The 81,028-nt window shown below is 67.0% G+C and carries 77 protein-coding genes and 1 tRNA gene; 38 read left to right on the top strand and 40 right to left on the bottom strand.

Translation table 11 applies throughout. The features are described from left to right. Positions 1-205 precede the first annotated feature (205 nt). Entirely contained in the window at positions 206-382 is a 177-nt protein-coding gene (locus DWF00_RS28925) for a hypothetical protein (protein ID WP_181833315.1), read from the top strand. A 70-nt stretch (positions 383-452) separates the two neighbouring features. Here DWF00_RS28925 and DWF00_RS28920 read toward each other — a convergent pair whose 3' ends face one another. Both DWF00_RS28920 and DWF00_RS28915 read right to left on the bottom strand, forming a co-directional pair. Then, positions 453-812, bottom strand: coding sequence for a hypothetical protein (locus DWF00_RS28920; protein ID WP_114830838.1), 360 nt, complete (start codon positions 810-812; stop codon positions 453-455). A gap of 175 nt (positions 813-987) precedes the next feature. Next, positions 988-1,299, bottom strand: a complete 312-nt coding sequence (locus DWF00_RS28915; protein WP_114830839.1) for a hypothetical protein — start codon at positions 1,297-1,299, stop codon at positions 988-990. A gap of 219 nt (positions 1,300-1,518) precedes the next feature. On the opposite strand from DWF00_RS28915, the gene DWF00_RS28910 reads away from it, so the two are divergent. Both DWF00_RS28910 and DWF00_RS28905 read left to right on the top strand, forming a co-directional pair. Further along, on the top strand, positions 1,519-1,779 hold the full coding sequence (locus DWF00_RS28910; protein ID WP_114830840.1) for a hypothetical protein: 261 nt from the start codon (positions 1,519-1,521) through the stop codon (positions 1,777-1,779). Positions 1,780-1,897: 118 nt separating this feature from the next. Next, a complete protein-coding gene (locus tag DWF00_RS28905) occupies positions 1,898-2,197 on the top strand; it encodes a hypothetical protein (protein ID WP_245974399.1) in 300 nt (99 codons plus the stop codon). A gap of 95 nt (positions 2,198-2,292) precedes the next feature. Here the strand turns inward: DWF00_RS28905 and DWF00_RS28900 are convergent, their stop codons facing one another. Next, positions 2,293-2,916: a hypothetical protein gene (locus DWF00_RS28900; protein WP_114830841.1), complete on the bottom strand. Its 624-nt coding sequence runs from the start codon at positions 2,914-2,916 to the stop codon at positions 2,293-2,295. Between the two features lie 191 nt (positions 2,917-3,107). On the opposite strand from DWF00_RS28900, the gene DWF00_RS29255 reads away from it, so the two are divergent. The 3 genes from DWF00_RS29255 to ybaL all read left to right on the top strand — a co-directional run bounded on the left by DWF00_RS29255 (position 3,108) and on the right by ybaL (position 5,834). Next, the gene (locus DWF00_RS29255; RefSeq protein WP_147283744.1) at positions 3,108-3,323 is read left to right on the top strand and encodes a hypothetical protein; all 216 of its coding nucleotides are present in this window, start codon (positions 3,108-3,110) and stop codon (positions 3,321-3,323) included. A 142-nt stretch (positions 3,324-3,465) separates the two neighbouring features. Beyond that, positions 3,466-3,786: a polyhydroxyalkanoic acid system family protein gene (locus tag DWF00_RS28895; protein WP_114830842.1), complete on the top strand. Its 321-nt coding sequence runs from the start codon at positions 3,466-3,468 to the stop codon at positions 3,784-3,786. 281 nt (positions 3,787-4,067) lie between these two features. Beyond that, the gene (gene ybaL, locus DWF00_RS28890) at positions 4,068-5,834 is read left to right on the top strand and encodes a YbaL family putative K(+) efflux transporter (RefSeq protein WP_114830843.1); all 1,767 of its coding nucleotides are present in this window, start codon (positions 4,068-4,070) and stop codon (positions 5,832-5,834) included. Positions 5,835-5,850: 16 nt separating this feature from the next. On the opposite strand, the gene DWF00_RS28885 is transcribed toward ybaL, so the two are convergent. The 3 genes from DWF00_RS28885 to DWF00_RS28875 all read right to left on the bottom strand — a co-directional run bounded on the left by DWF00_RS28885 (position 5,851) and on the right by DWF00_RS28875 (position 7,319). Then, positions 5,851-6,141: a DUF1330 domain-containing protein gene (locus DWF00_RS28885; protein ID WP_114830844.1), complete on the bottom strand. Its 291-nt coding sequence runs from the start codon at positions 6,139-6,141 to the stop codon at positions 5,851-5,853. Positions 6,142-6,235: 94 nt separating this feature from the next. Continuing rightward, entirely contained in the window at positions 6,236-7,162 is a 927-nt protein-coding gene (locus tag DWF00_RS28880; RefSeq protein WP_114830845.1) for a site-specific tyrosine recombinase XerD, read from the bottom strand. A 10-nt stretch (positions 7,163-7,172) separates the two neighbouring features. Beyond that, a complete protein-coding gene (locus DWF00_RS28875; protein WP_114830846.1) occupies positions 7,173-7,319 on the bottom strand; it encodes a histidine kinase in 147 nt (48 codons plus the stop codon). A 154-nt stretch (positions 7,320-7,473) separates the two neighbouring features. Here DWF00_RS28875 and DWF00_RS28870 point away from each other — a divergent pair, with 154 nt between their 5' ends. The 3 genes from DWF00_RS28870 to DWF00_RS28860 are packed head-to-tail and all read left to right on the top strand — an operon-like array spanning position 7,474 to position 10,553. After that, on the top strand, positions 7,474-8,061 hold the full coding sequence (locus tag DWF00_RS28870) for a shikimate kinase (RefSeq protein ID WP_114830847.1): 588 nt from the start codon (positions 7,474-7,476) through the stop codon (positions 8,059-8,061). Between the two features lie 8 nt (positions 8,062-8,069). After that, positions 8,070-9,242, top strand: a complete 1,173-nt coding sequence (aroB, locus tag DWF00_RS28865; RefSeq protein WP_114830848.1) for a 3-dehydroquinate synthase — start codon at positions 8,070-8,072, stop codon at positions 9,240-9,242. 24 nt (positions 9,243-9,266) lie between these two features. Further along, positions 9,267-10,553 carry an HlyC/CorC family transporter gene (locus tag DWF00_RS28860; protein WP_425453193.1) on the top strand — a complete coding sequence of 429 codons (1,287 nt, stop codon included), beginning with the start codon at positions 9,267-9,269 and terminating at the stop codon, positions 10,551-10,553. A gap of 99 nt (positions 10,554-10,652) precedes the next feature. Here the strand turns inward: DWF00_RS28860 and DWF00_RS28855 are convergent, their stop codons facing one another. The 3 genes from DWF00_RS28855 to DWF00_RS28845 form a co-directional block, all read right to left on the bottom strand. Further along, the gene (locus DWF00_RS28855; RefSeq protein WP_114830850.1) at positions 10,653-11,225 is read right to left on the bottom strand and encodes a TetR/AcrR family transcriptional regulator; all 573 of its coding nucleotides are present in this window, start codon (positions 11,223-11,225) and stop codon (positions 10,653-10,655) included. 7 nt (positions 11,226-11,232) lie between these two features. Beyond that, positions 11,233-11,706 carry a nuclear transport factor 2 family protein gene (locus tag DWF00_RS28850; protein WP_114830851.1) on the bottom strand — a complete coding sequence of 158 codons (474 nt, stop codon included), beginning with the start codon at positions 11,704-11,706 and terminating at the stop codon, positions 11,233-11,235. A 131-nt stretch (positions 11,707-11,837) separates the two neighbouring features. Beyond that, the gene (locus DWF00_RS28845; protein WP_114830852.1) at positions 11,838-13,655 is read right to left on the bottom strand and encodes a glucan ABC transporter ATP-binding protein/ permease; all 1,818 of its coding nucleotides are present in this window, start codon (positions 13,653-13,655) and stop codon (positions 11,838-11,840) included. A 133-nt stretch (positions 13,656-13,788) separates the two neighbouring features. On the opposite strand from DWF00_RS28845, the gene DWF00_RS28840 reads away from it, so the two are divergent. Both DWF00_RS28840 and DWF00_RS28835 read left to right on the top strand, forming a co-directional pair. Further along, entirely contained in the window at positions 13,789-14,559 is a 771-nt protein-coding gene (locus DWF00_RS28840) for a motility protein A (RefSeq protein ID WP_114830853.1), read from the top strand. Between the two features lie 14 nt (positions 14,560-14,573). After that, positions 14,574-15,398, top strand: coding sequence for an OmpA/MotB family protein (locus DWF00_RS28835; protein ID WP_114830854.1), 825 nt, complete (start codon positions 14,574-14,576; stop codon positions 15,396-15,398). Between the two features lie 223 nt (positions 15,399-15,621). Here the strand turns inward: DWF00_RS28835 and DWF00_RS28830 are convergent, their stop codons facing one another. Both DWF00_RS28830 and DWF00_RS28825 read right to left on the bottom strand, forming a co-directional pair. Further along, complete coding sequence (locus tag DWF00_RS28830; protein ID WP_245974396.1) at positions 15,622-16,149, bottom strand: CAP domain-containing protein; 528 nt, start codon at positions 16,147-16,149, stop codon at positions 15,622-15,624. A gap of 4 nt (positions 16,150-16,153) precedes the next feature. Further along, positions 16,154-18,748, bottom strand: coding sequence for a DUF3772 domain-containing protein (locus tag DWF00_RS28825; RefSeq protein ID WP_181832767.1), 2,595 nt, complete (start codon positions 18,746-18,748; stop codon positions 16,154-16,156). A gap of 472 nt (positions 18,749-19,220) precedes the next feature. Between DWF00_RS28825 and DWF00_RS28820 the strand changes: the two genes are divergently transcribed. The 7 genes from DWF00_RS28820 (at position 19,221) to DWF00_RS28790 (ending at position 25,360) form a co-directional block, all read left to right on the top strand. Next, positions 19,221-19,688 (top strand): (2Fe-2S)-binding protein, encoded by a 468-nt coding sequence (locus DWF00_RS28820; protein ID WP_114830856.1) that lies wholly within the window; start codon positions 19,221-19,223, stop codon positions 19,686-19,688. Positions 19,689-19,782: 94 nt separating this feature from the next. Beyond that, entirely contained in the window at positions 19,783-21,972 is a 2,190-nt protein-coding gene (locus DWF00_RS28815; RefSeq protein WP_114830857.1) for a xanthine dehydrogenase family protein molybdopterin-binding subunit, read from the top strand. Between the two features lie 252 nt (positions 21,973-22,224). Further along, a complete protein-coding gene (gene soxX, locus DWF00_RS28810) occupies positions 22,225-22,638 on the top strand; it encodes a sulfur oxidation c-type cytochrome SoxX (RefSeq protein ID WP_245974394.1) in 414 nt (137 codons plus the stop codon). Next, on the top strand, positions 22,601-23,092 hold the full coding sequence (locus DWF00_RS28805) for a thiosulfate oxidation carrier protein SoxY (protein ID WP_114830858.1): 492 nt from the start codon (positions 22,601-22,603) through the stop codon (positions 23,090-23,092). Before soxX ends, DWF00_RS28805 begins: the two co-directional genes overlap by 38 nt. Before the next feature lie 125 nt (positions 23,093-23,217). Further along, a complete protein-coding gene (locus DWF00_RS28800; protein WP_114830859.1) occupies positions 23,218-23,541 on the top strand; it encodes a thiosulfate oxidation carrier complex protein SoxZ in 324 nt (107 codons plus the stop codon). Beyond that, a complete protein-coding gene (gene soxA / locus DWF00_RS28795; RefSeq protein WP_114830860.1) occupies positions 23,541-24,299 on the top strand; it encodes a sulfur oxidation c-type cytochrome SoxA in 759 nt (252 codons plus the stop codon). Before DWF00_RS28800 ends, soxA begins: the two co-directional genes overlap by 1 nt. Before the next feature lie 221 nt (positions 24,300-24,520). Then, a complete protein-coding gene (locus DWF00_RS28790) occupies positions 24,521-25,360 on the top strand; it encodes an alpha/beta hydrolase (RefSeq protein ID WP_210208767.1) in 840 nt (279 codons plus the stop codon). Between the two features lie 238 nt (positions 25,361-25,598). On the opposite strand, the gene DWF00_RS28785 is transcribed toward DWF00_RS28790, so the two are convergent. Then, positions 25,599-26,681 (bottom strand): ROK family protein, encoded by a 1,083-nt coding sequence (locus tag DWF00_RS28785; RefSeq protein WP_147283745.1) that lies wholly within the window; start codon positions 26,679-26,681, stop codon positions 25,599-25,601. Positions 26,682-26,854: 173 nt separating this feature from the next. On the opposite strand from DWF00_RS28785, the gene DWF00_RS28780 reads away from it, so the two are divergent. Beyond that, positions 26,855-27,334 carry a DUF2938 domain-containing protein gene (locus DWF00_RS28780; protein WP_114830863.1) on the top strand — a complete coding sequence of 160 codons (480 nt, stop codon included), beginning with the start codon at positions 26,855-26,857 and terminating at the stop codon, positions 27,332-27,334. Positions 27,335-27,528: 194 nt separating this feature from the next. Beyond that, on the top strand, positions 27,529-28,764 hold the full coding sequence (locus tag DWF00_RS28775) for a metal-dependent hydrolase family protein (protein ID WP_114830864.1): 1,236 nt from the start codon (positions 27,529-27,531) through the stop codon (positions 28,762-28,764). A 19-nt stretch (positions 28,765-28,783) separates the two neighbouring features. On the opposite strand, the gene DWF00_RS28770 is transcribed toward DWF00_RS28775, so the two are convergent. Continuing rightward, positions 28,784-29,755, bottom strand: coding sequence for an aldo/keto reductase (locus DWF00_RS28770; RefSeq protein ID WP_114830865.1), 972 nt, complete (start codon positions 29,753-29,755; stop codon positions 28,784-28,786). Between the two features lie 87 nt (positions 29,756-29,842). Beyond that, positions 29,843-29,927, bottom strand: a tRNA-Leu gene (locus tag DWF00_RS28765). Positions 29,928-30,180: 253 nt separating this feature from the next. Between DWF00_RS28765 and DWF00_RS28760 the strand changes: the two genes are divergently transcribed. Together DWF00_RS28760 and DWF00_RS28755 are read left to right on the top strand one after the other, a co-directional pair. Continuing rightward, positions 30,181-30,834, top strand: a complete 654-nt coding sequence (locus tag DWF00_RS28760) for a YqaA family protein (protein WP_425453192.1) — start codon at positions 30,181-30,183, stop codon at positions 30,832-30,834. A gap of 13 nt (positions 30,835-30,847) precedes the next feature. Next, on the top strand, positions 30,848-31,363 hold the full coding sequence (locus DWF00_RS28755) for a disulfide bond formation protein B (protein ID WP_114830866.1): 516 nt from the start codon (positions 30,848-30,850) through the stop codon (positions 31,361-31,363). Between the two features lie 37 nt (positions 31,364-31,400). On the opposite strand, the gene DWF00_RS28750 is transcribed toward DWF00_RS28755, so the two are convergent. The 20 genes from DWF00_RS28750 to DWF00_RS28655 all read right to left on the bottom strand — a co-directional run bounded on the left by DWF00_RS28750 (position 31,401) and on the right by DWF00_RS28655 (position 52,587). Continuing rightward, the gene (locus tag DWF00_RS28750) at positions 31,401-31,958 is read right to left on the bottom strand and encodes an HNH endonuclease (RefSeq protein WP_114830970.1); all 558 of its coding nucleotides are present in this window, start codon (positions 31,956-31,958) and stop codon (positions 31,401-31,403) included. Between the two features lie 198 nt (positions 31,959-32,156). Next, positions 32,157-33,041: a 3-hydroxybutyryl-CoA dehydrogenase gene (locus tag DWF00_RS28745; protein ID WP_114830867.1), complete on the bottom strand. Its 885-nt coding sequence runs from the start codon at positions 33,039-33,041 to the stop codon at positions 32,157-32,159. A 90-nt stretch (positions 33,042-33,131) separates the two neighbouring features. Further along, entirely contained in the window at positions 33,132-34,079 is a 948-nt protein-coding gene (locus DWF00_RS28740) for an electron transfer flavoprotein subunit alpha/FixB family protein (RefSeq protein WP_114830868.1), read from the bottom strand. Between the two features lie 2 nt (positions 34,080-34,081). Continuing rightward, entirely contained in the window at positions 34,082-34,831 is a 750-nt protein-coding gene (locus DWF00_RS28735; RefSeq protein WP_114830869.1) for an electron transfer flavoprotein subunit beta/FixA family protein, read from the bottom strand. A 193-nt stretch (positions 34,832-35,024) separates the two neighbouring features. Continuing rightward, entirely contained in the window at positions 35,025-35,720 is a 696-nt protein-coding gene (locus DWF00_RS28730) for a rhomboid family intramembrane serine protease (RefSeq protein WP_114830870.1), read from the bottom strand. A 12-nt stretch (positions 35,721-35,732) separates the two neighbouring features. Then, the gene (locus DWF00_RS28725) at positions 35,733-36,314 is read right to left on the bottom strand and encodes a cob(I)yrinic acid a,c-diamide adenosyltransferase (protein ID WP_114830871.1); all 582 of its coding nucleotides are present in this window, start codon (positions 36,312-36,314) and stop codon (positions 35,733-35,735) included. Positions 36,315-36,362: 48 nt separating this feature from the next. After that, the gene (locus DWF00_RS28720) at positions 36,363-36,947 is read right to left on the bottom strand and encodes an acyloxyacyl hydrolase (RefSeq protein WP_114830872.1); all 585 of its coding nucleotides are present in this window, start codon (positions 36,945-36,947) and stop codon (positions 36,363-36,365) included. Between the two features lie 174 nt (positions 36,948-37,121). Continuing rightward, positions 37,122-37,310: a twin transmembrane helix small protein gene (locus DWF00_RS28715; RefSeq protein ID WP_114830873.1), complete on the bottom strand. Its 189-nt coding sequence runs from the start codon at positions 37,308-37,310 to the stop codon at positions 37,122-37,124. 211 nt (positions 37,311-37,521) lie between these two features. After that, a complete protein-coding gene (locus tag DWF00_RS28710) occupies positions 37,522-38,394 on the bottom strand; it encodes an ABC transporter permease (RefSeq protein ID WP_114830874.1) in 873 nt (290 codons plus the stop codon). A gap of 79 nt (positions 38,395-38,473) precedes the next feature. Further along, a complete protein-coding gene (locus tag DWF00_RS28705; RefSeq protein ID WP_114830875.1) occupies positions 38,474-39,532 on the bottom strand; it encodes an ABC transporter substrate-binding protein in 1,059 nt (352 codons plus the stop codon). A gap of 31 nt (positions 39,533-39,563) precedes the next feature. Next, positions 39,564-40,622 (bottom strand): ABC transporter ATP-binding protein, encoded by a 1,059-nt coding sequence (locus DWF00_RS28700; protein WP_114830876.1) that lies wholly within the window; start codon positions 40,620-40,622, stop codon positions 39,564-39,566. Positions 40,623-40,626: 4 nt separating this feature from the next. Next, the gene (locus tag DWF00_RS28695) at positions 40,627-41,445 is read right to left on the bottom strand and encodes an ABC transporter permease (protein WP_245974393.1); all 819 of its coding nucleotides are present in this window, start codon (positions 41,443-41,445) and stop codon (positions 40,627-40,629) included. 75 nt (positions 41,446-41,520) lie between these two features. After that, a complete protein-coding gene (locus DWF00_RS28690) occupies positions 41,521-42,756 on the bottom strand; it encodes a metal-dependent hydrolase family protein (RefSeq protein WP_114830877.1) in 1,236 nt (411 codons plus the stop codon). Between the two features lie 411 nt (positions 42,757-43,167). Further along, positions 43,168-44,451, bottom strand: a complete 1,284-nt coding sequence (locus DWF00_RS28685) for a glycosyltransferase family protein (RefSeq protein WP_114830878.1) — start codon at positions 44,449-44,451, stop codon at positions 43,168-43,170. A gap of 131 nt (positions 44,452-44,582) precedes the next feature. After that, a complete protein-coding gene (locus DWF00_RS28680; protein ID WP_114830879.1) occupies positions 44,583-45,347 on the bottom strand; it encodes a polysaccharide deacetylase family protein in 765 nt (254 codons plus the stop codon). After that, a complete protein-coding gene (locus tag DWF00_RS28675; protein WP_147283746.1) occupies positions 45,344-46,393 on the bottom strand; it encodes a glycosyltransferase family 4 protein in 1,050 nt (349 codons plus the stop codon). Before DWF00_RS28675 ends, DWF00_RS28680 begins: the two co-directional genes overlap by 4 nt. A gap of 176 nt (positions 46,394-46,569) precedes the next feature. Next, positions 46,570-47,745 carry an ABC transporter permease gene (locus DWF00_RS28670; RefSeq protein WP_114830881.1) on the bottom strand — a complete coding sequence of 392 codons (1,176 nt, stop codon included), beginning with the start codon at positions 47,743-47,745 and terminating at the stop codon, positions 46,570-46,572. After that, entirely contained in the window at positions 47,742-48,740 is a 999-nt protein-coding gene (locus tag DWF00_RS28665) for an ABC transporter permease (RefSeq protein WP_114830972.1), read from the bottom strand. The genes DWF00_RS28670 and DWF00_RS28665 overlap by 4 nt, the downstream gene beginning before the upstream one ends. A 5-nt stretch (positions 48,741-48,745) precedes the next feature. Beyond that, positions 48,746-50,707 carry an ABC transporter substrate-binding protein gene (locus DWF00_RS28660; RefSeq protein ID WP_114830882.1) on the bottom strand — a complete coding sequence of 654 codons (1,962 nt, stop codon included), beginning with the start codon at positions 50,705-50,707 and terminating at the stop codon, positions 48,746-48,748. After that, entirely contained in the window at positions 50,704-52,587 is a 1,884-nt protein-coding gene (locus tag DWF00_RS28655) for an ABC transporter ATP-binding protein (RefSeq protein WP_114830883.1), read from the bottom strand. Before DWF00_RS28655 ends, DWF00_RS28660 begins: the two co-directional genes overlap by 4 nt. A 424-nt stretch (positions 52,588-53,011) precedes the next feature. Here DWF00_RS28655 and DWF00_RS28650 point away from each other — a divergent pair, with 424 nt between their 5' ends. The 11 genes from DWF00_RS28650 to DWF00_RS28600 all read left to right on the top strand — a co-directional run bounded on the left by DWF00_RS28650 (position 53,012) and on the right by DWF00_RS28600 (position 66,165). Further along, the gene (locus DWF00_RS28650; protein ID WP_181832769.1) at positions 53,012-55,744 is read left to right on the top strand and encodes an ABC transporter transmembrane domain-containing protein; all 2,733 of its coding nucleotides are present in this window, start codon (positions 53,012-53,014) and stop codon (positions 55,742-55,744) included. Continuing rightward, positions 55,741-56,193, top strand: a complete 453-nt coding sequence (locus DWF00_RS28645; RefSeq protein WP_114830885.1) for a cyclic nucleotide-binding domain-containing protein — start codon at positions 55,741-55,743, stop codon at positions 56,191-56,193. Before DWF00_RS28650 ends, DWF00_RS28645 begins: the two co-directional genes overlap by 4 nt. Before the next feature lie 28 nt (positions 56,194-56,221). Next, positions 56,222-58,081 (top strand): adenylate/guanylate cyclase domain-containing protein, encoded by a 1,860-nt coding sequence (locus DWF00_RS28640; protein ID WP_114830886.1) that lies wholly within the window; start codon positions 56,222-56,224, stop codon positions 58,079-58,081. Between the two features lie 75 nt (positions 58,082-58,156). Further along, complete coding sequence (locus DWF00_RS28635; RefSeq protein WP_114830887.1) at positions 58,157-58,819, top strand: class I SAM-dependent methyltransferase; 663 nt, start codon at positions 58,157-58,159, stop codon at positions 58,817-58,819. Further along, positions 58,816-60,072: a glycosyltransferase family 4 protein gene (locus DWF00_RS28630; RefSeq protein ID WP_114830888.1), complete on the top strand. Its 1,257-nt coding sequence runs from the start codon at positions 58,816-58,818 to the stop codon at positions 60,070-60,072. The genes DWF00_RS28635 and DWF00_RS28630 overlap by 4 nt, the downstream gene beginning before the upstream one ends. Continuing rightward, the gene (locus DWF00_RS28625; protein WP_114830889.1) at positions 60,069-61,226 is read left to right on the top strand and encodes a glycosyltransferase family protein; all 1,158 of its coding nucleotides are present in this window, start codon (positions 60,069-60,071) and stop codon (positions 61,224-61,226) included. Before DWF00_RS28630 ends, DWF00_RS28625 begins: the two co-directional genes overlap by 4 nt. 191 nt (positions 61,227-61,417) lie before the next feature. After that, positions 61,418-62,404 (top strand): cobaltochelatase subunit CobS, encoded by a 987-nt coding sequence (gene cobS, locus DWF00_RS28620; protein WP_114830890.1) that lies wholly within the window; start codon positions 61,418-61,420, stop codon positions 62,402-62,404. 13 nt (positions 62,405-62,417) lie between these two features. Further along, a complete protein-coding gene (locus DWF00_RS28615) occupies positions 62,418-62,768 on the top strand; it encodes a GFA family protein (RefSeq protein WP_114830891.1) in 351 nt (116 codons plus the stop codon). Positions 62,769-62,783: 15 nt separating this feature from the next. Then, complete coding sequence (locus tag DWF00_RS28610; protein WP_245974391.1) at positions 62,784-63,260, top strand: GNAT family N-acetyltransferase; 477 nt, start codon at positions 62,784-62,786, stop codon at positions 63,258-63,260. Then, positions 63,257-65,164, top strand: a complete 1,908-nt coding sequence (gene cobT, locus DWF00_RS28605; RefSeq protein ID WP_114830893.1) for a cobaltochelatase subunit CobT — start codon at positions 63,257-63,259, stop codon at positions 65,162-65,164. The genes DWF00_RS28610 and cobT overlap by 4 nt, the downstream gene beginning before the upstream one ends. Further along, entirely contained in the window at positions 65,161-66,165 is a 1,005-nt protein-coding gene (locus DWF00_RS28600; RefSeq protein ID WP_114830894.1) for an esterase-like activity of phytase family protein, read from the top strand. The genes cobT and DWF00_RS28600 overlap by 4 nt, the downstream gene beginning before the upstream one ends. 182 nt (positions 66,166-66,347) lie before the next feature. On the opposite strand, the gene rpmB is transcribed toward DWF00_RS28600, so the two are convergent. After that, complete coding sequence (gene rpmB / locus DWF00_RS28595; protein WP_114830895.1) at positions 66,348-66,635, bottom strand: 50S ribosomal protein L28; 288 nt, start codon at positions 66,633-66,635, stop codon at positions 66,348-66,350. Between the two features lie 386 nt (positions 66,636-67,021). Between rpmB and DWF00_RS28590 the strand changes: the two genes are divergently transcribed. The 5 genes from DWF00_RS28590 to DWF00_RS28570 all read left to right on the top strand — a co-directional run bounded on the left by DWF00_RS28590 (position 67,022) and on the right by DWF00_RS28570 (position 73,707). Then, positions 67,022-67,852, top strand: coding sequence for a DUF3108 domain-containing protein (locus DWF00_RS28590; RefSeq protein WP_114830896.1), 831 nt, complete (start codon positions 67,022-67,024; stop codon positions 67,850-67,852). Positions 67,853-68,332: 480 nt separating this feature from the next. Further along, positions 68,333-71,800, top strand: a complete 3,468-nt coding sequence (locus DWF00_RS28585; RefSeq protein WP_114830973.1) for a helicase-related protein — start codon at positions 68,333-68,335, stop codon at positions 71,798-71,800. Positions 71,801-71,815: 15 nt separating this feature from the next. After that, positions 71,816-72,127 (top strand): RNA-binding S4 domain-containing protein, encoded by a 312-nt coding sequence (locus DWF00_RS28580; RefSeq protein ID WP_114830897.1) that lies wholly within the window; start codon positions 71,816-71,818, stop codon positions 72,125-72,127. A gap of 175 nt (positions 72,128-72,302) precedes the next feature. Further along, positions 72,303-72,638: a ferredoxin FdxA gene (fdxA, locus tag DWF00_RS28575; protein ID WP_114830898.1), complete on the top strand. Its 336-nt coding sequence runs from the start codon at positions 72,303-72,305 to the stop codon at positions 72,636-72,638. 463 nt (positions 72,639-73,101) lie between these two features. Beyond that, positions 73,102-73,707: a CarD family transcriptional regulator gene (locus tag DWF00_RS28570; protein ID WP_114830899.1), complete on the top strand. Its 606-nt coding sequence runs from the start codon at positions 73,102-73,104 to the stop codon at positions 73,705-73,707. 63 nt (positions 73,708-73,770) lie between these two features. Here DWF00_RS28570 and DWF00_RS28565 read toward each other — a convergent pair whose 3' ends face one another. The 5 genes from DWF00_RS28565 to DWF00_RS29640 form a co-directional block, all read right to left on the bottom strand. Further along, complete coding sequence (locus DWF00_RS28565; protein WP_114830900.1) at positions 73,771-74,640, bottom strand: dienelactone hydrolase family protein; 870 nt, start codon at positions 74,638-74,640, stop codon at positions 73,771-73,773. 155 nt (positions 74,641-74,795) lie between these two features. Further along, on the bottom strand, positions 74,796-76,280 hold the full coding sequence (locus DWF00_RS28560; RefSeq protein WP_114830901.1) for a M48 family metalloprotease: 1,485 nt from the start codon (positions 76,278-76,280) through the stop codon (positions 74,796-74,798). Positions 76,281-76,283: 3 nt separating this feature from the next. Continuing rightward, positions 76,284-77,075, bottom strand: a complete 792-nt coding sequence (locus DWF00_RS28555; RefSeq protein WP_114830902.1) for a hypothetical protein — start codon at positions 77,073-77,075, stop codon at positions 76,284-76,286. Positions 77,076-77,599: 524 nt separating this feature from the next. Next, complete coding sequence (locus DWF00_RS29250) at positions 77,600-78,289, bottom strand: hypothetical protein (RefSeq protein WP_147283747.1); 690 nt, start codon at positions 78,287-78,289, stop codon at positions 77,600-77,602. Beyond that, the gene (locus DWF00_RS29640; protein WP_281270203.1) at positions 78,286-80,607 is read right to left on the bottom strand and encodes a VPA1269 family protein; all 2,322 of its coding nucleotides are present in this window, start codon (positions 80,605-80,607) and stop codon (positions 78,286-78,288) included. The genes DWF00_RS29250 and DWF00_RS29640 overlap by 4 nt, the downstream gene beginning before the upstream one ends. Positions 80,608-81,028 lie beyond the last annotated feature (421 nt).

Raw genomic sequence — 81,028 nt, 5'->3', positions numbered from 1 at the left:
CATATGGATGAGATGACCCAGCAAAACGCCGCCCTGGCCGAGCAGAGCGCCGCCTCGGCAAGCGCCCTCACGAGCCAGATCCAGCGCCTCAACGCGCTGGTCGCGGCCTTCCAGACCCGCGACGGCCTCGACCGGAGCCGCCACCGCTCCCGCGCGGACGGCCGCTGCCCCCGCGACCGCGCCGGCCGGCCGTGCCCGCCCGGCCGTGTTCCCGCGCAGCATCGCGGACAAGTATTCCAGCGAGACCCCCGGCAAGGCGCGCCTGAAGACCTGCGTCGACCAGTACAACGCCAACAAGGAACGCAACGCCAACGGCGACCTGAAATGGATCGAGAAGGGCGGCGGCTACTGGAGCCAGTGCAACACCAAGCTCAAGAGCTGATCAGCCCTTCAGGCTGTGCATGAGATGCGGTCGGCGGCCACAAACCGTCGACCCATTTTTTTGATCGCGTTCAAGGCCGGCAGTTGAAGCGGTAGGCCTCGCCGCCATAGCGCGTCGAGAAGCTCCAGATCAGCACGCCCGAGGCCTTGGCGTAGATGAAGGATGCGACGCTGCCGGCGCGCAAAGCCGAGGCGGCGAAGCTGCCATCCTTCACTCCGGTCACGACCAGCGAATTGCCGTTGACGTCGTCATAGACCCATTCCCAGGGCGCCGTGGTGCCGATCGTCTGCGCGACGCGGATGGTGATCATCGGCTTGTCGGGATCGATGATGATCTGGTTGATGAAGACGTCGCGGTTGCCGGTCGTCGGCGTGCCGTCGACATAGGCGCATGACATGGTAATCGGCGCGGCGCTTGCCGCCGCGACCATTCCCCCCAGCCCGATGCACGCAAGGGAGCATGCACGGATAAGAGCCTGCATCACAGCCTCGCTCGAATCGCCCGTCATCGCATGATGAGTCAAAGACGCGGGCGATGACAACGCCGCGACTGTTCTTTCAGGCCGCTGCGTCAGGTAGGCGAGCGTGCCGGCGCCGTCCTGCCGGTCAGCCGCATTTATAGATGGTGCCCTTGGTGCTCGGCCCCTTCCATTTCAGATCGGCCACATCGGAGAGCACGTGGCTGCCGCCGGCTTCCGCTCCCCGAATCTTCAGCCGGCTGAGCGCGCTGTCGCGGGCGCGGTCGAGGAGCAGCGCCTGGTTGACGCCGACATCGCCGTCGGTCTCGCCGATGCGCTTGCAGGTTTCGACCACGCTTTGGGTGTTGGTCACCACCACCGCATTGGAGGCGGAGTTCGGGATTGCGCAGGCGCCGAGCGCGAAGGCAGGCGCAAGCAGCAGGAAAGGTCGCAGCAGCATCGCTTCATCCCATGGCTGACCGTCGATCCCAGCCATCTCGCATATCGGAGGGCGATGCCGCAAATTCGGGGGCGATCGACGCCGTGGATGGCTGAGAAGAAAGAGCCGGATTGAACCCGGCGCGCACAGGCTCTATCTGGTGGCCACCCCAATCGAAACCTGGGGCCGGCCCTGGCCGGTCCCTCGCGGGCGCGTCACGCCCCGCACAAGGACATCATCATGGCTCGCAAGAAGTCGAAACCGCTGGACGCGGAGTTTTCGCTGTTCGACGTCCTCTACAGCGACGGCTCGCGTTCCTCCAACCGCCGGGTTCCCAACGCCCTTCTGGGCGGGCTCGACGGCGACGAGCCGGCGCGCGAGGCGATCATGGAGCAGGACCAGCTGATCGCCGAGAGGTCCGGCAGGCCGGCGCTGGAGATCACGTCGCTGACCCGCTCCGGCAAACCGGCGGTTGAGAAGCCGTTACGTCAGGCTCGCTGACGGACTTGTTGCACCGAAAGCACGGCTATTAAGGCTAGTGCTTAACGTCATCTTGACGCCCGGTGCCAGTCACCTCTATGCGTTTTCGGTAATCTGGGTGGCTGAGAAGGAAATCCACATGCGTGCAATTGTTGTCGCCAGCTTGCTGGCGATCGGACTCGCCGGTTGTCAGACCGCGCAGGAATCGATGGTCGACGCCGAAGTGACCTGCGAATCGCAGGGCTTTCGTCCGGGCAGCCGGGCCTACCAGCAGTGCCGTTCGGCGAACTACACCGAGAACCGCCGCGCTTCGAACGAGGCGGGCAGCGCGGTTGCGGCCGGCGTCGCCGCCGGCGTCATCGGCGGCGCGATCGCCGGTGCGGCCTCGGGCCCGTATTACGGCCGCGGTTACTACGGCCGCCGCGGCTACTGGTATTGATCCCAGCGGCCGCCAGAACCGGCTTCGGCTGGTTCGGGAGGTAAGGTTTCGACCCGATGGATCCACCCGGATCCATCGGGTTTTTCTTTGCTAACTCAGCGCTTCGCGCTGCTGCGCCGCCGCGGCGGTTCAGGCTCGCTCGAGCCGCTGCTCAGCAGCGAGCCGATCACATAGACCGCGAGGCCGATGCCGACGATGGCCGCCAGCGGCTCGCGCTCCGTGCGCCTGGCGAGGTAGCGGCCGCCGTCGCGGGCGTAGTCCTGCGCCTGGCCACTATGAGCTTGCAGCCAGCCCTGACCGGTCTTCACGGCGCTCTCGCCGGCCTTGAGCGCATCGTCGCCGCCATAGTCGGAGAACAGCTGGCGCAGGCGGCCGTAATCCGGCTGCCATTGCGGCGGCGACGGCCGCAGGCTCGCCCAGGCGATCAGCCCGACGCTGAGGGCGCCGAGACCGAACGCGACGAGGGGATGGCGCTCGACGGCGCGGATCACGGTTTCGCTACCGTCCTGAGCATACCGGCCGGCCTCGCGCACCGCCTCGCCGGGGTCGCCGATCGCATCCTTGGCGCGGTAGTAGCCGTCCTTGACGGTATCGCCCGCGCGCGCGGCCAGATCGGCGGCCTTTGCGGTCAAGCCCTCGGCAGCGTTGCCGATTTCGTCCTGGGCCTCGTCCCAGTCCTTCGGGACGTCGGGCGGGAATTTGTTGCTGGTCGTCGCCATTGCGGAGCCTCCGTTGGTGAATGCGAACTTGGTTCATGAACGAGGCACCGGGGGGCAGGGTTCCGCCCCGGAACGGAAAGCTGCGCCGACTTGCCGGCTAAGGCTTCTTGCGGCCGGCATGCGGCCATGAGGCAGCCAAGATTCGATGCGATTTCCACTGACGTCCGATCTGGATCGAAGAGGAGACAGTCATGGAAACACAGCACGCCTTTTCTCAGCTGATGCCCCCGATGACCGACCCGGAATGGATCGCCCTCGAAAGCCTCGAGGAAGAGACCAGGCACTTCATCTTCGGCGACACCGTTCTGCTCACCCTCAAGGAACTCGGCTTCGTCGAGCCCGAGGGCGGCCAATGGCGCGTGACCGAGCATGGCCACAGAGCGCTGAGCGAGCGCACGTTCAGCTGACCGTAGCCTTCTTGGCGCGCGGCAGCTGCGCGCCCGCTCGGGCTCCGAAACCCCAAACGACATCGTCACGCTGTGCAGGCGCTGGAAATCAGGGTCGGCGATAGCCAATATCAGGGCACCGTTCAACGACACCCTGAGGACCATGGCCAAGCCCGTCAGCATCACCGTCTCCCATGAACTCGGGCGCGAAGCCGCGATCGCGCGCCTGCGCGGCGGTATCGACCGCGTCCGCGACAAGCTCGGTATGGTGAAGATGCAGCTCGTCGAGGAGGAGTGGAGCGGCAACGTGCTGCAATTCGGCGTCGCCGCGCTCGGCTACACGGTGCGGGGCAAGCTCGAGGTCGAGGAGGCGCTGGTGCGCATCGAGGTGATGCTGCCCTGGGTGCTCGCCATGTTCGCCGAGAAGCTGAAGCTCGGCGTCGAGAAGCAGGGGCAGGTCCTGCTCGAAAAGCCGAAAGCCTGAGAGACCGCTTGATACTTCTCCTATCGCGGGCGTCCGACGCGATCGTCTGTGCTTCCGGTGCTCACGGACGAAAAGTCCGCTCCGCTCCGGCTCTCGACCGACCGCGCCAGACCCCTCGCGCTGGCGAATTCTCAAACGGTCTCCGAGCTGCGACAATCGGCGTGCGCCGAATGGGGCCTAACGCGTTCGCGCCCCGCCGGATTTTGCCGTCCGGCGGTTGAATTCCACCGTCGCAGCCGCCAAGGTCCGCGCGCACCTGTCCTTACGTCTCCGGGAGACCCATGCATCACGGCCCGCTGATCGCCATCCTCGTCGCGGGCCTCGGCCTTGCCTTCGTCTTCGGCGCGCTGGCGCAGAAGCTGCGCATCTCGCCGCTGGTCGGCTATCTCCTGGCCGGCGTCGCGGTCGGGCCGTTCACGCCGGGCTTCGTCGCCGACCAGAACCTCGCCAACGAACTGGCCGAGATCGGCGTCATCCTGCTGATGTTCGGCGTCGGCCTGCATTTTTCCCTGAAGGACCTGCTCTCGGTCAAAGCCATCGCGGTTCCCGGCGCGATCGTGCAGATCGGCGTCGCGACGCTGCTCGGCCTCGGTCTTGGGCTTTGGCTCGGCTGGAGCCTCGTTGCCGGCCTCGTCTTCGGCCTGGCCCTGTCGGTGGCGAGCACGGTGGTGCTGCTGCGCGCGCTGCAGGAGCGGCGCATGGTCCAGAGCGAGAAGGGCAAGATCGCCGTCGGCTGGCTCATCGTCGAGGACCTCGCGATGGTGCTGGCCCTGGTGCTGATCCCGGCGGTGGCCGACGCGATCAACGGCGCCCGCCCCGGCGCCGTCGGGCCGCTCGCAACCCAGTTCGACCTCGGCCTGTGGGGCGTGCTCGGCCTGACGCTGGCCAAGGTCGTCGCCTTCATCGCCTTCATGCTGATCGTGGGGCGGCGCGTCATCCCCTGGGTGCTGCATTGGGTCGCCCATACCGGCTCGCGCGAGCTGTTCCGGCTGGCGGTGCTGGCGATCGCGCTCGGCGTCGCCTTCATGGCCGCCAGCCTGTTCGGCGTCTCCTTCGCGCTCGGCGCCTTCTTCGCGGGCATGATCCTGAGCGAATCGCCGCTGAGCCAGCGCGCCACGGAGGAGACGCTGCCGCTGCGCGACGCCTTCGCCGTGCTGTTCTTCGTCTCCGTGGGCATGCTGTTTGATCCCAGCATCCTGCTGCGCGCACCGGGGCCGCTGCTGGCGACGCTGGCGATCATCCTGATCGGCAAGTCGCTGGCGGCCTGGCTGATCGTGCGCGCCTTCGGCCGCTCGAATGCGGTGGCGCTGACGATCTCGGCGAGCCTCGCCCAGATCGGCGAGTTCTCCTTCATCCTGGCCGGGCTCGGCGTCTCCCTGGCGATCCTGCCGGAGCAGGGCCGCGACCTGATCCTGGCGGGCGCGATCCTCTCGATCCTGCTCAACCCGATCCTGTTCGCCGCGGTCGACAAATTCGCCGCCGAGGCGGCGGCAAAGCTCAAGCCCGCCGCTCCGTCAGCGCCCGAGCCCGAAGCCGAGCCGGAGCGCGACATCACGCCGACCGCGCTTACCGGTCACACGATCATCGTCGGCTATGGCCGCGTCGGCTCGCTGCTCGGCGCCGGGCTGATCGCGCAGGGCGAGAAGCTGCTGGTGATCGAGGACCAGTCCGATCCGATCGCTGCTGCCGAGCGCGACGGCGCCGAGCTGCTGATCGGCAACGCCGCCGATCCCGAGGTGCTCGGCGCGGCCGCGGTCGTGCGCGCCAAGCGGCTCTTCATCGCGATTCCCGGCAGCTTCGAGGCGGGGCAGGTCTGCGAGCAGGCCCGGCGCGAGAACCCGACCTTGCCGATCGTCGCCCGCGCCCATTCCGACGCCGAGGTCGAGCACCTGACCAAATGCGGCGCGACGCTGACGATCATGGGCGAGGCCGAGATCGCGCGGGCGATGCTGGCCCTGTGCCGGGCCGAGCCGAAGCCGCCGGAGGCCGAAGCTGCCGCCGCGCAGGAGGAGGCACCGGAGGGGAGCCCGCCCGCCAGCGCGGCTTGATCCGGTCGGGGAAGTGCTAGACGCCCTCGATGAGGCGAATGTCGCGTTCGGCCCCGCCGGCGAGCGCGGCCAGCGCCTCCTGATAGGCCGGGCTGTCATGCGCGGCCGTGGCCTGCTCGAGGCTGTCGAACTCGATGACCACGGTCCTCTGCTGGAGGCCGGCTTCATAGACCAGCGCGGGCACGCCGCGCACCAGGACACGGCCGCCGCTGGCGGCGATCGCCGGGCCGGCGAGCTTCGCATAGGCCGCGAGGGCATCGGGATTGCTGACAGAGCGGTACGTCGCGACCCAGTAGGCTTTGCTCATCGTGAGACCCTTTTAAAACTGAAGACATTTTCAGGCGATTGACCCTCTCACAGTGAGCGGGCTCATTCATTCCCAAACTGCATGAGATCCGGCGTTAATTTTCATCCGCCAGCGGGTGCAGGTCGCGCACCATGCTCTTCAGCCGCTCGTCGAGGACATGGGTGTAGATCTGCGTCGTCGCGATGTCGGCATGGCCGAGCAGCTCCTGCACGACGCGCAGGTCGGCGCCGTTCTGCAGCAGGTGGCTGGCGAAGGCGTGGCGCAGCACGTGCGGACTGAGCGTTGCCGCTAGACCCGCCGCTCCGCCGAGCAGCTTGAGGTCGCGGCCGAAGGCCTGCCGGGTGAGGTGGCCGCTCTCGCCGTCGGAGGGGAAGAGCCAGCGGCCCTCGGCTGCGCCGGCATCCTTCAGTGCGGCGAGATAGGTGCGGGCAGCCTCGCGCGCGGCGTCGTTGAGCGGCACCAGCCGGTCCTTGTCGCCCTTGCCGCGCACGACCAGGAAGCGCTCGCGTGTCGTCGCGGCCGAGAGCGGCAGGGCGATCAGCTCGGAGACGCGCAGGCCGGTGGCGTAGAGCATCTCGATCAGGCAGCGCATCCTGAGCGCCTTCAGGCGTGCGGTCGGCGTCAGTCCCTCGCGCTCGGAGGCGATGCGGGCGGTCTCGATCAGCCGGTCGACATCTCCGACCGAGACGACCTTGGGCAACGGCCTGCCCTGGCGCGGGCCCTCGATCGCGGCGGATGGATCGCTGCCGGCGAGCCCTTCGGTATAGAGGAAGCGGTGGAACTGCCTGACGGCCGAGAGCCGGCGCGCCGCCGAGGAGGCCTTCAGGCCGCGTGCGGCCAGATCGCCCAGCCAGGCGCGGATATCGTCGGCGACGATACCATCGAGGCCCTTGCCGGCAATGAATTCGAGATAGTCGTCGAGGTCGCGTTCATAGGCTTCGAGCGTGTTTTTCGCCGCGCCCCGCTCGGCCGCAAGCATGTCGAGGAAGGCCGAGACGCGGGCGCGGGCTTGCTTGGTCATTCCAGCCTGCTCATTTCGGCTGCAGCTTGGCTGGCGGCACGATCTCGACCATCTCGCGCGGCTCGGGCTGGACGAAGGTCACCAGCGCAATCATGCCGCCGAAGATCAGCCCGCCGAGAATGGCGAGGAAGGCGATGAACCTGAACAGGGTCGGCACGGGCCGCTGATCCTTCGAACGCGTCCCGATTCAGGACAATCCCGGTTATTCACGATGCGAGGCCACAGATGCAAGTAGATGCACAGTCGCAGCGAGCAGAGGGCATGACGTCGCAGGATCGCTCATGCTAGACCGGGCTAAAGGATTTGTTGCGATGACGATGGCCGAGGCTGTGGAGAGCATGGACCGCGATGCGCTGCGCGCTGCGCTCGGCCGCCGCGCGGTGGTGCTCGTCGGCATGATGGGCTCGGGCAAGAGCGCGGTCGGACGGCGGCTGGCCGTCAGGCTCGGCCTGCCCTTCGTCGATGCCGATACCGAGATCGAGACCGCTGCGGGGATGACCATCCCCGAAATCTTCGCGCAGCGCGGCGAGAGCGAGTTCCGCGACGGCGAGCGCCGGGTGATCAGCCGCATCCTGACGACGCGGTCGCCTTTGGTGCTGGCGACCGGTGGCGGCGCCTACATGAATGACGAGACACGCCAGCGCATCGCCGAGCTCGGCATCTCGATCTGGCTCAAGGCCGAGGTCGACGTGCTGATGCGCCGGGTGCGCAAGCGCTCGAACCGGCCGCTGCTGCAAACCGCCGATCCGGAGGCGACGATGCGGAATATGCTGGCGGAGCGCGAGCCGGTCTATGCTCTGGCCGATCTCACGCTGATGTCGCGCGATGATCCGCTTGAGGTCGTGATCGAGGATGCGTTCGCCGCGCTCGACCATTATTTGCGTTCCAAGAACCAGTGAGTGCCGCCATGAGTCCGTTCGCCGCCGAGAATACGGGCGCCAAGAATCTGGGCACCAAGAACCCCGGCGCGCGCATCGTGGTCCCGGTCGCGCTCGAAGGCCGCGGCTACGAGATCCATATCGGCCGCCACCAGCTCTGCGAGGCCGCGGATCTGATCGCCGCGCTGGCGCCGGGCGCCAAGGCGGCACTGGTCACCGACGAGCGCGTCGCCGCGCTGCACGCCCAGGCCTTCGAGCACTGCCTGCAACTCTCCGGCATCTCGGCGGTGCGCATCGAGATCCCGCCGGGCGAAGCCTCGAAATCCTATTCGCGCTTCATCACGCTGTGCGATTCGCTGCTCTCAGCCAAGATCGAGCGCAACGATCTCATCATCGCCTTCGGCGGCGGCGTGGTGGGCGACCTCACCGGCTTCGCGGCGGCGGTGCTCAGGCGCGGCGTGCGCTTCGTGCAGATCCCGACGACCCTGCTGTCGCAGGTCGATTCCTCCGTGGGCGGCAAGACCGGCATCAACTCGCCGCATGGCAAGAACCTGATCGGCGCCTTCCATCAGCCGGTGCTGGTGATCGCCGACACCGCGCTGCTCGACACGCTGAGCGAGCGCGAGTTCAAGGCGGGCTATGCCGAGGTGGTGAAGTACGGGCTGATCGACGACCGCGACTTCTTCGACTGGTGCGAGGCGAACTGGAGCCGGATCATCGCCGGCGGGCCCGAGCGCGACCATGCGGTCGCGGTCTCCTGCAAGGCCAAGGCGGCGATCGTGGCGCGCGACGAGCGCGAAGAGGGCGACCGCGCCCTGCTCAACCTCGGCCATACCTTCGCGCACGCGCTGGAGCGGCTGACCAATTACGACGCCAGCCGGCTCGTCCATGGCGAGGCGGTCGCGATCGGGCTCGCACTCGCCTTCCGCTTCTCGCAGCGGCTCGGCCTCTGCCCAGGGCAGGATGCAGTGCGCGTCGCGGCGCATCTCGATGCCGTCGGCCTGCCGAGCCGGCTCTCGCAGGTTCCGGGGGGAGCCGGCAGCGCCGACGAGATCGTCACGGCGATGGGCCAGGACAAGAAGGTCAAGCGCGGCGTGCTGACCTTCATCCTGGCGCGCGGCATCGGCAAGAGCTTCATCGCGCCCGGCGTCGCGGCCGAGGAGGTGAAGGCCTTCATCGAGACCGAGCTGGCCGCGGCCTGATTTGCAGAACCCGCCGTCATGCTGATGCTGATCAATCCCTGGCTGGCGGAGCTGATCGTGCTGGTCGGCCTCGCGCTCTCGGCCTTCTTCGCCGGCAGCGAGACGGCGCTGACGACGGCCTCGCGCGCCCGACTCTCGGCGCTGGAGAAGGCGGGCGACCGGCGTGCGGCCCTAACGCTGCGCCTGCTGGCGGATCGGGAAAAGCTGATCGGCGCGCTCCTGCTCGGCAAGATCATCGTCAAGATCGGCACGGTCGCCTTCGCGACCTATGCGCTGGTGGCGCGCTTTGGCGGGGTCGGGGCGCTTTATGCGGCGCTGGGCATGGTGCTGCTCGTCATCACCTTCGCCGAGATATTGCCGCGCATGGCTGTCATCGCCAAGCCGGATCAGGCGGCGCTGTTGCTGGCGCGGCCGGTCTCCTGGGTGGTGGCGGTGCTCGGGCCGGTGGCGCGGCTGCTGCAATGGCTGGTACGGCGGCTGTTCCGGCTGTTCGGCCGCAGGATCGATTCAGCCCGCCCGGTGCTCTCGGCCGACGAGGCGCTGCGCGACCATGTCGACCTGATGCGCCAGGAGGGCACGGGCAAGAAATCCGACCGCGACATGGTCAGCGGCCTGCTCGACCTGAAGGAGCTCGGCGTCGAGGACGTGATGATCCACCGCACCAAGATGCGGACGATCAACCTCGATATCGGGCCGGAGGCGATCGTGCGCGAGGTGCTGGCCTCGCCTTATACCCGCATGCCGCTCTGGCGCGGCAAGCCGGAGAACATCACCGGCATCCTGCATGCCAAGGACCTGCTGCGCGCGCTCGACGCCGCCGGCGGCGATGCGGGAAGCCTCGACGTGGCGGCGATCGCCTACACGCCCTGGTTCGTGCCGGTGACGACCTCGCTGCCCGACCAGCTCAAAGCCTTCCTGGCGCGCAAGACGCATTTCGCCCTCGTCGTCGACGAGTATGGCGAGGTGATGGGGCTGGTGACGCTCGAGGACATCCTCGAGGAGATCGTCGGCGACATCCGCGACGAGCATGATGTCGCGGTGCCCGGCCTGCGCCAGCAGAGCGACGGCTCGGTCGTGGTCGATGGCGGCGTGCCGATCCGCGACCTCAACCGCGCGATGGACTGGGAATTGCCCGACGAGGAGGCGACGACCATCGCCGGGCTGGTGATCTTCGAGGCGCGCACCATCCCCGATGCCGGCCAGGCCTTCACCTTCCACGGCTTCAAGTTCGAGGTGGTGCGCAAGAGCCGCAACCGCGTGACCTCGCTGAGGATCACGCAATTGCCGCGGCCTCAGGTCGAGGCCGCTTGAACCTCCATCGTCATTGCGAGCGCAGCGAAGCAACCCGGGGGGGCTCGCTCGCCCAGTCCCCCTGGGTTGCTTCGCTGCGCTCGCAATGACGGGGAAGCGTCAGGATGTTGGAAGCAGTTGGCCGAGCCGGACTCTGAGACCAGCCAGCAATCGCTCGAAAACGGCGGGGTCGTCCAGAGCCCGCGCCAGCACGAGTCCACCCTGGATCAGCGCAAGGATCTCCTCCGACAAGGCGGCAGCAGCAACCGCGCCGTGCCCCGCCCGCTGCAAGGCGCCGGTGAGTGCGACGTTCCAATCGGCGAAGTAAGTCCTGATCCGCTCGGCGAAGCGGCTGCGCGTCTCGGCCAGAGCCAACGCGCCGACAAGGCAGACGCGCCGGCCCGAGCGGAAATAGGCATCAACCGCCGTCAGCATCCCTCCGACCGCCCGCTGCGGATCGGCCTCCTCGCGCAGCGGCTTGAAGACCTCGCGCTCGAACCAGCCATCGATCTCGTCGAGCACGGCATTGGCCATCTCCTCCTTCCCGCCGGGGAAGAAGTGATAGAGGCTGCCCTTGCCCAGGCCGGTGCGCTCGCCGATCAGGGCGAGGCTCGCCGCCTCGAAGCCGTATTCGCGGAAGAGTTCGGCGAGGATCGGCAGCAGGTCGGCACGTTCGGCGGCGCGTTTCGCCATCGGAAACCTAGAGACCGAGATCGCTCAGGCCGGGATGGTCGGCCGGGCGTGGAACGGACTGGTCCCAGTGGAATTTGCGGTCGGCCTCGGCGATCGGCAGGTCGTTGATGCAGGCGAAGCGCCGCGCCATCAGGCCGTTCCCATCGAATTCCCAGTTCTCGTTGCCATAGGAGCGATACCAATGGCCGGAATCATCGTGCCACTCATAGGCGAAGCGCACGGCGATGCGATTGCCGGTGAAGGCCCAGAGCTCCTTGATCAGCCGATAGTCCAGCTCGCGCACCCATTTGCGGGTCAGGAAGGCGACGATGGCCGGGCGGCCCTGCAGGAACTCGGCGCGGTTGCGCCACAGCGAATCCGGCGTGTAGGCGAGCGAGACGCGCTCGGGATTGCGGCTGTTCCAGCCATCCTCGGCGCCGCGGACCTTCTTGACCGCGGTCTCCTCGGTGAAGGGCGGGAATGGCGGGCGGGATTCCGACATCGGTCTCTCCTGTGTTTGTACCAATTGGTAAAGATAGGACCGATTGGTACAATCGTGTGCCGGCAGGATCAACCAGCCTTAGAAGACGGGCGGTTCACAGCTCCGCGATCACATCGGAGCCGAGGCGCGGCTCACTCGCTGCCGATCTTCTGGGCCAGCGGGCTCGCGCCCTCCGGGGGCAGTACTGCGGCCGGCTTGTCGGCGACGAGGTACTGCGCCCGGGCTAGCGCCGCGAAGCGGCCGCCCTTGGCGACGAGTTCGTCGAAGCTGCCCATCTCGATGACCTGGCCCTGCTCGAAGACCAGGATGCGGTTGGCGTTGCGGATGGTGGCGAGGCGGTGGGCGATGACGAAGGTGGTGCGGCCCTTCATCACCTCGTCGAGCGCCTTTTGCAGCTTGACCTCGGTCGCGGCGTCGAGCGCGGAGGTAGCCTCGTCGAGGATCAGGATAGGCGGGTTCTTGAGCAAGGCGCGGGCGATCGAGAGGCGCTGGCGCTCGCCGCCGGAGAGCGTGCGGCCGCGCTCGCCGACCAGCGTGTCGAGCCCGTCGGTCTGGCGGGCCATCACCTCGGTCGCCTGGGCGCGGTCGAGCGCCTCCATCATCTCGGCGTCGGTGGCATCCGGCTTGCCGACGGTGAGGTTCTCGCGGATCGAGCGGGCGAAGAGCATCGGCTCCTGGAAGACGACGCCGATGTTGCGCCGGAGCGAGAGCAGCGAGATGTCGCGGATGTCGTTGCCATCGGCGAGGATGCGGCCCGATTGCGGGTCGAAGGCGCGGTGCAGCAGGCCGAGCGTGGTCGATTTGCCCGAGCCGGTGGAGCCGACGATGGCGATGGTCTCGCCCGGCTCGACCGTGAAGGAGACATCGGTGACGGCGGCGCGCTTGCCGTCATAGGAGAAGGAGACGTCGTCGAAGGCGATGCGCCCTTCGAGGCGGCCGATATCCTTGGCGCTGGGCAGGTCGCGCACGGCCGGCAGCGTGTCCAGCACCTCGAAGAACTCGCGCATCTTCGGCGCCTGCATGAAGATGAAGTTCACGAAGGAGACGATCTGCTCGAGCCGGCCGACCAGCATGGTGGCGAAGCCCATGAAGGTGACGATCTCGCCGACGGTGGTCTGGCCCTGCATCAGGAGCCAGGTGCCGACGACGAAGATGGCGAGCACCGTCAGCGTCGCAGAGGCGCGGGTCGCGACGGTCGCGATCGCCCACCAGGACAGGACCGGGAGCTGCGCCTCCAGCAGGTTGGCGATGGTCGAGCGCAGGCCGCGCACCTCGGCCTCGATGCGGGTGAAGCTCTGGATCACCGGCACGTTGCCGAGCGCGTCCGAGGCGCGTTCGGCGAGGTTGGAGTGATAGGCCTCGACATTGCTCTGCAGCTTGTCGGTCTTGCGCAGCACATAGGCCGTCAGCGAGCCGAACAGCACGACGAGCGAGATCAGCAGCAGGCCGAGCTGCCAGTTCTTCCAGAGCGTGAACGGCAGCAGGATGAAGAGCGCGACGAAGCTGGCGCAATGCTCGCGGAAGAAGGAGAGCCAGAGCGCCCACATGCCGCTGGTGCCCTCCAGCATCACCTTGAGCACGCGGCCGGAATGGGTCTGCGTGTGATAGGCGAGCGGCAGCGTCAGGGCGTGCTCGAAGTAGTTCGCCATCACCGCGAGGCGCCGGCGATGGGCGAGCCGGTCGGAATGCAAGGCGACGAAGACGCCGGCGCCGATGTTGAACAGGCCGAAGCCGACCCAGGCGGCGATCAGGGTGTTGATCGAGCTCCAGGTCGGGCGCACGCCTGAGCCCTGGAAGCTGGTCAGCCGGTCGATCAGCGCGCCGAACAGCATCGGCTCGGCGAAGGCGGCGGCCGCGAGCAGGACATTGGCCAAAGCCAGGATGAGGCCGAGCCGCTTTTCGGAGCCGACCTCACCAAGGACGCGGGCATAGATCGCAAATAAAGACATGGCGTGAGCTTTATCCGAGCGGGAGCCGTGAGCAAGGCCTCAACCTTAACGCTTCCTTCAATCGCAAACCCCTATCGTAACGGCAGTCTGACGCTGCGGCAGCGACGCGATCGACCGGATCAGGGTGGCTTTCATGGATATCGCAACTGGCGTCGGCATTCTGTCCGGCATCAGCGTCATCATCGGCCTGATCATGATCGACGGCGGCAACTTCGCCGCCTATTTCGACAAGCACGCGGTGATCGTGATTTTTGGCGGCGCCACGGCCGCCACGATGGTCCGGTTTCCGTTCTCGGTTATCATGCACGGCCTGCCGATGGGCCTGCGCTTCGCCTTCACCATGCGCACGGTCCATCCCCGCGAGCTGATCGACGAGATCACCCGCGTCGCCGAACTTGCCCGCAAGAGCGGCCCGGTCGCGCTCGAAAGCGCCGAGGTCTCCGATCCGTTCCTGGCCCAGGGGCTGCGCTACATCGCCGACGGCTACGACAAGGAATTCATCCGCGACACGATGGAGCGCGACCGCGACAACTTCCTGCAGCGGCTCGACGAGGGCTCCAAGGTCTATCGCGCCATCGGCGACTGCGCCCCGGCCTGGGGCATGATCGGCACCATCCTGGGCATGGTGACGATGTTCGCCAACATGTCCGACCCGTCGAAGCTCGGCCCGGCCATGGCGACGGCGCTCTTGGCGACGCTCTATGGCGCGGTGATCGCCAACATGATCACGCTGCCGCTGGCCGACAAGCTCCACATCAAGCTGGAGGAAGAGGAGATCTCGCGCACGCTGATCATCGACGGCGTGCTGCAGATGCGCGACTCCAAGAGCGCGACCCTCGTGCGCGAAATGCTGCTCGCCTATCTGCCCGACCATCATCGGACAGAAATGGCGGAAGCAGCCTGAAGGGCGCCTGAACGATGGCGCGCAAGAAGGGCGGAGCCCATGGCGGTCACGGCTGGTTCGTGACCTTCGCCGACCTGATGGCGCTGCTGATGAGCTTCTTCGTCATGATCGCGGCCTATTCGAGCCAGGACAAGAACAAGCTCCAGATCGTCGCCGGCTCGATGCGCGAGGCCTTCGGCACGCAGACCGATATGCGGCTCGCCGGCATCATCGAGGTCGACGGCATCCCGACCAAGACCCACATCAAGAATGCTTATATCCGCCCGCTCAGCGACGCCTCCGACACCACAGCGCCGAACCATAACCAGCAGAAGGAAGACGGGCTGGTCTCGGCGACGCATGACCGCGGCTTCGCGCTCGCCGCCGCCTCGCTCAGGCAGGCGTTGAAGGAGATGCCGGAGATCGCCGAGCTCTCGCGCAACATCATCGTCGAGGTCGCCGAGGCCGGCATCGACATCCAGCTCGTCGACCAGGATGGCCGGGCGATGTTCGCAGAGGGCTCGGTCCAGCCGAACGAGCGCATGCGCAAGCTGCTCGGGGCGGTCGCGCCGACGTTGCGGCGCATGTCGAACAAGGTCGCGATCACCGGCCACACCGCCTCGCCGCGGCCGGGCACGGCGCCCGAGGGCGATCTCTGGACGCTCTCGGTCGGCCGCGCCATGGCGGTGCGCGAGATCCTGGCCAATGCCGGCGTGCCGGACGAGCGCTTCACCTCCGTCACCGGCAAGGCCGACACCGAGCCCTATGTGAAGGACAATCCGTATCTCGCCTTCAACCGGCGCGTTGGCATCGTGCTGAAGGCGGATGCGCCGCCTCTGCCGTTCGGGGCGAAGCCGTAAGAAATCTATCGATATTTCTACTGGGGCGGCCGTCTGACGCGGTTGTCTGCGCTTCCGGTGCTCACGGACATTTGGGGCGAAGCCGTAGGTTTCACCCTCTTCGTCATCCCGGACAAGCGGCTTTAGCCGCGCTGCTCCGGGATCCATCGTAGAGCGTCGAGCCCTACGATGGATCCCGGCGTTCCGCTTCGCTCCAGCCGGGATGACGCCGTGTTGAAGCTGCTCACGGCGCCATGATCAACGCCCAGTAGACCTGATATTTCGAGCCGGGCGCGTAGGCCGTTCCGATGCCCATGCGGGTGGCGCCGGCCATCTTCATGACGCGGTCGTGCTGGGGCGAGTCGCGCCAGCCGGAGAAGGCTTCCGCCAGGCGCCGGTAGCCGGCGGAGAGGTTGGCCTCGGCGCCCGGCTGGCCCTCGCGGGCGAGGCGGGCCTTCACCGCGTCGGCCTGGGCCGGCTTGTCGGCGGCGGCCATGGCGGCGGCCTCGCGCTCGGCCGCCTCGTTCAGCGCGGGGTCGAGCTTGAGCGTGCCCAGGCCATGGTTCAGCCGGTAGGCCGAGATCATCGCGCGCGCCTCGTTGGCGTCGACGCGGGCCGAGGGCGAGCCGAGGTCGCGGTAGAAGACGGGCTGGGTGCGGGCCGGCTCGTCGGCGCAGCCGGCGAGGCCGAAGGCGGCGAGCGCCCCGGCGAGGAGGGCAGGGCAGGTCATGACGTGGCGCACCGTGTCGCGCACCTGCGGAAAGCTGAGCATCGCGTCATTCCTTGCTGTCGTCCCTGGCCGGCTCGGCGGCGGGCGCGGGGGGCGGTTCGGGGGCGGCCTCGTCGGCCGCTTCGTCCTGCGCCGGCCGTGCGGCGGATTTGCGGGCTGCGGCCGCCGTCTTGGCGCGCCGGGGCGATCCGGCCTCGCGGCTGACGGCGGCGGCGATGTCGCCGAGCGACTGCTCGACGCCCTCGAGGCCCCGGACCATCAGCTCGGGAGCCGGCGGGGCCTCTTCCATCTCGGTCAGCCGCTTGTGGATGACGTAGTTGAGGTCGCTGGTGACGCGGCCGACGATGTCGACGTCAGCGACGACGCAGATCAGGTCGAAATCCATCGTCGAGGTGCCGATCTTCTTGAACAGGATCGTCGGCGGCGGCTTCTGCATCACGTCGCCATGGGCTGCGGCGGCGTCGGTCAGCATGGTCCGCACATCGGTCGGGTCGAGCGTGCGCGAGACCGTGATCGAGATCAGCACGCGGCCGGTGCGGTCGGTGCGGACGCGGTTGCGCACGACGCCGGTGATCAGGTTCGAGTTGGGGACGACGACGGTCGAGCGGTCGAAGGTCGCGATCTCGGTCGAGCGGACGTTGATGCGCTTGACGATGCCTTCGGCGTCGCCGACGACGACCTGGTCGCCGACCCGGATCGGCCGCTCCCAGAGCAGGATCAGGCCGGAGACGAAGTTCGACACCACCGACTGCAGGCCGAAGCCGATACCGACCGAGAGCGCGCCGGCGACGATGGTCAGCCGCTCCAGGCTGAAGCCGAGCGAAGAGACCGCAAGTGTGACCGCAGCCGCATAGCCGAGATAGCCGACGGCGGTGGTGATCGAGTTGCGCAGGCCGGTGTCCATATGCGTCGTCGGCAGGAACTTGCCGTCGAGCCAGCTCTGGAAGGCCCGTGTCGCAGCGAGACTGAGCGCGAAGACCAGGCCGGCGACGACGATCGAGGACAGCGAGATGGTGACGCCGCCGACCTGGAAGCCGAAGAAGGCGGCGCGCAGCGACGAGAGGACATCGGAGGATTCCAGGCCCCAGGGCGCCAGCACCAGCATGAGCGTGATCACGATCAGCACGAGCTTGAGCAAGCCGGTGAGGATGACGGCGATCTTTTGCAACGTGGCGCTGTGAATGCCGATGCCAGCCTTCAGCGTCAGCGCGAGGCGGCCCTTTCCGGTCAGTATCTCGGTGACGCCGAGGTCGGCGAGCTGGAAGGCCAGCATGAAGAGGCAGGCGAGGATGCCGAGCCAGATCACCTGCTCGGTCAGGAAAGAGGCGAAGACGCCGTAGCCGGCGAGGGCGGCAGCAGCGATCGTTAGGCCGACGATCCAGCCGAGGATGCGGACGGGCCCGAGACTGGCCCCGTCGACCGGGACATAGGGACCGAGATTGGCCTCCTCCTCGACCTCCTCGTCGTCGCGTAGCTGGTAGAGTGCGACGATCAGGATGATCGCGAAGACGATTGCGACCGCGCCGCGCACGATGATCGAGATCGGCAGTCCGGCGGCGATCGCCTGGAGCCAGGCCTCGAAGACCTTGCCGACCGCGAGCACGGCGGCGAGCGAGCCGCCCATCCAGACCACGATGCGCGCAGTCGAATCCATCACGCTGGTGAGGCGGCGTTGGGGGGTGCTCGGCGCGAACACCGCATCGACCAGCGCCTGGACGAAGGCGAAGAGCGCGAGCCCGACGACGAGTGCCCAGATGACCGGCTGGACGCGCGGCGGCAGCAGGCCGGCGGTGCTGAGCGCGCGGTAGATCAGCCAGCTTGCGAGCGCCGGCGGGGCGGCGCCGGCCACGAGATGGGCAATGGCGACGCGCAGGCAATGCAGGCTGCTGGTGTCGGTGCTGGCGTCGAGCCGCGCCGTGAAGCGCGGCAGGTAGCGGGCGCGGGCGGCGTAGAGAAGGATCGCGCCGAGGAAAGCGAGGCCGAGCAGCAGGCCGCGCTCATCGAGCAGCGTGCCGCCGACCACGCCGAGCCAGTCACCGAGGATGAGCCCGGATGCGCGGAGATCGTCCGGCAGCGATGTCAGGGCGTTGCGCCACAGCTCCGGGCTGAGGATCGACGAGCCGGGCGCGAACAGCGCCTTGGCGAAGATCTCGCGGCGGCGGTCGCTGATCTCGGTCTCGATCTGGGTCGTCTGCAGCAGCGCGGCGCGGGCGATCTTCAGGATGTCGTCGGCATCGGCGAAGGCCTTTTCGCGGAGGTCGCGCTCGGCGGCGACGTCGGCGCTCTCGGGCGGCGCCTTGGCGTCCGGCTTCACGCCGAGCTGCTCCAGCCTGAGCTTGGCCTGCTCGGCGCGCGGCGTCTGCTCGTCGACGATGCGGCGCAGCTGCACCAGCAGGGGCTGCAGGCGGCCGCGCTGGCGCTGGAGGTCGGCATCGGTCGCCTCGACATTGGCGAGCGTGCCCTCGATCTGCGCGAGCTCGCCGCGCGCGTTTTCGAGCCGCGCCCGCGGCGGCATGGTGTCGGCGGTTTGCGCCTGCGCCCAGCCATGGCCGGAGACCAGCAGGACGGCGAGCAGGGCGAGCGCGGCCAGCAGGCCGCGCCATAGATCGGGAGCTGGAGAAAGGGGCTTCTGCGCAGCCATTCCGGTCCCGTTTCGCTGAGGGTGATTCGGTGCGGAACCGAACCTCGCCTCCCGGGCACCCGGATGGCAAGAACAGAACGGAGGATGCGTCGTAGCCGGCAAATGCGGAACCTTCTTGCGGGAAAGCATGGGACGGCAGAGGTTTCATCACATTGCTGTGAGAGGTCCCGCCGCGAAACCCCCGATCTTCGCGGCTCTGATCAACGACAATCAGGACGCGAACATGGCAAGGGCATCGCCTAACCCGCTTTTTCGCGCCGCTTGCACCCGGAAAACTCCCATTCGCGTCCAACGGACAAGCGCGATCACGCGCCGTGATCGCGTTTTTCCAGGCGTTGGCTCGCGCCGTCATCTGAGTTTCAATCTCTTCCAAGGAAAGTCTGCGCGCATGCCAGTGGGCATGCCGAAAAATCCCGACGAGGCGCGCTGGCTCTCTCGTCGTCCTTCTTGAACCGATACCGGGAGGTTTACGGTGGCGAAGCTCAATCTGAACGGCAAGACGCTCGATATTGCGGTAGACGGCGACACCCCGCTGCTCTGGGTGATCCGCGAGCAGATCGGCTTGACCGGTACGAAATACGGCTGCGGCGTCGCCCAATGCGGGGCCTGCACGGTGCATATCGACGGGGTCGCGACCCGCTCCTGCGCGCTGCCGATCAGCGCGGTGACCGAAGACCAGAAGATCGTCACCATCGAGGGGCTCTCGCCCGATGGCTCGCACCCGGTGCAGAAGGCCTGGATCGCGCATGACGTGCCGCAATGCGGCTATTGCCAAAGCGGCATGATCATGGCCGCCGCCGCCCTGCTGCAGGCCAATCCGAAGCCGACCGAGGCCGATATCGCCAACGAGATGACGAATATCTGCCGCTGCGGGACCTATCCCCGCGTCAAGGCGGCGATCCTCGACGTCGCCGCCAGCGGCACGCTGGGCCGCGGCTGAGCCGAACCCGGTTTCCCTTTCCCCGCCGCGCCGGGTCCGAGCCGACAGGCCATGACGCCTTCGCTCCCCTGCGTACGAGCCTCTGGAGAACGAGATGACATCCGCTTCGCTGACCAAGCCTTCCCGCCGCACCTTGCTCGCCGGCTCTGCCGCTGCTGCCGGCGCCTTCACCTTCGGCTTCAGCATTCCCTTTGCCGGTGAGGCGAAGGCGCAGGCGCTTGATACGGTCAAGGAGATCAATGCCTGGGTCGTGGTCAAGCCCGACGACACGGTGGTGATCCGCATCGCCCGCTCCGAGATGGGCCAGGGCACCCTGACCGGCCTCGCCCAGCTCGTCGCCGAGGAGCTGAACTGCGACTGGTCGAAGGTCACCACGGAATATCCGACGCCGGGCCAGAACGTCGCGCGCAACCGGGTCTGGGGCGATTTCTCGACCGGCGGCAGCCGCGGCATCCGCAGCTCGCACGACTATGTCCGCAAGGGCGGCGCTGCCGCGCGCACCATGCTGATCCAGGCCGCGGCGGCGCAATGGAACGTGCCGGCGGCCGAGTGCGCGGCCGAGAAGAGCGTGATCACCCACAAGGCCTCGGGCCGCTCGCTGCGCTACGGCCAGGTGGCCGAGGCCGCCTCCAAGCTGGAGGCGCCGAAGGAGGTCGCGCTCAAGGATCCGAAGGACTGGACCATCGCCGGCAAGCCGCTGCCGCGGCTCGATACGGTGCCGAAGACCAACGGCACCAAGATCTATGGCGCCGACCTCAAGATGCCGGGAATGCTCAACGCCGCGATCAAGGATTGCCCGGTCTTCGGCGGCAAGGTGAAGAGCTTCGATGCCGCCAAAATCTCGTCCATGCCGGGCGTGAAGCATGTGCTCCCCGTCGGCGACACCGCCATCGCGGTCGTGGCCGAGACCTGGTGGCAGGCCAAGACGGCGCTCGACGCGCTGCCGATCGTCTGGGACGAGGGCGAGAACGCCAAGGTCTCGAGCGAGAGCATCGCGGCCTGGCTCAAGGAAGGGCTCGACGCTCCGCAAGCCGTGGTCGGCAACCAGGTCGGCGACGTCAAGGCGGCGATCGCCGGCGCGGCCCGCACGGTCGAGGCGGTCTATTCCTACCCGTTCCAGAACCACGCCACGATGGAGCCGATGAACGCCACGGCTTTGTGGACGCCGGAGCGCTGCGAGGTCTGGACGCCGACCCAGAACGGCGAGGCGGCGCTGGCCGCGACCGCCGAGGCATCCGGCCTGCCGCTGGCCAAATGCGAGGCCTACAAGATCGACCTCGGCGGCGGCTTCGGCCGGCGCGGCGCGACGCATGACTGGGTGCGGCAGGTCGTGCTGATCGCCAGGCAGGTGCCGGGCACGCCGATCAAGCTGCTCTGGTCGCGCGAGGAGGACATGACGCATGGCCGCTACCACCCGACCACGCAATGCAAGCTCGTCGGCGCCTTCGACAAGGACAACAACCTGACCGGCCTGCACATGCGCATCTCCGGCCAGTCGATCGTCGCCGGGCTCTTCCCGCAGAACATCCAGAACGGGCGCGACCCCGTGGTGTTCCAGGGCCTCAACCCGCCGGGGCCGGAGGCCTCGATCGGCTATGGCATCCCGAACCTGCTGATCGACCACGCCATGCGCAACCCGCACGTGCCGCCGGGCTTTTGGCGCGGCGTGAATTTGAACCAGAACACGATCTACCTGGAATGCTTCATGGATGAGCTGGCTCATTCGGCCGGCAAGGACCCGCTCGAATTCCGCCGGGCGCTGATGAAGAACCACCCCAAGCACCTCGCCGTGCTCAACGCCGCCGCCGAGAAGGCGGAATGGGGCAAGACGCTGCCGGACGGCGTCTTCCGCGGCATCTGCCAGACCATGGGCTTTGGCTCCTACGTTGCCTCCGTGGCCGAGGTTTCGGTCAGCACGGACGGCAAGCTCAAGATCCACCGCATCGTCGCGGCGACCGATCCCGGTCACGCCGTCAACCCGGCGCAGATCGCGCGCCAGGTCGAGGGCTCCTTCGTCTACGGCCTGTCGGCGGCGCTCTATGGCGAATGCACCGTCAAGGACGGCCGCATCGTCGAGGAGAATTTCGACACCTACAACGTGCTGCGCCTGGACGAGATGCCGGTGGTCGAGACGGTGATCGTGCCCTCCGGCGGGTTCTGGGGCGGCGTCGGCGAACCGACCATCGCGGTCGCGGCGCCGGCGGTGTTCAACGCGATCTTCGCCGCGACCGGCAAGCGCGTGCGGGCGATCCCGATGCGCAACACCGACCTGCGCAGGGCGTGAGGCTTGCGAAGGCAGGCGTCGTGCATGGCCGTCGCTGTTGCGCGAAAGGCGTCTCCCTTCCCCTTTGTGGGGAAGGGTAGGGAGATGGGGGGCGAACGACCGGGTGCGGCGATGCCTGTACTGGCGGATCGGGCAGGAGCGGCGGTCGTCGCCTCGACTTTCCGCCCCCCACCCCAAACCCCTCCCCGCAAGGGGGAGGGGCTCCCGCGCCTCATGCTGCTGGGAGAAGCGGTGGTTGTGGGAGCTTTGCTCTTGAGTGTCTGCGGCCCAGGTACGGCTCTGGCGCTCGAACCCTATGAGGTCGTCGGCGATGCGATTCCGCGTCCGCTCGGCGGCTTCACCGGCGATCCCGCCCATGGCGAGCAGCTGGTGCGGGACCGCGAGCGCGGCAATTGCCTGATATGCCATCAGGGCGCCGATCCGCGCGAGCCGTTCCAGGGCACGATCGGGCCGCCGCTCGCAGGCGTCGGGGCCAGGCTCGATGCCGGGCAGATCCGGCTCAAACTGGTTGACGCCTCGCGGCTCAATCCGGAGACGGTGATGCCGCCCTATTTTCGGACCGAAGGGCTGCGAGACGTAAGCCCGCAATACCGAGGCAAGCCGGCTTTGTCGGCTCAGGAGATCGAGGATGTCGTCGCCTATCTCGCCTCACTCAAGACGCCCTGAGGGCCTGAGCCGGCGCGCCGTCGTCGCTGGCGGCGTCGCAGCCGTCGGCCTCGCCGCCCTGCCGCCGCGCGCGCAGGCCGAGGACCTGCAGCCGCTGGCGGAGCTGATCGCGCGGATCACCGAGGGTGCCGTGCCGAAGCGCGGCAAGATCACGCTCGACATCCCGCAACTGGTCGAGAACGGCAATTCGGTCGACGTGAAGATCACGGTCGAGAGCCCGATGACCGAGGCCGACCATGTCCGCTGGATTCACCTGATCGCCGATAAGAACCCATTCCCGGACATGGCGCGCTTCCATCTCGGGCCGCGCTGCGGCCGGGCCGAGGTCGCGACCACGCTACGGCTTGCCGCGTCGCAGAAGGTTACGGCGGTCGCCGCGCTCAGCACCGGCGGCTATGTCGTCGCCGATGGCGATGTCGTGGTGACGCTGAGCGCCTGCATCGACGGGGGCTAGAGCATGTTCTTATCGCAAAAGTGGCATGCACTTTTGCGATAAGAACATGCTCTAGGTATTGATTTTGCGCGAATTCTTGTCGTTCGACCGGTTCGGCCGAACGGAAAGCGCGCAGGGAGAGCGACATGCCGTTCAACGCCCGCATCACCATGCCGGCCGAGGCCCGCGCCGGCGACATCATCGAGATCCGCGTGCTGACGCGCCATCCGATGGATCGCGGCGGCCAATCGGACGGCAAGGGCGGCACCGTGCCGCGCATGATCCTGAACCGCCTGACCGCGACCTATTCCGGCGAGCAGGTCTTCCGCCTGGACATGAACACCGGCATCTCGGCCAACCCCTTCGTCTCCTTCACGACGCGCGCGGTCGCGAGCGGCGACATCGTCTTCGAATGGCGCGAGGATGGCGGGGCGACCTATACGCGCACGGCAAGGCTCGTCGTGACGTGATGCGCTGGAGGGCCGTGCTCGCCCTGACCGTGATCGCACTCGCGGCCGCCCCGGCTACGGCCGAGATCAAGTCCGGCAGCGAGTTCCTCTCGCCCGAGATGCGCCGGCAGCAGGCCGACGAGACGCGCAATCCCGCCTGGTTCTGGGTCGAGCAGGGTGAGGAATTGTTCAGCCGCAAGCCGCAGACTGGCGCGGCCTGCATCTCCTGCCATGCCGAGCCGAAGCAGAGCCTGCGCGGCGCGGCGACGCATTACCCGCAGGTCGATGCGGCCTCGGGCAAGCTGCTCAACCTCGAAGGGCGGATCGAGCAATGCCGGATCGAGCGCCAGAAGCAGCCGGGTTTCGGCTACGAGACGCCCGAGATGCTGGCGATGACGGCCTATGTCGCCTCGCTCTCGCGCGGCCTGCCGGTCGAGGTGAAGACCGATGGTGCGGCAAAGCCCTATTACGAGGCCGGCAAGGCCTTCTTCGAGCGAAGGCAGGGTCAGCTCAACCTCTCCTGCCAGCAATGCCATGACGGCATGGTCGGCCAGAAGCTGCGCGGCGACACGATCAGCTACGGTGCCGGCACCGGCTATCCCGCCTACCGGCTGGAATGGAACGACGTCGGCTCGCTGCACCGGCGCCTGCGGGCCTGCTCGCTCGGGGTCAGGGCAACGCAGTTCGACTACGGCTCGCCGGAATACCTGGCGCTGGAGCTTTTCCTCGCGGGACGCGCCAAGGGCCTGCCTGTGGAAACGCCGGGGATACGGCGCTAGCCGTCTTTTTGAGATTGACCGGTACGGTTCCATCGGCGTCATTGCGAGCGCAGCGAAGCAATCCAGAGCGTCGCGCACCGGCCCTGGATTGCTTCGCTGCGCTCGCAATGACGATAGAGGCTCTCTCAAAGGCCGCTGGTATCATGCTGCGTTTCTGCTTCCTGCTCATCGGCCTTTGTCTGGTTCTTCCCGCTCTGGCGCAGCAGGTGCCGGAGGCGTCCGTGTCCGAGCCGGCGCCCTACACGCTCAAAGACACCGAGGTCTGGACCATCCGCGCGCCGAAGCTCGAGCGCAGCTACCAGCTCTATGTCAGCCTGCCGGAATCCTACCGCGAGGGCGGGCGGCGCTACCCGCTGCTCTTCGTCACCGATGCCGACTACGCCTTTCCGCTGGTGCGCAGCATTGCCGGGCGCGTCGGCCGTCGCGGCCGCGACCTCGAGGACTTCATCCTGATCGGCATCTCCCATGCCGTCGGCGATACGCCCGAGTTCAGCCGGCGGCGCGACTACACGCCGACGCCGAGCCGGCTGGAGAAGCGCTCGGACATGCCCGGCCGCAAGCCGGTCTTCGGCGAGGCGGAGGCCTTCCGGCTGTTCCTGAACGACGACGTCTTCCCGTTCATCGCCAAGACGTACCGGGTCGACATGAGCCGGAAGATCTATGCCGGCCATTCCTATGGCGGGCTGTTCGGGCTGCACGTGCTGCTGACCGACCCAAAAATGTTCTCGCACTACATCCTCGGCAGCCCGTCGCTCTGGTTCGACCAGCGCGTCATGTTCAAGCGCGAGCAGGACTACGCCGAGGCGCATGCCGACCTGCCGGCCAACCTGTTCCTGGCGATCGGCTCGTTCGAGACCGTGAACAAGGATGCCAACAACCCGCGCTACAGCCGCAACCTCGACATGATCGGCGACCTGCAGGCCTTCGAGAAGGCCCTGAAGGGGCGGAACTATCCCGGCCTGAAGCTCAAGAGCGAGATCATCCCCGACGAGGACCATCTCAGCGTCTTCCCGGCTGTGATCACGCACGGGCTGCAATGGGCGCTGTCGGTAAGGCGCTAGATCGCCGTGCGTCCTATCGGACGCAAAGTGGCGATCTAGGCTTTTGTTATTGCATCGGATTGTTCCGAAAACCGGATTCCACTTTTCGGTCCGATGCTCTAGTTACCTCGACGTCATGCTCGGCCTTGTGCCGAGCACCCGCGTCTTGAACGCCGCCCAGGAGAAGCGAAGACGTGGATGGTCGGCACAAGGCCGACCATGACGCAGGAGGTACGGTTTGCCAGAACGCCGAGGGGCGTCACTTCTTCGCCTTCCTGGCCTTCGGCTTTGTCCGGTTCTCGTAGCTCGCATTGCCGAGCCCGGTGCCGATCGTCAGCACGGCCCAGTGGGCGACGTCCTGCATGAAGGGCGTCTCGCTCAGGCCCTGGATGACGGCGTCGTTGTGCATGGTCACCATGGTCTCGTGCTCGCCGATCATCGGCACCATCTCGCGGACGCAGTCGATCAGGTTGAAGCGGCTGCCCTCCCAGTTGCCGGGCAGGTTCTGGGCGCCGCGGTCGATCGTGCCGTCGGGCTCGATCAGGCCGGGGCAACCGATGCCGATGAAGGGCGCGACGCGCAGGCCGGCCTTCGCCGCCTGGGCGATCTGGTTGTCGAGCATCTTGCCGAGGCGCTTGATCGCGTGGTCGCGGTTGATCTCCTCGTCGGCATGGCGCCAGAGCTCGAAGTCCCAGACCTTGGCCTTGCTCATGTCGGAGGCCTTGTCCTGCCTGAGCTCGACGATGCCGGCTCGGATGTTCGAGCCGCCGATATCGACCGCGACCAGGCTGTCATAGGCCTCGAAGATCCATTTCGGCGCGAGATGGGCGTTGCCGATCAGCCCGGCCTCGTCGGGATGATGCCGGATCGGCACCAGGTCGACCTCGTGCCCGTCGGTCTGCAGGATGATGCCGGCGCGGCCGATAGCGAGTTCGCCGACGCGGCTCTGGCGGAAGCCGCCGCCGACGACGATGCGCTCGACCGGGTTCCAGGCCTTGAGCCGGGCGAAGCGGCGGATGACGAATGCGAGCGACTGAGCATAGCGCTCGATGGCGCTGAGGACGAGGGCGGCCTCGTGCGGCGCGCCGTCGCTCAGCAGCGCGTCGAGCTCCTTCTTGCCGATCTTGTCGCTGGCGAGGTCGATCGGGTCGTCGCCGCTGCGGCGCAGATGCGCGCGCAGGGCTTCGAAATGCTCGAGGAAGGCGCCGCGCTTGGCTTTGTCGCCGATGAAGCCCTCCTCATCGCGGACTTCGAGATTGTAGCTGGTGACCAGCACGGATGGCAGTTCCTCCGCTCCGTGAGGACCGACCGGACGCGCCTTCGCAACTGCCTCGACTGCCATGAGATGCTTCCCCCGCTTTGCTCGGGAAGGAACGGGCGGCGACGGGTCGGGTTCCCCCGCCCCGCTGCCGCAGGCGCGCCATGCGTCCGGACGCGGTTGACCTTGCGGCGATCTTTCCCCTCCATTGCCGGCAAGGCGTGAGTAGAATTGCCGAAAAACGTCTCGGGGGACATATGTTGGAGTTCATCATCAAGTCCGTGCTGATCGGCGCGGGTGCCACGGCTTTGCTCGATCTCTGGGCGCAGTTCCTGCACCGCGTCGTCGGCCTGCCGGCGCCGAACTGGGCCATGGTCGGGCGCTGGTTCGGGCATCTGCCTCAGGGGCGCTTCGCGCACGAGGATATCGGCAAGGCCGCGCCGGTGCCGAACGAACTGACGATCGGCTGGGTGATGCACTATGTCGTCGGCATCGTCTTCGCCGCCGCCCTGCTCCTGATCTGGGGGCTCGACTGGGCCCGCAATCCCAGCTTCCTGCCGGCGCTGATCGTCGGGCTCGTCACGGTCGGCTGCGGCTGGTTCATCCTGCAGCCCGGCATGGGCGCCGGCATCGCCGCCTCGAAGCGGGCCAACGCCAACCAGCTGCGCCTGCTCAACATCGTCGGGCACACCGTCTTCGCCATCGGGATGTATGGCACCGCCATGCTGATCCGCTGAGAGACCGTCTGCGAATTCTACTGGCGCGGCCGTCTGACGCGACTATCTGCGCGTCCGGTGCTCACGGACATGAAGTCCGCTCCGCTCCGGTTCTCGCCAGCCACGCCAGCCAGCTCACGCCAGCGAAGTCTCAAACGGTCTCTGAGAGCCTCTGAGATTCACGTCGCCTTTCCCAACCCACCACGGAACCTGTCATGGCCAGCACGCTCTTCACCAACGCCCGCATCGTCGACGGCACGAAGGCCGAACGCGGCGACCCGGTCTCCGTGCTGGTCGAGGGCGGCGAGATCAAAGAGGTCGGCAAGCGCGTCTCGGCCGAGAAGGCCAAGGTGGTCGACCTCAAGGGCCGCACGCTGATGCCTGGCCTGATCGACGCTCACGTTCATGTCGTCGCCGGCATCGCCGATCTCGGCCGCAACGCCATGCTGCCGGATTCGCTGGTGACGGCGCGGGCCTTCACCATCATGGGCGAGATGCTGCGGCGCGGCTTCACCACCGTGCGCGACGTCGGTGGCGCCGATTACGGCCTGAAGGTCGCGACGGAGGAGGGGCATTTCCCGACGCCGCGCCTCGTCATCTCCGGCAAGGCGCTGAGCCAGACCGGCGGCCATTGCGATTTCCGCGGCCGCTTCGACGACAGGCCTGCGGCTAAGACCGGCCACAAGCTGGGCTCGCTCGGCCGGCTCTGCGATGGGCTCGACGAGGTCCGCCGCGCCGCCCGCGAGGAGATCAAGGGCGGGGCCGATTTCGTGAAGATCATGGCCAATGGCGGCTGCGCCTCGCCGACCGACCCGATCCATTTCCTCGGCTTCTCCAGGAGCGAGCTGGAGGCGATCGTCGAGGAGGCGAAGATGGCCGGCACCTATGTCTCCGCCCATGTCTATACCGACGAGGCGATAAGGCGCTGCGTCGAGGCCGGCGTGCATTCGCTGGAGCATTGCAACCTGATCCAGGCCGACACGGCCAAGCTCGCGGCCTCAAAAGGCTTCGTCGCGGTGCCGACGCTGGTGACCTACGACAAGCTCGCCAGCGAGGGCGGCAAGCTCGGCTTCCCGCCGGATTCGGTCGCGAAGGTCGAGAGCGTCCGCGTCGCCGGCATGGATTCACTCGGCATCATGCGCAAGGCCGGGCTCGCCATGGCCTATGGCAGCGACCTGCTCGGCGAGATGCACCGGCACCAGTCGGAGGAGTTCGTCATCCGCGGCCGGGCGCTGCCGGCGCATGAGGTCATCGCCTCAGCGACCCATGTCGCGGCGAAGCTGCTCAAGCTCGAAGGCAAGATCGGCACGGTCGCGCCGGGCGCCCATGCCGACCTGATCGTGGTCGATGGCGACCCGCTGAAGGACCTGGCGCTGCTGACCCGCCAGGGCCGGCACATGCCGCTGATCATGAAGGGCGGTGCCTTCGTGAAGCGCGGCGGCTTGAACTGAGCCGGGCCGCGGGCGCCGGCTATTTGAAGCCGGCGACGCGGTGGGGCTGATAGGGCGCCTCCAGCGCCGCGATCTCCTCGGGCTTCAGGCCGAGCGACAGCGCCGCGACGGCGTCGGTCAAATGATCGGGCTTGGAGGCGCCGATGATCGGCGCGGTGACGCCGCCCTTCTGTGCCAACCAGGCGAGCGCGACCTGGGCGCGCGGCACGCTGCGCTCTTTGGCGATCTTGCCGACCGCATCGACCACGGCCCGGTCCTGCTCGCCATAGAGCGTCTTGCCGAACTCGTCGGTCTCGGTGCGGTGGGTGCTCTCGTTCCAGTCGCGGGTCAGGCGGCCCCGCGCCAGCGGGCTCCACGGGATGACCGCGATAGTCTGGTCGGCGCAGAGCGGCAGCATCTCGCGCTCTTCCTCGCGGTAGAGCAGGTTGAGATGGTTCTGCATGCTGACGAACTCGGTCCAGCCTTCCAGGCGCGAGACGTAGAGCGCCTTGGCGAATTGCCAGGAATACATCGAGGAGGCGCCGATATAGCGGGCCTTGCCGGCCTTCACGACGTCATGGAGCGCTTCGAGCGTCTCCTCGACCGGCGTGGCGTAGTCCCAGCGATGGATCTGGTAGAGGTCGACGTAATCGGTGCCGAGCCGCTTCAGGCTGGCGTCGATCTCGGCGAAGATCGCCTTGCGCGACAGGCCGGCGCCATTGGGGCCGGGGCGCATGCGGTTGAAGACCTTGGTCGCGAGCACGACCTCCTCGCGCCGGCTGAAGTCCTTGATGGCGCGGCCGACGATCTCCTCGGAGGAGCCGTCCGAGTAGACGTTGGCGGTGTCGAGGAAGTTGATGCCGAGCTCGAGCGCCTGCTTGATCAGCGGCCGGCTCGCCTCCTCGCCCATGGTCCAGGCGTGGTTGCCGCGGTTCGACTCACCATAGGTCATGCAGCCCAGGCATAGGCGCGAGACTTCGAGACCGGTCTTGCCGAATTTGACGTAATCCATCGCATCCTCCGAAATGGCACGGCATCATCGATGGGCTTTGAAGGCGGCGTTGGGAATGGCGCATGCGCAAGGCCGGCATGCGGAGAATGGTGCCCCTGGCCGGAATCGAACCAGCACTCCTTGCGGAACTCGATTTTGAGTCGAGCGCGTCTACCAATTCCGCCACAGGGGCCGAAGCCTGAACGCCGCATGCGGAGCTCGCTTCAACGCCTCAGGCGATATCATTGCGGCGTGATCCCGGTCAATCGCGGACTTGGGTTGCCAACGCGCCGAAAACGCCGCCACCGATCCGACCGTTGTCCGGCGCCGGCCCTTCACTATTCGGTGAGGGCATCGCCCGAAACCGGTTTCGCGGTGAGGCGGCATGCTCTAGAAGCCGGGCGTCGCCATGCTTGAAGCTTCCTCGAACGCAGCGGATCTCGGCATTGTCCAGCACGGAACTCGACCAGCCGTCGCGCAAGGTCGGCGCGTTGAAGCGCCTCTACCTCTGGACCCTGTCGCTCGCGGCTAGGAAATCGGCCGAGGTCTGGCTCGCGGTCATCGCCTTCGTCGAGAGCTCGTTCTTCCTGATCCCGGCCGACGTGCTGTTCGTGCCGATGGCGGTGGCGACGCCGCAGCGCGCCTATCGGCTGGCGCTGATCGCGACGGTGTTCTCGACGCTGGGCGGCATTGCCGGCTATTTCCTCGGCTATTACGCCTTCGAGGCGCTGGCCCGGCCGGTGCTGGAATTCTACGGCAAGCTCGACGCCTTCCAGCAGATCAGGGCCTGCGCCGGCCCGGACACCACCGCGATCCTGCTGGTCACCTCCGGCCTGGCGCATCTGCCGCCGATCAAGGTCGTCACCATCCTGGCCGGCGTCGTCCATGTCGGCTTCGGCTTCTTCGTGCTGTCCTGCCTGATCGCGCGCGGCGCCCGCTTCTTCGCGCTGGCCTGGCTGCTGCGCAGCTATGGCGAGACCATCCGGCTGTTCATCGAGAAGCGCCTGAAGTTCGTTGCCGCAGGCACTGCGGCCGCCTTGATCGTGCTCTATTTCGCCGTGAAGGTTTTCGCCGGTTCCGGGGCGATGCTGTCCTGCTGACACTGGAGGCATCATGACCGCCCTGCCCGAACGCGCTCCCGACAGGGTCGTGCCGCGGCTGATCCTGCTGCTCGGCCTCGGCTCCGCCATGCTGATCGCCGGCGCCTGGTGGTCGCAGTTGGTCTGGCACCTCTTGCCGTGCAAGCTCTGCCTGGAGCAGCGCCAGCCGCATTATGCCGTGATCGCGCTCGCCGTCGTCGCCTCGCTGGTGGCGCGGACGCGCAGCCTGCAGATCGCCGCCCTGATCGGCTTTGCGCTGCTGCTGGCCTGGAGCACCGGGCTCGGCTTCTACCATGCCGGCGTTGAATGGGGCTGGTTCCTCGGCCCGAACGATTGCGGCGGCGGTGCGCCGCCGGTCGCGGGCGCGGTCGGCGATCTGCTGAACCAGCTCCAGACCACCCGCATCGTCTCGTGCACGGAAGCCGCCTGGCGCTTCCTCGGCATCTCGCTCGCCGGCTGGAACTGCCTGATCTCGTTCGGGCTGCTGGTCGTGGCGCTGCTGGGCTTGAAGCGCGCACTGAGAGGCTGACGCCCGCTCGTTGCGGCGACGGCTTGCGCCGCCGGCCTTACGGCTCCAGCTCGGAATCCCAGTAGAGATAGTCGAGCCAGCTTTCGTGCAGGTAGTTCGGCGGGAAGAGCTTGCCGTTGCGGTGCAGGTCGTTGACCGTCGGGGCGTAGGGCTTCTGCAGCGGCAGCATGCCGACGATGGCGGGCAGCTTGTCGGCCTTGCGGAGGTTGCAGGGCGAGCAGGCCGCGACGACGTTCTCCCAGGTCGTCAGGCCGCCCTTGGCGCGCGGGATGACGTGGTCGAAGGTCAGCTCCTCGCGCGCGGCGCAGTACTGGCAGGAGAAGCGGTCGCGCAGGAAGACGTTGAAGCGGGTGAAGGCCGGGGTGCGCGAAGGCTTGATGTAGGTCTTCAGCGAGACCACCGAAGGCAGCCTCATGTTGAAGCTCGGGCTGCGCACCACGGTGTCGTATTCGGAGACGATGTTCACGCGGTCCATGAAGACCGCCTTGATCGCGTCCTGCCAGCTCCACAACGAGAGAGGGTAATAGCTCAGAGGCCGGAAGTCGGCATTGAGCACGAGTGCCGGACAGCCGTCCGGCGACGCCATCGGATGCATCACATGCGCCGTCAAACCCGTCGCACCTCCGCTGATCGAAGCAGGACGAATCCTGCTCACGAATCAATGTAAGCGCGAGACGACAGGAATGTGAAGATGCACATTGCCGCGCATGCTTAGCCGCCATGGCCATTGGTGAGCCGGCGGCCCGGATTTCCCCTCTCTCGCAGGAGGAGAAAGGCAGAGGCGCGGATGCGTTCAGCGCGTCGGGACGGGCTTCTCGCCGCGGTAGTCGTAGAAGCCGCGCTTGGTCTTGCGGCCGAGCCAGCCGGCCTCGACGTATTTCACCAGCAGCGGGCAGGGGCGGTACTTCGAATCGGCCAGGCCGTCATGGAGCACCTGCATCACCGAGAGGCAGGTATCGAGTCCGATGAAGTCGGCGAGCTGGAGCGGGCCCATCGGATGGTTGGCGCCGAGCCGCATCGCGGTATCGATCGCCTCGACCGAGCCGACGCCCTCGTAGAGCGTGTAGACGGCCTCGTTGATCATCGGCAGCAGGATGCGGTTGACGATGAAGGCCGGGAAATCCTCCGAGACCGTCACGGTCTTGTGCAGCTTGCCGATGAAGGCGCGGGCCGATTCGAAGGTGTGGTCGTCGGTGGCGATGCCGCGAATCAGCTCGACGAGCTGCATCAGCGGCACCGGGTTCATGAAGTGGATGCCGATGAAGCGCTCGGGCCGGTCGGTCGCGGCGGCAAGCCGCGTGATCGAGATCGAGGAGGTGTTCGAGGCCAGCATCGCCTCGGGCTTCAGATGCGGGCAGACGGCGGTGAAGATCTTGCGCTTGACCTCCTCGCTCTCGGTCGCGGCCTCGATGATCAGGTCGCATTCGCCGAGGCCTTCGAGCTTCGGCGAGGCGCTGATCTTGGCGATGGCGTCGCGGCGGATCTCGTCGCCGATCGCGCCCTTGGCGACCTGGCGGGCCATGTTGCCGTCGATCGTCGCCAGGGCGGCGTGGATGCGCTCCTCGGCGACATCGTGCAGCTTGACAGTGAACCCCGCGATCGCGGCGACATGGGCGATGCCGTTGCCCATTTGCCCGGCGCCGATGATGCCGATCGTCTTGATCGCCTGGTCCGACATGTCCCGATCCATCTTTCCTGTCAGCGCCCGCTCGCGGACGCGATCTGGGCCGCCGCAAGGGCGGCCCGACGCCGTATCATAGCAGTTTTTTCAGCGACCGAGTTTGGCGAGCTCGGCCTCGAGCTCGGGCATGATCGTGAAGAGGTCGCCGACGAGGCCGTAATCGGCGACCTGGAAGATCGGCGCCTCCTCGTCCTTGTTGATGGCGACGATGACCTTCGAGTCCTTCATGCCGGCGAGATGCTGGATCGCGCCGGAGATGCCCACGGCGATGTAGAGGTCGGGCGCCACGACCTTGCCGGTCTGGCCGACCTGCCAGTCGTTGGGGGCGTAGCCGGCGTCGACCGCGGCGCGCGAGGCGCCCATGGCGGCGCCGAGCCTGTCGGCGACGGGCTCGATGATCTTGGTGAAGTTCTCCATTGAGGCGAGCGCGCGGCCGCCGGAGATGATGATCTTGGCCGAGGCCAGCTCCGGACGGTCGGACTTGGCGACCTCCTCGCCCTTGAAGCTCGACAGGCCGGCATCGCCGGCGCTGGCGACGCTCTCGACCGGCGCGGTGGCGCTACCGTCGCCGGTTGCCTGGAAGGAGGCGCCGCGCACGGTGATGACCTTCTTGGCGTCGGTCGCCTGCACGGTCTGGATGGCGTTGCCGGCATAGATCGGCCGCTCGAACGTGTCGGGCGAAATGACCTTGGTCACTTCCGAGACCTGCATCACGTCGAGCAGGGCGGCGACGCGCGGCATGACGTTCTTGCCGGTAGTCGTGCCTGGCGCGACGATGGCGTCATAGGGGCCGGCGAGCGAGACGATCAGGGCCGAGAGCGGCTCGGCAAGGCGGTGCTCGTAGGCGGCGTCCTCGGCGAGCAGCACCTTCTCGACGCCGTCGAGCTTGGCGGCAGCGTCGGCGACGGCCTTGGCGTTGTGGCCGGCGACGAGGACGTGCACGGGCGCGCCAAGCTGCTTGGCGGCGGTCAGCGCCTTGCGGGTGGCCTCGTTGAGGGTCGCGTTGTCGTGCTTGGCGAGAAGCAGCGTCGTCATGATCAGATAACCCCTGCTTCGTTCTTCAGCTTCGAGACCAGTTCGGCGACGGAGCCGACCTTGATGCCGGCGGAACGGCCGGGCGGCTCGGTGGTCTTCAGCACCTTGAGGCGCGGCGTCACGTCGACGCCCAGCGTCTCGGCCGAGGTCTCGTCGAGCGGCTTCTTCTTGGCCTTCATGATGTTGGGCAGCGAGGCGTAGCGCGGCTCGTTGAGGCGCAGGTCCGTGGTGACGATCGCCGGCAGCTTGAGGGTCAATGTCTGCAGGCCGCCATCGACCTCGCGGGTGACGTCGACCGAGCCGTCGCCCATGACGACCTTCGAGGCGAAGGTGGCCTGCGGCCAGCCGAGCAGGGCCGAGAGCATCTGGCCGGTCTGGTTCGAGTCGTCGTCGATCGCCTGCTTGCCGAGGATGACGAGCCCGGGAGCTTCCTGCTCGACCAGCTTCTGCAGGAGCTTGGCGACGGCGAGCGGCTCGGTGAGTCCCTCGACCTTGACCAGGATGCCGCGGTCGGCACCCATGGCGAGGCCGGTTCGGATGGTCTCGGCGGCCTGCGCCGGGCCGATCGAGACGACGACGACCTCGGTCGCCTTGCCGGCCTCCCTCAGGCGCAGCGCCTCTTCGACGGCGATCTCATCGAACGGATTCATCGACATTTTGACATTGGCGAGCTCGACGCCCGAGCCGTCCGCCTTGACGCGGATCTTCACGTTGTAATCGACAACCCGCTTGACGGGCACCAGGATCTTCATCGTTTGCGTCACCGTTCGGGAGAGATGCGACTTGAGCCGTGCCGCTCTATTGGCAGGGGGACGGCATCGCGGCTCTCGGCTGGAATGCGCAGGGACCGTAGCGATGGCCGTTTGCGCTTGTCAACGCCGCGAAAGTCGCGACCAAGCGGCATCACGCCGGCAAGAAATCGCAGTGCACCATCGAAGGCGGGACTCACAGGCCGGGACGACGGCCGAAGAGCTTGACGCCGCGATGGATGAAAAGCGGCGTCAGCGCCGCGCCGGCCCCGAGCCCGCCGAGATGGGCCCACCAGCCGACATTGCCCTGCGGATCGACATAGGCGGAGGCGAGCTGGAACAGGATCCAGGCGCCGAGCGCGTACATGGCGGGGATGTGGACGGGGATCCATTTGAAGGCGAGGCCCCAGATCCGCACGTTCGGGTAGATCATCAGATAGGAGGCGATGACGCCCGAGATCGCGCCCGATGCGCCAATCAGGGGCTGCTCCGATTCGGGATACATCAGCGTGTGCAGCAGCGAGCCGGCGAGCCCGCAAATGAAGAAGAACAGCACGAAACGAACATGACCCATCGAATCCTCGACATTGTCGCCGAAGACCCAGAGGAACAGCATGTTGCCGAGCAAATGCGCAAAGCTGGCGTGCAGCAGGATGTTGGTGAAGAGCGTCGCCCAGGCCGGCGCATGGGCCAGGCCCTCCGGCAACTGCGCGGCGCCGAGCAGCACGGAGGGGATGAGCCCGAAGCCGGCCATGATGGCCACATCGCCGGACGAGCCATGCCAGAACCAGAGCGCGATGTGGATGCCGATGCAGCCCGAGACCAGCGCGTAGGTGACATAGGGCGCGCGCATGAAGCGGAGCGGGACGCCGTCATGCAGCGGGACGAACATCGTAAATCCTGATCAGCGGTTCTGGCCGGGCACCCAGAGCACGTCGCCCCCGGCCTTGGCATTGAGGTGGCGGGAGGCGACGAAGAGGAAATCCGACAGCCGGTTGATGTATTTCAGCGCGGGCTTCGAGACGCTCTCGCCCTCGCTCTGCGACAACGCAACCATCAGGCGCTCGGCCCGGCGGCTGATGGTGCGGGCGAGGTGCAGATGCGCTGAGGCCGGCGTGCCGCCCGGCAGCACGAAGGAGCGCAGCGGCGCGAGCGTGCCGTTGAGCCGGTCGATCTCGGCCTCAAGCCGGTCGACCTGCGCCTGGATGATGCGCAGCGGCTCGAAGGCGAGCTTTTCGCCGGTATCGGGGGTCGAGAGGTCGGCGCCGAGGTCGAACAGGTCGTTGCTGATCCGGCTGAGCATCGCGTCGAGATCGGCATCTTCCGTCGCTGCGTGCAGGCGCGCTATGCCGATGCAGGCATTGGTCTCGTCGACGGTGCCGTAGGCCTCGACGCGCAGGTCGGATTTCAGCCGGCGCGGCCCGGTCGTGAGCCCCGTCGTGCCGTCATCGCCGGTGCGGGTGTAGATGCGGTTCAGCTTGACCATGCCCCGCTTATAGCGCGGCGTTCCGGCAACGAAAGCGGTCTTCTGACGTCAGAACGTATAGCCGAGACGGGCGCCGAAATTGGCCGGGCCGCGCGGGTTGTTCCGGTCGGAGCAGCCGGTCGTGCTGAAATGCTCGAGCGAGGCGATCAGGCTCCAGCGGTCGTTGAGCTTGAAGCCGAGCGCGGCCGCCTCGCGCGTGCCGGCGTTGCAGCCGAGATTGAGGCGGTCCTCGGGAACGACCAGCCCGGTCTTGCCGTCATTGATCGCGGCGCCGAGGCTGCCCTCGACGAAGACGGTCTTGGTGATGTCGAGGGTCCAGGTCGCGCCGGCATAGGCGAAGCGCGTGCCGTTGAAGTTGACGCTGGAGCCGAGGTGGAAGCGGGGCACGAAGGCCGAGGCGATGCGGTCGTTCAGGGTGAGCACGCGCGGCGTCACCAACTCGCCGTTGAAGTTGAGCAGGCCGCCCTCGCGCCCGGCCGGATTGGCGGCGGCGATGCCGAGGCGGGCCTCCCATGAGGGGAGCGGAGCATCCGTCGCCGGAGCGTAGCTGGTGACGCCGGGAGGCAGCGATTGCGCCTGGAGAGGCGCCGCAACCATGAGGCCGGCGAGAAGCAGCAACGCGACGCGTATCATGAATTGACGAGTCTTCTTGTCGGCGGAGTGGGCGTTAACTGAGCACACAGACTCATGTCGAGAGTGTGGCAAGGACCGTGCCGCCGCCCGTTTCCGCGCAGGCGCCCCGTTCTTTATCAACAGCTTACGCTGGGGGCGCTTGCGAAGGCAACGATTGTTTATCGTTAGGTAAGGTTAACCGCCGCGCCACCAGAGCACGCCGACGATCACCAGGATCGCGATGAATTGCAGCACGACGCGCAGCCGCATCAGGTTCTGCGAGGTGTTGGCGCTGCCGCCGCGCAACATGTTGATGAGGCCAAGCACCAGGACGATTGCGACGGCGCCGACGGCGATAGGCACGAGGTATGCGGAGAAGCTCATGCGCGAGATGTAATGCGGCCGTCGTGGCTTGGCCAGCGAAAGCCAAGGGCAGGGAAGCGGCAACGTGCCGCTCCGCCTCCAAAAAACTCGACGTCATCCCGGCCGTAGCGAAGCGGAGCGCCGGGATCCATCGTGGAGCGCTGAGCCCTATGATGGATCCCGGAGCGGCGCCGCTAAAGCGGCTTGTCCGGGATGACACGGGGTGGGGAGATCAGCGGTAGCGGCGCTGGACGATCAGGTTGGCGGCCACGGTGAGCAGAATCGTCGCGGTCATCAGGATGAAGGAGATGGCGCCGCCGAAGGGCCAGTTGTTCTGCTGAGCGAACTGGCCGTAGACCAGCGGTCCCATCGTCTGGAACTTGGGTCCGCCGAGCAGGACCGGCGTGGCATAGGCGTTCATCGCCAGGATGAAGGTCAGGATCGTGCCGGCGAGGATGCCGGGCATGGCGAGCGGCCAGAGCACGCGGCGGAACATCGCGGCCGGCCCGGCGCCCAGGCTGAAGGCGGCCTCCTCGACATTGCGGTTGATGCCTTCGATCACGCTTTGCAGCGTCAGCACCATGAAGGGCAGGTTGACCGCGATGATGCCGATGATCACGGCCGTTTCGGTGAACATGATCTCGAGCGGCTGGTCGATGATGCCCAGGCCCATCAGCGAGGCGTTGAGCGCGCCCCTGCTGCCGAAGGCGGTCATCCAGCCGGCGGAGCGCACGGCGTTGCCGACGAAGAGCGGCAGCACCACGGCGATGACCATCAGGTTCTTGAAGCGGCTCTGGGTGCGCGCCAGCACATAGGCGAGCGGGAAGCCCATGATCAGGCAGGCGATGGTGCAGATCACGGAGACGCGGACGGTGCGCCAGAGCACGTTGAGGTAATAGGAATCGGTGAAGAACTTGACGTAGTTCTCGATCGTCAGCCCGTCGACCATGAACTGGCCGGGCACGAAGTAATTCAGCGAATAGCGGAACAGGATCGCGATCGGGCCGAGCAGCCCGATCGCGACGAAGATCGTCGCCGGCACGACGAGCGCGCCGGCGAGATGGGTACGGCCGCCGGCGACCGGTTCGGGTGCGATGGTGCTCATGGGCTCACCCCGTCATGGTCGTCCTCGGGCTTGACGGGAGGACGCGCTGTCCCAGGGTCGAGTGTGCCGGCCCGCAGCATCACGCCTTGAAGACCTTGTCCCACCACTCCTTCATCGCCGAGTCGTTCTTGGCGAGGAAAGCGTAGTCGAGGTCCTTGAGGCGCTTCTCCTCGTCCGCCGTGAAGCCGATGCGCTTCTGCAGGTCGGGCGCGACGGCGAGGCCGGTGACGGTGCCGTTATAGCCCATGTCGACCGCGAAGGCCTCCTGCGGCGCCTTCTCCAACATGGCGTTCATGTAGGCGTAGGCGTTGTCCTTGTTCGGCGCGTTCTTGGCGATGACGAAGCCCGAGACATAGGTCGGAATGCCTTCGACCGGCGACACGGCCTCGCAGGGGATGCCGGCATTCTGCCACTGGACGACGCGGGCCTTCCAGATCGCGCTGATGCCGATCTCCTCGTTCTTCATCGCCTGGGCGAAGGCCTCGTTGGTCGGGTAGATGCGAGCGCCGGCCTTCTTGACCGCGAGCAAGACCTCCTTGGCTTTCTCGATGTCGTTCATGCTGGCGCCGCCGGTGGCGGCCATCGAGGCGGCGATGAAGACCGACTGATACTGGATGTCGATGAAGCCGATCTTGTTGCCCCATTTCGGGTCGAGCCAATCCTTGAAGCCGGTCGGCACCGGGCTGATCAGCTTGGGATTGTAGATGACGACGTTGCCCGAATAGATGTGCCCGATGCCGTATGGGTACCGCATCGTCGGCAGGATGTTCTTGGCGTTCGGGATCTTCGAGTAGTCGAGTGTCTCGGTGACGCCGGCCTCGTTCATCTCGAACATATTCGCGGCCGAGAGGCCCTGGATGTCGACCGTGCCGCGCGGCAGGCGCTTCTCGGCCACCATCTTGGTCCGGCGCGGCGCGTCGCCGGCCTGATCCTGCACCACCTCGATGCCCTTCGGCTTCAGCAGCGGGTTCTCGATGTTCTTGGTCAGCAGCGCGGCATAGTCGCCGCCCCAGGTGCCGACCACGACTTTGCCGCCGGACTGGGCGAGGGCCGCGCCGCCGAGCGAGGGCGCAAGCACTGCTGCGCCGGCCGCCGCGCCCATGCCCTTGAGCACATCGCGCCTGTGAATCTTCGTCATGACTAAACTCCCCTGTTGGACGCCCGGAGCCTCACGGCTCGCGCGGATAGACGAGCCCGGCGTCTTCGGCCCAGCCTATGGTGATGGTCTCACCCGGCTTCGGCTCGACGCCGCCCTGCCGGTTAGGGATCTGCAGGAGCATGCGGTCGTGCCCGGAGAGCTTGACGTCGACATCAAGCAGCGCGCCCAGATAGGAGACGTGCTCGACGCGGGCCTCGAAGCGGTTGGCGCTGGCGGCGGCGTCGCCCGCGACCGCGATGCGCTCGGGCCGGAGCGCCAGCGTCGCGGGGCCGGTGCCCTTGGCCGCAGTGGAGGTGATCTCCAGCCCGCCGGCGGTGCGGAAGCGGCCGGGCGCGGCGATCTCGCCGTCGAGGAAGGCGCTGCGGCCGATGAAGCCGGCGACGAAGCGATCGGCCGGCTTCTCGTAGAGCTCGCGCTGGCTGCCGATCTGCCGGACCTTGCCCTTCTCCATCACCACCAGCCGGTCGGCCATGGTGAGCGCCTCTTCCTGGTCATGGGTGACCATGATCGTGGTCAGGCCGAGCTTGCGCTGGAGGTCGCGAATCTCGACCCGGACCTCCTGGCGCAGCTTGGCGTCGAGGTTCGAGAGCGGCTCGTCGAGCAGCAGCACGTCGGGCTGCATGGCGAGCGCGCGCGCGAGCGCAACGCGCTGCTGCTGGCCGCCGGAGAGCTGGCGCGGATAGCGCTCGTCGAAGCCGGTGAGACGCACGAGCCTGAGCGCCTCGGCGACGCGCGGGGCGCGGTCGGCGGGCGACAGCTTGCGCATCTCCAGGCCGAAGGCGACGTTCTCGGCCACCGTCATGTGCGGGAACAGCGCGTAGCTCTGGAAGACCAGGCCGCAATTGCGCTTCCAGGGCGGCAGGTTGGTGACGTCGCGCTCGCCGATCGCGATCTTGCCCGCACTTGGGGCTATGAAGCCGGCGACCATGCGCAGGGTCGTGGTCTTGCCGCAGCCGGAGGGGCCGAGCAGGACGAGGAACTCGCCATCGGCGATGTCGATGGTGACGTTGTCGACGGCGTTGAAGTCGCCATAGACCTTCTTGAGGGTGTCGATCGAAAGCCTGGCCATGGGTTCAGACCACCCGGCTCAGCTTGACGTAACGGTCGGTGATGATCATCGCGGCGCCGATCAGGACGATCTGGATCACGGAGGCGGCAGCGACCGTCGGATCGATCTTCCATTCGAGATATTGCAGGATGGCGATCGGCAAGGTCGTGCGGCCTGGTCCGACCAGGAACAGGCTCATCTCGAGATTGCCGAACGAGGTGACGAAGCCGAACAGCCCGGCCGCGACGATGCCGGAGCGGATGCTCGGCAGGGTGACGCGCCAGAAGGTGGTCCAGGGACCGGCGCCGAGATTTTGCGCTGCTTCCTCGATGGTCCGGTCGAAGCCGGCGAGGCTGGCGGTGACCAGCCGGACCACCCAGGGCACGACGACCAGCGTATGCGCTGCGACGAGCCCGCCGAGCGAACCCAGCATCGGCCAGCCGGTGGCGATTTCGGTCTCGATCTGGAAGACGTAGAGCGAGGTGCCGAGCACGATGCCGGGCATCACCAGCGGCAACAGCAGCAGCGTGTTGACGGCCGGGCCGAGCACGATGCGATGGCGGACGAGCGCGAGGCTCGCCGGCACGCCGAGCACGAGGCCGATCAGCGTCGCCAGCACGCCGACCTCGAGGCTGAGCACGAAGCCGTCGACGAAGGCCTTCTGGCCGGGAACGGCGGCGAACCATTTCAGCGAATAGCCCTCCGGCGGGAAGGAGGGAATCTCCTGCCGGAAGAAGGCGAGCCAGGTGACGAAGATCAGCGGCAGCAGGATGAAGAGCAGCGACAGGCCGGCGGCGCCGTTCAGCGCCAGGCGACCCAGGCTCGGGCGGGCGGCGGCGCTCAAGCGCCGGCTCCGGTGAGGAGCCGGGGCGCTGCTGGACTGGTCTTGCCGCTCTGCATCATGGTCTCGTCAGGCTTCTCAGTGCAGCGTGTTCTTGTGGAAGGCGCCACCCTTCATGATCACGGCTAAGGCTGCGCCCTGGTTCTGGAACAGGCCCAGATCCTTGAGCGGGTCGCCGTCGATCAGGATGATGTCGGCGAACGCGCCTGCACGCAATGTGCCAAGCTTGCCCTCCATGCGCAGCAATTGCGCGCCCGTCGTGGTGGCCGAGCGGATGATCTCGATCGGGGACAGGACCTCGCTGCGCAGGATGAACTCGCGCGACTGCTCGACCTGGAGCTGGCCGAGCAGGTCGCTGCCATAGGCGACTGGCACGCCGGCGCGCTTGCAGATCTCCAGCGAGCGCAGGCCGCCATCGATGACGAGGTCGTTCTTGGCCAGCATGTCGGCGTTCATGCCGAACTCGGCGGCGCGCTCCTTCATCGCGTAGTAGGCGACGAGGTTGGCGGTGAGGAACATCTTGTTCTCGGCCATCAGCTTGGCCGAAGCCTCGTCGATCAGGTTGCCGTGCTCGATGGCGCGGACGCCGCATTGCGCGGCCCGCGTGATCGCCTCGGGCGTGTAGGCGTGGGCGCAGACGTAGCGGCCGAAGGCGGTGGCCTCCTCGACGGCGGTGCGGACCTCGTCGAGGCTGAACTGAAGCGAGTCGAGCGGGTCGTAGGGCGAGGCGACGCCGCCCGACATCATGATCTTGATGTGGTCGGCGCCCAGGCGCATCTGCTCGCGCACCGACTTGCGCACGGCGGAGACGCCGTCGGAGACGTTCATCGTATAGGCCATGGCGTTGCAGCAATGGCAGCGCGCGCCGAAATCGGTGCGGCGGCGCGGGTCGCTATGGCCGCCGGTCGGGCCGATCGCGGCGCCGGCGATGAACAGGCGCGGGCCGGCGATGTCTGCCTTCTCGACCGCTTCCTTGATGCCCCAGTCGGCGCCGCCGGTGTCGCGCACCGAGGTGAAGCCGCGGTCGATCATGCCCTTCATCAGGCGGGCGGCGCGGGCGGTGGCCAGCGTCAGCGGCACGCTTTCGAGCGCGCGGATATAGACCTCGGAGAGCATGACGTGGACATGGCTGTCGATCAGGCCGGGCATCAGCGTGCGGCCGCCGCAATCGATCACGTCGGCGGCGTCGGCCTTGATCGGCTTGTCGGAGACTTCGCGAATGGTCTCGCCCTCGACCAGAATCTCGTAGCCGCGGCGCAACTCCCCGTGGTCCGGTTCGAGCATCGCGAAATTCTTGAAGAGCAGCTGAGCCATCGGAAATAATCTCCCACGAGGCGACGGCAGGGCAGCGCCGTCCATCTCCCATGACTGATATATTGCGAGGTTTTCACTTGCTTGTCAGCCCTTCTTTTGAGCACTTTTTATAGGCTGGCTTTGCTGCCTTTTTAGCGCGCACGCGAAAGGGCGGCCATGTGCTCGCAAGGGGCGTCGAATCGGGGTTTCTGCGGCTCGGATCGCGGGCGGCGGTCTTGAAATCTCGCCATTGCCACGCACTGCGCCGCAGCTGGCGATATGGCTGCCTGGCATCCCGGAAGGCGGGATTGAGAGTATATTGGGCAGCTAGAGCATCGGACCGAAAAGTGGAATCCGGTTTTCGGAAAGATCCGATGCAATAACAAAAGCCTAGATCGCCACTGTGCGTCCGATAGGACGCACAGTGGCGATCTAGCCGGTGATGGTCGCGTTCTGGGCCAGGGCCCGGCCGCGGATCGGCGTGGAGAGGTCGCTGGCCAGCGCCCGGCTGATCGCCGGCAGGCCGTCGAGCAGGCCCTGGACGAAGGCCTGCGAGGGCGGCAGGCGCTTGGGCAGGGCGCGGAGCGCGGCCGCCATCAGCATGGGATCGCGCACCGTGCTGGCGCCGGTCTCGACGGGGTCGTGCAGGATGTCGACGAGCTTGAGATGGTCGGCCCGCTCGGCGCGGATGGCCTGCTCCAGGCGCGGCCTGACGCGCGGCACGATCAGCGCCGGCTTGTCGAAGGAGAGCACCTCGCAGAAGGTGTTGTAGCCGCCCATGGCGACGACGCAGTGGGCCCGGTTCATCAGCAGTTCGAGCCGGGGCTCGAAGCCGAGGCTCTCGAGCTTGGGCACGCGGGCGATGCGCTCGGCGAAGTCCTTGCGCTTCTCGCGCGACATGAACGGGCCGAAGACGATCAGGGCCGGCAATTCGATGGTCGGATCGGCCTCGTAGGCCGAGATCACCCAGTCGATCAGGCCGATGCCGTCGCCGCCGCCGCCGGGCGTGACCAGGATGAACGGGCCCTTGGTGATGCGCGGGTAGCGGTTGGGCGGCATCGGGCTGGGCACGGCGCGCTTCAGGTAGCCGGTATACTGCACCTTGTCGGCGAAGAGATGCTGGTTCGGCAGGCCGGCAAGCGGCTGGTAGATGCTTTCGAGCCCGTAGACGAAGATGTCGTCATAGAGGGCGAGCGCATCGATGGCGCCGCTCTGGCGCCATTCCTCGTGCAGCTTGGCGGGCTCGTCGAGCACGTCGCGCAGGCCGAGCACGATGCGGGCGCCGCGGCGGCGCAGGATCTCGAGCGAGGGCTCGAGCTCGCCGCGCAGGCCGATCGGCTCCTTGTCGACGATCACGACGTCGGGGTCGAAGGAGAGCACGACCTGCTTGATCAGGTCGGTGCGCAGCCGGATCGTGTCGCCGAGGTCGATGTTGAGGTGGTGCGGGACGTAGCGCCCGTCGCTCTGCTTCTCGATGCCGGGGATGCGGACGTAGTCGACGCCGTCGCCGAACTGGAAGCTCGAGATCACCGACGAGCCGGAGACGATGATCACTGATATATGAGAGTAGTTCGCAACCAGCGAATTGGCGATCGCGCGGCAGCGGCGGATATGGCCGAGGCCGAAGGTGTCGTGGCTATAGATCAGCACGCGCGGCGCATGCGGGCCACGCGGCGTGCGCTCGGCGCCGCTGAGGTCGACGACATTGAACGACATGGACGCGCCGCCCTCCACGGAAAGGCCAAACGACCTCTGAGCGAGGACGAACGCACCTGGACTGTACAGGAGAAGGAGCATAGCGCCTCAAGCAGCGTGCTCCAACCCCGGCTTGGCCTGATCTAACGGCATCAAGCCTTAAATAACACCCGGGGATCGCCGAACGCGACCGCGGGATGACGGACTGAAAGCCCAAGCAATCCTTCGAGAAAGGCCCAGGCGCTCTCGTCGTGGTCGCGGTGGTGCAGCAGCAGGCCGAGCACGGCCTCGTCGCGCGATCGTGACAGCCGCCGCTGCTCCAGCTGGGCGCGGATCTCCTCCACCAGCACAGCCACCGGCCGCCCGATGCGGCCGCCGTGCCAGTCCATGATGTCGATGTCGGTATTGCCGAGGGTGGGGCCGCCATCGGGGCCGAGCGCGAAATTGCGGAAGCAGGACAGGCCGGCAAAGCCGAGCGCCGGCAGCTTAGCCGCAATAGTGGGGTCGATGCGGTTCCAGGGCGGCACGAAGACGGGAAGCAGGGCGGGGCCGAAGAGGTCGCCCAGCCGCTGCTTAGCCGCGTCAATGTCGGCGAGGACGGCCTCCATCGGGCGGTGCCGGCCGAACTCGGATTTCTTCTCGCCCTGCGGCGCGTGATTGCGATGCCAGGCGCCGTGCTGGCTCGGCAGTAGCAACGGAGCGCTGCGCAACCGCTCCACAAGGGCCGGCTCGGCCAGGAACGGGATCACCGCCAGCAGCACGGGCAGGTCGTGGCGCTCGCTCAGCTTTGCGAGTGCGTCGAGCTGGGGGCTGGGCGCGACGGCGTCGTCATCGCGCAGCCAGAGCCGGACGCGGCGGCCTGCGCCGGCCCAGGCGTCGAGTTCCGCGTGGAGGGGCTGCCAGATCGCGTCGCTCATGAGGCCATCCGGGCGGCGTGGCTGGAGACGGCGAGTTCCAGCGCCGTGGCGATGGTTCCGGTCGCGCGCTCCAGGGTGCGCTCGGTGGCGACGAAGCCGCGGGCGGCTTCGCCCATGCGCTGGCGCAGGCCCGGCTCCTTGAGCAGGCGCGCGAGGGCGGCGGTCAGTGCGGGCATGTCGCCGTCGGGCACCAGCAGCGCCGTCTCGCCGGCCTTCACCGTGGCCGAGACGCCGCCGCTGTCGAAGGCGAGCACGGCGAGGCCGGTGGCCTGGGCTTCGAGGTAGACCAGCCCGTAGGCCTCGCGGACGCCGGGCCAGAAGAAGACGTCATGGGTGGCGAGCTCGGCCTTCACCGCCTCGTGGCCGATGGCGCCGAGCCAGCGCAGGCGGTCGGCCGGGATGCCGGCGAAGGCGGCCTCGACCTCGGCGCGCATCTGGCCGTCGCCGATGATGGTCAGCGACCAGGGCTCGTCGAGCAGCGGGGTGAGCGCGGCCGCAAGCGCGCGATAGCTGCCGAGCTTGCCGGGCCGCATCATCGCGATCGTCAGCAGCCGGGGCGAGCCCGTCCCGCTGGTGCGGGCCGCGGCGGGCGGTACGCTGCGGATGAAGGGCGGCAGCCAGAGGAGCGGGGCGTGCGGACCGCGCCAGGGCTCGACGCTTTGGCGGTCGCGGGCGGTGAAGTAGACGTGCAGGTCGGCCAGGCCGAAGCTCCGGCGCGCGAGCGCGACATGCTCGGCCCATTCGCCCGCGGCGCGGCGCTCGGAATCGCTGCCCTCGGCGATGATGTAGGGGATGCCGAGCTGCTGCGAGAGCTGCGGGCCGAGCAGGTCGGGCGCCTTGTAGTAGCTGTGATAGGTGAACCAGAGCTCGGGAGCCGTGCCGTCGCGCCGCCATTCCGCGAGCAGGGCGTCGCGGCGCGCCTGCGCCTCGCAGAGATGCCAGATCAGCGCCTCCGGATCGGGCTGGCGCATATAGGTGCGGGCGTTGAGGATGGGCTCGACGCGATGGCCAAGCCCTGCCATGGCCTCGACGAGCTGATGCGCCATGCGGCGGTCGCCTGAGATCCGCGCATCTTCGAACAGGTTGAGGGGCGTGTGGAATGCGATCCGCACCGAGTGTCAGTCCGCTAGAGCATGATGCCGAAAAGTGGGAACCGGCTTTCGGGCGACATCATGCTCTAACTCTTTGAAATCATCCGGCTCTGGCACGACGCGGCGGACATTCAGCGGTAGGGGTCGGCCGCGTCGCGCAAGCCGTCGCCGAGGAAGTTGAAGGCCAGGATGATCAGGATCACCGGGATGACCGGATAGAGCAACCAGGGGTAAAGCGCCACCACGTTGACGTTGAGCGACTCGTTCAGCATCACGCCCCAGCTGGTGATCGGCGGGCGCAGGCCGAGGCCGAGGAAGCTCAGCGCCGTCTCGCCCAGCACCGTCTTGGGGATGGTGATGGTGGCGGCAGCGATGAGGTGGCTCATGAAGCCGGGGATGAGGTGCAGGCCGATGATGCGGGCGGGCTTCGCCCCCATCAGCTGCGCCGCGACGACGTAGTCCTCCTCGCGCAGCGAGAGCAGCTTGGAGCGCACGGCACGGGCGAGCCCGGTCCAGTCCATCAGGCCGAGGATGATGGTAATGCCGAAATAGACCAGCAGCGGGCTCCAGGAGGGCGGCATGATCGAGGCCAGGGCCAGCCAGAGCGGGATATGCGGCAGCGACTGCACGATCTCGATCAGGCGCTGGACGATGAGGTCGACCCTACCGCCATAATAGCCGGCGATGCCGCCGATGATGACGCCGAGCACGAAGCTGACGCCGACGCCGAGCAGGCCGATGCTGAGCGAGATGCGTCCGCCATAGAGGATGCGCGAGAGCACGTCGCGGCCGAGCCGGTCGGAGCCGAGCAGGAAGAGCGTGCCGCCCTCGGGCGGGCAGAACAGATGCAGGTTGCCCGGGACCAGCCCCCAGAAGGTGTAGTCGTCGCCGCGGCAGAAGAAGCGGATCGGCTGCGGCCTGGTGCGGTCGACATCGTATTCCCGCTTCAGGTTCTCCATGTTGAGGCGCTGGGCATAGGGGTAGACGAAGGGCCCGACCAGCCTGCCCTCGTGGAAGAAGTGCAGCTCCTGGCGCGGGGCGCGGATGAAGTCGGTGTTGCGCGTGGTGTAGTGGTAGGGCGCCAGGAACTCGCAGAACGCGACCGCGCCGTACATCAGCAGGATGACGATGCCGGAGATGACCGCGAGCTTGTGGCGGCGGAACTTCCACCACATCAGCTGCCATTGCGAGGCGAGGAAGACCTGCTCCTGCTTCGCCGTCATCTGCTCGACCGCGTAGGGCTCGAACGGCGCGGTCGAGACGGTGTGCGGCAGGGGCGCGCCTTCTGCGGGGAGAGCGGGCTTCACTTGGTCTCGCCTCCCTGCAGGCGGATGCGCGGATCGAGGATCGCCAGCGCGATGTCGGAGATCAGCACGCCGATCACGGTGAGGGTCGAGAGGAACATCAGGAAGGAGCCGGCGAGGTACATGTCCTGGCTCTGCAGGGCGCGGATCAGCAGCGGCCCGGTGGTCTGGAGCGAGAGCACGATCGCCACGATCTCGGCGCCGGAGACGATCGAGGGCAGGATGTCGCCGATATCCGAGACGAAGAAGTTCAGCGACATGCGCAGCGGGTACTTGCGCAGCGCCTTGCCGGGCGGCAGCCCCTTGGCGCGGGCGGTGACGAAATACTGCTTCTGCAACTCGTCGAGCAGGTTGGCGCGCACCGAGCGGATCATGCCCGCCGTGCCGCCGGCGCCGATGATGATGACGGGTATCCAGAGGTGCTCAAGCACCGATATGAACTTGGCCCAGCTCATCGGCTGGTTGAGGTATTGCGGATCGACCAACCCGCCGATCGAGGTGCCGAACCAGACGTTGGCGAAATACATGAAGACCAGCGCCAGCAGGAAGTGCGGCACCGCCAGGCCGATCAGCCCGAGGAAGGTCAGGCCGTAATCGCCCCAACTGTACTGGTGCGTGGCGGAGTAGATCCCGATCGGGAAGGCGACGATCCAGGTGAAGATGATGGTGACGAAGGAGACCACCATCGTCAGCAGCAGCCGGTCGCCGACGATGTCGCGGACCGGGCGCTGGTACTCGAAGGAATAGCCCATGTCGCCCTGGAGCAGGCCGGCGACCCAGTGCAGGTAGCGCTCCGGCGGCGGCTTGTCGAAGCCGTATTCCTGCTTCAGGAACTCGATGCGGCTCATGTCCGCCTTCTCGCCCTGGGCCTGCATCTCGGCCGCGAGCGTCTCGAAATAATCGCCCTCCGGCAGGTTGATCACGGTGAAGATCAGGACGCTGGTGACGAACAGCGTCGGGATCATCAGCAGGATGCGTTTGAAGATGTATTTCAGCAGCATCGTCAGCTCTTGACCTGCCGCTCGTCGTCGAACCAGAACGTATCGGGCATGTAGCGGCCGAAGAAGGCGCCGGGCTCGAAGCTGAAGAACCCGACATCCGGCACGTTGCGCAGGCGGCGCGAGACGACGACGGGCTGGAGCGTGCTGTTGATCACGCCGATGGTGAAGAGCTGCTCGGCGTTGATGCGCAGCATCTTCTGCCAGATCGCCCTGCGCTCCTCATGGGTCGCGCTCACCCGCCAGGCCTTGTAGAGCCTGACCAGCTCCTTGACCTGGGGATCATCGGGCTCTTCGCCCTCGTGGCCGCCGCTCTCGAAATACTGCCCCCAGCGCGGCCAGTTGAACTGGGCCGGGGAGGTCGGCGCCAGCGCGTCGGGCTCCATCTCGGCCGAGACCAGCGCGTTGTCCAGGCCGTTGGAGGCGGACATGATCGTCTGCCCGGCGGTGATCCTGCGGCGGAAGACGTCGCGCTGGGTCGAGCGCGGGTAGATCTTGATGCCGACATGGTAGAAGTCCTGCTTGATCAGGTCGAGGATGTCGGTCTCCTCGGTGCTCTCGCCGGCGGTCTCGATGGTGAACTCCAGCCGCTGGCCGTTCGGCAGCAGGCGCACGCCGTCCGTGTCGCGCTTGTCGAGGCCGATCTCGTCGAGCAGGCGGTTGGCCAGCGCGGGGTCGGCCTGCGTCCACATGGTCGCATTCTCGGCATCGTAGAGCGGGCTTTCCGGCAGGGCGGTGTTGTTACCCTCCTTGGCCAGGCCGAAGAAGATGACCTTGTTGATGTCCTTGCGGTTGATCGCGACCGAGAGCGCGCGGCGATAGCCGACATTGCGGTTGAGGTCGCGCCAGACCGGGTCGATTGCGTTCAGGTTCGGCATCAGCGCGAACCAGGCGCCCTCGGCCCGCTTCCAGAGCTTGACCTCGAAGTTCATCCGCTTCGAGGCGTCCTTCAGGAAGGTGTAGTTGTCGAACTGGAGGTAGCGCGCCTGCAGGTCGCTGTCGCCGGCGGCGGTCTTGGCCGGAACCAAGGCGGCGGTGCCGAGCGTCATCGTGACCTGGTCGACATAGGGCAGCTGCCGGCCGTTCTGGTCGACGCGGTGGAAATAGGCGTTGCGCTGGAAGGTGAATTGCTCGGCCGGCAGTGGCGTCAGATTGCGCCAGGGGTCGAGCGTCGGCAGCTCCGGGTTCTCCGGCCGGTACATGCGCGAGAAGCGCTCGTGCAGCGAGCCCCAGTCCTTGACCCTGACGGACTTGACCCGGGCGTGCAGCGCCTCCTTGTCGGCGTAGCGTTCGTGGAACTGCCGCAGATAGGCCGAGGGCATGTAGATATAGGTCGGCTGCGGATCGGCCAGCGAGGGCAGGAAGACCGGGTTGGGCGTGCTCCAGCTGTAGCGGATCTCGGTCTCGCTCAGGATCTCGACGGTCGGCTTCTCGCCGGCCGCGAGCAGCTGCTGCGGCGGGCCGCCGGGCGAAAGGCGCTTGTTGTTGGCGACATCCTCCCACCAGTAGCGGAAATCCTCGGTGGTGAAGCGGCTGCCGTCGGACCAGCGATGGCCGGCGCGCAGCTTGAGCGTGAAGATGCGGCCTTCCTTGACAGCGACGGATTCGAGCAGATCGGGGGCGAGATCGAGCTTGTCGTCATAGACGAGCAGGCGCGTGTAGCCGTAGATCGTCATCATGCGGATGTCGCGCTGGTCGCCCATCAGCGTGCGTATCGTGCCGCCATGGCGGCCCGGCTCGTGCTCCGGCGCGACGACCTGGACGATCCGCGGCAGAGCGGGCAGGCGCTGCTCGACCGAGGGCATCTGGCCGGACGCGACCTTCGCGGCCCAGAACGGGCTGTCGATATAGCTTGCCGGCTTGGCGGCGGCGTCCTGGGCCAGCGCCAGCTTGGGCAGCCCGGCGGCGGTCAGGGCGGCGGCGCCGAGCTTCAGCGCCGAACGGCGCGAGGGACGCGAGATCGTCATGCCACCTCCCGGATGTCGGCGCTCGGCCGCGCCAGCACGTAATGGCCGTCGCCGAGGGAGAGCGGCGCCAGTCCCGCGCCGTTCGGCTCCGGCCGGAAGGCCGGGCCCCAATGGGCCATGTCGGAAGCGCCGCCGGGCGCCGCCAGCTTGAAGTCGAGCTTGCGGTCGAGGTCGGCGAAGGGCACCGAGCGCAGCAGCGCCTTGGTGTAGGGATGGGCCGGGGCGGTGAAGAGCAGGTGGCGCGGCGCGATCTCGACGATGCGGCCATTGGCCATGACCGCGATCCGCTCGGCCATGTAGTTCACCACCGCGAGGTTGTGCGAGATGAACAGGAAGGTCAGGCCGCGCTCGGACTGCAGGTCCTTGAGCAGGTTGAGGATCTGCGCCTGCACGGAGACGTCGAGCGCCGAGACCGGCTCGTCGCAGATGATCAGGCCGGGGTCGAGCGCAAGCGCGCGGGCGATGCCGATGCGCTGGCGCTGGCCGCCGGAGAAGGAATGCGGGTAGCGGCTGAGGAAGCGCGGGTCGAGCCCGACATCCTCCATCAGGCTGCGCACGCGGGCGAACTGCTCGTCGCCGTCGCCGCGGCCGTGGATGACCAGCGGCTCGCGCAGGATGTTCATCACGGTCATGCGCGGCGAGAGCGACGAGACCGGGTCCTGGAAGATCATCTGGACCTTCTGGCGGAAACGGCGGAGCTCCTCGCCCTTGAGCGCGAGGATGTCGCGGCGCTCGTGCCCGTCGTCGAAGGTGACCGAGCCGGCGTTCGGCGTGACGGCGCGCATGATGATCTTGCTGACCGTGGTCTTGCCGCAGCCGGACTCGCCGACGAGCCCGAGGCATTCGCCGCGCGCGATGTCGAAGCTGACGCCGTCGACGGCGGTGATGGTCGAGAGCGTGCCCTTGCCCAAGAAGCTGCGCGAGCCGGTCGTGTAGGTCTTGCGCAGGTCGCGCACGCTGAGCAGCGGGGTGGCCTCCACCTTGGCAGTGGGCGGCGGAGCGATGCGCATCGCCGCCTTCGGGCGCGGGCGGGCCTCGCGCAGCGCCACCAGCCGCTCGCCCTCCCGCATGTCGAAATGCGGCGAGGCCTTGAGCAGGGCCTTGAGATAGGGGTGGCGCGGGCGGCGGAAGATGTCCTCGACCGGGCCGCTCTCCATGATCTCGCCATGGTAGATCACCACGACCTCGTCGGCCATGTTGGCGACGACGCCGAGGTCATGGGTGATGAGCAGGATCGCCATGCCCATCTCGGCCTGGAGATCGCGCATCAGGTCGAGCACCTGGGCCTGGATGGTGACGTCGAGCGCGGTGGTCGGCTCGTCGGCGATCAGCAGCGCCGGTTGGCAGATCAGCGCCATGGCGAGCATGGCGCGCTGGCGCAGGCCGCCGGAGAGTTCGAAGGAGTAGGTGCCGTAGGCGCGCGGCGGGTCCTTGAAGCCGACGCGCTTCAGCATGGCCTCGATCAGCGCGCGCGCCTGCGCCTTCGGCGTCGGCCGGTGCAGCTGCAGCGCCTCCTCGATCTGGTTGCCAATCGTGTGGACCGGCGAGAGCGAGGACATCGGCTCCTGGAAGATCATGCCGATGCGGCCGCCGCGCAGGTCGCGGATCGCGCGGCCCTCGGACTCCAGTGCGGCGATATCGATCACGTTCTCCGGCGCAAGCGGGTCGCGGAAGCGGATCTCGCCGCCGGTGATGCCGCCGGCGCGCGGCAGCAGGCCCATGATCGCCTGCGAGATCACCGACTTGCCCGAGCCGGACTCGCCGACGAGCGCGACGGTCTTGCCCGCCGGCACGCGCAGGCTCACGCCCTTCACAACGTCGCGAGCGAACCCGTGCACGGTGAAGCCGATCCGCAAATCGCTGATCCGCAAGATGTCCATGAGCCGCTAACGTCCGAAAACCCTGTTTGGCTCCCGCCTGGCGGGATGTTGTTACTAGACGTGGAAAGCCAGGCCTTGCCAATCCTCGTCTTTTTGCAGCTGCTGTTAGTGGCTCTCAATCGGGCGGAGCTTGCCCGTTCCCCATGACATCGGCGCAACGCGGGAGCGCCGGTCCCGACGGCCGGCACTCCGCCGGCCGGCTCGCCGCCGAGACCCCTGGGCTGGCGCGCGCCAGCGTCCCGCAAGACCCTGATCCATCGATACTCCTCCACCGGGCGTGATCGAACCACGCAAGGCGCGGGTCACGCAAGCGTCACGCTTGCCGCAGTGCGACATTGCGCTGGGGCCGGTCCTGACACACATATGGCGCAGAGCAGGTTAAGCGATGGGCGCGGGGGCACGCGCCGCCAGACAGGACCACCCCTTGGAGCCGAACCTCTTCCGTTATGTCTGGCAGAAGAGCCGCGGCGAGCAGATCGTCGTCCTGCTGATCATCTTCGCCTCGATCCCGTTCAACTGGATCTCGTTCGACGTGCCCAAGCGCATCGTCAACGACGCGATCCAGGGCGGCGCGTTCAAGGACGGCAAGACGACCGCGACGCTGCTGGACCTCAGCTTCCACCTGCCGGGGTTCCTCGGCGGCGCGCGCGTCCACCTGTTCGACGGCTTCCAGGTTAACCAGCTCGGGCTGCTGCTCGGCCTGAGCCTGTATTTCCTGCTGCTGGTGCTGATCAACGGCGCCTTCAAATACGTCATCAACCTGCGCAAGGGCATCTTGGGCGAGCGCATGCTCAGGCGCATGCGCTACGACTTGTTCAGCCAGCTGATGCGCTTCCGGCCGGAGGAGATCCGCTCGGTCAAGCCGGCCGAGGTCGCCAGCATGATCAAGGACGAGGTCGAGCCGATCGGCAGCTTCGTCGGCGACGCCTTCATCCAGCCGATCTTCCTGCTCAGCCAGGCGATGACGGCCTTGGTCTTCATCATGGCGCAGAGCGTCTGGCTCGGCTCGATCGCGCTCATCATCGTCATCGCGCAGGCGATCATCATCCCGATCCTGCGCAAGGAGCAGCTCAGGCTCGGGCGCGAGCGGCAGATCGTCTCGCGCCAGCTCGCCGGGCGCATCGGCGAGGTGGTCGATGCCGGGCCGACCATCCAGGGCCATGGCGCGACGGCCTATGTCCAGTCCGACATCGCCGGGCGGCTCGGGACGCTCTTCGACATCCGCTACTCGCTCTACAAGCGCAAGTTCGCGGTCAAGTTCCTGAACAACCTGCTCGCCCAGATCACGCCGTTCTTCTTCTACGCGGTCGGCGGCTATTTCGCGCTGCAGGGGCGGCTCGACATCGGCCAGCTCGTCGCGGTCGTCGCCGCCTATCGCGACCTGCCGCCGCCGATCAAGGAGCTGATCGACTGGGACCAGCAGCGCAACGACGTCACCATCAAGTACGAGCAGGTGATCAGCCAGTTCAACAGCGACGAGACGCTGGTCCTGGACGAGGACGAGGGCGTCGTCCGGCTGCCGGAGACCGGCGAGATCCGCTTCGACAACGTCGAGCTGCTCGACAATCGCGGCCAGCCGCTGCTGACGCCGTTGACGCTGCGCGTGCCGCGGCCCGGCACGGTCGCGATCATCGGGCCCGATGGCGGCGCCCGCGACGTGCTCGGCCACATCCTCGGCCGGCAGGTCATGTCCTATTCCGGCCGGGTGATGATCGACCGGCTCAACCTCGGGCGGCTCTCGGTCGAGCGCGCCAGCCACCTCATCGGCTATGCCGGCCATGACGGCGAGATCATCAACGGCACCTTGCGCGACAACATCCTGCTGCCGCTGAAGCGGCACCGGCCGAGCGCCAGGCCGGAGGGCAGGCTGACGCCCGAGGAGCACCACCGCTTCATCGAGGCGCTGCGCTCGGGCAACACGCCGGTGCCGTTCACTGCCGACTGGACCGACTACGCGGGCGCCGGCCTCGCCGACGGCGACGATCTCGAAGCCCATATCAGGAAGGTGCTGGAGGTGCTCGGCGTCGCCGAGGACGTCTACGAGCTCGGCCTCGACGGCAAGCTCCACGCCCCGCTCGACCCGCATGTCCGCGACAGCATCATCGAGGCGCGCCAGGCCGTCGCCGCCGAGCTCGCCAAGAGCAAGGTCGCGGGCATCGTCCAGGCCTTCGACCCCGACAGCTACAACGCCAACGCCACGATCAGCGAGAACCTGATCTTCGGCACGCGCAAGAGCGGGCGCTTCGCCAACGAGAGCCTGCTGACCGAACCCTATGCCCGCGCCATCCTGCAGGCGGAGGCGCTGATCGAGCCGCTGGCCGAGGTCGGCGCCAGGATCGTCTCGACCGTGGTCGAGATCTTCGAGGGCCTGCCGCAGGGCCACGCGCTGTTCGAGCGCTACGCCTTCGGCGCGAGCTTCGACCTGGAGAAGCTGAACGAGCTCGCCGCGACGCTGGCCAAGCAGGACATGCGCCAGCCGCTCGATCCGGAGACGGAGCGGGACCTCGTCGCGCTCGCGCTCGGCTACATCGAGCCCAAGCACAGGCTGAACCTCGTCGGCGAGCCCTTGCGGCGGCGCCTGCTCAGGGCGCGCGCCAGCTTCAAGGCGCATCTGCCGGGCGATGCCGCCGGAGACATCGAGTTCTACGATCCCGAGAAGATCATGCACGGCGCCAGCGTGCGCGATAACCTGCTCTTCGGCCGCATCGGCTTCGGCGTCGCCGATGCCGGCAAGAAGGTGGCGCAGATCATCCGGGCCGCGCTCGCGCGCTCGGGGCTGGAGGCGGAGCTCTACCGGCTCGGGCTCGACACCGATTGCGGCAACCGCGGGCGCTACCTGCCGCCCCGGCTCAGATTCGCCGTGCCGCTGGCCCAGGCGCTGATCAAGACGCCGCAGATCGCGGTGCTCGATCCCACCGCCCTGCTGGCCACGACGAGCAAGGGCCCAGATATCGTGCGCCGGTTGCGCGAACATTGCGCTGGAGTGACACTGTTCCTACTTCTTGGAGATGCTAGTCTTGCCAAGGACATCACGCCGAGGATCGTATTCCACGGCACCTCCGGCGTGATCGAGGACGGCAACGGGGAAGAGCAGGCGGAACGGGACATCGTGTCGCCGCCGCGCCCGGTCGCCGAACGGATGGAGGCGCGACCATGACGCTCGAAAGCGATCTCTCCTGCCTGAGGAGCGTTCCGCTGTTCCGCAGCCTGCCGGGGCCGCGGCTGAAGCTCGTGGCGCTGATGGGCGAGCGCCTGCATTTCAACGCTGGCAGCATCATCCTGGCCGAGGGCGAGCAGCCGGAAGGCGTGTACTTCATGCTGGAGGGCGAGGCCGAGCTGGCGGAGCCGGGCGCCAACGGCAACGCCAGGCGCTTCACGTTCCGGCCCGGCAGCCTGTTCGGCGACGTGCCGCTGCTCAGCGGCCAGCGCTATATCGGCGAGCTCACCGCCAAGACCGACCTCGTCGTGCTGAGGCTGCCGAAGGACCTGTTCTTCGAGCTGCTGGAGACGATTCCCGACTTCAGCATCGCGCTCTCGCGCGACCTCGCCTCGCGGCTCTACAGGCTGGCCGACTCGGTGCTCCATGGCGGCGAGAAGGTTCATTGACAGGTTCCAGGCCCATGCAGGTGCGTGAATGAGCCTGCCCCAGGGCGCCGGTTCAAGGCGCGGCAATTCGGGCATCAGCGCCGGGATGGAGCAGGCCTCCTCCTGGAGCCGCGACATCAGGCTGGTCTCGGGCCTGGTGCTGCTCGTCTTCGCGACGACGCATTTCATCAACCACGCCGCCGGCATCGCCGGGCTCGAGGCGATGGAGGCTGTGCAGAACTGGCGCTATGCGCTCTGGCATTCCTGGCCGGGCACGGTCGCGCTCTACGGCGCGCTGATCGTGCACCCGGTCTTCGCGCTGCTGCGGGTGGCGCAGCGCCGGACCTTCCGCATGCCAATGCGTGAGATGCTGCAGATCGCGCTCGGCCTCGCCATCCCGCTGCTGCTGGTCGACCACATCGTCAACACCCGCGTGATGGGCAGCCTGTTCCATCTCGACGAGAGCTACCACACCGTCCTGCGCCGGCTCTGGCCGCATTATGCCGGCGGGCAGTCGCTGCTGCTGCTGCTGGTCTGGGTCCACGGCATCATCGGCCTGCACTTCACGCTGCGCGGGCGCGACGGCTATGCGCGCTGGCGCGACCCGTTCCTGCTGGCGGCGATCCTGATCCCGCTGCTCGCCCTGATCGGCTTCGCCGTCGGCGGGCGCGAGGCGGCGGGCATGGCGCTGCCGCCGGAGGTGATGACGGAGGTGCAGAGCCACACGCTGGAGCGCAACGTGCTCTGGGCGAAATCGGCCTTCTTCGGCCTGGTCGGCTGCTTCGTGCTGTTCGTCGGCTGGCGCGAGTTCCGGATGCGCACGACGCGCGCCATCACCGTGCGCTTCGTCGGCCATGGCGTGCGCAAGATCGCGCCGGGCCTGACCGTGCTGGAGATGTTCCGGCGCTTCGGCATTCCCCACGCGGCGCTCTGCGGCGGCCGGGCGCGCTGCGCCACCTGCCGCGTGCTGGTGCTCGACGGGGCCGAGAGCCTGCCCTCGCCGGGGCCGAACGAGGCCAAGCTGCTGCGCCGCATTTCGGCGCCGGACCGCGTCCGCCTCGCCTGCCAGATCAGGCCCCGCCACGACCTTCAGGTCCAGATCCTGCTCGCCTCCAAGCTCGGCGGCGCCGCGCAGGGCAGCCTCGCGCTCGACAGCAGCATCGGCCGGCGCGGGCTCACCGTGATGGTGGCCGACCTGCGCGCCTTCTCGGCGCTGTCCGAGCGGCAATTGCCGCATGAGCTGATCGGCCTGCTCAACCGCTTCTTCGACGAGATGGGCCAGGCGATTACCGCCCATGACGGGCGCATCGACGCGTTCTACGGCGATGGCTTCATGGCCGTGTTCGGGCTCGAGGGCAGCCCGGCCCGGGCCGGCGTCTCGGCGATCGCGGCGGCCGGCGACATCGTGCTCGCGGTCGAGGCGCTCAACCGTGAATACGGCGCGGCCCTGCCGCTGCCGCTCAGGATCGGCATCGGCATCCATAGCGGCCAGGCCGTGGTCGGCGCCGTCCAGAGCGACAATCTCGGCCGGCACGAGATCACGGTCGGCGAGACGGTGATGATCGCGGCGCAGATGGAGGCGGCGACAAGGCGCGTGCTTGCCGACATCGTCGTCTCGGAGGCGACCATCGCCGCCACCGGCCGCAGCTTCAGCAGCGCGACCGCGCTCAAGGTCACGATCAAGGGGCGCGACAAGCCGATGGCGGCCTATGGCTTCGCGCGGGCGCCGCAGATTCCGCTGGGCGAGGACGAGCCGGAAGCCGTCGCAGCGGATGCCGCCGCCGAGCCAAGCGCGGCCGAGACCGTCGCGAAGACCTTTGCCGCACCCGAGCCGACCGAAGCACCCCAGCCCGCCAAGCGCAGCCGCGCGCGGCCGGCGAAGGCGAAGCCCGAGGCTGAAGACGTCTAGCTGGCGTTTGCGGGTTCGCTTGCCTATGGTCCCGGCGCACTCACTCGACCTCGCACCCCTAGCTCGCGAAACGGCATGACCACCGCCCCGCCACCGGACGCCTTCTACGACATCCTGCGCGGCGTCGCGGCCCTGACCGGCAGCAAGGTCGTGGCCGATCTCGCCAAGCTGGTCGGCGACGGGATGCCCGATGATCTCTGGGTCGCGTTCAACCACAAGCAGATCGCCTCGAAGCGCTGGCTGGTCGATGCTCTCGCGCAGACCATGCCGCGGCCGGAGGGGCCGGTCTGGGTGCTCGGCGCCTGGTATGGCGTGCTCGGCGCGATGCTGCTCGACGACGAGCGGCTCAGCCTCAGCGAGATCGTCAGCCTCGACATCGACGCCGGCTGCGCGCCCGTGGCCGAGCGGCTGAACCGCCGGCATGTCGCGGAAGGGCGCTTCCGCACGATCACGACCGACATGATGGCGCTCGACTTCGCCAGCCAGCCGGTTGCGCCCGGCCTCGTCGTCAACACGAGCTGCGAGCATCTCGACGATGTGCCCGCCTGGCTCGCCGCTCTGCCATCGGGCCTGCCGCTGCTGCTGCAATCGAACGACTATTTCCGTGAGCCCGACCATCGCAGCTGCGTTGCGTCGCTCGATGCCTTCAAGGCGCAGGCTGATTTGTCCGAGCTGCTCTATGCCGGGGCGCTGCCGAGCAAAAACTACACCCGGTTCATGCTGATCGGCCGGCGATGAGCGCGGAGCCGCAACCGCGGGTCGCGATCGCGATGAAGGGCTATCCGCGCCTGTCGGAGACTTTTATCGCGCAGGAGCTGCTCGGCCTGCAGCGGCGGGGTCTGCCTTTCGCGATCTGGTCGCTGCGCCAGCCGACCGACGCGGCCCGGCATCTGATGCACAAGGAGATTACGTCTCCGGTGCATTACCTGCCGGAATACCTGCACGATGCGCCCTTGCGCGTGCTCAAGGGTTTCGGGCGGGCGCTGCTGAACGGCTCCTTCTTCCGTGTCGCTGGCGTCTTCCTGCGCGACCTGACCCGCGATCCCTCGCGCAATCGCGTCCGTCGGCTCGGACAAGCCTGCGTGATGGCGCGCGAGCTTCCGCCAAGCGTGACGCATCTGCACGTTCACTACCTGCACACGCCGGCCTCGGTGATCCGCTATGCGGCGCTGATGCGCGGCTTGAGCTTCTCCTTCTCGGCCCATGCCAAGGACATCTGGACCACGCCGGACTGGGAGAAGCGCGAGAAGATCGCGGATGCCGCCTGGGGCGTGACCTGCACGGTCGATGGCCACCGCGAGCTCGAGCGCCTGTCCGACAGGCCGGACAAGGTGGCGCTGGTCTATCACGGGCTCGATCTCGCCCGTTTTCCGGTTCCGCCCGAGGACCGTCTGCCGCGCGACGGCGGTGACCCGGCCGATCCGGTGCGCTTCGTCACGATTGGCCGCGCCGTCGAGAAGAAGGGTTTTGACGACCTGCTGGCGGCGCTGGCCAAGCTGCCCACGGGGTTGCACTGGACGCTGACCCATATTGGCGGCGGCGATCTCCTGAAGGTGCTGAAGGCGCAGGCCGATCAGCTCGGCCTTGCCGAGCGCATCACCTGGGCCGGACCGAAGGCGCAGCAGGATGTCATCACGGCCCTGCGTGCGGCCGACCTCTTCGTGCTGCCCTCCAAGCAGGCGGGGGACGGCGACCGCGACGGCCTGCCCAACGTGGTGATGGAGGCGGCGAGCCAGGCTTTGCCGATCGTCGCCAGCGATTTCGCCGGCATTCCCGAATTCGTGCGCGAGGGCGTCGAAGGCGTTCTGGTCGCGCCGGGAGACGTCGCCGCGCTTGCCCAGGGGCTTGCCGGGCTGGCCGTCGATCCGGCCCGCCGGATGGCGCTGGGCGGAGCCGCCTATAAGCGGCTGCGCGAGGATTTCTCGGCCGATGCCGGGCTCGACCGCATCCATGCGGCGCTGCTGCGCTCGATCGGTGAGGGCAGGCCGTGAGGCCGCGCGCGCTGATCGCGGTGACGCATCTGCTCGGCAGTGGCCATCTGGTCAGGGCGATGCATCTTGGCCGTGCTCTCGTCGAAGGCGGCTTCGAGGTCACGCTCGCCAGCGGCGGCACCAAGCTGCGCGCTGCGCCGGATGCCCGCATCGCCTTCGTGCAATTGCCGCCGATCAAGACCGAGGGCACCGATTTCCGCACCCTGCTCGACGAAGACGGCAGGCCGATCGACGATGTCAGGCGGCCTCTGCGCAAGGCGATGCTGGCCGAGCTGGCCGCTGACATCCGGCCGGACGTGGTTGTGACCGAGCATTTCCCGTTCGGGCGCCGGCAGCTCGCCGACGAGTTCCTCGGCCTGATCGCCGCGGCCAAGGCGGCCAATCGGGAGAGCATCGCGCTGTCCTCGATCCGCGACGTGCTGGTGACGCCGCGCGCCGATCGCATCGTCGAGGCCGAGCGGCGAATCGCCGAGCATTTCGACGCGGTGCTGGTCCATGGCGACGAGGCTTTCCTGCCGCTGGACGCCTCCTGGCCGGTCTCGTCAGAACTGGCAAAGGTGTTGTGCTATACCGGCTACCTCACCGCGCCGGAGGAAGACGTCCCGGTCGTCGATCATGGCGAGGTCATCGTCTCCGGTGGCGGCTCGGCGGCTTCGCTGCCGCTGTTCGAGCTGGCGATTGCCGCTGCCGCATCGAGAGGCGACAGGCGCTGGCGCATCCTGGCGGGGCAGGGCATCGCCGCGGCCGAGTTCGCGCGGCTGCAAGGGCTGGCGCCGGATCATGTCGTGGTCGAGCGGGCGCGGCCGGATTTTCCGGCGCTGCTGGCGGGCTGCGCCCTTTCGATCAGCCAGGCCGGCTACAACACGGTGCTCGACCTTGTGCGCGCCGGCAGGCCCGCGATCGTCGTGCCCTTCGATGCCGGCGCCGAGACCGAGCAGGCGGTGCGCGCCGCGGCGATGGAGCGCGCCGGGCTTGCGCGCTGCTTGCGCCTGTCGGGCGAGGAGCCGCTGACGCCGGAGGTGCTGGGCGCTGCCGTCGACGAGCAATTGCGCATGGGCTCGGTGACGAGCGCGACGATCGACCGCAACGGCATGGGCAAGGTCGCGGGAATCGTCATGCGATTGCTGGCGGATCAGCGGCGAAAGACCGCCTGAAAGCGGGTCGGTCCCCTCTTCCGGCGCATGCCTCGGGAACCTGGCATGCCTATTGCGAATTGCCGGCTTCACTGTTTGCGAATTGCCGCTCCGCGACTTTCGCTCTAATTAGGTTTGGATACGCCTCCCCTTTTGGTCGGCAGTGGGACAACCGGTGGTTCGCCCGGCCCTGTCCCGCGCCCGGAGACAAGATGATGACGACGACGACTGCCCCGGGCCTTCCCGACATGAAGCTGTCGGTGCGCCAGACCTTCGGGATCGATTCCGACCTCGAAGTGCCGGCCTATTCCCAGCCCGAAGCGCATGTGCCCGATCTCGATGTCGATTATCGCTTCGATCGTGACACCACGATCGCGATCCTCGCCGGCTTCGCGCATAACCGCCGCGTCATGATCTCCGGCTATCACGGCACCGGCAAGTCGACCCATATCGAGCAGGTCGCCGCCCGCCTGAACTGGCCCTGCGTCCGCGTCAACCTCGACAGCCACGTCTCGCGCCTCGACCTCGTCGGCAAGGACGCGATCGTGCTCAAGGAAGGCAAGCAGATCACCGAGTTCCAGGACGGCATCCTGCCCTGGGCCCTGCAGAACAACATCGCGCTGGTCTTCGACGAGTACGATGCCGGCCGCCCGGACGTGATGTTCGTGATCCAGCGCGTGCTCGAGCAGTCGGGCAAGCTGACGCTGCTCGACCAGAAGCGCGTCATCCGGCCTCACCCCGCCTTCCGCCTGTTCGCCACGGCGAACACGGTCGGCCTCGGCGACACGTCGGGCCTCTATCACGGCACGCAGCAGATCAACCAGGGCCAGATGGACCGCTGGTCGATCGTCACGACGCTGAACTACCTGCCGCATGACAACGAGGTCGCGATCGTGCTCGCCAAGTCGAAGCACTACCAGACCTCGCCGGAGGGCAAGGATACCGTCAACAAGATGGTCCGCGTCGCCGACCTGACCCGCAACGCCTTCATGAACGGCGACCTCTCGACCGTGATGAGCCCGCGCACGGTCATCACCTGGGCCGAGAACGCGGCGATCTTCGGCGATGTCGGCTTCGCCTTCCGCGTCACCTTCCTGAACAAGTGCGACGAGATGGAGCGGGCGCTGGTCGCGGAGTTCTTCCAGCGCTCCTTCGGCAAGGAATTGCCGGAGAGCGCCGTCAACGTCGTGCTGAGCTGAGGCGGGGCGAGCCATGGCACGCTTCGAGGGCGGCTGTCACTGCGGGCGGGTCGCCTACACGGTCGAGGCCAGCCTCGACCATACGATCACCTGCAACTGCTCCTATTGCCAGCGCCGCGGCTCGATCCTGACCTTCGCGCCGGCGACGTCCTTCACCCTCGACAAGGGCGAGGACGCGCTGACCGAGTACCGCTTCAACACGCAGAAGATCCAGCACCTGTTCTGCGCGACCTGCGGCATCGAATCCTTTGCGCGCGGCTCGATGCCGGACGGGACGCCGACGGTCGCGGTCAACGTGCGCTGCCTGAGCGGCGTCGAGCCGGCGGAGCTGGAGCCGACGCTGTTCGACGGGCGCTCGCGCTAGGGCCGGGAGCGCATCTTGCCGAGTGCCAGCCGCAAACTTGCCAAGCCCGAGACGGCATCCGCCGCGCGGGTGGCTGGTGGGCCGGCTTCGGTCGGAGTGGAGCGCGTCGTCGGCCCAGCGAGGCGGGCGATCATGAAGGGCCTGCGCGGCTATAACCGCGACAAGCTCGGCAAGGTCATCTTCAAGGAGGTCGCGGTCACGCTGCGCGAGGGCGACGACATCGTCGGCGGGGTGGTCGGGCAGGTCTGGTGCGGCTGGCTGTTCATCCAGCTCTTCTGGATCGACGAGGCGTTTCGCGGCGGGGATCGCGGCACGGAGCTGATCGGCAAGCTGGAGGACGAGGCGCGGGCGGTCGGTGCGACCCACGCCTATGTCGACACGTTCAGCTTCCAGGCGCCGGGCTTCTACGAGAAGCGCGGCTATCGTATTTTTGGCGAACTCGAGAATTTCCCTGTCGGGCATTCGCGTTTCTGGCTGACGAAGGCGCTATGAGCATCTCCAATCGCAAGCCTGGGCAACCCAAGGAAGCGCCGGCCGAGCCGCTGAAGCGCGCGATCTCGAGCGCGATGAAGGCGATCGCGCGCCGGCCCGAAATGGAAATCGTCTTCGCGGCGGACAAGCCCTCGCTCGTCGGCGAGCGTGCGCGCCTACCCGAGCCGCCGCGCAAGCTGACGCTGCAGGATGTCGCGATTCTGCGCGGCCATTCCGATTCGATGGCGCTGCGGCTCGCCTGCCACGACGCCACCATCCACCGCCGCGCCGCGCCCGAGGGCGACGCCGCCCGCGCGGTTTTCGACGCGGTCGAGCAGTCGCGCGTCGAATGCGTCGGCTCGCGCCGGATGAGCGGCATGGCCGGCAATATCAGCGCCATGCTGGAGGACCGCTACCATCGCGGCGGCCGCTACGAGGAGATCACCGACCGCGCCGACGCGCCGCTGGAAGACGCCCTGGCGCTGATGGTGCGCGAGCGCCTGACCGGCCTGAAGCCACCGCAGGCCGCGACCAAGCTGGTCGACCTCTGGCGCGAGGTGATCGAGAGCAAGGCCGGGCCCGATCTCGATCGGCTCACTGGGGCGGTCGAGGACCAGCGCGCCTTCGCCCGCACCGTGCGCGACATGCTGGTCTCGCTCGACATGGCCGAGCAGAGCACCCAGGGCCAGGACGAGGAAGAAGACGAGGACAGCCAGGACCAGTCCTCCGACGACCAGCAGCAGGAAGACGGCGACGCCGAGCAGGACAGCGGCGGCGAGCGCTCCGAGGTCGAGGTCAGCGACGACGCGACCGAGGATTTGCAGGAGGGCGCCTCCGAGGCGGCCGACGCGCCGGCGGGCGACTGGGACGACGAGGACGAGAATTCCGAATCCGAGGAGGCCGGCGAGGCACCGCGTCCGCGCGAGAGCCGCCATAACGACCGGCCGCTGACCGACTACAAGGCCTATACGGTGAAGTTCGACGAGATCGTCACGGCCGAGGAGCTGTGCGATCCCGAGGAACTGACCCGCTTGCGCGCCTATCTCGACAAGCAGCTCGCGCATTTGCAGGGCGTGGTGGCCAGGCTCGCCAACCGCCTCCAGCGCCGGCTGATGGCGCAGCAGAACCGCTCCTGGCAGTTCGACCTGGAGGAGGGCGCGCTCGACCCCTCGCGCCTGCCGCGCATCATCATCGACCCGTTCCAACCGCTCTCGTTCCGGCAGGAATCGGACACGAATTTCCGCGACACGGTGGTGACGCTGCTGATCGACAATTCCGGCTCGATGCGCGGACGGCCGATCACGGTCGCGGCGACCTGCGCCGACATCCTGGCCCGGACGCTGGAGCGCTGCGGCGTCAAGGTCGAGCTGCTCGGCTTCACGACGCGGGCCTGGAAGGGCGGTCTCGCCCGCGAATCCTGGCTGCAATCGGGCAAGCCGGCCAATCCGGGCCGGCTCAATGATCTCCGCCACATCATCTACAAGGCGGCTGATGCGCCGTGGCGGCGGGCGCGGAAAAATCTCGGGCTGATGATGCGCGAGGGGCTGCTCAAGGAGAATATCGACGGCGAGGCGCTGGACTGGGCGCATAAGCGCCTGCTGGCGCGGCCGGAGCAGCGCAAGATCCTGATGGTGATCTCGGATGGCGCGCCGGTCGACGACTCAACCCTCTCGGTCAATGCCGGCAATTATCTCGAGCGGCACCTGCGCCATATCATCGCCGAGATCGAGACGCGCTCGCCGGTCGAGCTGATCGCCATCGGCATCGGCCATGACGTGACGCGCTACTATCGCCGCGCCGTCACCATCGTCGATGCCGAGGAGCTCGGCGGCGTGATGACCGAGAAGCTCGCCGAGCTGTTCGAGGAGGATGCCGGCGGCTCTGGCAAGGGCTCGGGATCGCGTAGGTCGCGCCGCCTGCAATGAGGCTGACCCGGCGCGGCCTGCTCGCCGGCCTCGGTGCGGCTGCTGCCGGCGCGCCGGCGCTGGCGCAGAGCGTCGAGCCGGGGCGCATTCCGATTGCGGTCTCGGCCCGGCCGATCGAGCATTTCGAGCCGCGCAGTCCGGGCAAGAGCCGCTTCGGACAGCTCGTGTTTCGCGGTGGCCTGGCGCTTTCCGGCAGCCATCCGCGCTTCGGCGGCCTGTCCGGGCTATGGCGCTCGCGCGATGGCGCCGACCTCGTCGCCGTCACCGATAACGGCTTCTGGCTGACCGCCAAGGTCGCGAGCCGCGATGGCCGCCTTGCCGGGCTGGAGCAGGCGGAGCTGGCGCCGATCCTCGGCGTCTCCGGCCGGCCGCTGCACCGCTCGCGCTACTACGACACCGAGAGCCTGAGCATCGGCGACGGCATCGCCTATATCGGTGTCGAGCGCACCCACGACATCCTGCGCTTCGACTGGGGCAAGGAGGGCGTCGAGGCGCGGGCGCGGATCCTGTCCGTGCCGCGCGAGGTCAAGCGCCTGCCGAACAACCGCGGGCTGGAGGCGCTCGGCATCGCGCCTGCGGGCCATCCGCTGGCCGGCGCGCTGATCGCCATCGCCGAGCGCTCCGGCAAGGAGGACGAGCCGACCGCCGGCTTCATCATCGGTGGGCGCCAGCCGGGCCTGTTCCAGGTCCGCCGCCATGACGGGTTCGACATCACCGACCTCGCCTTCCTGCCCGGCGGCGACCTCCTGCTGCTGGAGCGCTGGTACAAGCCGCTCAGCGGCGTCGGCATGCGGATCAGGCGGGTGCCGGGCGCGAGCGTGAAGCCAGGCGCGCTGCTCGACGGCCCCTATCTGATCGAGGCCGATCTCGGCCAGGAGATCGACAACATGGAGGGGCTCAGCGTCCATCAAGCCCAGGGCAGGACGATCCTGACCCTGGTCTCGGACGATAATTTCTCGTTTTTGCAGCGGACGCTGCTGCTGGAATTTGAGCTGGCCTGAGGTCTGAGGTCTGACCCTCGACGTCATGCTCGGCCTTGTGCCGAGTACCCACGTCTTGAACGTTCACCGCAGGCAAAGACGTGGATGGTCGCCACAAGGGCGACCATGACGGGAGAGGGGTTGGTCCAAACGAAAAAAGCGGCCTCGCGGCCGCTTCGTTCAATCGATCTGGAAACCCGCGCTCAGTTGGCGGCGAGCTTCTTCTCGATGTCGCGCTTCAGGGCGAGGGCGCCGACCGAGAGGTCGCCGGCCGGAGCCTTGACCAGGAAGGCGTCGAGGCCGCCGCGATGGTCGACCGTGCGCAGCGCATTGGCCGAGACGCGCAGGCGGACCGAGCGGCCGAGCGCGTCGGACTGCAGCGTGACATTGACGAGGTTCGGCCGGAAGACGGTCTTCGTCTTACGGTTCGAGTGGCTGACGAGGTGGCCGGTGAGGGTGGCCTTCCCGGTCAGTTCGCAACGGCGAGCCATGATATCATTCCCTTTATCCGGTTCGCTCAAACAAAAATGCCGACACGCGACGTGCCGGACACGAGCACCGGAAGTCAAATTGAAGTCGCGGGTCTATAGCCAAGGGGGACTGCCGCGTCAAGGACAAGCGTCACCGGTGCGTGACGAACCTGTCGCTGCGGCGTCACGGGCCGCCTCGATACGATGGCCTCTCGCCAATGGCAGCAAATGAGGCCACGATTCAGACCGATTCGCAGTGCATGCCGTGGCCGTGGCGCAGGGATGGAGATCGCCGCCCGATTTCGCCCCGGAAGCCGTCTGTTAACGAAATCTTGAGCATGATGCGCCCGAAGATCGGTGCTTAGTTCTCGCTATCGCGTTTTGAACCCGCAGCCTGGAGGAGCCGGATGAAGCCCGCCATCGTGCCGTCCCTGGCCGGACTTGGCCTCGCCGCGCTCGTTCTCGCCGCAGGTTTCGCCGCCCCTGCCTCCGCCGCCTCGCTCGACGCGAAATACGAGATCTCGCTGCTCGGCATGACGCTCGGCACCGCCAACCTCGTGGGCGGCATCGATTCGGGCAGCTACAAGATCGACATGGTCGCCAAGCTGACCGGCCTCGTCGGCGGCTTCACCGGCGGGCGCGGCTCGGGCGCCGCCACCGGCAACCTCAACGGCAGCCGGCTCTCGCCCTCGACCTTCGCGGTGACCTCGGCAAGCTCCAGCGAGAGCCGCACCGTGCGCATGGCGCTTGACGGCAATGCCGTGCAGGCCGTCGATGTCGAGCCGCCGATCGACGCCAAGCCCGACCGCGTGCCGCTCAACGACAGCCACAAGCGCAACATCGTCGATCCGATCAGCGCCTTCCTGATGCCGGGCGACGGCAAGGGCGGCACCGGGGCTGCGGCCTGCAACCGGACGCTGCCGATCTTCGACGGCGCGGCGCGCTACGACATCAAGCTGAGCTATGCCGGCTCGAAGCAGGTCCAGCTCGAAGGCTATAGCGGCCCGGTCGCGGTCTGCCAGGCGCGCTACGTGCCGATCGCCGGGCATCGGGAACTGCGCCCAAGCACCAAGTTCATGCGCGAGAACAAGGACATCAGCGCCTGGCTCGCGCCGGTCGCGGGCACCAACATGATGGTGCCGGTGCGCATCTCGGTGAAGACGATGATCGGCACGGCGGTGATCGAGGCGTCGAGCTTCAAGGTCGATCCCGGCACGACGGCGAGCGCCAAGCGGTAGGGGCCGCACTGGGCGTCATCCCGCACGCGCTGCGGCGCGAAGTGCCGGGCGCAGATGCGGGATCGCATGACGAGAAGGCGCTCTACCCTGAGCCGTTCCGGATAAGGCGACCTTTCCTGAGGACGGTCCCGTGTCTGCGCAGCGGCACTGCGCGCCGCGGCGCGCACGGGATGACGCTGCCCCCTCTCGTTTCGTCGCAGGACATGCTTAGATAGGACGCGGAGCGGCAGCCCTGCGCTGCCAGCGCCTTCGCGAACAAAGGCGGAATCATGCCGGTGTCCCGATTCCAGATATGGTGGTGTTCGCGGCCGATGCCGCGACATCTCGCCGTGAACGAATCCCGATTCTGCCGGAGTCAGCGATTCGGGCTTGCTTCGTTCAGGACTCGTTCCGCCGCTTAGTTCAAAACTCTCCTTGCGTCATGGCGGATGCCGTCAGGTGTCCGGCAGCGGCAGGAATGTCACGATCGGTCGCGACTTGATTTCATCCCGTTCCCTCCCGCCCTCGGTGCGTTCGCGCGGCGTCGTGGCGGTCCTAGGCCCCACCAATACCGGCAAGACGCATCTGGCGATCGAGCGCATGATCGCGCATCCGACGGGCATGATCGGCCTGCCGCTGCGCCTGCTGGCGCGCGAGGTCTATGGCCGCGTCGTCGAGAAGGTCGGGGCCGACGCGGTCGCGCTCGTCACCGGCGAGGAGAAGATCAAGCCGGAGCGGCCGCGCTTCTGGGTCTGCACGGTTGAGGCGATGCCGCGCGACCTGGAGGTCGACTTCGTCGCGATTGACGAGATCCAGCTCGCCTCCGATCTCGACCGCGGCCATGTCTTCACCGACCGCCTGCTCAACCGGCGCGGCCGGGCCGAGACCATGCTGATCGGCGCCGGCACGATGAAGCCGGTGATCGAGCAGCTCATTCCCGGCGTCAACGTGGTGACGCGCCCGCGCCTGTCGCAGCTCACCTTCGCCGGCGACCGCAAGATCACGCGGCTGCCGCGGCGCACCGCCATCGTCGCCTTCTCGGTCGAGGAGGTCTACGCCATCGCCGAGCTGATCCGCCGGCAGAAGGGCGGGGCGGCGGTGGTGCTTGGCGCGCTCAGCCCGCGCACGCGAAATGCGCAGGTCGAGATCTACCAGTCCGGCGACGTCGACTACCTCGTCGCCACCGACGCGATCGGCATGGGGCTCAACCTCGACGTCGACCACATCGCCTTCGCCGCCGACAGCAAGTATGACGGCCACCATTTCCGCAAGCTGCACCCGGCCGAGTTCGGCCAGATCGCCGGGCGCGCCGGCCGGCATGTCCGCGACGGCACCTTCGGCACGACCGGGCGCTGTGAGCCGTTCGATCAGGAGCTGGTCGAGCGCATCGAGGACCATCGCTTCGAGCCGATCCGCCAGCTGCAATGGCGCAATTCCGATCTCGACCAGCGCTCGGTCGAGGGGCTGCTCGATACGCTGAACCTGCTGCCCTCCGAGGCCGGGCTGACGCGGGCGCTGATCGCCGAGGACATGACGACGCTGGAGATTCTGGCGCGCGACCCGGAGATCAAGGCGCTGGCGCATGGCCGCCCGGCGGTCGAGCGGCTCTGGGAGGTCTGCGGCCTGCCGGATTATCGCAAGATCGCGCCGATGCAGCATGCCGAGCTCGCGACGACGCTTTACCTGAGCCTGATGCGCCGCGGCCGGCTCGATCCGGACTGGTACAGCACCCAGCTCAACGCGCTGGATCGCACCGATGGCGAGATCGATACGCTCTCGGCGCGCATCGCGCAGGTGCGGACCTGGACCTTCGTGGCGAACCGTCCCGACTGGTTACCTGATCCAGAGCATTGGCAGGGGGTGGCGCGTCTTGTAGAGGACAAGCTGTCGGACGCTTTGCACGAGAGGCTCGCCAGCCGTTTCGTTGATCGGCGCACGAGCGTGTTGATGCGTCGTTTGCGGGAGAATGCGATGTTGGAGGCTGAGGTCACCACGACGGGCGATGTGCTCGTCGAGGGACAGCATGTCGGGATGCTGCAGGGGTTTCGCTTCACGGCGGACCCGAAAGCCGGCGGGCCCGAGGCGAAGGCCTTGAACATGGCTGCGCTGAAGGCGCTCGCCAGCGAGATCGAGGCGCGCGCCGCGCGCGTCGTGCTCGCCGGCGACGACGCCTTCGTGCTGTCGCATGACGGGTTGATCCGCTGGATCGGCGAGCCGGTGGCGCGCCTGACCGCGGGCGAGAAGGCGCTGGAGCCGCGCCTGCGCCTGCTGGTCGAGGAGCACCTGACCGGGCCGGCGCGCGAGCAGGTCGAGGCCCGCCTGACGCTCTGGCTGAAGAATCACATCACCCGCCTGCTCGGGCCGCTGCAACTGCTCGAGAATGCCGAGAGCCTGACCGGCATCGCGCGGGGCATCGCCTATCAGGCGGCCGAGGCGCTCGGCGTGCTCGAACGCGCCAAGGTCGGCGAGGAGATGAAGGCGCTCGACCAGGAGGGGCGTGCCGCCTTGCGCCAGCTCGGCGTCCGCTTCGGCGCCTTCCACCTCTACGTTCCCGCCCTGCTGAAGCCGGCGCCGCGCGCGCTCGCGGCCCAGCTCTGGACGCTGAAGCATGGCGGGCCCGATCAGGCCGGGCTCGACGACATCGCCCATCTCGCCGCCTCCGGCCGCACCTCCTTCGGCGTCGACAAGGCGGTTCCCAAGGGGCTCTACCGCGCCGCCGGCTACCGCGTCTGCGGTGAGCGCGCCGTGCGCGTCGACATCCTGGAGCGGCTCGCGGACCTGATCCGCCCGGCCATCGCCTATCGTCCCGGCGTCACCCAGGGCCAGCCGCCGGCCGGCACGGCCGATCAGGACGGCTTCGTCGTCACCGGCGCGATGACCTCGCTCGTCGGCTGCGCCGGCGAGGATTTCGCCTCGATCCTGCGTTCGCTCGGCTATGTCTCGGTCAAGCGTGCGGGCCCGGCGATCACCGTGGCGCTGGCACCGCCTCCGGCCGCGACCGAGCCGGTGAAGGTTGTCGAGGCTGCTGCGCCGGCTTCCGATGGCGAGGCTCCGGCGAGTGCCGAGGCTGCTGCCGACGAGGCGCAAGCGCCTGAAGCCGCCGCTGCTGCGGAAGCCGCTGAAGCCGCCGGCGAGAGCGTCGCTGCCGAGGCCGAGGTGCCGGCTACCGCGGAGGATGCCGCGCCAGTGCTTGCCGATGCGGCTGCGCCGGAGACGGCCGACGTGCCGATCCTGACCGAAGCCGAACTGGTTCAGATTCCGCAGCCGGTGCCGGCCGACATGATGTCGGCCTTGCCGCCGGCCGAGGGCGAAGCCGCTGCCGAGGTGGCTGTGGAGGCGCTGCCACCCGTCGCGGACGAGGCTCCTGCCGCTACGGCGGAGGCCGTCGCCGACGAGGCCCAGCCGGTGGCCGAGGCCGAGGCTGTCACCGCTGCGGAGGAGGCTGCTGCCCCGGCCGAGCCGGAGCAGATCGAGATCTGGCGGCCGCATCGCCACCAGGGCGGCGGGCGCAGGCCCGACCAGGCCAATCGTGGCCGGCGCGACGGCCCGCCTGGCGAGCGTCAGCCGGGCTTCAACCGCGGTGAGCGCGGCGACCGTCCGAACCGTGGCCCGCGTCCCGACGAGCGCCGGCGCGATCGGCCCGCAGCCGTGCCAGGAGAGGTGCAGCCCGCCGTTGCCGCCCAGGAGCGGCCAGCGCAGCAGGAGCGGCCACCTCGGCAGGACCAGCCGCGGCAGGATCGGCCGCAGCAAGACCGGCCGCAGCGCAATGGCCGCCCCGACCAGCAGAACCGCGGGCCGCGCCCGGACTTCAAGCGCGACCGCGACGGCCAGCGGGGACCGCGCCGCGAGGAGCGCGGCGAGCGCTTCCAGCAGCCGGCCAAGCCGCGCCCGGCCGAGCGCGAGCCCGATCCGGATTCACCTTTCGCCAAGCTCGCGGCGTTGAAAGCGCAGCTCGAAGGCAAGCGTTGATCTGAGAGGCGGCTTTTGCGGGACGATCGTCAGCGCCTCGACAAATGGCTCTGGTTCGCGCGCTTCGCGAAGACGCGCTCCGCTGCTGTGCGTCTGGTCGATGACGGCCATGTCCGTGTCGCCGGGCGGCGGGTCGAGAATGCCGCCCATGGCCTGAAGCTCGGCGACGTGCTGACGCTCGCCCTGCCGCATGCGACGGTGGTGGTGCGGCTCGTGGCGCTGGGCGAGCGGCGCGGCCCCTATGAGGAGGCGCGGCTGCTCTACGAGCGCCTCGACGAGGGCGCGCGCGGCGATGCGCCGCTTGCGGATGACGAGCCGACCGGATAGAGCGCGGAACTCGCTGGAAGCGCTGTGGCAAGCAGGGTTTCGGCGCGTAAAAGGATTTTCTTATTCTAAATAAGGGAAGAGATTTTTCTTCCTGTGGCGGCCCTGGTATCGGCCTTGAAACACCCGGCTTCGCGGTCCTCATGACCGATGGAGCCGACCTGGAAGGACTGGCGACATGACCTATGTGGTCACCGAAAACTGCATCAAGTGCAAGTACATGGACTGTGTCGAGGTCTGTCCGGTCGACTGCTTCTACGAAGGCGAGAACATGCTCGTCATCCATCCCGACGAGTGCATCGATTGCGGCGTCTGCGAGCCGGAATGCCCGGCCGAGGCGATCAAGCCCGACACCGAGCCGGGCCTCGAGAGCTGGTTGCAGCTCAATGCCAAGTTCGCGTCGAGCTGGCCCAACATCACCCAGAAGAAAGAGGCTCCGGCCGACGCGAAGGCGTTCGACGGCGTCGCCGGCAAGCTCGACATGCTGTCGCCGGAACCGGGCGAGGGCGACTGAGCCTTCCGTCGCCGCGACGGCCTGATGTTACCCGGCGTCAGAGAGGTCGAAATGCAGCCTCCGACCCGGCAAATCTGCCGCATCGGCATGCGGTTAGCGCGTTAACCAAACCGGCCCTGCGGCAAGCAGCCCTGGTGTAATGCCGCGTTTACCTTTGATTCGGCGTGTTTTTTGTGTTAGAAGAACAACACAGTCGAATTTCATTCCGCTTGCCCCTGCGAGGTTTTTCATAACGGGGCGCCCCCTTCGATACGGATCATGAGCGACCGGCCGAACGCCGGTGCGAGGTGTTTTCTGTGTCGGGTGGTTAGCAAGAAGCTGTCGGCTGAGGGAGCGTGAGGCGCCGGGATCGAGACCGAAGGGTCAGGTCCGTATCGCATCAGGCAGAGTGTCTTCGGTCATCCGGCCGGGGGCTGACAATTGCGGGCTCGCGCCAAGCGGGCCAATCAGGAGTCGTAACGGCATGTCCACTGTGAAGAAAGCTGTTGTGCGCCTTGGGTTCAAGACGGGCGAGTTCGTCGTCTACCCGTCCCATGGCGTTGGCCAGATCACGGCCATCGAAGAGCAGGAAGTCGCTGGCTTCAAACTCGAGCTCTTCGTCGTCAGCTTCGCCAAGGACAAGATGACCCTGCGCGTGCCGACCGCCAAGGCCGCCAGCGTCGGCCTGCGCAAGCTCGCCGATGCCGAGCAGGTCACCAAGGCCCTGACCACGCTGACCGGCCGCGCCCGGATCAAGCGCACGATGTGGTCGCGCCGCGCCCAGGAATACGAGGCGAAGATCAACTCGGGCGATCTCGTCGCCATCGCCGAGGTGGTCCGCGATCTCTATCGGTCCGAGGCGCAGCCGGAGCAGTCCTATTCCGAGCGCCAGCTCTACGAGGCGGCTGTCGACCGCATGACCCGCGAGATCGCGGTCGTCGACGACGTCACCGAGACGGAAGCCCTGAAGAAGATCGAAGGCCAGCTCGCCAAGTCGCCGCGCCGCGCCGCCAAGGGCTCGGAAGCCGAGGCCGAGGCGGATGCCGATCTCGAAAGCGACAACGACGATATGCAGGAAGAGGCGGCCTGAGGCCTCCTCCACATTGCGAAGTCGAGAACCCGGCGGGCGACCGCCGGGTTTTTTGTTGACCGCTCAGACCGCGCCTGTCTCCGCGGCGAGGCAGGCGAGCGAGCGTTCCCAGGCCTGCTTGGCCGCGGCGGCGTTGTAGCGCTCGGCGCTGGTGTCGTTCAGGAAGGCGTGGTCGACATCCGGGTAGATGATGATCTCGTGGCGGATGCCGGCGGCCTTCAGCGCCTTCTCGTAATCCGGCACCTGCTGAACGAGGCGCGTGTCGCGCGCGGCGTGCTGGATCAGCAGCCGCGCCTTGATCTGCGGCACCAGGGCAAGATCGGGCGAGCGGCCGTAGAAGACGACGCCGGCCGCCAGCTCGGGCGCTGAGACCGCGAGGTCGTTGACCGCGCCGCCGCCCCAGCAGAAGCCGATCGCGCCGGTCTTGCCGGTCGCGTCGGGCCGGGCCGCGAGGAAGGCCAGCGCGGCGCGACCCTGCGCCACGACCTGCTCCGCCGGGAGTTGCGGGAAGAGCGCGCGGGCGGCGTCGGGATCGGCCGGGGTGCCGCCGAGCGGCGTCAGGAAGTCGAGCCCGAGCGCGGTGAAGCCGGCGAGCGCCATCCGGCGCGTCAGATCTTCGATATGCGGGTTGAGCCCGCGATTCTCATGGATCACCAGCACGCCGCCGCGCCTGGCCGCAGTCTTGGGCACCACCAGATAGCCCTTCAGCCTGACTCCGCCGACGATCTCGTCGAGACGGCTCGCGCTCAGCCTGGCATCGTCCGCCGCGACTTGCTGGGCGTGGGCGTAGTTCGGTTCGAGCAGGGCGAGCGCGGCTTCCGCCGCCGTGGCCGTGCCGGCGATCGCGAGCAGGCGGTTCATGAAGACGCGGCGGTCGAGCGGCCTATGGGTGTATTCGTCGTAGAGTTCGACGATGCGGCGATCGAGGGCCATGGCAATCTCCCTGCGAGGGCCGGCGAGCGCCGGCGCCGGCAGTAAAGCGCAGCCATCAGCCAAAGGGGAGTCAGGAAGCCGTGAGAGCTCGTTTGATAATTCTATTGGCGCGGCCGGCTGACGCCAGCGAATTCTCAAGCGGCCTCTGAGGCCCGCTACTCCGTGACGATCTTGTAGCGCTGGCCCGGCGTCAGCTTGCTGCCCCGCTCGAGGCCGTTGAGCAGCAGGAAGAGCTCCACCGGGCGGTCCTGCACGGCCATGCGCCCGGCGAGCGAGGCGAGGTTGTCGCCGTCGGCGGCGACGAGGCGCAGCTGCAGCGGCCGCGTCGCCTGCGCCTCAGCCGCGGTCAGGGTGCGGAAGCTGTCGAGCACGGCGCGCATCGGCCGCTCGGGATCGGCCGCGCCGCGCGCCGCGAGGATGAAGCGGTAGACCCGCGAGCCGGCCTGGATCGCGGCGAGGCGGAAGGTCCAGTCGGTGCCCTTGCCGCTGGCGAGCACCGCCGGCTGGCCGCCGACCTCGAGCGTCTCGACCGGGCCGGTGGTGACGCCGTCGATCCAGCCGGAGGCGACATAGGATTCGAGCGTCTGGCCGGGCTTGAGCGTGACGGAATCGAAGCGCAGGGCCTGGGCGTTGTTGCTGCTGACGCCGATCACCATGTCGCGCGCCGATTCGAGGTCGAAGCCATCGGGCGCGGCAAACGAGATGCGCAGGGCGCTGTTGAGGTAGCGCTTGCCGCGCACGACGCCGTCGCTCGGGTCGTCGCCATAGGCGATGCCGTCGATGGCCGAGAGCCAGCGCGAGGCCTCGCGCTCGCCGATGCCGGGCGCGCCGATCTGGCGGGCGGCCGAGGTCACCGCCGCGACGCGTTCGGGCGTCGAGGGGTGGCTGGAGAGGATGTCGAGCTTCTTGTCGTTGCCGCTCTGGCCCTGGGCGGCGTTGCGGAAGCTGGTGTTGCGGCCGAGCGCCGCCAGGAAGCGGCCGGCGCCATAAGGGTCGTAGCCGGCGCGGGAGATGTTGCGCACGCTGATCTGGTCGGCCGCCAGCTCCTGCTGGCGCGAGAAGCGGGCGAGCGAGAGCTTGGAGCCGGCCTGCACGGCGGCGCCGGCGACCGGATCGTTCAGCACCTGCGAGACGACCTGGCTGACCACGGCCGATTCAGCCTCGGCCTCGGCCCGCTCGACGGCGTGGTGGGCGGTGACATGGGCGATCTCATGCGCCATCACCGAGGCGATCTCGGAGGTGTCGTTGGCGAGCGCCAACAGTCCGCGCGTGACGTAGAGCCGACCGGTCGGCAGGGCGAAGGCGTTGACGATCGGCGAGTTCAGGATGGTGATCTCGTAGGTGCCGATCTGGCCCTCGCCGGCCTTGGCCAGGCGCGCGACGATGTCGTCGAGCACTGCGCGGACCTGGGGCGCGCGGTACTCGCCGCCGAAGGCCGAGAGCAGCCGCTGGTGCTCGCTGTCGGAGGCGCGCTGGATCGCGCTGCCGATGCGTGGGGCAAGCTCGCCGTCGGACGGGCGCTGCGGCGGCAGCAGCGCGCTCTGCTCGCCGAGGCAGCCGGCGAGCAGCACGGCCGGCAGCAGCGCCGCGGCCAGCCGCTTCGCCGGGATCGGAAAACCCTGTCGCCAGATTGCCGCCATGCCCTAGTCGATCAGCTCCAGTGCCGTGCGCGAGGGGAGTTCGAGCGCGAGCCCATCGGGTCCGCCCAGCACGCCGCGCGCCCGGACGCGTTTACCGGTCAAGGCGGCTGCGGTCCAGCCGGCATCCTGCATCTCGCGCCAGAGCCTCCGCGATACGACAATCGAGGCGCCGGCTCCGCGCCGGCGCGCAAAGTTGAGATAGGAGCGCTGCGGCCGCTCGCCAACCGACGCGACCCGCCCCTCCAGCACCACGATCCGGCCCGCCTGCAGTTTCAAAGCGGCGACATCATGGCCATCGACGACCCCGGCCGATTTCTCCTGTCGGGCCGATTTCTCCTGGCGTGACGGTCTGGCGAGCGCAGCCTCCGCCGCCTTCAGCGCCGCGTCGCAGGGGGCGTTGGCGGCGTCGGGCAGGCGCCAGGCCGCCTTGGCGTTGAGCAGCACGGCGGCAAGGTCGAGCGGCTCGTCCTCGGGGCCGAGCTCGACGAGGAGCCTGGCCGGCAGCCGGCCCCAGCGGTCGGGCCCCGCCAGCGCGACGAGCCTGAGATCCTGGTCGCGCCATTGCAGCAGCTCGGTGGCGAAGCGGTCGATCTCGCTCTCGGTCTGGCGCGGCGCGAGGCCGAAGAGGCGAAGGCGCCTGCCATCGGCAAGGACGGGGTCGCCATGGTCGTCGATGCCGGCGAGCTGAACGGTGGGCGTTTCGAGCGCGAGCCCCGGGCACGATCCGTCCGCCCGCGCGCCGCTGCAGACGGCGACCAGGCTGGCAAGACCCGCAACAAGAGGCTTCACCCGCATGCGCTTTATGCTACACGGTTTTGCGTGCGTCCCGGTAGCTCAGCAGGATAGAGCAGTTTTTGGCCCCTACCAGCCTACCAGAGGCTGCGTTTATCCCGACGTAGTCGGGACTTTCGTGCTTTCCCAATGACGGTAGCCTTACCGGTATCAGCCGATCGCAGCTCGGAGCGCACATTGGCATTGCCAATTGCCGACTGGGCCTCTATGTCGGGCTTCGGAAGGCGAAAAGTCCGCGTAGCTCAGCAGGATAGAGCAAAGGTTTCCTATTAAATTGGGGGTTGCGCGCGGAAACGGCGCAATCGATCTGCTCAAAGTCGGGGAACGCTTCGCAGCATTCGCTGCATGCCAATCCCGAGCCAAGCCCCGCAAGGGGAAGGTGTAGAGACTGGATGGGCAGCGCCTAAGGGTCTTGGCCTACGGCGAAGGGACAGTCCAGACCACGAACGCCAAGGCGGCGGCGAAAGCCGAAGTGGTACGAAACCTTAGGTCGGGGGTTCGAATCCCTCCGCGGACGCCATTCCTTTTCATCGCACGTTGCGATCTCTGCCAAGTCGCTCGTGTCCGGAGAGCTCGACGACGGCATCAAGGACATTCACGTCCATAATTATACGGCCTGGACTTCCGAGACGCGTAACGCGAACACCTGCTTCGTCGACGCTCAGGAGGTGATTTGGTTTCTCGAGATCAAGCAGCCAGCGATGAATGAGCTTGGCTTGCGCGGGGGGCGTTTCGATCACCGCCTTGCCCGGGACTGGGGCAGGCACGGTTTTCCCTATGATGGTTCGAAGTCGATCATTCTCCCGCTTCTGTTCCCTGAGAATTATCTGCAATTGGTCGATTTGAGCCTTGGTGCCCGCATCAAGGCGTCGTAGCGAATCGGGGTCGAGAATCGAACCGTCGGAACGCGGCCTGGGAGCCTGCGCACTCACCAGCTCGAGATGGGCCTTCCTCCAAATGGCAAGGAACTGGCGGTAATAATTTAGCATCGTCTGCTCCGCCGGGAAGCGTCCGTAGCGGATACGCCCAAGCTCCGCTAGAGCGGCGGAAGTTGGCTGGCGGGACGGCCGCTGCTGAACGAACTCGCGGCAGAGCGCGACAATTCGTTCTGCATTCGCTTTGCGCTGCGACTTTCCGGGAGGCTCAAGTTCAAGCAACTGCTCCGAAGCCGCTTCTGCACGCGCTACGATGTCCTTTTCTCGCCCACGCACTTTCATGATTCTGCTTCCGCGGCGGTCAGAATGCCGTTAGGTATCGGTCCGGGGTGGTCGCCGATGGCAAGAGCAGCGCCGCTGAGAGCCTTCCTAATCATCTCCTCTACCCGCCCATATTCGGGAAGATCCTGAAGACGTAGCTTTCGGTCCTCAAGCGCCACAATCTCGCCTCGGCTACAATTTGAAAGAATATATCCGCCGACGGCCCGGTAAGCGGCCTTACGGAATTTTATATTCCCAGTCGAAAAGGCGATTGGTGCCAATCCACTATTATGAAGTATCCAATCTATGCTCCGCTCGAATGTAGCTGTCGCTTCGTCGTCTTGCATCCAGTGATGGATTTCCGCTGTTCCAAAGACAAGGGCTGCCTGTTCGAATCCACTTATCGCCACGAACTCAACGATTGAATCCCTGTCTCTCACGATCAGCGCATTCCCTGGATCAGCCTCGTTTACGCGAAGATCCTTAAGGATCTTGGAACCCTCAAGAAGTTTGTGGGCATTCATTACTGCGTTTCCGAGCAGTTCGGCCTCAGAATTGAGCTTAAACTGACGATTCGAGCATGCTTTTATCTCACGTTCGATTTCGGTCCTGACCAGATCATCTCGTTCTATTCTAAGTGAAATGTTGTGTTTCTCAAGTATTGTGTCGTTGTTCTTTATCTCATCCGATTTATTTGTCATTCTACGAGTAAGTAGCGTTCCGTATAATTCAAGTTCATCGATCCAATCGGGCCCAGTTACGAAGTGTCTGCACATGATGCAGTTATAATTACCTCCTGGAACAGGAGCGTACACATTTTTCCGCTTACCGCGGACTGTATTTTTTCGCAGACAATCGCCACCATCATGGCAGCGCGATCCGTCCCAGGGACAAAATCCATATCCAATATTGTTCCACAGTGCGCGGTCGGTTGCATCCATCGCAACTGCGGCTTCTATGGCGTCAGGAGCTAGCGAAGTCGTACGCTTTGCTAATTCGTCACGGCCCAATGTGCGTAACTCGTGAAAGCGTCGCTGAACGCGCTCTGCATTTGCAGATCGAGATGCCTCTTCGATCATTTGATGGATCTTGAACGGATCAGGATTGAAATACCGTGCAGTCATGATCCAGCTCATGTGACCAGCGATGAGCTTGCTCACGACTTCGAATGGCACGCCTTGTTCAAGGAGCCTAGTAATTCCGGCTGTTCGTAGGCCATGAGGAGTGTATCGGGCCGACTGGGGGCGGCCACTTGTGACGTTCCAATCGACAATTTTGATCTGATGCTCCGGATGCAACGCATTCCATCGGAGCTCCGTCTCCCCCATCAACAATTGCCAAAAGTCAGTGGTTTTGGTCGCCGACGGGATTGCCCCTCTGACTCCTTCCTTATTTGCTCCGGGGAGTCTGAAAAGCGGAAATATATGTGGAAGCCTTGAAAGCTTATTGTCGTCGTCCGTGTCCGTTATCCGATCAATGTACTGCTTTGGCGTGAGTGGTATAGATATAGAATTATATTCCTCCTGCCATTTGCGTAAAGAATACAAACTCCGATGCTGATCAAGATTCTCCCACGGAATCGTATAGGGCCTGCCTGTCTTATTAGTATTAACAAAGAACCCAGTAATGGGTCTTTCAGTTCCAGTTGATCTAGCGAATCCACCGTCTGATCGCCCTTGGATCCCCCAATAGCCTGCATTAATACCTGTATTGGGAGTCCACTGTAGCGAAATAGGATCGAAACAATTTGTATCGCCCTCGCCGCTATCCATTCTCTTTGCCTGCCCAACTCGCAGCGGCAAATCAAATAACATCAGGTATAAAGTCGGAAGTACCGGACAATAGATCGATTCGGCCTTATTGGACGGGCCAATGACAACACTTTGGCACGCGGTCAAAGATCCAGGCCATCCATTCTCTCCCTCCAGCAGTATAGATTTGACAAGATCGTACAAGTATGACGGCAGTGGCCGTGCGGAAACTTCCAGCCCTGACCCAAGCGACGACGACTGCCCTTGCGCGGCAGCGAGGTCACGTTGCTCAACAAGGGGCCATAACCTTACGGTGGGGGCGGCATTCAATTCGATAAAATCCGAAAATAATATCGCCCGCGAGATATGGCCTATCCACGCCCCCGGTATGTTGTCCCCTGGCGTCTTGTTCCTATTGGACGGTGGAAGTGTCTTCAGGAACTCAAGGAACGACGCCCTGTCATTTGGGATCGAAAGGAATTCTACGGGGTCAGAGACGTCGCGAAACTTATGGATTGAATCCAACCAGCGGCAGATGTACTTGAATGTCTGGTCGTATGATGCGGCCAAGGATGGGATCCCGTGCATCCATCGGTCGTATAGGGTAATCCAAGCTACAAGATGAGATGGGGCGTTTTCCCGCAAATATTTCATGTTTCGATAGTTTTGCGAGTCTGATCTTGCCTGAGTTGACAGGCTTGCTGCCTTAGAGTGGCCAGGTATCCTAGACCATGCGAGTGCTAGTTCTTTTAGGCATCGAAATCCGAATCCCGACCCTTTTGGCCAAAGATCAGAACGCCAGCGGCTCAGGTTAATATTTCGAAAGAAGCTCAACCATTGGATAAACTCATCGCACGATATATCAGCGGCGTCATTGATTCCAGACGAGCACATAACAATGCTTGTAACAAGCATCTTACAGATCGTAATGTATTTAGTCCGGGTATCGGATGACTTCTGCTCATCAATAAAATTGTAGAAACCGTTGTTCTCTAGTAATGCGTCCAAG

Origin of the sequence: Allobosea caraganae (assembly GCF_003351345.1) — a bacterium.
Taxonomy (GTDB): Bacteria; Pseudomonadota; Alphaproteobacteria; order Rhizobiales; family Beijerinckiaceae; genus Allobosea; species Allobosea caraganae.
This window is presented reverse-complemented; position numbering and strand designations above follow the sequence as displayed.

What these genes read in the sequence shown, in the direction of transcription:
- DWF00_RS28660 (WP_114830882.1), bottom strand. Translation starts at nt 50,707, where the DNA reads ATGACGATCTCGCGTCCCTCGCGCCGTTCGGCGCTGAAGCTCGGCGCC.
- DWF00_RS28895 (WP_114830842.1), top strand. Translation starts at nt 3,466, where the DNA reads ATGGCCAAGCCCGTCAGCATCACCGTCTCCCATGAACTCGGGCGCGAA.
- DWF00_RS28750 (WP_114830970.1), bottom strand. Translation starts at nt 31,958, where the DNA reads ATGCATCCGATGGCGTCGCCGGACGGCTGTCCGGCACTCGTGCTCAAT.
- DWF00_RS28910 (WP_114830840.1), top strand. Translation starts at nt 1,519, where the DNA reads ATGGCTCGCAAGAAGTCGAAACCGCTGGACGCGGAGTTTTCGCTGTTC.
- DWF00_RS28675 (WP_147283746.1), bottom strand. Translation starts at nt 46,393, where the DNA reads ATGGCGCATCAGCTCGTCGAGGCCATGGCAGGGCTTGGCCATCGCGTC.
- DWF00_RS28680 (WP_114830879.1), bottom strand. Translation starts at nt 45,347, where the DNA reads ATGAGCGACGCGATCTGGCAGCCCCTCCACGCGGAACTCGACGCCTGG.
- DWF00_RS28615 (WP_114830891.1), top strand. Translation starts at nt 62,418, where the DNA reads ATGGCACGCTTCGAGGGCGGCTGTCACTGCGGGCGGGTCGCCTACACG.
- rpmB (WP_114830895.1), bottom strand. Translation starts at nt 66,635, where the DNA reads ATGGCTCGCCGTTGCGAACTGACCGGGAAGGCCACCCTCACCGGCCAC.
- DWF00_RS28775 (WP_114830864.1), top strand. Translation starts at nt 27,529, where the DNA reads ATGGCCAGCACGCTCTTCACCAACGCCCGCATCGTCGACGGCACGAAG.
- DWF00_RS28720 (WP_114830872.1), bottom strand. Translation starts at nt 36,947, where the DNA reads ATGATACGCGTCGCGTTGCTGCTTCTCGCCGGCCTCATGGTTGCGGCG.
- DWF00_RS28635 (WP_114830887.1), top strand. Translation starts at nt 58,157, where the DNA reads ATGACCACCGCCCCGCCACCGGACGCCTTCTACGACATCCTGCGCGGC.
- DWF00_RS28730 (WP_114830870.1), bottom strand. Translation starts at nt 35,720, where the DNA reads ATGTTCGTCCCGCTGCATGACGGCGTCCCGCTCCGCTTCATGCGCGCG.
- DWF00_RS28835 (WP_114830854.1), top strand. Translation starts at nt 14,574, where the DNA reads ATGGCGCGCAAGAAGGGCGGAGCCCATGGCGGTCACGGCTGGTTCGTG.
- DWF00_RS28690 (WP_114830877.1), bottom strand. Translation starts at nt 42,756, where the DNA reads ATGGCTCAGCTGCTCTTCAAGAATTTCGCGATGCTCGAACCGGACCAC.
- DWF00_RS28705 (WP_114830875.1), bottom strand. Translation starts at nt 39,532, where the DNA reads ATGACGAAGATTCACAGGCGCGATGTGCTCAAGGGCATGGGCGCGGCG.
- DWF00_RS28885 (WP_114830844.1), bottom strand. Translation starts at nt 6,141, where the DNA reads ATGAGCAAAGCCTACTGGGTCGCGACGTACCGCTCTGTCAGCAATCCC.
- DWF00_RS28785 (WP_147283745.1), bottom strand. Translation starts at nt 26,681, where the DNA reads ATGGCAGTCGAGGCAGTTGCGAAGGCGCGTCCGGTCGGTCCTCACGGA.
- DWF00_RS28700 (WP_114830876.1), bottom strand. Translation starts at nt 40,622, where the DNA reads ATGGCCAGGCTTTCGATCGACACCCTCAAGAAGGTCTATGGCGACTTC.
- DWF00_RS28735 (WP_114830869.1), bottom strand. Translation starts at nt 34,831, where the DNA reads ATGAAGATCCTGGTGCCCGTCAAGCGGGTTGTCGATTACAACGTGAAG.
- DWF00_RS28920 (WP_114830838.1), bottom strand. Translation starts at nt 812, where the DNA reads ATGGTCGCGGCGGCAAGCGCCGCGCCGATTACCATGTCATGCGCCTAT.
- DWF00_RS28560 (WP_114830901.1), bottom strand. Translation starts at nt 76,280, where the DNA reads ATGGCGGCAATCTGGCGACAGGGTTTTCCGATCCCGGCGAAGCGGCTG.
- DWF00_RS28915 (WP_114830839.1), bottom strand. Translation starts at nt 1,299, where the DNA reads ATGCTGCTGCGACCTTTCCTGCTGCTTGCGCCTGCCTTCGCGCTCGGC.
- DWF00_RS28780 (WP_114830863.1), top strand. Translation starts at nt 26,855, where the DNA reads ATGTTGGAGTTCATCATCAAGTCCGTGCTGATCGGCGCGGGTGCCACG.
- DWF00_RS28570 (WP_114830899.1), top strand. Translation starts at nt 73,102, where the DNA reads ATGTCCACTGTGAAGAAAGCTGTTGTGCGCCTTGGGTTCAAGACGGGC.
- DWF00_RS28850 (WP_114830851.1), bottom strand. Translation starts at nt 11,706, where the DNA reads ATGTCGGAATCCCGCCCGCCATTCCCGCCCTTCACCGAGGAGACCGCG.
- DWF00_RS28745 (WP_114830867.1), bottom strand. Translation starts at nt 33,041, where the DNA reads ATGTCGGACCAGGCGATCAAGACGATCGGCATCATCGGCGCCGGGCAA.
- DWF00_RS28900 (WP_114830841.1), bottom strand. Translation starts at nt 2,916, where the DNA reads ATGGCGACGACCAGCAACAAATTCCCGCCCGACGTCCCGAAGGACTGG.
- DWF00_RS28645 (WP_114830885.1), top strand. Translation starts at nt 55,741, where the DNA reads ATGACGCTCGAAAGCGATCTCTCCTGCCTGAGGAGCGTTCCGCTGTTC.
- DWF00_RS28685 (WP_114830878.1), bottom strand. Translation starts at nt 44,451, where the DNA reads ATGTCGTTCAATGTCGTCGACCTCAGCGGCGCCGAGCGCACGCCGCGT.
- DWF00_RS28710 (WP_114830874.1), bottom strand. Translation starts at nt 38,394, where the DNA reads ATGAGCACCATCGCACCCGAACCGGTCGCCGGCGGCCGTACCCATCTC.
- DWF00_RS28800 (WP_114830859.1), top strand. Translation starts at nt 23,218, where the DNA reads ATGCCGTTCAACGCCCGCATCACCATGCCGGCCGAGGCCCGCGCCGGC.
- DWF00_RS28805 (WP_114830858.1), top strand. Translation starts at nt 22,601, where the DNA reads ATGTCGTCGCCTATCTCGCCTCACTCAAGACGCCCTGAGGGCCTGAGC.
- DWF00_RS28905 (WP_245974399.1), top strand. Translation starts at nt 1,898, where the DNA reads ATGCGTGCAATTGTTGTCGCCAGCTTGCTGGCGATCGGACTCGCCGGT.
- DWF00_RS28880 (WP_114830845.1), bottom strand. Translation starts at nt 7,162, where the DNA reads ATGACCAAGCAAGCCCGCGCCCGCGTCTCGGCCTTCCTCGACATGCTT.
- soxA (WP_114830860.1), top strand. Translation starts at nt 23,541, where the DNA reads ATGCGCTGGAGGGCCGTGCTCGCCCTGACCGTGATCGCACTCGCGGCC.
- DWF00_RS28815 (WP_114830857.1), top strand. Translation starts at nt 19,783, where the DNA reads ATGACATCCGCTTCGCTGACCAAGCCTTCCCGCCGCACCTTGCTCGCC.
- DWF00_RS28555 (WP_114830902.1), bottom strand. Translation starts at nt 77,075, where the DNA reads ATGCGGGTGAAGCCTCTTGTTGCGGGTCTTGCCAGCCTGGTCGCCGTC.
- DWF00_RS28840 (WP_114830853.1), top strand. Translation starts at nt 13,789, where the DNA reads ATGGATATCGCAACTGGCGTCGGCATTCTGTCCGGCATCAGCGTCATC.
- DWF00_RS28830 (WP_245974396.1), bottom strand. Translation starts at nt 16,149, where the DNA reads ATGCTCAGCTTTCCGCAGGTGCGCGACACGGTGCGCCACGTCATGACC.
- DWF00_RS28640 (WP_114830886.1), top strand. Translation starts at nt 56,222, where the DNA reads ATGAGCCTGCCCCAGGGCGCCGGTTCAAGGCGCGGCAATTCGGGCATC.
- DWF00_RS29255 (WP_147283744.1), top strand. Translation starts at nt 3,108, where the DNA reads ATGGAAACACAGCACGCCTTTTCTCAGCTGATGCCCCCGATGACCGAC.
- DWF00_RS28860 (WP_425453193.1), top strand. Translation starts at nt 9,267, where the DNA reads ATGCTGATCAATCCCTGGCTGGCGGAGCTGATCGTGCTGGTCGGCCTC.
- DWF00_RS28870 (WP_114830847.1), top strand. Translation starts at nt 7,474, where the DNA reads ATGACGATGGCCGAGGCTGTGGAGAGCATGGACCGCGATGCGCTGCGC.
- DWF00_RS29640 (WP_281270203.1), bottom strand. Translation starts at nt 80,607, where the DNA reads ATGCACGGGATCCCATCCTTGGCCGCATCATACGACCAGACATTCAAG.
- DWF00_RS28600 (WP_114830894.1), top strand. Translation starts at nt 65,161, where the DNA reads ATGAGGCTGACCCGGCGCGGCCTGCTCGCCGGCCTCGGTGCGGCTGCT.
- DWF00_RS28855 (WP_114830850.1), bottom strand. Translation starts at nt 11,225, where the DNA reads ATGGCGAAACGCGCCGCCGAACGTGCCGACCTGCTGCCGATCCTCGCC.
- DWF00_RS28655 (WP_114830883.1), bottom strand. Translation starts at nt 52,587, where the DNA reads ATGGACATCTTGCGGATCAGCGATTTGCGGATCGGCTTCACCGTGCAC.
- DWF00_RS28565 (WP_114830900.1), bottom strand. Translation starts at nt 74,640, where the DNA reads ATGGCCCTCGATCGCCGCATCGTCGAACTCTACGACGAATACACCCAT.
- DWF00_RS28725 (WP_114830871.1), bottom strand. Translation starts at nt 36,314, where the DNA reads ATGGTCAAGCTGAACCGCATCTACACCCGCACCGGCGATGACGGCACG.
- cobS (WP_114830890.1), top strand. Translation starts at nt 61,418, where the DNA reads ATGATGACGACGACGACTGCCCCGGGCCTTCCCGACATGAAGCTGTCG.
- DWF00_RS28630 (WP_114830888.1), top strand. Translation starts at nt 58,816, where the DNA reads ATGAGCGCGGAGCCGCAACCGCGGGTCGCGATCGCGATGAAGGGCTAT.
- DWF00_RS28845 (WP_114830852.1), bottom strand. Translation starts at nt 13,655, where the DNA reads ATGTCTTTATTTGCGATCTATGCCCGCGTCCTTGGTGAGGTCGGCTCC.
- ybaL (WP_114830843.1), top strand. Translation starts at nt 4,068, where the DNA reads ATGCATCACGGCCCGCTGATCGCCATCCTCGTCGCGGGCCTCGGCCTT.
- DWF00_RS28825 (WP_181832767.1), bottom strand. Translation starts at nt 18,748, where the DNA reads ATGGCTGCGCAGAAGCCCCTTTCTCCAGCTCCCGATCTATGGCGCGGC.
- DWF00_RS28590 (WP_114830896.1), top strand. Translation starts at nt 67,022, where the DNA reads ATGAAGCCCGCCATCGTGCCGTCCCTGGCCGGACTTGGCCTCGCCGCG.
- DWF00_RS29250 (WP_147283747.1), bottom strand. Translation starts at nt 78,289, where the DNA reads ATGAAAGTGCGTGGGCGAGAAAAGGACATCGTAGCGCGTGCAGAAGCG.
- fdxA (WP_114830898.1), top strand. Translation starts at nt 72,303, where the DNA reads ATGACCTATGTGGTCACCGAAAACTGCATCAAGTGCAAGTACATGGAC.
- aroB (WP_114830848.1), top strand. Translation starts at nt 8,070, where the DNA reads ATGAGTCCGTTCGCCGCCGAGAATACGGGCGCCAAGAATCTGGGCACC.
- DWF00_RS28770 (WP_114830865.1), bottom strand. Translation starts at nt 29,755, where the DNA reads ATGGATTACGTCAAATTCGGCAAGACCGGTCTCGAAGTCTCGCGCCTA.
- DWF00_RS28740 (WP_114830868.1), bottom strand. Translation starts at nt 34,079, where the DNA reads ATGACGACGCTGCTTCTCGCCAAGCACGACAACGCGACCCTCAACGAG.
- cobT (WP_114830893.1), top strand. Translation starts at nt 63,257, where the DNA reads ATGAGCATCTCCAATCGCAAGCCTGGGCAACCCAAGGAAGCGCCGGCC.
- DWF00_RS28755 (WP_114830866.1), top strand. Translation starts at nt 30,848, where the DNA reads ATGACCGCCCTGCCCGAACGCGCTCCCGACAGGGTCGTGCCGCGGCTG.
- DWF00_RS28715 (WP_114830873.1), bottom strand. Translation starts at nt 37,310, where the DNA reads ATGAGCTTCTCCGCATACCTCGTGCCTATCGCCGTCGGCGCCGTCGCA.